This is a genomic window from Nitrosomonas sp. HPC101, from assembly GCF_009833125.1.
Classification (GTDB): domain Bacteria; phylum Pseudomonadota; class Gammaproteobacteria; order Burkholderiales; family Nitrosomonadaceae; genus Nitrosomonas.
In genome coordinates this window covers 115,344-230,686 of record NZ_QRCC01000008.1, presented here as the reverse complement: position 1 = coordinate 230,686, position 115,343 = coordinate 115,344, and the positions used below count along the sequence as shown (strand labels likewise).

The following is a 115,343-nucleotide window of genomic DNA, read 5'->3' as shown; positions in this document are numbered from 1 at the left end:
CCGTATTGAGCAGATTACCGGCAAGAAACTCACTGTGGTTAGGGGTGATGTACGGGATCAGGCAGCGATTGAAGAGGCCTTGAAAAGCCACGAGTGCGAGGCTGTGATCCATTTTGCCGGGCTCAAGGCAGTCGGAGAATCGGTCGAAAAACCGCTCGAATACTACGACAACAACGTCATTGGTACTCACCGGTTGCTGGCAGCAATGCAAAATTGTGATGTACATACATTGGTCTTCAGTTCCTCGGCAACCGTTTACGGTGAACCGCAGCATCTGCCTTTGACGGAAGATCACCCGTTATCTGCTACCAATCCTTATGGCCGCAGCAAACTTATCATCGAGGAAATGTTGCGCGATGTATATCAGGCCGATCCGCGATTGCGCATCGCTATTCTGCGTTATTTCAATCCCGTCGGAGCGCATGATAGCGGTCTGATTGGTGAAGATCCACAGGGGATTCCCAATAACCTGATGCCTTTTGTAGCGCAAACTGCAGTGGGGCGGCGTGAATATCTGAATGTATGGGGTAGCGATTATCCAACACATGATGGAACCGGCGTGCGGGACTACATTCATGTTGTGGATCTTGCGCTGGGGCATCTTAGTGCACTGGATTACCTGACTGTGCCGCAATGTACTGCAATCAATCTGGGTACAGGAATTGGTTACAGCGTTCTGGACGTGGTCAGGGCTTTTGAAGAAGCCAGCAGCCAGCGTGTAGCTTATAAGCTTGCCCCCAGACGGCCTGGTGATGTAGCGGCCTGTTACGCGAATCCTGCACTCGCTGAGAAACTGCTGGGGTGGAAAGCACAACGCGATCTTACTGCGATGTGCCGGGATCACTGGCGCTGGCAGAAGAATAATCCGACAGGGTATGCGTGAATCGATACTCTGGTGAATATCGTTGACAAATGATCATAACCTGCTAAATAAGCAGAACTATTTTATTGCTGGGTGTCCTGAGTTATGTCAGAATCCTCGGCCGCTGTGCATGAAGTATGCAGCTTGGTCGATGTAATTTCTTCAATTAATCCAGCTTATAAATATGAAAGAATTTGAACAACCCTCCATCGTTCCAAACGAAAAGGTTATCCAATCCAGTATTACTGCAGAAACCATGTCTGCTGGTGGTGCGTCAGTTGGTGCAATTCCGGCACTTTCTGGTAGTGAACCCATTGCTGTGATTGATAGTGTCACTCCTGCGCAAATGGGAAGTGATCTTGTCGAAGACGCTACAAAAAAGAAGAAATTCAAAGTAGGGCAGATTTTGATTAGAGGTTTTTTATGCACACCTTTTCTAGCGTATGCTACGGCATTGTGTGCATTGCTGGTTTCACAAGGCTGGCCAACGGCAGCAGCCGGCCTGCTTTTCCCGGTAGGCTACGTAATGTTGTCCATATTGGGCCTGGAAATGGCGACAGGTAGTTTTTCCGTGATGCCTATGGGACTCTACGCCGGTAGATTTGGATTAAGTAGTGTGGTACGCAACTGGTCCTGGACGTTTGTAGCCAATCTGATCGGTGGTGTTTTCTTTGCCTACCTGCTCTGGTTTTCTCTAACCAAAGGAGGGGCAGTCGAGCCTCCGGGAGTTCTCACTACACTGGCGCATCTTGCGGAAAAAAAGGCTTCTTATTCGGAATATGGCATAAATGGATGGGTTGCTGCTATTGGCATGGGCATATTGTGTAACTGGCTGGTGAGTCTTGCCCCGGTCTTTGCCAAGGGATCGCGCAGTGTGCCGGGCAAGGTTATGCTGATGTGGCTGCCACTTGCAACCTTCTTTTCGCTGGGTTTTGAGCATGCAGTGGTGAATATGTTTGTTTTCCCGATTGGAATTTTGTCGGGTGCAGATGTGACGATTTCTCAGTGGTGGTTGTGGAATCAGATTCCCGTCACGATAGGCAACATGCTGGGAGCAGTGATATTCAATTCGACCTTGTGGTATCGCACACACAGGGCATAAAGGACATAAGACAAGCTTGCGATAATCTGCCGATGGCAGATTATCGCAAGTTTCAGGTATTGATAATTCTGATTCCAAACATTACCCGGAGCATCCAGGCAATTGCCCAGGCGCTTCCAATCAACAGCAGTAACTGCCCCATGATACGCTGATCACTCAACAGGTAATTGGCGCAGAGACGATCGGGCAGATCAAGATAAAGCCATCCCAGGCGCATGAAAGTAGCCCAGAATTCCAGCTTCAGGACGCCTTGTGCAATCGGGTTGAGCTGAGGCCAGCTGATTCCCAGTGCAATACCCATCGCCGGGACAGAGATGAACTTTGCCAGCTCTATGTGCCATTCAGATACGGCAGCATCCAACGCACGCGGCAACATCCAGTAGGCCATGATAATAACGACGAAAGTCATGCCTGTTATTCCCCATCGGTTCCACGGAGCTATTTTGTTGCTCCAGTTTTCAGGCAGGGCTCTGCCAAGCATCCATCCAATGACTGTCAACGCCGGAAGCTGAACGAGCATGTGCGTTACCATGCTTTGTTCCAGGAAGTGTTGTATCGGAGGGAGAGCGAGTATGATTAATGCTGCCAGAAGCAGCTTTTCGGGTTTAATTTTCAGACGCATTATCCTGACCCTCCAATGCCTGATTCAGGTAGGCGCGTAATTCATCCATCTGCTCCATTCCAAAAATGGCGACCAGTTTTCCATCCGGACTGATGATGTGATAACCGGCAGAGTGTGTATAACCACCGTATTCATCCGGGATGACAATCACCTTAAAGAAATCAAGGATAGCTTTTTTTTGGGATGAGCTGGTTGGCCGGGCGGCTACCCAGTTTTTGAAATCAGCAGAAAAATGACTTAAATGTTCTTTCAGTCTTTGGGGTGTATCTTTTTCTGGATCGAAGGTGATACTGAGAAAACGCAACTTGTCCGAGTTTTCCTCAGCAGCGAAGTCCTTTTGCAGATTTTTGAGGTTGCCGCTCAGTATCAGACATACATCGGGGCAGCTTGTGTAGATGAAATCTACAACGATGAAGTATCCATGCCAGTCTTGAAAAGTGAAGGTTTCTGCATCCTGATTCTGCAGTTGCCAGTCAGGTACAGGGCGGGGATTTTCACGAATTTCAAGGCGGCGCGCCTCTTCAGCTGTAAAAGCGCGCCCCCCATCGGTACTTAGCCAAAGAATGAGTACTCCTGAAATTGCTACGAAGAACGTTGCCAGGAAAGTCCTCATTCTTTTTCCTCCTGTGTAGTGAGGTTGTACTAATCGCCCTTTAAAGTTACCGGCAACTCTTGGTAGTGTGTGGGAATTGCCGGTAATTCAGATTTAGCGAGGATTACTGGCGCCTGGCAGACTAACCAGTGCGCGGATAAGAAACAACAACATTCCTATGACTACCAGTGATGCAGCAATTGTACCTACTTGTGCAAAACCTACCCATTCAGGGAAGTGTGTTGCCCAGCGACGGGGAACACTGCTTGCACCGCTGGCAAGGAAGACCATGGATGTCATGAATGCACCGATCAGGTATGCATAGAATCCAAGGCTGTCAGTTGCCTTGGTTTTCTCTTTGTTGTCACCTTCACCTGCCAAAAAGTAGGCGAAGCCGATGAGCATCGGCAGTAATCCCAGCAACAGGTAGAAGTGGAAATGGCCAGGTACCCACATGGTATTGTGGAACGTACGGTTAACTGTAACCATTGCATCCAGAATCGCAGGGATTACACCAGCCCACCAGCCAAACATGGATAAGAACAGCAGCTTGGCCGATGTGGTCCATTTGATACCTGAGCGGTATACGATCATCAGAGCACCGTAGCCGGTAACCACCATCACTGGAATACCACTACCAAAAGAAAGCACTTGTCCGACTATGAGTGCCCAGTTCGGCATAGCGAAGTCCATCATGAGGTGATGTGGATAAACACCCATTACCATGAATACAATTGCAAACCATGCTGCATAAAATGGTTTGTTGGTTTTCCATGGACGGCCGGTGTAGCGTGGCAGGAGTTCATAAACAGCGATGACCGATGCATAAATAGTGGCATTGATGACAACATGACCGAAGAAATAGGTCAGATTTTTCATCAACAGTGCATCTGGTTTGAATTCAGGATAGAACAAATTGATCAATCCCATAACCAGAACAACAGCCCCTGCGGCAATACCCATAAAGTTAACGATCAGCACCATTGTGCTGGCAACTACTGCTGCCGGATGTTTGTAATCTACCGGCTCTTTACCGAAAAGCTGGGTAAGTCCCAATGCACGAGCCAGGCTGCCGTAGCGTGCCAGAATGGCGCGACCAAAATCCAGGTAGAGGATAAGAAAACCGACTCCGATGATAAGCACGCCAGTTTGGAACAGTGCTGCTGCACCACTCGACCAGGCTCCCATTGAAATGGCGGGTAACGGGAAGAGGAACGTCCATGCACCACCATATTTACCAACGAAAATGGAGCCAAGTATCAGAACGACACCTGTCAAGAAAATCAAGAAGTTTGTCCAGAAAATACCGTTGCTCAGACGAACATACTGGCGCAGGAAGTACCATTGTACTCCGGTTGATGTGATCATTGCTGCACCCACGACACCTACACCATGTACTGTCATGATCTGATAGAACAGATCAGCACCAATTTCCAGCCAGGTACCCTGCACAGCACGCATGGTAAAACCCGCAATCATCATCAATAAAAATACCAAAAATCCCGCAATTAAATGGGATTTGACGGCGATCAGTGCATTCCGATTTTCTGTATCGGAATACTCAATCTTTCCATTTGCTTCTGTAGCACTCATTGTGTCCTCCAATGCGTTTTTGGCTGTATTAATGTTGCACTAATTATTCAACTGTCAGTTCGCTAATCATGACGTGATGAGCCAGGCCACAATATTCCAGACAAAGGATTTTGTATTTCCCAGGTTTATCAAATGTATGAATAAGCTTATTGGTGTAGCCCGGCATTGCCTGAGTCTGGGCAACCAGTGTCAGTTTTTCATCATAGATACCAAAACCATGGTTGACATCAGCAGAAGACACTTGAAACTCAACCGGTTGACCTGCCTTTACGGTCGAAGGTGTCATTATCCAATACCACTGATGGCTATCCACAACGACATTTTGATAGTCACCACCCGAGTATTCTTTTTTCTGATCAGGTACTGGAAATGGATTTGTCGAAAGCACAGAGACGACAATTCCTAATACAAGCAGGAAAAGAAACCATTTTCTGCGTACGCCGTACCATTTTTTTGTGATTGATGGGTAATCCGGATCGGCTTCCTTGGAATTGGTAATCACAAAATAAAAGACCGCGATGACCAAGCCAATACCCACAAGTGTGATGGCATAAACTGTTGAAATCATTTGTACTTCCCCTTCCTTGTTTTTTAGACAAGCGGCGGAATTTACATTTAATAAAAGTTGTTGTCAACAGTTAATTATCGAGGGACAAGATCTGTTTTTATCCTGCGGTTTATTGAGTTGGCCAACCCGGATATTGTATGAATGGAGGAGGGTATCTGGACAAACAAAACCGGACACTCCCATTAAGAGAAAATAGCCTTAACGGGAGTGTCCGGATCTATTGAACTACATCATATTTTTGTATCACCAGTGCTGCATTATTCAAAATACGCACTTACGTTTTGCGGATTACGCTTTCTCATCTGTTTTTGCCTTGTGCCGGCAACACATTTTCAGAGGATCCCTAGAACCTGGCTTCTTACTCCTCGCTTTTGTCAACGGTCTTTTTGCCAGGAATAATTTTTCTGAACAATGGAATGCTGAACACTCCTGCCAGTGCTCCGAGCAGAAGTATGAGGTAATTCTGCGTATCACTGCTGGTAAGTGATTTGGTGATTTCCCTGACAACCTTGCTTTTATCTTCTTTGTTTTCAGACGCACTTATTTTAGGCAGATCTTCTGCTTCATAAACATCGCTGATGTTGTAAGGTGTCAATCCGGGGATGCTGGGAATGTCCTGCCCCCCCTTACCGATCACGAGCTGGGCTTTCATTCCTTTCTCCATATGCTGCGCAATGTCGCAATGGACGAGGAGTGTGTCATCTGACCCCGGTACGATAATTGTGCCGGAAACAGTTTTCGGGCCTGTGACTTCCAAGTGGAACATGCCGTACTGGTATAGGTATTTAGGAAGGCCGTGCATCATGAACTGATGGCGGATATTATCTTCATTGGTGAAATGAAATGTAACCTTTGAACAAGGTTTGACATGCCATTGTTGCTGATCGAAGGCAAAAACGGTTCCAGGAAATCTTTCGGCATATTTTCTGCCTGCACGAACTGTGATCTCTACTTCTTCGGAAACGCTTTTGCAGCCACTGGGCAGTTTGTCGAGATTCTGCCCCATGATCATCGTACCTTCATGATCCATGATATGGCTGTCATCAACATGATGGTGGTGATGCATGTCGCCATGATCAGTTGGTCCGCCCGCGTGTCCGGCGTGTTCGGATGCATGTTCGTGTGATTCGGCATCAATGCTGTGACCTTCATGGACATGATCCTGAGTTTGCGTTTCCTGATGCGTTGCGGCATCAATGCTGTGCTCTTTGTGTTCATGTGCTGCCGTATCGTTGTTGCCAGCACTCATATCGTGCCCGCTGTGGTGATCATGCTCGCTATGTTCGTGCTGATCATGTTGGGTGTGTTGATCATGCTGAGCGTGCTGGTCGTGTTCATCAAGTGTGGTTTGTTGCTGTGCCACAGCATCGAGACAGAATGGCAAAGTAGCAGCCAGCAGAAAAATGATCTTGAATTTTGCGTTCATTACTCTTTACCTCCTTCTTTTTTGCTTCTGATCCGTGAAATGACTGCTACAGCACATTGTTTGATATGGTTGCGCACGATAAAGATCAAATACAGGAGCAACCCGGCCAGCAAGCCACCCAGGGCATAGTACAAGGAGTTACGAGTTGCAGCATCAAGATTGATTGTTCTGCCTGCAGCTGCGCCAAAAGTAGCGGCTTCATCCAGATTCTGCCAGATAGGCACTTTTCTTTCCCAGTATTCCTTGGTGTAAAAATTGTCGAGATTAACACCGAAATGGCTCGTATTCGGCAGGCCGTTTTCACCAAGGTACGAGGTGTAGACAATGGAACTCATGCTGCCGCCTTCAGCCATGCCATTCGTGGTAATCCCTTTTTCACGATGGTCATGGATCAGCCAGTCACCTGCACCATAACTGTGTCTGCCGTCATCGATGGTTTCCAGTTTCAGATCCAGACGCTGAGCTGGAGCCAGATCGAAGACATCCCGCATGATTTGCGCTATGGGATTGTGCTCAACGCCGTCGTAGTGCGTAATCGTGGCGTGGTGTCCATGCGTGTGAATCGCAATGGATTCACTGCCACTGTTGAGTAAACGCAATTTTATTTTCTCATCCAGGTCAACCACGATAAGTGATTCCCTGAGCGAATAGGGAAATGATAATCCATTGAGTGTGAAATAATCTTCGGTCGCGTTATTGATTTGGTAGCGCCGGTTCATGTCGCGCGCAGTCAGACGCGGATCATTGTATTCCTTGATAATATCACCCAGTTCCTTATCCATTGAGTGGTAGTGCAAATCATATTCCCGATCGAAATTTTCTTTGATTGCAGCGGAACGATGTCGGACGCGACCGGCACCAATGTTCAATGTTTGCAGCCAGTTATTGGGTTTGTTTTCCTCAACAACAATCATCCCGGCCAGGCCCATTGACAGATGCGTATGTGTTTGCACATGACAATGATAGAACATGGTTCCCGTTTCACGCGCCTGGAATTGATAAATGCGACGTTCACCTGGCATCAATTCCATTTCGCTGGTTTGCGGTACGCCATCGTTACCGTTGAGTTCATGATGGAACGGGTGATCCACCCCGTGCAGATGAATGCTGTGCGGGAGGTAATGCGTGTTCTCCAGCACGATTTGTACGATATCTCCCTGTTCAACCCGAATGACCGGCGATGGCAGTCTGATCAGTGGATTGGCCCGTACACTTTCAAAGTTTTCAGTCGACATGCCACTGGTTTTCGGTGCAAATACCCAGGCACCCGGTTGTACTCCAGGCGCGATGTCAAAGGTGGGAACCTGCCCGGGAAAATCAGGCGATTTCCCGTTTAATTCCATAACCTCCAGCTTGATAACGATACGATCAGGATCACCATCTCCATCCAGATCATCCGTCTTAATGATGGCGTCCGGAGAAAAATGTGTCTGCATGAGTGTATCCATGGAAACATTGTTGGTTCCTTTAACAGCGACAGCAATCCAGGCGGGATTATCCGGGCTACAGCTCGGATCTGCTTCGATTTCCACGCCATCGATAACCTGTGCATCGCGCCAGGCAGGTGGAATTTTGGGATCGCAGGCCGGCTCGGATGTGAGCGCAGCAGGGTCAACTCTGATTGTTTCCGGTAATTTTAAGGATGCATAAGTACTGCCAGAGGCACATACCAGATATGCAATCACTACGATCGTGCGAATAAAATTAGACATGTCTCTCTCAATTTATCCTTTATGGAATTTAACAAAAGAGCGCTCTTGCTTGGATCATGCGGCTATTTTCTCGGTTTTACGCAAGCGATGGTAATTTACAATCAAGGCTGCATCCTGAATAGCAGATCTGTCGAGCGTCTCCAACATGATATTTTCAGGTAAATGAAAGTTATGCAGAATACCCTTATCCCGGTAATATTTCTACATAACGCGTTTGCGCAGCATCCAGGATTTTTACAGCTTCCTGCATTTCTTATGACGAAGTAATAACGGGTTCCGTATTGGCCAGTTTGCCAGATTTTATCCCTTTGCCGGATATCAAGTGGATCATTAATCGAGCAGAGGTTTCATACCTGCGATGACATATGCATGGTGATGGAGGCTCCAGCTGATTGCTTATCAGCCTCTGGAAGCCCTGATGGGCAATGAGCTTGCTGCCTTTGCTCATGCTGGTCTGGCGAGTGAAACTAACTCCGTACATTTTACATTTGGATGTGTCCCGCACTCTAAATCAGGGTGATGTTCTGAATCTTCGTCGAATCTGTTCACAGCCAGATGATTGCGATTGCCAGAAGCAGGTAATATAGTATAAATAACAGTATCGGAACATCCGAAAAGGCAAGGGAGTCACTGCAACTGATCGTGACATCTTGCAACTGATCGTGACATCTCAATGGCCTGGTGATATCCGGCTATTGAATAATATAACTTGAAAATGAAGAAATCATGGTTTGGGTAATTGGAATTGCTGTGCTGGCGCTGCTGATCATATCAGTATGGTTTCGAAAAGTGGCAATAGGCGTAATCATTCTTGCTGTGCTGGTCGGCAGTCTTATTTATTTTTTGAGTGAACGTGAGGAGGAGCGCGCGCTTTCTCGTATCCCGTTTGCGGAACTGGATTTTGAGAACGTAACACTCAAACCCAATTACAGCGGATACAGCCTGTCTGGCCGTATCAAAAACAATTCACAGGAATTCACACTCAAACAGGTCAAACTGCTGATCACTCTGCAGGATTGCACCGGCGCACCAGATGCCCGGAAATGCGTGACTGTCGGGGAAAGTCATGAGAGTGTGAACCTCAACATTCCTTCCAACCAGGCCCGTGATTTTGAAAAAGTTCTGTATTTCCCCGGCGGCAACCTCAAATTTCTGGGTGAACTGGAGTGGAGTTACTCTGTTTCCGGAATAAAGGGCGAGTAATTATTCCGAGCGGGAGCACACGCCGACATTTGTGTGGTTTTTCTATACTTAACCAGGCGGCCATACTTCGTTCGTCTGGCCAGGCAACACCGGCTGCTCACGCTTGACAGCGACGCCGTGACGCTTGCACCTTCGCCAAACGTTTCTTGAGCCGACTGTTCTCTGCTTCCAGCGCCCGCTGCCGTTTCACATCCGCCACGCTTATCCTGCCAAACTTGGCCTGCCAGGTATAGAACGATACATCACTGAATCCGTGCTGCCGGCACGACTCCTTGACCGGCACACCTGCCTCTGCCTGCTTCAGAAACCCAATAATCTGCTCTTCTGTAAATCGCTTCTTCAAATCCTTTTTCCTTCATGAAAACGGACTTTACTAGACTTAAGCTGGTACCTGTTTAGTGGAGACAGGTCAGGGCGGCTGTTTCATTTATTTCTGGTTCGCGTAATTGCAAACTAAAGTGCTATCTCTTAAGTGTCGATGTTAATAAGGAATAGATAGAGGTGAAAACTATTGTCAGAGATTCTTAAATTTACCCAGGAAGAAAAATGAAATCAGTTTTACAAAGTACCTACTCCACCTTGCAGATGGTCATTATTGTGCCGGTTCTATTCATTCCTCAGATTGTTCATGCTGAATTAGCAGCCGATGCACGAATTGTTACCAATCCACCTTTACTTAAATTAATCAGAAAAATCCCGTATTCAACTGAGCAAAAGCAATCACGCTTTACAGTGAATGATTTATCGCACGAAGCCTCTCTCACGCTTAATGTGGCTTACACTGACGGTAAGCTGTGGAACCCCCCTGAGCAGCGTTTTGATACAGTCAAGCTACGCAGCTATCAAGGGGCGCATGTGGATTCTAATGTTCCCTATGTTTCTCCCATGCTTGAGGTAAATCCGGGCGATACAATCAGGATTTCCCTCAATAATAAATTACCTGCTGATCCCAGCTGCATTCAAACTGATCAAGACATCAACAATCCGCACTGCTTTAACGGCACTAATCTGCATACACACGGCTTGTGGGTCAACCCGGCGGGTAATGGCGATAACGTGTTGATATCGGTCAACCCTGGTGTACGTTTTCAATATGAGTACAACATCTCTTCTGATCACCCTGCCGGCACTTTTTGGTATCACACCCATCGCCACGGTTCGACAGCCTTGCAAGTATCAAGTGGTATGGCCGGAGCACTGATTGTTCGTGGCAATCGTCTCCCTACCACAACACAAAACGGTGACATCGATACTTTGCTCAAACCGACTCAGAACCAGGCTTTCAAAGAACGAGTGCTGGTAATGCAGCAGATTCAGTATGCTTGCCGTGATGACCACGGAAATATCAAACGTAATCCAGATGAAACCTATCGTTGTGATCCTGGTGATGTCGGCGAGATTGAGGGGTACGATCAATTCGGTCCAGATAGCTGGCACCCATCAGGACGCTATACCAGCATTAACGGTCAGGTGTTACCCACTTTTGACGGTAGCAGAACTGGACAGATTGAACGTTGGCGCGTCATACATGGTGGTGTGCGCGACACTATTAATCTGGAATTCAGAAAGCTAAAGACGGGGAGTCGTAGTCCTCAAAGTTTGCGTGCATCCGAACATGATGCCTTTATCAATGAGAGTTGCACAGGCGATCCACTTCCTCAGCACTTGATTGCAGCAGACGGGTTGACTACTGGCGCTGTGATTAAGACCGTGCAGACAGTTTATCAGCCTGCTTACCGCTGGGATACATTGCTGGTTTTTCCTCAGGCTGGATTCTATTGCGTGATTGATACCGCTGCACCTGCAGCGTCTAATGTCGAACGGGCTGCCACCTCACGTCAATTGTTGGGGCTGGTGAATGTTACAGCGGGACGCAATGTGCCAACCGACGTCACAGCCTATATTGCCTCTGAATTGGCTGCTGCCGCTGCCATAAATATGCCTGCTGACGTACGCGACAAGGTTGTTACAGATTTACGCAGCGGACTCAAGTTATCAAGCTTTGTACCGCATTCGAATATCGAGGATAACGAAGTTACTGGCACACAAGAGCTCATCTTCAACATTGATGTGAACCAAGAGCCAGTAATATTTGAGGTAAACGGCAAATCTTTTGATCCAAATATCGTCAATCGTACACTTACGCTTGGCGGTGTAGATGAATGGACGCTGAAATCTGATTTTGTAGGCCATCCATTTCACATTCATGTAAATCCCTTTCAGATTGTGAAAATTCTGGATCCGAATGGCAAGGATGTCAGCGGACCAGATGCAATAGACGATGCAGAGGGTACTGTGGACCTACAGTATCGAGCACTTAAAGGGGTTTGGAAAGATACGCTATGGGTAAAAAATATTATGCAGCCCAGTCCGGCTGAGGGTAAATATACCGTTGTGGTTCGCACGCGTTACCAGCGCTATATTGGTGATTACGTTTTGCATTGCCATATCCTCGATCATGAAGATCAGGGAATGATGCAAATCGTTCGAGTGGCATTACCCGACGGTGAAGATGGCGTCAGCCAGGGCCACAAACACTGAATCTACATCAAGCAATCCTCATTGAAACACCCAACCGACTTAGGAGAACCTGGATGGTTACAAGAAGATCCGTATTGAAAGCTGTTGTAGCAGGAAGTGTAATTACTGCATATTCGGGCATCTTGCCTGGCGTAAAGGCATTTGCTCAAACCGGGCCAAGAAAGCGACGTAGTGTCAACAATATGAAATTTGATGATCCGGATCTGGAAACTTACCGGGATTTTGTTGGCCTTATGAGAAATAAACCACAAACCGAACTGGTGAGCTGGACCGGATTTGCCAATCAACACGGCGATGCAAACAACTTTAAATATTGTCCACATGGGGATTGGTATTTTCTTCCCTGGCACAGAGGATTTGTGGAAATGTATGAAAAGGCAGCGGCCGTATTGACCAACAATCCAGACTTTGCCATGCCCTATTGGGATTGGACAACATTACGCCAACTGCCCGGAGCATTTACCGAAAAAACCTACAAGGGGAAACCTAATCCGCTCTATGTACCAGGCAGAGGGGATGACGCATCCATGATACGTAATGCTTTGACCGGTCCTTATGCGCTGACGGATGCATTAGTTGGCCCCAAGGTAATTGAGAGCATTTATAAAGAAACCGTGTTTGAGGCGTTTGGTACCAGTCGTAATCCCAGACAGAATAATCTGGATCCTAAATGGGTGCCTATGGGAGGGGGAAATCAAGGGATTCTTGAACGCACGCCACATAATAACATCCACAATAATATCGGCGCCTATATGCCGAACTCGAATTCACCGCGAGATCCAATTTTTATGATGCATCATGGCAATATTGACCGTATCTGGGCTTACTGGAATGCGCTCGGTCGCAAAAACTCCAATGACCCTCTGTGGCTGAATATGCCATTCACCGATAACTACATCTCACCCGATGGCAAGTTCTACACCAAGGTGGTGAAAGATCTGCAAAGCACCTCTGTACTGGGATACACCTACGATAACTTGCCCAGCAAACCCGACAATAAAAAAGTAAACACACTCCGTTCACAGAATCTCACCGCATTATTCAATCCCGCACAAGAATCCACGCTGTTTAAAATTAAACAGTCCAATATATCAGCAGCTACTCTGGCTGCACCGCTGCGTCTGTCTCTTCCACTCGAAAACCAAATTTTGCAGGATGTGATCAAACCTGTTGCCGAAAATACCGAAGGGCGAGAACTCGTTGCACTGATTTCCGATATCAAGATCAGTGATAACGTACAAGCTATTCGCGTATTCATCAACCGAGAAACAGTCAATCTGGATGTACCAGATACCGACCCGCATTACGTAACGACCTTAGGTTTTCTGAAACATGGCAGCGATCATGGCTTACCCTCAGCCATCGTCAATCTGACTGAAGCGCTAAAAAATATCGCAAAGACAAATAGCCTTGCGAATGACGAGATTACTGTGCAACTTCTGCCCGTACCCAAACCAGGCGTGGCAACAACGGCTGTCAGTAATGTGCTGCCGGCTTCGATCGAGTTGGCAGTTATTTGATGAGCAAATCCGATGCGCGAGATACAAAGCAAACTGACAGCTCGAATTTTTCTTATTGGTTTTATCTTTTTGACAACGTTGAGTCATGCTGGCGGAACTCATAACGATCCAACTTCGTGCAGCAAAGCAACATTGAAATTACCGGCAAAACAGTGCTTCAATCTCGACGCGGAAAATCTGCAAGCTTTACAGCAGGATCACAAACGTGTAGTTATCGTCGTGCAGTCATTCAAACCACTCAGATTGCCAGCAGGGCTGGTAGTCTGGCTGGTAGTTGATAACCAACGCCACGAGCTGACACGTTTTGCAATACATCCGTTGCGCGCATTTACTATGCAGGAGCCAGAGCGGCAATCGCGCTTTCTGGTTTCGTTAGTAGAACAGGCTTCGCTCATCAAAGCAGGAAAGCCGTTATGCCTGGAAGTAGGTTTTGACGGCTCACAAGGCAGCGGCGAAGCAGAAATCATGATTGAACTTATTAACACACCAAAGTAAATTATTAAGCAGTTACCGGTCACGGAAATCAATAATTGCATGCCGCATTCCTCTCTGCTTTTGTTTTAAGTGACGCTGTTTAGTGGGGGCGAGTCACAGATACCAATATCAATTCCGGATAAAGCTTGTACTTACAAGTTAGTTGCATAACCTCAACCCACGTTTAATCTACGATTTTCCCATTTTTCTGAGACCATCCTTACATCCAATTGAGTGCTGTCGACTTCAGACATTTTGTGCAGCTAGCTTCTGAAAATGACAGACTGGCTTGCCAACCAGTACAGCAGCCAGAACTGTTGTTCCGTGCAATGCCATCGTACTCGCTTCCCAGCAGGTTGCTGAAAATGGAAACGGTGTGATCGGCGTATCCGTTACCAGCAAAATCAGGCAAAGGCCGAGAAAACCGATCTGATCGACGATCCAGTTCGCTCCTGCTTCCAGTTCCTCCTCGAACAGATAGTTTGGCACCCACATGACGAGAACGAATATTGCCAATGCTATGATGGCTTTAATCAGGTTTTCACCAATCATCGCATGTACTTCCGTACTGAAAATAATAGTGACTCAATATTCGTCACGCTTTTTGTGAGGAAGTTGTATCATGACAAGATAGTAATAAGTTACTCACTTTTGGAATAAACAGGTAATGAATGAACGCTCCAAGCACCTTTCTGCTGATGCACGCCGTGTGGCGACTGTGGAGGCAGTAGTTGATCTGGCTGGTGAACAGAATCCCAGCGACATCACCACCACAGCTATCGCACAGCGTATGGGATTGACCCAGGGTGCACTGTTTCGACATTTTCCGAATAAAGAAGCTATTCTGCAGGCCGTGATGTCCTGGGTTTCGAAGCATTTATTGGCACGTATAGACAAGGCGACAGAAGGAATTTTGTCGCCAGTCAAAGCCCTGGAAGCGGTATTTATGACACATATCGACTTCGTATCCGAACACCCCGGGGTGCCGAGGATGCTTTTTAGTGAATTACAACGCTCGGAGGAGACGCTACCCAAGCGCATGGTGCAGACCTTGATCCACCATTACGATGAACGACTGCGACGCCTGCTTGAAGCGGGCAAGAATCAGGGTGAGCTGGATGCGGAGCTGGATGTCAATGCCGCTGCCGTTCTATTCATCGGCACCATTCAGGGACTGGTGATGCAGTCTTTAATCGCCGGCGATGTGGCACGCATACGACGTAATGCACCGGACGTGTTTGCCATTTATCATCGCGGAATCAGCCGTATGGACAATACTCTATGAAAAACAGTAAATTTCCTGGTGTGATCAAACGCATGCTCGTTGTGTTCCTTCTCGCCGCGATTGCAATTGGTGTCGGTTTTATATGGATGCAGCGCACAGATATGGATGACGACCCATTGCGTCTGTACGGTAATGTTGATATCCGCGAAGTACAGCTGGCTTTCCGCCAGCCTGGACGCATTGCCGAAATGATGTTCGATGAGGGCGATGCGATCACCCGGGGAATGCGTATGGCACTACTGGACGATCAGCCTTACCAGGATGCCCTGGCATCAGCGAAAGCCTCGATGCAGGTGGCGCAGGCTGAGCTGGCCAAATTGCGCAGCGGCTTGCGTCCCCAGGAGATCATCCAGGCACAGGAGGCGCTCAAGCAGGCTCAGGCCATCGCCCGCAATGCCGAACATGACTATCAGCGCCAAAACGGCTTGCTTCCATCTGGTGCCAGCAGCCGGCAGGCAGTCGATGCCGCACGAGCGGCGCGAGATCAGGCAGTTGCCGGCGTAGCATCTGCCAAGGCAGTCTTATCTCTGGCGACTGAAGGCTTTCGCGCCGAAGATATTGCAGCCGCCGAGGCACAGCTGGCTGCCGCCCAGGCCGCCCGTGCCCAGGCTACCACGGCCTTGGCTGATACCGAGTTGCTCGCACCCAGCAACGGTACCGTGATCGCACGGGTGCGTGAACCCGGCAGCATGGTGGCCAGCCAGAGCACGGTCTACAGCCTGAGTCTGGATAAGCCCGTTTATGTACGCGCCTACGTCGGCGAACCGGATCTCGGGCGCATCGCATACGGCACCCGGGTACGGGTGACCAGTGATTCTTCCGATAAGGTTTATCGTGGTCAGATCGGTTTCATCTCACCACGCGCAGAATTCACCCCCAAAACAGTGGAAACCACAGATCTGCGCACTGATCTGGTGTATCGCCTGCGCATCGTCATCAATGCGGCTGACAGCGATCAAGGACTGCGCCAAGGCATGCCGGTCACCATCGAGGTGGATACTGGGACGGATATCAGTACGCACACAGGAAATCACTGAGATGCTAGCCTGTTCTATTACTGAAACCACTTTGCAACGTGAAAATACCGCTGTCGTCATTGAAGCGGTAGATAAGCATTTCGGTAATGTACAGGCCTTGCGTGAGTTGAACGCAGACATTCAGTACGGACGGTTGACTGGGCTGGTCGGCCCGGACGGCGCGGGCAAAACTACCTTGATGCGTATCATGACCGGCCTGCTGGCACCCAACGCCGGCCGCGTCACCGTATCCGGTTACGATGTGGTGGATGACAATGACGCTATTCATGTGCTGACCGGCTATATGCCGCAGCGCTTCGGCCTCTACGAAGACCTGTCGGTGATGGAAAACATGCAGCTGTACGCACAGCTGCGCAGCATGGATGCCCGGTACAACAACGAACTGTTTGCTGAACTGCTCGATTTCACCCGGCTTGGCTCCTTCACCACACGCCTGGCCGGCAAGCTCTCCGGTGGCATGAAGCAGAAGCTCGGCTTGGCCTGTGCCCTCATGGCGCGACCCAGGGTGCTGCTGCTGGATGAGCCTGGGGTGGGCGTTGATCCGGTCAGCCGCCAGGATTTGTGGCGCATGGTGCAGGCACTCACCGACGAGGGCATGGCGGTAGTCTGGTCCACCGCCTATCTCGACGAAGCTGAGCGTTGTGAAAGCGTGCTGTTGCTCAACCGGGGGCAGCTCCTGTTCGAAGGACCACCGCAGAAACTGACTGCTCAGCTGGAAGGTCGCAGTTTTCGCCTGGAAAATGTTGGTGCTGAGCGTCGAACAGTTCTTACTAAAGCGCTTGATCTGCCCTGCGTCAGCGATGGCGTGATTCAGGGGGCAGGTGTGCGCGTGGTTTTGCGCGACGGCGCACAGCCAGATGATATCCAGGCGCTGGCGGATCAGGCACAGGTGCGTCTGACAGCGGTGCCGGCTCGCTTCGAGGATGCCTTTATCGACCTGCTCGGCGGTGGCCCCGGCGGCACATCCGCTCTGGCCGAGCGTCTGTCACCGGTTGAACTTGGCTCGGATATTGCCGTGTCCTGCCGCAATCTGACCAAGCGCTTCGGTGATTTCACCGCCACGGATAACGTCACCTTTGACGTGCACAAAGGCGAGGTGTTCGGCCTGCTCGGGCCCAACGGCGCCGGTAAATCCACCACTTTCAAGATGCTGTGCGGCCTGCTCAAACCCACTTCCGGCGAGGCGCAGGTGGTGGGGCACGATTTGCGCCGGGCCACCGGTGCGGCCAAGAGCCGTCTGGGTTATATGGCACAAAAATTTTCGCTCTACGGCCTGCTCTCGGTGCGACAGAACCTGGAGTTCTCTGCTGGTGTATATCAACTGGAAAGATCTACGCGACGTGAACGCATCGATGAAATGATCGATACTTTTGATCTGGCCGACTGGTTATCCGCCACCCCCGACTCCCTGCCGCTGGGACTCAAGCAGCGTCTGGCGTTGGCTTGCTCGCTGATGCATCGGCCACCGGTATTGTTCCTGGATGAGCCGACCTCGGGCGTTGACCCCATCACCCGCCGTGAATTCTGGACCCACATCAACGGCCTGGCACGCAAGGGTGTAACCATCATGGTCACCACCCACTTCATGGACGAAGCCGAATATTGCGACCGGGTGGCCATGCTCTCGCGTGCGCAACTGATTGCCCTGGACACACCGGATGCGCTCAAACAAGGTGCCGCCGGTGTCGACAATCCCGATCCGACCATGGAAGATGCCTTCATTCATCTGGTGGAGACCGCCGATCGCGAGATGGAGGCGCGCGCATGAACAGCAGCAGCCCGCAACCCGGCTATAACGACAAGGCTGCAATCCAGTCCGGACTGCGCCGCTTTGATCTGCAACGTCTCAGGGCATTGGTGTACAAGGAAAGCTTGCAGGCACTGCGCGATCCCTCAACACTGCTGATCGCCTTTGTGCTGCCGGTGGTTTTGTTGCTGCTGTTCGCCTATGCGGTGTCGCTGGACGCGAAGAATATTCGCGTTGGCGTGGTGCTGGAATCACCCGGTGCCGAAGCACAGGAGCTGGCAGCGGCATTCTCCGGCACCCGCTTTCTGGATACGCACTTTGTCCACGACCGGCGCGAGGTAGTTGATCAGTTGGTTTCCGGCGAAGTACGCGGTTACGTGGTGATTCCGCAGGATTTCGAGCGGCGCCTGACCCTGCGCGGCAGCGAGCCGCTGGTGCAGATTATCACCGATGGTTCTTACCCCAATACCGCCAATTACGTCGAGAACTACGCCCGGGGCGTGGTACAGACCTGGCGCGCCGGGCTGGATGTCGCTGCACCGCCCCAGGCCGTGGCACTGGAACCGCGTTTCTGGTTCAACCCCGAGCTGGAAAGTCGCCGTGCACTGATCCCCGGTGCCATCGCCATCGTCATGACCATCATCGGCACCATGCTCACTGCGCTGGTAGTGGCGCGCGAGTGGGAGCGTGGCACCATGGAAGCGGTGTTGTCTACGCCTGCTTCGGTGGCCGAGATCCTGATCGGCAAGCTGCTGCCGTACTTCGTGCTCGGTATGCTGTCCACGCTGGGTGCAGCAGCACTGGCTGTATTTGTGTTCGATGTACCACTGCAGGGTTCGCTGGCAACATTACTGCTGCTGTCAGCGGTATTCATGGTACCGGCGCTTGGACAAGGTCTACTCATCTCGTCGCTGGCGCGCAATCAGTTTCTAGCGGCGCAGATCGCACTGTTCACCGGTTTCCTGCCAGCCTTCATGTTGTCTGGGTTTTTGTTCGAAATCGACGCCATGCCAGCATCGATCCGGGCTATCACACTGCTGATTCCGGCGCGCTACTTCGTGGACTCGCTGAAGACAGTATTTCTGGCGGGGGATATCTGGGCGGTATTTCTGCCTAACCTGGCGGCCATGGCAGCAATCGGAGCCGTTTTCTTCATAATTGCCAAGCGTGCCACGCGCAAGAATCTGGAGTGATACGATGCCGACTTCCACATTCTCATTCACCCGCCTGCGCGCCCAGTTCATCAAGGAGATACTCAGCGTCCTGCGCGATCCACGCAGTCGTATGGTGGTATTCGTGCCGCCCATCCTGCAGCTGCTGGTGTTCGCTTTCGCCGCAACGCTTGAAGTCCGCAATGTCGATATTGCGGTATATAACCAGGACTCCGGCCGTTGGTCGCATGAACTGATACAGCGGCTGGACAGCGCTGACTTCATTACGCGTCTGCACCGGATCGACAATCGGCGGGAATTACACACCCTGATCGACCGTGGCGAAGTGATCGCGGCATTGGCTATACCGGTGGACTTTTCACGCCGGATTGCCGCTGGCGACAGCGGTATCGCTCAGGTACTGGTGGATGGCCGACGCAGTAACTCGGGGCAAATCACCGTTGCCTACCTGTCTACTATTGCTGCCGATATGGGTGTCGAAATCGTGCCCGACGCACAGGCGCTCACGCCGGTGGTAGTACGGCATCGGTTCAACCCGAATCTGATCTACCGCTGGTTCATCGTACCTGGCCTCACCGGTATCCTGGCGCTGTTCAGCGCACTGCTGATCACCTCGCTGTCAATCGCCCGGGAACGCGAACTGGGCACCTTCGACCAGCTGCTGGTGTCGCCTACTTCGACGCCGGAAATCATCATTTCCAAATCGCTGCCGGCGCTGGCCATCGGCACCTTGTTGGGCCTGTTCATGATCAGCTCGGGGGTGTTCCTGTTCGGCATTCCCTTTACCGGCTCGTTTATCCTGCTGTTGGTCAGCCTGGTGCTGTTCATTCTCTCAGTGGTCGGTATCGGCCTGATGATATCTGCCGTCAGTATGACGCAGCAACAGGCCATCCTCGGCGCATTTGCCATTGGCGTGCCGTCGGTACTGATGTCTGGCTTTGCCACACCGGTAGAAAACATGCCGGTATTCCTGCAATGGCTGACTCAGGCCATTCCGCTGACTCATTTTCTGATCATCGTTGAGGGCAGCTTCCTCAAGGCCATGCCACCCGGCGATATCCTCGCCAGCCTGTGGCCACTGGCGGTGATCGCCTTAGTCACACTGACGATGGCTACCGTATTCGTCCGGGGACGCCTGCAATAATATCCATGATCACCTGCCATTCACATCCAATCACCATGCATCGAGTTCCTGGAACCCACCGCTGATTCTGACTATCAGTCATTCCCGCGTATCAGTTACTGTCGATGCGACAAATTGTCGCATCGACAGTAACTTGGATGAAGTTTAATTTCTTAGTAAGAGAAATAACTGATTATCTTAACTTTATGAGAGGGGTTATGTGTGTTTGAGTAAAAATACAAATACATATCATATTTGCTAATCACTAAGAGCAGAATTCTATTTGCTCAAATCTTGAGTACCCGAGCCGTACAATTACCGATAGGAATTCATGTGTTTCGGATAGAACCAAAAGAGAGAAGCTGCTTTGCATTTGCCAGTTTACGGTTAAATGATTCCTTGCGAAGGCTTCCCACTACGACAGCAATCTGATATTGATTCATTTCTGCTCCTTCTTTTTTATAAAAGATTCAGATCAGGAATGTCGGATGAATAAACTGCAAGCCAATGTTAAGCTGGTATTTGTTTAGATCAGTTATCCTCTAACGCCAGCCAACCATTGATAGCATTACCACAGACCACTTCACTTTTACGAATTATTAACAGAAGATTCTAATCTCCATGGCCTCCCTTCAGCTGTCTCGCATCAAAAACGTATTTTCGTGGTTCATGCTGAATGGTAACCCACTGATCAGTAGTAAAGGCTGTGATCGCCCAGGCACCATTGAAACGGCCGATACCTGAGTTTTTTTCTCCACCGAAAGGATTATAAGGCAGGTCGTTTACTGGCTGATCATTGATATGCGCCATTCCCGATTCCAGCCGCTGAGCAAAATGTAAACCACGCTCAACATCGCGAGTAAAAACAGCAGCAGCAAGCCCGAGTTCTGTATCATTGGCAACCTTGAGTGCTTCCTTTTCACCACGCACTCGGATGAACGGTGCGATCGGACCGAAAGATTCTGTCCGTGCCACATGCATATTATTGGTCACATCTGTGAAAACATGGGGCGGCAACACCAGCCCTTGTGCTTCTTCACCGACCACCTTGCGCGCCCCAGCTGAGATTGCATCTTTGATACGACTGCATAACCCTTTGAATTGTGATTCATTAATAATCGGCCCAATCATAGTGTCCGGCTCATCGGGATTTCCAAACTTTAACTTGCGCACCCGCTCTACAAAGCGATCCACAAAAGCATCGTGCACCTCATCATCGATGATAAAGCGATTGACGCTCATACAGGTTTGTCCCTGGTGCAAAAACTTGCCAAATACTGCTGCCTCCACTGCGTCATCGAGATTGGCATCACTTAGTACCACAAAGGGTCCATTTCCACCCAGCTCCAGCTCGAGGCGCTTCAGTGTCGGGCTCTCTGCCGACAGCTTGGCAATGTTGCGCCCAACAGAAGTTGATCCTGTGAATGAAATCACGCGTGGCACCGGATGCGTGACGAATATATCGCCAATCTCACTGCCTGCGCCCACAACGACGTTAAAAACACCCGGGGGCAGTCCTGCTTCCTCCAGGATTTTTGCCAGCAACAGACCGCCTGTAACAGGCGTATCACTGGCAGGTTTGACAACAACTGCATTACCAACAGCCAGCGCAGGGACGACTGACCGAGCCGATAACTGCATGGGCCAGTTCCATGGACTGATAACCCCTACCACCCCCACCGGCTTGCGATACACTCGACTTTCCTTGCCCGGCACATCTGCAGGTAAAATGCGACCTTCAACCATATAAGGCAAGGCAGAGCCTTCCAGCATGACCGCATGTACCGTGCCCCATTCCATAGTGGCCTTGATGCGAGTACTGCCTGTTTCTCGAATCAACCATTGCACAATCTCTTCGTGACGCATCTCCATCACCTGTGCAGCGCGGCGTATCACAGCGGCACGTTCTCCTGGCAGCAGTGCAGCCCAAGCACGTTGAGCTTCAGCAGCGCCCCGATACGCTTCATCTACGTCATCCTGGTTTGCATTCGGGATCTCTGCAAGAATATTGCCATTGTAAGGATTCAGGTCTTGCAATACCTTCGCACTCTTTCCATGTCGCCATACTCTATTGATGGGTAATTGATCAAAGCCGGTGTAACTCAGAGGTGTTTTCTCGCTGTTCATGTGGCAACTCCTTGTTTGTCAAATGGGATTGTATAAGTGAGGTAGTTAACTTACTACTTTGTCAGTCAGCGTTTATCAGCGAAACGCCAGACTGGTCATGAGAAAGCTCGCATCGGTGCCGCCCGCCTGGATCAGGGCGCTGCCCACCTGGAAATGGGTCGCGGCAGCGCGGACTTCCCATTGCGGGTTGACCTTCCAGCTTGATCTGATTCCCGATATACCTGCCGATTCCGATTGTTTGAGGTATCACTGAGGGAGGGGAAGCGTATATCGCATCTCCTTTCTGGTGTTTCCGCAGAAAATTCCAACTCAGAACAAATATTAGCCTGCGGATGGGCTTGAGCGTCAGGGTCGGTTGCAGATCCATGATATTGGCTGCAATATCCATGCCTCGTCGGGCAGGGTAGCCACGTCTTGCTTGGTAATCTGTGATATGTTTGACGCCATACTCACACCTCGCTTTAGTGCATACGAATACTAAGCATAGTCTAAATTTGTGCAGATGACTTCTGATATTTAGCTGTCAGGAGTTATCTGCACAGCTGACGTTACACCCATTCGATTGGTGCAGTCGTCTTCTGAAAATGACAGTCATCATCGACGCGCCGAGCGAGGACGCCATCGCACAGGTTGAACAGGCAGCAGGCAAGAATTATCTTTAATAAGATAGCTATATAGTTATGTTATAACTATATTATTAACTGGCTTTGAAATTACTTGGAGGTGATAGTACAGTGTTTTAAGGTTAGGCAATGTTTTTGAGGCCAGGTATTTTGCTGGTTAATGGAATGTTTAAAAATTCGATGTTTAATTTTTTAACAAAGAAAGAGGTGAACATGATGCGAGCGATATACGTAGCAATAGCAACCGGAGCACTGGCATTTTCTATGAATTCTCAAGTTCTGGCTAACGACGCAGGGCATACTTCGGAAGCAATGGAGCATGCCGGAAAATCTCAAGCGCATGGTGAAATGGGCCATGCTAAAGAAGCGCTCCAGCATGCGAAAGACAGTTTGAAACATGCCGAAGAGGCAAGAGATGATCATGCCGCTTCCCATAAACATATGGATGAAGCAATCAAACATTTGGAAGAAGCGATTCAACATGCAGAAATGGGGCATGGAGGAGAATCTGCCAAACATTCTGAAGAAGCCATAGAACATATGCGTCATTCGGGTCATTAATTCTGGCTCAATGTCCTATTGAGCATGAAATCGCTTGCGACAGAAGCGCAAGCGATTTCGAGAGGCATTAACGTTTTATTTATGTAGAATATTCCTCTGACGCGGATGCCTTGTAAGAGATTCACTGGTTTACACGCGAAGGAAATGGATGCGGAGCCACTGCAAATCTCTGATCCGTTCGAGCTAACCTGATTCCGGCTTGCTCCTATCTGTTTTTTCATTATTGAACTGATCTTTATCCTCGGGTATCTCTCGCACAAATAGCGAAAAAGAGCTTCAAATCGGCGCTTTATGCTGCTGATCAAAAACAAACTTACAGATTTCGGATAATTTTTCGGTCAGGTTGACGATCAAACTGTTTCCCGGTAGATTTAATTTTACGAAAAAGATGTTTGTTTTTTCTGTACACGAACCAGGGCGGAGTTCGATGTTTTCCGGAAAATCGGAATAAGGTCTAAAGCCTCACCCTGGGGCTAGCGCAAGAGGAGAAAACCATCATGAGCCAGGCTACAGATGTCTTGAGACATGAACATGACGCCATTTTGTTGGCGCTGAAGATTCTCAACAAGATTTCGGACGAGGTCAGCGCGGGCAAGACAACAGCGGATAACGTCGCGATATTTCTGGATTGGTTGCGAGAGTTTTCCGATACCTGTCACCACGGCAAGGAAGAAGGCCTGCTGTTTCCGGCCATGATCGAAGCGGGTCAGCCAGCGGAAGGCGGCTCAATCGCGGAAATGCTGTCGGACCATGAAGAGGGTCGAACACTCATTGCCACGATGGCTGCCGCAACTACACTGGCGATGAAGCCAGTGGAATTCTCAAAAGCGGCAACCGCTTATATCGCCCATATGCGCGAACATATCGACAAGGAAAATAATGTCGTGTTTCCGCTGGCCGATCAGGTGATCGATCCGAAAATATTGGACGGGTTGGTCGCCGCATTTGATCGCCACGAAGAAGAAGTAATGGGCCATGGCCGCCATGAGCAGCTGCACGACATGCTCGATGAGCTGAAGGTGAAATATCTCGATTCATGAATTGAGATATATCAGCGGGGCATTCCAGTCGTTGCCGGGCGCTTTGTATCTTATAGTGTCATCAGCTCAGTCCGGGGTGCCGCCGGCTTTATGGTACACCTTGGCATCAGTATTCGCGCCTATACATACTGCAACGCTCTTCTTTATAAAAAAGAGTGTTAGTTTTTCCTATACACCGAGATGTGCTACTTTCGGCATGCCGGTATGATCAGGTCTTTTGCCGTGGTTTTGGGGAGTACGAGGATGCGTCATGGATGATAATCGTCAGCAATCCCGCGGCACCGTTCTATCGGTACGAGGCAGCGTGGTAGACGCTCGTTTTCCCGGCGGTCTTCCTGAGTTTCACAGTGAGCTGCGCACCGGGGCAGATCGTGAAATCGTGGTTGAAGTGGTCAGTCACATCAACCCGGAAACCATCCGCGGCGTTGCCCTGAACCCGACCGCCGGTCTGGCTCGGGGAACGCCGATCTACGACTTGAACCATACACTGCGGGTGCCAGTGGGCGAACGGATGCTGGGCCGCGTGGTCAACGTGTTTGGCGATTCAATCGATGCAGGTGAGGATCTGCGCGGTGGTGATTGGCGTCCACTCTACGGGCAGCCGGTATCGCTGGTCGAGCATGGCGCTACTTCGGAAATCTTCGTTACCGGCATCAAGGCCATCGATCTGCTTACTCCACTGGAGCGCGGCGGCAAGGCCGGTTTGTTCGGCGGCGCCGGGGTAGGCAAGACGGTGTTGATCACCGAGCTGATCCACAACGTTGCCGGGCGTCACCGCGGAGTTACGGTGTTCTGCGGCATTGGTGAACGCTCACGCGAAGCCGAGGAAATGGTGCGCGACGTGGATAAGGCCGGGGTGCGCGACAATACCGTGCTGATATTCGGGCAGATGAACGAACCTCCGGGTGCCCGCTTCCGGGTCGGGCACGCGGCGCTGACCGTGGCCGAGTACTTCCGTGACGACGCCCGCCAGGACGTGCTGCTGCTGATCGACAACGTGTTCCGTTTTATCCAGGCCGGCTCGGAAGTGTCTGGTCTGCTGGGACGACTGCCTTCGCGCATGGGCTATCAGCCTACTTTGAGCACGGAACTGGCGGAACTCGAAGAACGCATCAGTACCACGAAACACGCAGCGATCACCTCGGTGCAGGCGGTATACGTGCCAGCCGATGATTTTACCGACCCGGCCATCACCCACACCTTTGGCCATTTGTCGGCGCTGATCGTGCTTTCGCGTGATCGCGCCAGCCAAGGCTTCTATCCCGCGGTCGATCCACTGCGCTCAGAATCGAAAATGCTGACCCCACCTATGGTCGGCGAACGCCATTACAGGGTGGCGCGCAAGGTGCGCGAGACCCTGGCCAGCTATGACGAGCTCAAGGACGTGATCGCCATGCTCGGGCTGGAGGAGCTGTCGCGGGCCGACCAGCGCCGGGTCCATCGTGCACGGCGACTGGAGCGGTTCCTGACTCAACCGTTCTTCACCACCGGTCAGTTCACTGGCATAGGTGGCAGCATGGTGGAGCTGGAGGATACATTGGATGGCTGTGAGCGCATCCTCAACGACGAATTCTCCGAATATCCCGAGCAGGCGCTGTACATGATCGGCTCAGTCGATGAGGCGAAGAAGCCATGAGCATGCGGGTCAAGCTCATCGTGCCTTCGGGTGTGCTGGTGGAGCAGCCGGCGGCAAAGCTGGTGGCCGAGGCACGGAACGGATCGTTTTGCCTGCTACCACGTCACGTCGACTTTGCAGCGGCACTGGTGCCCGGCATCCTCACCCTGACTGCCGATGATGGCACCGAAACCTTCTTCGCAATTGATGAGGGCCTGTTGGTCAAGCGCGGCGAAAATGTGCGGGTATCCACCTGGAATGCGTTGCAGGACAAGTTGGGTGAGCTCAAACAGGCGGTGCTTGAACAGTTCCGCGAACAGGACGAGCAGGAGCAGGCGGCTCGCCTCGCTCTGGATCGGCTGGAGGCCAATCTGGTGCAGCAGGTGCTTGACTGGGACGGGCGGCGATATGGCTGAGCGTGAGCGGGTGTCTTCGGAAAATAATCACGGGCTGAGCGAGAAGATCGGCGCCCGGGAATCACGTAAGATCCGGGTGCGCAGCTCCCGCGATCGCACACTCTGGCACGGCTTGGGAGCGGCTGGCATCGTCGGCTGGTCGGTGGCTGTGCCGACCGTCAGTGGGGTGCTTTTGGGGATGTGGATCGATCGCAACTGGCCAGGGGATCTCTCCTGGTCTCTGGCCCTGCTGCTGGGTGGGGTTGCGCTGGGCTGTATCAACGCTTGGTACTGGGTCAACCAGGAATCCAGGAATATCGCTAAAGATGAGACTAATGAGGACACTGATCAATGACTACTGTCATGACGCTGCTGCCGGCACTGGTTGCCGGCCTGGGATTGGGTCTGATCTTCTTCGGCGGTCTGTGGCTGACCGTGCGACAGTTGGCTGATGCCCAACATCCGTGGCTGCTGTTTGCCATGAGTTTCGTCCTGCGCCTGGCGCTGGTGATAGCGGGAATGTACCTGGTCATGGACGGCAGCTGGCAGCGCATGCTGGCCTGTCTGGCTGGCTTCATCATCGTCCGTCAGATCATGCTGTCGCGACTGCAGCCCGACCAGCTGCCAGAAGCGCATCGGGAGGAGGGCGTAGAACCGTGAGTATCACACCCGACACGATCATTTACTGGCAGTTCGGTCCATTCGCGATCAGTGCCACCCTGGTGTTTACCTGGGTGGTGATGGCACTGCTCGTTGGCAGCTCCTGGCTGGTGACGCGCAAACTGTCGAGTGCAACGTCAGTCTCACGCGGACAACTTCTGATGGAGATCGTGCTGCAAGGCATTCGCGGGCAGATCCGCGAGGTGGTCGAGATCGACCCGGACCGCTATCTGCCTTTCATTGGCACGCTGTTTCTGTTCATCGTGGTGTCCAACGTGCTGGTGGTGGTACCAGGCTTTCAGCCGCCCACCGGCTCGCTGTCGACCACCACCGCACTGGCCCTGTGCGTGCTGGTGGCGGTACCGGCCTTTGGCATCGCATCCAACGGATTGCTCAGGTACTTGAAGTCGTATCTGGAGCCAACCGCGATCATGCTGCCGCTCAACATCATGTCGGAAATCACGCGGACGATCTCGCTGTCGATCCGCCTGTTCGGCAACATGATGAGCGGCACAATGATCGCGGCGATGGCGCTGGCAATCGCGCCGCTGTTTTTTCCAGTCATCATGAACGCTCTGGGCCTGCTGATCGGCGTGATTCAGGCCTATATTTTCTCGATCCTGGCGCTGGTCTATATCGCCTCGGCCACCCGCGCCCATGAAGAAAAACTCGCCGGCGCAACTAACAAAAAAGGAGAACCTTCCCATGTCTAGTTTGGAACTGATTGGCATGATCTCGATCATCATGGCAGGAGCCACCGTCGGTATCGGCGCTCCAATCACCGCGATCGGCGAAGGTTGGGCGGTCTCACGCGCGATGGGCGCGCTGGCCCAGCAGCCCGATGCCGCACCAGCGATCTCGCGCACCCTGTTCATCGGACTGGCAATGACCGAATCCTCGGCGATCTACTGCTTTGTCGTATCGATGATCCTGATTTTTGCCAACCCATTTTGGAATTATTTCCTGAGCATCGCGGGAGACTAACCATGGCAGTAGACTGGTTCACGCTCGTCGCCCAGGCTGTCAACTTTCTGGTCCTGGTCTGGCTGCTCAAGCGCTTGTTCTACGACCGGATCATCAGCGCTATGGATGCCCGTGAGGCGGGCATTGCCAGCCGTCTGGAGGAGGCGGCGCGCGAGCGTGCAGATGCCGAAAGAGAAGCCGAGGAATTCCGAGCCAAGAATCGCGAGTTCGCTCAACAGCGCGAGCAGATGCTCGAACGCGCCACTGAAGAGGCCAAAGCTCATCGTCAGGAATTGCTGGAGAACGCTCGCGTGCAGGCCGGCAATGCCCAGACACAGTGGCTTGAGACACTGGAGCGGGAGCGCCAGGGTCTGTTGCAGGACTTTCGAGAACGCGTCAGCCGAGGGGTATTCAGTCTGGCCAGTCAGGGTTTGAGAGAGCTGGCTGACGCTGATCTGGAGATACAGATGATGAAGGTATTTGCAAAGCGCGTCGAGGCGCTGGACCAGGAGCGGCGTGAGACAATTATCACCGCGATTGCTGACTCTGACGGCAAGCTTGAGGTTCGCACCGCTTTCGATCTCGGCAAGCAAGTGCAGGACGAGTTGACCAGAACGTTGCGCGAGCACTTGGGTGAGAACGTTCGGGTGCGCTTCACCACCGTCCCAGAGCTGATTTGCGGGATTGAACTGCGCGCCCGCTCGCACCGCTTGGCCTGGAACCTGGAATCCTGGCTGGAAGGCCTTGAAGCGCAGGTCTTCGAGACCTTGGATGAGAGTGCCTGGAATCATGCCGCGGAACACTAAGCCAGAAGATGCAAACGGCGCTTCTCAGGAACCGCTGCGTGCGTCAACGGGGCAAGCGTTGGACGCGATCGAGCAAGTGTTGGCCAAAGCGCGCGCCGAATTAGTCATTCACGAGGCCGGGCGAGTGGCCTCGGTCGGTCCGGGGGTGGCACGCGTGCGCGGTCTCCCTGGCGTCCAGTCCGAGGAACTGGTGAGCTTGCACGGGAGGTTGCTTGGCCTGGCCTACAACCTTGATCCGGATGAGGTCGGTGTAGTTCTGCTAGGCGCGAGTAACGAGCTGGCCGCGGGCAGCTTTGCCCACCGCACCGGCCGCATTCTGGATGTGCCAGTCGGCGGAGAATTAGTCGGCCGCGTGGTCGATGCATTGGGCAATCCGCTCGACGAACTCGGGCCGCTGCGCACACGCCAGCGACGCCCGGTTGAGCGACCGTCGCCGCCGATCCTGCACCGCGCACCGGTCACTCGGCCGTTGCAGACCGGGCTAAAGGTGATCGATTCTCTGCTGCCGATCGGTCGCGGCCAGCGTGAGCTGATTTTGGGTGATCGCCAGACCGGCAAGACCGCGATCGCTCTGGACACTATACTCAACCAGCATGGCCGGGATGTGGTGTGTGTGTACTGTAGCATCGGCCAACGCAGCTCAGCGGTGGCTGAGTTTCTTGCATACCTGCGCCGTCACGATGCCCTGTCCTACAGTATCGTCGTGGTCGCTTCGGGCAACGAACCTCCGGGGGTCCAGTATATTGCCCCATATGCGGCCACCACCATCGCCGAATACTTTATGGAGCAGGGCCGCGATGTGCTGATCGTCTACGACGATCTCACTCGTCACGCCCGTGCCTATCGTGAACTATCATTGCTAATGCGTCGCCCGCCGGGCCGCGAGGCTTACCCGGGTGACATTTTCTACGTGCATTCACGCCTGCTTGAGCGCGCCACCCAGCTGCGTCCCGAGCGTGGTGGCGGCTCATTGACCGCGCTGCCGATCGCCGAAACTCAGTCGCAGAACATCTCCGCTTATATCCCGACCAACCTGATCTCGATCACCGATGGCCAGATCGTCCTGTCGCCACAGCAGTTCCGTAAGGGTATCTTGCCAGCCGTGGACGTCGGTCGTTCGATATCGCGTGTTGGTGGCAAGGCACAGCTTCCCTGCTACAGAGCGGTGGCCGGGGAGCTGCGGCTGAGCTACGCGCAGTTCGAGGAGCTGGAAGTCTTTGCCCGCTTCGGGACGCGGCTCGACGAGGCTTCCATCGCTACACTGGAGCGCGGTCGCCGCGTACGCGAGGTGTTCAACCAGCTGCAGTACCAGCCGATGCCGGTTGCTGAACAGGTCGCCGTGTTGCTGGCTGCCAGTGAGGGCCAGCTCAATGCGGTGCCGGTTAAACAGGTCAGCAAAGCCGAGCAAATGATCCGCAGCAGAGTTACGTCGGAGTTGCCGGCAATTTGCCAGCGCATGGAATCCGGCGAACCGCTCTCCGACGAGGATCGCGCAGAGCTGCTGCGCGTGATCGAAGAGGTGCTCACAGCCTTTGAAGAAGCCGCGTCATGAGTCAGACCCTGGAGTTGATGCGCCGCCGCATCAGCACCGCCGAAGACCTGTATGGTGTCGTCCGGGTGATGAAGGCGCTGGCTGCCTCCAGCGTGCGCCAATACGAGGCTGCGGTAGAATCGCTGGCCGAGTATAACCGCACTATCGAGGAAGGCCTGCAGGTTGCACTGCGCAATCGGCCCGAATCCATCTTGCCTGAAACTGTGGGTGGCAATCGCCAGGCAGTGATCGTGTTCGGCTCCGATCAGGGCATGTGTGGGGCGTTCAATGAACAGATCGTGACTTTCACGCTGGAGCGGCTTGATGCCCTGGACGACGAGCTCGGAGATATTGAGGTGCTGGCCGTCGGCGCACGAGTGGTGGGCCGGCTGGAAGATGCAGGCTGTCAGGTTGTACAGCGACTGCTGATGCCAAGCTCGATCGCCGGCATCACCCCGGCGGTCCATAAACTGCTGCTGGCAGTCGAGGCGCTACGCTTTGCTGGTGGTATCGACCGGCTCCAGGTTATCCACCATCGACCCGGTGCCCACGCCAGCTCACGGCCGCAGATCCTGCAGCTTTTGCCCGTTGACCGCGCCTGGCTGGACCGTCTGGCTGCCAGAGACTGGGATTCGCGTTCGCTGCCCACCTTCAGTATGAAGTGGCGCACGCTGTTTTCATCGCTGATCCGGCAGCATTTGTTTGTTGCCCTGTATCGCGCGTTTGCTGAGTCCCTCGCCAGCGAAAATGCCAGCCGCCTGTCCTCCATGCAGGCCGCCGAGCGCAATATCCAAGGTCACCTAGAGCAGCTTGCGCTCGATTACCACCAGGGGCGACAGGAATCAATCCAGGCCGAGCTGCTCGACATTGTCGCCGGCTTTGAAACCCTGATGGAAGATTCGGCGCAGACTGATCGAGTTGGTTGAGAAAGATTCAGCATAAAAATCCAGCTTATGGATTCCTAATGCAAGCTTCGATAATTCCTCATAAAACTAGCACCATCATCTTGTAAATTCTTCGATCAGGGTACCTCGTGTCGAGGTGCGACAATATGCCACATTGATTTAACCTCAACAATAATCGACACTTTATTCGGCTGACGAGCTGTTTAAGGAGCCTCTGATCAAGCTTCACATGATCAGAGTTTCCTTAAGTTCAGACAATTTGAGATCAGCTTAATAAAAACAAAGGAATAAAGCATGAAAAGGTTACTTCAATTCATATTGTTCACCGGGTGTCTGGTATCGTTACCGGCAACGGCGCATATTGTTTACACAGGCCATGATTTTGGCGTTTTTAATAACCCATCAACGGTCACTCTGTCAAATCAGGCGGTCAAAGGTAATTCAGGATGGATCAATGGCGTTGGTTATGGCGATTCACACCATCTTTTGCCTTTTCGTTTTACGTTATCGGGTTCTGCTGATGTAACCCTTACTTTCAAGGGGCTGGATCCATTTGAATTCCAACCATCTTATCCCCCAGGAGCTGAGCCGGTGACAACGCTGGCAGAATTTCAACCGGGCTTTTCTCTTTATAGCGGGTTGACACATACGCCACCTCATTTGGCAGATTACGATTCCAGCGTGATATCCATAGCGAATCGTCCAGACGGCAGTGCGGGTTCTTTTAATGCGTTAGGCGACTGGAAAATTGGTAACGATGACGGTGAATTAAGTTTTCTGACGTATATCGGCCATGTGTATGACGGAGTAACGGGCAGCAGTATCGCAGGTGCTGATGGCCTCCTGGATGGCCTTGTATCGCTTTCTTTCGCAGGGCTTGCTGCCGGTGATTATTCGATATTTGTTGGTGGAGCAAATGCACTTGCGGCGGGGTTGGATTATTTTGGACTTAGCGGGACTCTGACAGTTGACTCAATCAGTCAGTCGGTATCAGAGCCAGGAACACACTCAATCATGTTACTTGGACTGGTATTGCTGGGAATCATGGCGTTGCGCCCAGTTTCAGGGAGCCCTGTCTGTAAAAACATCTGAAGTTGTTTGCAAACAGCACTATTTCCTGATTTCATTTATCAGTGTTTCCCCTTTCGTGAATTGCATGATGCTATCCAATGTCGTCAGTGCGATCTGATCCAGCGCTTCCTGAGTGAAAAATCCCTGGTGTGCAGTGATCAGGACATTCGGGAAACTCACGAGTCGGGCAATGGTGTCATCAAGAATGATTTGTTCAGAACGATTCTGAAAAAACAGATCTGCTTCCTGCTCGTAGACATCAATACCCAGATAGCCGATCTTGCCAGTTTTCAGTCCGACAATGATGGCTTTGGTATCCACCAGCCCACCTCGGCTGGTGTTGATCAGCATGATGCCTGTTTTCATTTGTGAAATTGTATTGCTGTTGACAAGATAGCGCGTTGTTTCATGCAGTGGACAGTGCAGCGAGAGAATATCGCATACAGGAAGGAGCTCATTCATAGGTACATATGGAATACCCATTGCTTCCACAGCAGATTTTTTGACCGGATCACAAGCCAGAACATTACACCCCAAGCCATGCAGGATGCGACAGAAAACTTCACCGATGTGACCGGTGCCGATTACGCCAACCGTTTTTTTATAGAGATCAAAACCCAACAGACCATTCAGCGAGAAATTCTGTTCACGGACACGGTTATAAGCCTTGTGTGTTTTCCGGTTGAGCGTCATGATCATCGCCAGCGTGTATTCTGCAACAGCATGAGGGGAGTAGACCGGTACTCGTACCACCTTGATATTGTGTGCCTGAGCCGCTTTAAGATCGACGTTGTTGAAACCGGCACAACGCAGAGCAATCAGCTGGATGCCTAGCTGGGATAACTGACGGATAACATTCTCGTTAAGCATATCGTTGACAAAAACACAAATAATCTCACTTCCTTTGACAAGTGGTGCGGTATGTTCGGTCAGCTTTTCTTCCAGAAACACAAGTTCAAAACGCGGATTGCTCTGATGTTCGAGGAATGATTCACGGTCATACGGCTGAGTACTGAAAAAAGTGATTTTCATGGGTATATTCCCGGCAGAAACAACGAGATAAATGGAAAGCAACGGGTGATTTGCTTTATGGAGATTAACGTATTGGGACCTCCGGCAATGTCAAGCGAAGAGATACAGCAAAATTATAAACAGAATGAAGAGAACAGTGCGCTGGGATATTTTCTGCCGGATAGTTGATAACTATGGCGATGCAGGTATCTGCTGGCGACTGGCGCGCCAGCTGACTGCGGAATTTGGCATTAATGTGCGTTTACTGCTGGATGATTTGCGTCCGTTGCAGCGCATTTGTCCGGAAGTTGACAGTAATCTAGCTGTACAGCATGTCCGGAATGTGCAGATTTTGCACTGGGTTGAGCCGTTTCCAGCGATTATTCCCGCAAACGTGGTAATTGAGGCGTTCGGCTGTGAGTTACCAGCCAGTTATGTGGCAGCAATGGCTGCGGCTTCATCCGGATTGGCAAATACGGATGAAAAGATGAAGAGAGTGTGGATCAATCTTGAGTATCTGTCAGCGGAGCCGTGGGTGGAAGGTTTCCACGAGCTGGCTTCACCGCATCCGCGCTTGCCATTGATCAAATATTTTTTTTTCCCTGGTTTTACTGCAGCAACAGGAGGATTGATACGGGAAGCGGGATTGTTTACACAACGCGATTTCCTGCAATCCGATCCAGCAAAGTTGTGGTCCGAACTGGGGATTCCTTATCCTGCTTCTGATGAAACCATCGTTTCATTGTTTTCCTACAACCACGCCCCAATCAGTAATTTACTGTATGCGTGGACTGCTTCAAAATCGCCTGTCCGATGCCTGTTACCGGAAAGTGTAGCTTCGCTACAAGCAGCTCAATGGGCGGGAAAATCGCACCTGGCAGCAGGGGAGAGCGTGCAACACGGCAATCTGGTTTTGCAGGTAATTCCTTTTATGGCACAAGAGCGCTACGATCATTTGCTGTGGGCGTGTGACTGTAATTTTGTACGTGGCGAAGATTCTTTCGTGCGTGCGCAGTGGGCAGCGCGGCCAGTCATCTGGCAGATTTATCCGCAGCAAGAGAACGCACACCATCCTAAACTTAGAGCCTTTCTGGACCTTTATTGCCGGAAGCTACCCAAGGATGCAGCTGATGCACTACGATCTCTGCATCAGGGCTGGAATGATAGTGAACAGCTGGATTGGGATAATTTTTGGAAATACCGTAAGGTGTTGCAGCAGCATGCCGTGGCCTGGGCCGAACAGCTTGTCCACATCCCGGATTTGGCCTCCAGTCTGGTGAATTTTTGCGGAAGCCGGTAGTTATTTCTTTATAGCGCCCGGGAAGTCAAAGTATAATATCCTTTTTTTTCCTTGACTTATATTGATTAGAATAGATGAAAACAGCTCAAGAACTTCGTGCAGGTAATGTATTTATGCTCGGCAAAGACCCTATGGTTGTGCTGAAAACCGAATTCACCAAATCCGGGCGCAATTCTTCGGTAGTAAAAATGAAATATAAGAATTTGCTGACTGAATCGCCTGGTGAAGCAGTATACAAGGCAGATGATAAGTTCGACGTAGTCGTGCTGGAGAAAAAAGAAGTGAACTACTCGTACTATGCCAGCCCCATGCATGTATTCATGGACGCCGAATTCAACCAGTATGAAGTTGAAGAGGAAACCATGAGCGATGTACTCAATTTTCTGGAAGACGGCATGCCATGCGAAGTTGTGTTTTATAACAACAAACCTATTTCAGTTGAGATGCCGAACTCTGTCGTACGTGAAATTATCTACACCGAACCCGCAGTCAAGGGGGATACATCAGGTAAGGTGATGAAATCAGCTCGAATCATCACTGGTTTTGAACTGCCGGTCCCGCTGTTTTGTGAAATTGGTGATAAGATCGAAATTGATACCCGGACATGCGAGTACCGCAGCCGAGTCAAATAAATCCCGAATAATTCCAGGCTGCTCCAAACGGGATGAGCCACCGTTTGGAGCAGCCTCTGCTGTACCGTAAAAATTCGCAGGCTTGTATGGTTTGCGCTGGTAGCGACGCTTGCGGGACATCATGATTCCCCCAAATCAGTCGAAAATTGGCGGTTTTTAGAAACAAGAATTTCACCATCTTTTCCGCACGTAAGCGCTTGAATTTACCCGGTTTCTTGATCAATTGACTCTAAAAAACCACTTCGACTTTTCGCAGGGGTTACCAAGAGCTTTTCAGCGCTCATGAAAAGCCTTTGCCAAGCAGCGCAAAAATCGAAGGTCACCGACAAGGATTTATTTGATGCCAGAATACCTGTTTTTTCGATTTGACATAGTTGATTCCCTGGTGCATTTTCATGTCGGTGACATGGGTGTTTGATTTCGTATAATGTATATTATGTTAAATTAAGGGGTATTTTCGTGAGTATCCATTCTCTGGATCCTGTACGTTGTTATGCAGCACTTCAGGCGCACGATGCTGATTATGATGGTTTGTTTTTTGTAGGCGTATCCACTACACGAATTTACTGTCGTCCTGTTTGCCGGGTACGTTTGCCGCATATGGCTCGTTGTGCGTTTTACACTACCGCGGCACGTGCGGAACAGGATGGTTATCGTCCTTGCCTGCGTTGCCGACCAGAGCTTGCCCCTGGTAATTCCGGAGCCAATATGGTCGGGGGTGCGCGTTTGGCAGCTGAGCGAATCCGGATGGGATTGTTGATACATCGCGATGTTGAAGCGTTGGCGGATGAACTCGGACTGCAATCACATCAGCTTCATCAGATAGTTGAGCGTGAGTATGAAGTCGGCCTCGATGATCTGGGAGCGACTCAACGCTTGTTGCTGGCCAAACAGCTGCTGACGGATACCAACCTGGAAACAAATGATATCGCGCATGCCTGCGATTTTTCAAGCGCGCTTCATCTTGCTGATGCCTTGACATCCAGATACCGGCTGGATCCATTATCCCTGCGTAAAAAACATCTGGTTAATGGAGGCGCTACCACTATTTTGTTGCGTCTAGCCTACCGGCCGCCATTAGCGTGGCATGCACTGGCCAGCTTTCTTTGTAGCCGCAGTAATCATCACATCAGCCAGTTACAGGATGATTGCTATCTGCAAACAGTCAATCTTGACGGATGCCAAGGCTGGATTGCTGCAAAACAGAACAAGACAAAAAACGAGATACACGTACAAGTTTCGCTCTCACTTCTACCTTGTCTGGCCCGATTGCAAATACGCCTGCGTCGTCTATTTGATCTGGATGCCAGCCCAATGATCATTGAAACACATCTTGCGGCTGATGATACATTGCAGCGGCTCATCACCGGTTGTCCTGGTTTGCGTATTCCTGGCACACTGGATATTTTTGAACTGGGGTTACGTGCAATATTGGGGCAACAGATAACCGTTAAGGCAGCTACCACGTTGTTCGGTCGTTTTGTCGCAGCCTTTGGCAAACCGGTGGATACTCCTTTCCCCGGGCTGGATCGCACCAGTCCGTCCGCCGACAGCATCGCGGATACTCATCTGCAAATCCTTATCGATCTTGGCCTGACCGGGCGGCGCGCGCTGACCGTTCAGCGATTCGCACAAGCCGTGGTGGATGGCTCACTGAAACCTGAATCAATCGACCGGGATAAAATCATCGAGCGACTGCTGGCACTGCCGGGAATTGGCCCCTGGACCGCACAATACATTGCCATACGAGCACTGGGGGATTCCAACGCATTTCCGGCTTCAGATCTCGGATTGTTGCGCGGGCTGCAGATGAAGAAACCGATTGAACTGTTGCGCCGCACTGAGAATTGGCAGCCCTGGCGCGCATATGGTGCGATTCATCTATGGCATCAATGTGCCGGAGGATGAGAGAATAATGATCATCAAATTTTGAAAAAGGGATCCTGCAAGGAGCAAATGATGAACTACTACACCCTATTAGAAAGCCCCCTTGATCCGTTGTTACTCACAAGCGATGGTGAATTTCTGACCGGATTGTATATGGAAAAGGAAACACAAAAATTGCTGCCTGGCATGAAAGATGGCTGGTGCCGGAATGCAAACGCTATTCCCTTCAAGGAAACCATCACTCAGCTGAATGCTTATTTCGCCGGCGAACTGCACGAATTTGATCTGCCATTAAAAGCAACTGGTACTCCTTTTCAGGAAGCTGTCTGGCAGTCATTGGCTGCTATTCCTTACGGTGAGACAGTCAGCTACAAGGATATTGCCGAGCGCATTCATTCACCCAAGGCTGTGCGTGCGGTAGGGATGGCAAACGGCCGCAATCCCATTTCTATTATTATTCCCTGTCATCGTGTCATTGGCGCCAATGGCAAACTGACCGGGTACGGAGGCGGTATTCACCGCAAGGAATGGCTGCTCGCACATGAACACGAAGATGCTCAAACTGCAATGTTCTCATGAACCTGCCCCGATCCAGTGGGGTTGAGCAATAATCCAGCATAGTCATGGCGGTCAAAGAAACCGGTAACCTTTTGTACACGCTGTTTTACTTTTTTCAATCATACAGCGTCTGCGCACTGAATCAGTGCTCACGCGGGCTTTGAAACGATTGAAAGCGGTCAACTGCCGGATTCAGGTGATGTGAGTTTATCCTCGTGAATCTGTCGGGTTATTGCTGCATATTGTTCAAGCGACAAATTTTCAGCGCGTAGTCCGGGATCAATCCCCAGTCGGTTGAAATCAGCCATGGTCAGATAATGCCGCAGCGTATTGCGTAATGTTTTGCGTCGCTGGGAAAACGCAGCCAGAACCAGTTCGCCAAACAACTTTTCCTGCACAAATGGAATAACCGGATCCGCTCTTGGACGCATGCATACAATGGCAGACTGAACTCGTGGAGGGGGATTAAACGCTTCCGCAGGCACAACCAACATCTGTTCCATTTCAAACCGATTCTGCAGCATTATTGACAAACGCCCGTAATCCGGTGTGGAAGGTTGCGCCACCATGCGTTCCACTACTTCGAGCTGTAACATGAAATGCATATCGGCAATCAGTTTGCTGAAGTGGGAGAGATGAAACAGCAGCGGTGTGGAAATATTGTAGGGCAGATTTCCAATGATTCGCAGCCCTTCCCCCAGTACTGAAAAATCAAACTTCAGGGCATCCACATTGTGAATGATTAGTTTTGTCGCAAGTTTTCCCGCATAATTGCGAGACAGATAATCAACGATATCCCGATCAATTTCAACAACCTCTAATTTATCCAGATGAGCCAGCAAGGGCTGGGTTAGCGCGCCCAACCCGGGTCCGATTTCAATCATCCGATCAGCAGGCATTGGATGAATGATATGAATGATCGCCGAGATGACAGAGGTATCGACCAGAAAATGCTGGCCGAAACGTTTGCGGGGAACATGCCGCATGATGATTTTCAGACTTTCGATCTGTTCGTGGCAGATTTTATGGTATTTCCGACAAGCATCAATGCCGTTTCAATGGCGGTATTCATGCTGCCGGGATCAGCCTGCCCGGTTCCAGCCAGTTCAAGTGCCGTACCGTGATCAACCGATGTACGGATAATGGGCATCCCCAGGCTGATATTCACGCCATGGCCAAAACTAGCGTGCTTGAGTACCGGTAATCCCTGATCATGGTACATAGCAAAGATGCAGTCATATTCCTTGAGTCTGGGGGGATTAAACAAAGTATCCGCCGGCAGCGGGCCGAGCAGATTCATTCCTGCATTGCGCAGTTTTTCCAACACCGGAATGATCACATCAATTTCTTCCCGGCCTAGGTGACCGGATTCGCCTGCGTGGGGGTTCAGCCCTGCCACGGCAATACACGGATCATTGATCAGAAATCGCGTGACCAGATCATGATGAATGATGCGCAGCTTCTGCTCCAGGCGCTCCGGTGTAATGGCAGCAGGCACATCTTTAAGCGGTAGATGCGTTGTGGCAAGGGTCACGCGCATCCCGCCACCGGCCAGCATCATGACGGCATGGCTGTTTGTCAGCTCTGACAGGTATTCGGTATGCCCGGAAAATGGAATACCCGATTCACTGATAATGCCCTTGTGTACCGGTGCCGTGACCATGGCATCAGCTTTGCGAGTGCTGCAGGCTTCAGCTGCCAGCCGCAGTGTTGTCAGTACGTAGGCAGCATTATCGACATCCAGCTGCCCTGCCACAACCGGATTTTTGACAGATAGATGCTGTACATATAATTGGCCGGGCCGGTGGTGCTGAACGTTGTCAGGATCATCTTTGTGCAACTGCAAGGGCAATCCCAGTTTTTCAGCACGTTGTTCCAGCACATTGCAATCAGCGATAACGGTCAGTTGACAAGGTAAATCCTGTTGTGCAATCTGTACGCACAGATCCGGACCGATACCGGCAGGTTCGCCAGCCGTTATCATCAGCCTGGGAACAGCAAAGATCGTCATATTGAAAATCCAGCCAACACATTAGACTCGTTCATAAAAAGGATGTCATACATTTGTTCAGCTACCTTCAACTTTATATTCCACATAGGCTTGATCCCGAATTTGTTGCAACCATTCCTGCGCAACAGCATCCGCCTTGCGTGCATGGATGGTTTTGCGTGCTGTTTCACGCTGTTTTTGCTCGCTGACATCCTGTGAGCGTCGTTCAATGACCTTGATCAGATGCCAGCCAAAGGGAGTACGCACAGGCTGGCTGACCTGCCCTGGCAATAGGGTATTCATCGCCTGTTCAAACTCTGGCACGGTATCTCCTGGAGAAATCCAGCCAAGATCTCCTCCGGAAGACGCACTGCTGTCTTCCGAATGTGCTTTCGCCATTTCCATAAAATCTGCACCATTATGGATGCGTTCCATGACCTGATCAATCAACTGGCGCGCATCTTCCTCGGAAATAATTTCACTTACCTTGATCAGAATATGCTGCGCGTGCGTCTGCTCGATAATTGTGACCGAGTTTTCCTGTTGCCTGCGTTCAAACAGCTTGAGAATATGAAATCCAATCGGACTGCGTATCACGGGAGTAATCTCTCCTGGCTGCATCTGCAGCAGTAATTCAGAAAAAGGTGAACCCAGCTGACCCAGTGGACGCCAGCCAAGTTCGCCTCCCTGCAGAGCATCCGCTGCATCGGAATATTCCGCGGATACCTGCGCAAAACTAACGCCCTGTTGCAGCTCTTCATAGGCAGCTTCCGCCTGCTGGTGGCGTGCCTCAATCTGTGCCTCGTCCATCTGTTCCGAGATATGTACCAGAATATGTGCGATACGGTATTCTTCATTAGCTGCTGGTGAATTGGCCTGATTTTCCAGGAAATTGTCAACTTCACTTTCAGTTACGTTGACGCGACTGTTTATTTCCTGTTCTTTCAGCCGGGTCATCAGGATCTCATCACGAATCTCCTCCCGAAACACGTTTAAACTGGTTCCTTCCTGCAGCAGGATCTGCCGGAATTCATTCATGGTAAGCTGATTGTCCTGAACAATCCGGCGTAAAGTCTGATCGAGATCATTGTCGCTGACAGTGAGGCCAACTTCCTTGGCACGCTGCAATTGTATCCGCTTGATAATCAGGCGTTCCAGCAACTGTTTCTCCAGCACGTCCATGTTGGGCAATTGTGTGTTCTGTTTCTGTAATTGCTGGACTGTCTTTTGCAGCAGCTCATTGAGCTCCTGTTGAGTGATGACTTCTTCATCGACCACAGCCACAATACGATCGAGGGGCTTGATTTCGGGATGAAAATCTTGCGCGGAAACACTGATTGCCCACATGGCGCTAAAAAAAATCCCGATCAGTGCGAATTTTCCGGGTTCTGACTGTATAAAACGACTCAATCGAATCATTGCTAATCTATCCTTGTATAGCCTGGAATGCCTTGTTGCAGCACATGTATCGGATTGGTACCGATTCTCATTAAATCGTTCAATTCCAGCTGCACGAAAATATTGGTTGTAGATCTTTGTGTTGCGGTCGTAAAGCGGCTGGCCACCAGGCGTAGCGACCAGCAGCAAGCGTTATACTCAAGACCCAGCAGACCGGCAATCAATTTGTCATTTTGCAGGGAATAGTTGATGGCGGCAAAACCCTGCCATCTTTTCAGGAAAGACCATTGAGTAGACAGATCAACCTGCTCAAAGACATCCCGGGTAAAACGATAACCGGCATTGATAACATGACCGGGCGCCGGATTATAGCTGACGCCGGTACGAATCTTTTCAATCAACAGGTTATTTTGGTTGAGCTGTATGCCTGCATCAGTCTTAAGATGTTGCGTCAAGCTGCCGGAAAGTTCCGCGATGAAATCGGATCCTGCCCTCGTAACCTGTGGAGAAGTTAATATGACCCGACGATCACTGAAGCGGATTCTTTGCCCTGCAGAAAAACGCAGACGCTCGTTACCCGTTGCCGAATGAATCAGACGTGAGCTCACTGCCAGTGTAATTTCGTTGGTATCATTGATCCGATCTTCGCCACTGAACCGTCTTTCCATGAACAGCTGAGCAAAACTGAAGTCCATTTCTGCCGAATCAAAATTGGGTAACAGCTGTTGTTCCCTGTATGGTGTATAAGTATAAAAAACTCGTGGCTCTAACGTCTGAATGAAATTTTCACCCTCTAATGTCGTATCGCGCTCCAGTATCACGCCACTATCCAGACTGAATATCGGCACAGATCGGTCTGGATGTTTATCATGGGCCCCCGGAACAGCCGGAGTATTCAGATTGTATTTTGTATAGTGCAACCCTACCCGAGGCCGGATAAAACCAAAGGAATTTTCCAATGGCAAAGTTACACTGGGAAATGCTGTGAAGCGTAAACCGTGTGGTAATGTAGGGTGAGTAAAATGACTAAAGCTGCTGTCAAGGTTAAAATCCAGTCCGTAGACATTGCTTTTTGTTGCGTTTAGTGTAAATCGCGGCAGAATCTTGTAAGGTGAAATAATACGCGCTCTCGGATCCTGTACCGTCTGAAACTGTTGTAAAAGCGTATTGAACATGAGTGTGCCATTACGCCCCAAATCACCGAAATAACTTGCTGTAGCTTGTTGCAACAAGTTGGTTCGGGAGGTAAACAGAATGTTGTTGCCCAGATCCCGGAGATAATTATGGTCAGAGACTTTATTATAGTTCAACATCCCGAACCAGCCTGACCCCAGAAATTGAGTGTGGTTGAACTGCAGACCATAACGTGTCGAATGCGTTTCCAGATCATTGGGTAGAAAATCAAACTGCAGGAGACCACCCAGTCCCTGTCCCATGTAGCGGAACTCATTATTCAGCATCAGACCGCGCCTGCTCATAAGGCGTGGTGTGATCGTGGCATCATAATTGGGTGCAATATTCCAGTAAAAAGGCATCGAGACTTCGACACCGCTTCTGGTGGTGTTACCCATCACTGGAGATAGAAATCCGGTTTTTCGTTCCTTACTGAAGGAAAAATCCATCCATGGCAGATAAAAAATGGGGACATCCTTGAATCGAATCGAAGCATGGCGCGCGGTTCCTGTTTTTTTTTCGTTATCAATTTCCAGATCATCTGCCAGAATGTACCAATCGTGGTTATCTTCCGGGCAGGTGGTATAACGCGCTTTTTTGATTCTGTACTGATCTTCCCCTTCCAGCAGCAACAGGCTTCCACTGCCTCGTCCGCTTCCATCTTTGAGGACATAGCGGGGATCACTCAATTCGCCCGTATCAGTCCGCAGATTCATTTTCAAAAGGGTTCCCCACAGCGTATCGTCAGGACGCTCAAGTTGTGCATTTCCTTCCACTTCCACCTCTTCGGTACCCGGGTAATATTTGACGCGATCAGCAGATAATGTCTGATCTCCACGACGCATCCGCACACTGCCGGTTGCCTCGATTTCCTGTTGATAGTGCCCATTGATCCGATCAGCCTCGATGTGAATCGGTTGGGATTCTTCTGATTCGGATAACTGCTGCGCATTCGCCAATTGAAGCGGCAACAGCAACAGGCAGACGTGCAGTGTTAAATGTAATTTAGACAGAGGACTCATTCGGAATCAGGATTCAAATGGATTCTCCCAGGATGCTTTTTAATAAGGGCACTATTATCCGGCAATTGTTTCGGATGGATGATCACAACAAAAATCTGGTGGCAGGTGATTCCGGATACGTTCAGGTAAAAACACAGTTACACTTTAGCAGCCTGTTAACGTCGTAAATACATCGAAAAAGAACATTTCTACATACCTTGATCAACTCTTTGCATAACTTGACTGTTTCAATGTCCGATTTGATACCCGAACTGAGCACTATTTTTTCATCTGAAGGCTTACTCGCCCGCAATATACCAGACTATCGCCCACGCACCCAGCAGCTGGAAATGGCACAAGCCATTGCACAAGCCATAGAAAACCGAGAGACTCTGATCGCCGAGGCAGGTACAGGAACAGGGAAAACTTTTGCTTACCTGGTGCCGGCATTGCTGTCGGGCGGAAAAGTTATTTTATCAACCGGTACCAAGACATTACAGGATCAGCTTTTTCAGCGCGACATTCCGGTCATACGTGCCGCCCTGAAAATACCGGTAACCGTTGCCTTACTGAAAGGACGTGCTAATTATATCTGCCATTATCATCTCGAACGCACACTGAATTCTGATCATATTCACTTTACCAACCGCACCGAAGTGAAATACCTCAATCTGATCGAGCGTTACGCCAGTAACAGCGGCCATGGCGATAAGAGCGGGCTGGATAAAGTACCGGAACAGGCAGCCATCTGGCAACATGTGACCTCCACGCGGGAAAACTGCCTGGGATCAGACTGCCCGCATTATCGGCAATGTTTCGTTATGGAAGCGCGTAAGCGCGCATTGTCGGCCGATATGATTGTCGTCAATCATCACCTGTTTTTTGCAGATGTCATGCTGCGTGACGAGGGATTGTCCGAGCTGTTGCCCGCCTGTAATACCGTGATATTCGATGAAGCGCATCAACTGCCTGAGGTAGCCAGCCTGTTTTTTGGTGAATCGGTCAGCACCGGTCAGATAACGACTCTGGTACGTGATATCCATGCGGAAGCGCTGCTTGTTGCACAGGAATTTACACCTCTTTTTGATGCGCTGGCGGCTGTGGGAAAAGCTGCGCTGGATGTTCAGTTGACGGTCACCGAAAAGCATGTACGCCTCTCCTCCACAACAGCCGCACAACGCTCCGGATTCAGCGAAGCACGCCAGGCACTGCAGGAGAAACTGGTGCAATTGGTGGAGCTGCTGGAAACTCAAGCGGTTCGTTCCCAGGAATTACAGAACTGCTGGTCGCGTGCACAAGCCATCCTGAACAAAATCAGGCAATGGCACGAGCAAGCTGAATCCAGCAAGGTAATCAGCTGGATTGAAACCTACAGCCAAAGCCTGCAATTCAACACCACCCCTCTATCTATTGCAGAAACATTCAGCAAACAGCTCAATGCCTCAGCGCGCGCGTGGATTTTTACCTCGGCGACCCTGTCGGTCAAAAAGGATTTTTCCCATTACAGCCGGATGATGGGGCTGGCCGAAGCCAAAACTGCCAGCTGGGACAGTCCATTCGATTTTCCCAATCAGGCATTGCTTTACGTGCCAACTCAATTACCCGATCCGAATACCCAGTACTATACAGAGAGCATCATTCAGGCGGCTTTACCAGTCATCAAAGCCAGTGGCGGGCGAGCGTTCGTTTTATGCACCAGCCTGCGTAACATGCAGCAAATCCATGAACGGTTGCAGGATGCTTTCGCGCAGGAACAGCTTGAATTTCCTTTGTTGCTGCAGGGACAGGAAACCCGCTCCGCCCTCCTGAATCAATTCCGAAAACTGGGCAATGCTGTCCTGGTGGGCAGCCAGTCTTTCTGGGAAGGCGTGGATGTACGCGGCCGTGCGCTTTCACTGGTAATCATTGATCGCCTTCCGTTTGCCTCACCGGATGATCCGGTACTTTCTGCCCGGATCGAGAAATATACGCAGGAAGGCCGCAATGCGTTCATGGAATACCAGCTTCCCTATGCGGTGATCAATCTGAAACAGGGTGCCGGCCGGCTGATACGGGATGAATATGACCGGGGCGTACTCATGATCTGTGATCCACGCCTGATAACCAAAGCCTATGGAAAACGAATCTGGCAAAGTCTGCCACCGATGAAACGCACGCGCGATCTGGAAGAAGTGAAATGTTTTTTAACAACTGTTTAAGGAATCTCTGATGACAACATTCGTACGTCTCTTGATTTTCACGACCACCGTATTCTGGGCAGGAATCACAATGGCGGATGGTAATCATCATCCTGTCAACAATATCGACCAGGCAAAACTCGGGAAAGTGCATTTTCCTGTTTCCTGCACGCCTGCTGCACAAAATCAGTTTGATAAAGCGTTAGCGATGTTGCATTCATTCTGGTATGACGAGGCAGAAAAAGCTTTCCAGCAAGTTATTGCGATTGATCCAGACTGTGCCATGGGGCATTGGGGAATTGCCATGAGTCTTTACCAGCAGCTATGGGCGACTACCCCAACAATCGAAGAAATGCAACGGGCACGTCACGCGCTTGCGCAAGTACAGCCGTCCACCATTAAAACTGATCGGGAAAAATCCTATCTGGATGCGATTGCCATTATCTATCCGGCAACAGATGGTAATGGCCATGATTACAGTACACGCAAACAGGTGTATGAGCAGGCCATGCAGCGTATCGCTGAACAATTTCCGGATGATAATGAAGCCACGTTGTTTTATGCACTGGCACTCATTTCAAACGCCTCACTGGACGACAAAACCCTCACCCGACAGAAACAGGCCTTAAAGTTGTTGCAACGTGTCCTGAGAGATGAACCACATCACCCCGGTGTTGCACACTACATTATTCACAGCAGTGATTATCCTGAATTGGCTGCGCTGGGATTGGATGCTGCCCGTGCTTATACACATATTGCACCCACGGTGCCGCACGCCCTGCATATGTCCTCGCATATTTTTGTGCGCCTGGGTCTGTGGCCGGATGTAGTGCAATCCAATCTGGCTGCATATCAGGCTTCACAGGAACACGCATCGGACAATTACGGGGATGATATTCACTATAAGGATTACCTGCTATACGCTTATTTACAACTGGGTGAAACAGAAAAAGCACGCGCCATTGTGCAGGACATACTGGCTGCTGATCAGGCGCATCCACACAACACCACCATTGCCTACGCCTTTGCAGCCATTCCGGCACGTTTTGCGGTCGAACGCAGCGACTGGCATGCAGCGGCAAAATTGAGTATTCATCCTGCAAATTTTCCCTGGCAGCAATTCGGCTGGTGTAAAGCACTTACCCATTTTGCCAAAGGGCTGGGTGCTGCCAGAAGCGACAACATGATCGAGGCAAAAAACAGCCTGAAACAGCTGGAGACATTACGCGATCTCGATCGTGCCGCACACCAGGATTACACTGCCGGTCAGATTGAAATTCAGCGTCTGGCCGTCGCCGCCTGGATCGCAGCAGCTGAAAACCGGACCGAAGCAGCGCTGCAACTGATGCGTGCTTCCGCTGATCTGGAGGATTCAACCGAAAAGGATAATGTCACCCCTGGTTCCATCATCCCGGCGCGTGAGTTACTCGGTGAATTATTGTTGCTATTGAATCAGCCAGAGGCCGCGCTGAAAGAACTGGAAGCCTCGCTGCACCGCACGCCCAATCGGCGTAACGGAATTTCACTGGCAGCCCGGGCAGCAAAGAAGGCGGGAGATTTATCCAAAGCAGAACAATATGAACGGCAATACCAGGCACTGCAACCGGCGGAAGATCTATCTTCCTGATGCTGGCCCCTCCCCCGATCCTGGCAAACAGCATCTTGTATAAAACACCCGATGTAATTTGAGGATTTTGCAGGTGCAATACAATTCCCGATTATATTCATAAGGCATAGCAACATGCAGACAGGCAATCTGTTTACCGGTTTTTCCGTTCCACAGCAAGGCGAAACCTTTGAGACACTGCTCTCCCATAAAAATCTGGTGATTGAGCGTATCGTCAGTGCTGCCGAACTATCGCCGCAGCAATACCGGCAGGCACAGGATGAGTGGGTCGTATTGCTGAAAGGCACAGCCACACTCGAAGCAGATGGAAAAACCATTGAATTGAATGCCGGAGACTACCTGTTCCTGCCGGCCAATACTCCTCACACCGTCAAACGAGCATCCCACGGCGCGCTCTGGCTGGCCATTCATTTGTACTGAGCATCTGCTTAAGACTTCACTTGACGCTCCCCAGTGACATAATCGATTCATGACACCATTCAGCAGCCTGCTGCACACCTACCGCACCACATCCGTTACTGAATGCGAGAAGTGATCAAACAGTTCAAACGCCTTCAAAAAAACTTAACAAAATTGAGATGATCGAGACATCAACAACACGTAATGTAAGCACCTGCCAGGAAGTTTAGAAATGATCTGCGCTTACTCCGCTCTGCTTACATCTCTGAAACTTCTCTGACAGCCAAGGTTTAAAGATAAACGCGTCTAATCGTGAAGAGGGATAGTCATGAATCATCAAAAAATAGTAACGGCTCTGTCCACTTGTATATTGTTGTTATTGTCATTTGTAAATGCAATATATGCAGAAACGAGTAGCGGGATTGATATGCACGAAAACTTTTCCACATCCTCAATAAAAAAGGGAAAGATGAAAATACAGCTGGGGCCGCGGCCTTTTTTTCTGGTGAATGATATGGACGAAGGCGCGCTCAAGAATAAGTTGCTGGCTTGTGAAAAAAAGCCTTCCAAGAAATCAGATTTTTCAATCGGTCACCGCGGTGCGGCGCTGCAATTCCCTGAACATACCAGGGAATCCTACCTTGCTGCTGCTCGCATGGGAGCCGGCATCATCGAGTGTGATGTGACTTTTACGCAAGATGAGGAGCTGGTATGTCGTCATTCACAATGCGACCTGCACACCACGACCAATATCCTCACTATTCCGGAACTTGCTGAAAAATGTTCGGAATCATTTACGCCCGCCGAGATTGACCCGGTTACCGGAGAAGTCATCAGGCCCGCTACGGCTCGATGCTGCACCAGTGATATCACGCTCACGGAGTTTAAAACACTGACTGGCAAGATGGACGCCAGCAATCCTCGCGCAACCACCATAGAGGAATATCTGGATGGAACTCCCAGCTGGCGCACTGACCTCTATGCCGGCAAGGGAACACTAATGACCCATAAAGAAAGCATCGAACTGTTCAAACAACTGGGCGTCAAGATGACACCCGAACTCAAGAGCGCCAGCGTCACCATGCCCTTTCAAGGACATTTCAGCCAACAGGATTACGCTCAGAAAATGATAAACGAATACAGGGAAGCCGACGTAAACCCTGCCAATGTCTATCCGCAATCATTCAATCGTAACGATATTCTTTACTGGATTCAGAATGAACCTGATTTCGGAAAGCAGGCTGTTTATCTGGATGATCGCTACGAGACACTACCGGGATTCGATCATACCAACCCCGCTACCTGGAAACCGGGCATGGAGCAACTCGCAGCTGAAGGTATACAGATCATTGCACCACCGATCCCTCTGCTGCTGACAACTGAAAGAAACGGACGCATTATTCCATCTGCCTATGCGACAGCTGCCCGGGAAGCTGGACTGGATATCATTACCTGGACGCTGGAACGCTCAGGGCCGCTGGCAAAGGTAGCTGAAAAAAATGATTTTTATTATCAATCCATCAAAAATGCCATCAACAATGATGGTGACGTCTACACCGTGCTGGATGTGCTGGCTAGACAGGTTGGCATTCTCGGTATGTTCTCGGACTGGCCCGCCACCACCACCTATTACGCAAACTGTATGAATATTCAATAAAACAAAGGCAGTTGCTGTACTGCGCTATGACACCACACCGATAGTCAACAACTGTCGGTGTGGTATTACTCCACAAGCTCTATAAAATGTACCAGGCTTTAAATCCATTTACCTGGAACACTGCTTTTATTTACCCATCGAATAAAGAAGTCATGTGCGCTGCCTCCGGCAAGGCAGCACGGTCATTTCCTGCAACGAGGAGTAACGCAGTTCATGAATTCAACCTTGTTAGGCATCGATGCTTTGGTCAAGGGTTATCGCCTGGGTCAGCAGTTCATCGAAGTCCTGTGCGGTCTGTCCTTGCATGTGGCGCAGGGAGAAATGGTTGCGATCATGGGTCCAAGCGGATCGGGCAAGACTACTTTGCTCAATTGCATATGCGGTATCGACGCTCCGCAAGGTGGTATTGTGACAATTGCTGGTCAGGTAATCGATTATAACGACGAGCATGCGCGTACCCTTTTACGAAGAAAGAAAATCGGCCAGGTATTCCAGTTTTTCAATCTTATCCCAACGCTGACTGTAGCGGAGAATGTAGGTCTGCCACTACTAATCGATCGCGATATACGCCATAAGGATGGCAAAAGAGTGAATGAAATGCTCACCCTGGTGGGAATGAGCGAGCGTCGGGATCACCTACCGTTTCAACTCTCCGGGGGTGAGATGCAATTAGTATCGATCGCACGCGCCCTGGTACACGGACCGGATCTGCTGCTCGCCGACGAGCCGACCGGCAACGTCAACCCGCAGGTGGGGCGCTCGATCATGCGTATCCTGCGTGATACCGCCCGTCGTGAAGGCAGCGGTGTATTAATGGTTACGCACAGCCCGGAGCACGCAGCCTGGGCAGATCGCGTCTGTTTTCTGAAAGAGGGGATCATTGCGTCTGAACTGGTGCACAAGGGGCAAGCGGATGCCCCGGCTCCGATTTATGCGCGTTTACTGGCTTTAGGCATATGAGTGCAAACCAACGCTACGATATGGGGATGCGATGAACGGGCGTCTGGCTGCTTATCTGGCCTTGCGCAGCCTGCGTCGTCATCTCACAGTAACCGTCGCAACCGTGCTCGGCATTGCCCTCGCGATGCTGGTCATCGCAACTATTCTGATTGTAGATGCAAACAGCAGTGAGGTTCCTCTACCTGGGATGCAGACCCTGGATCTCGGCCCGCTTGCGGCAGATCCCGTAACAGGTGAAGCACATTCGGCACAGATCTGGTTTGAACGTGCCAACGAGGTTCCAAGAGTGACACGAAGCCTCGTGCCGACTCAACAGGGTGCTGCGCGTGACGGGTTGACAGTGGCATCCCCTCCACCACCACGCGGCGAAGCAGACTATCAGGCCATGCGCCTGGCGGTACGTTTGTCCGCTGTACTGGCCTTTGCAGTGGGTGCCATCATCGTGTTCTACACCATGCGCTTCTCAGTAGCCGCTCGTGCGCGCGAACTGAGCCTGCTGCGCTGTCTCGGAGAAGAACGGCGCAACGTAGCCGGATCACTCATAGCAGAAGTGCTGATACTTGGCGTCATCGGCACTACTCTGGGATTGGTGCTGGCTTTACCGGCAGCATTGGGTTTGTTAGGTGCCGGCATTTCCACGACCGGTCGCACACCTTCATCTGAGCTCGTAATTCCCTGGATGGAGCTGTTTGCGATCGGGAATCTAGGTATATTGATTGGTTTGCTTGGAGTGATTGGACCGGTACGCTGGTTCTGTCGCCTGCCGGTAGTCGATATCTTGCAACCTCGCTTTTTAGCAGCGGAAACAGAATTACATCATCGTCAGTCAGCAGGGTTCGCGTGGTTACTGCCTGTCCTGCTGGGCGCAAGCTGGCTGGCCGTCCGCCCATTCATGCAATCCTGGCTCTCGGTGGTTCAGTTCTTCCTGACTGAGGCCATAGTGGTGGTGGGAGTGGCAATGCTGACACTGTGGTGGGTGCGGCCATTGTTACGCGGCGCAATTCACCTGGTCGGGGCCGGTTTGCGTATCGTATTGCCTCTGGATGCGCAATTGGCAGGAAAACGCATGGCCCTGACCAGTCACAAGCTGATATTTACCGTAGCCGCCGTGACGCTTGTATTTGCCATGCTCACCGCATTGCATGATATTACGCGCGCCCTTAAACATGAGATCCACGCGTGGGCTGAAGAAGCTTTATATCCGAATGTCTTCTTGAAACGAATGCCCGATACCGTGCTGCCGCGCCCGCAAGACTTTGCGCGCACCATGCACCAATACGAGCTGCTGCCTTTACGTTTGTCTCATAAAGCGGAAGGAGAGTTGCCAGTACGGCTGGTTGCAGCGATGGACATAAACTCCCTGCGCCATGCCCGGGGAAAACCACTGCTATTGCCTGGCGGAGTGATTTTATCCCGCACCCTGGCAGCGCGTTTCGATGTAATGACGGGAGATCGACTGGTAGTGAGCACCCGCGCGGAACAACACCGCTTCAAGGTAATCGATGTAACGGATGAGGCAGGTTATTACGCCTATGACGGACAGTATGTAGATATTAAATCCTATGCTCTGTTCACTAATGGCAACCCGCTTTTTGCAGACAATCTGGAACACACCCTGGGAGACTATCTGGTAGTACGCAAACGCGATGGCAGCTGGATTTCTAACGAGGAACTGCAAGCCCTGTACCCGTATGTGCTGGATCGGCGTGGCGCAAATCAGGCTTTTTGGCAGATTCATGAAATTGACCGTGATTTTCTGATTTTTGACTTCGTACTGGCAATGACCGTCCTGCTTGCTATCATCGGTGTCACCAATACCATGCTGATTCAGGTCCATGCCCGTGAACGTGAATTCGCCGTACTCCGCACTCTGGGGATCTCACGTGCACAGATCGTACGTTTATTGCTCATCGAGGGGGCGGTTCTCGGCACGGTCAGCGCCTTGCTTGCCCTGGTTCTGGGACACATGGTAGGTGCGGTCAGTGTGGCCTTTCTGGATCGCTTCACGCTGTTTCGATACGAGCTGGTGCTCTCCCCCACCGCTTCACTGGCAATTGCCGGCCTGGTTCTGCTGGCCTGCACCCTTGCCGCACTGTATCCAGCTCTGGTTGCCAACCGCGTGTCTTCAGCAGAATCTTTACATTACGAATAGCCTGCTTTCAGCAGGTAACAGCTTAGCTCAAGTCCACCTGTCTACATGTGAATACGCCCAGACCCCTTGCGGGTATACAGGGCAACCAGACTGAAGTTTTCTGAAGCAGAAATTTCATTGCTCTTTCATCACGATGACATAAACAGTCATCAATATCCTGGCATCGCAGTTCCACTCAAAGTCAGGGAGATTTATACATGAAAGAAAAAGGGGATTCATCGTTTCTAAACAGAATCAGTTTTTCTGCTATTGCAGCCGCAATGGTGGTTTGTATCATGCTGCCTTTTGCTGCAAATGCAGATCGTTTGTTCAACCGTATCGCGACATTTCCCGTATATCTCAACACGGATATCGACCTGGAAACTGTTGCTGAAATCATCGATGCCAGTAAAGACGGCAAGACACTGGTTTACACCGACAGTCAGACAAAAAAACTGGGGTTTGTCGATATCAGAAAGCCTGATCAGCCGAAAGTACTTGGCGCAATCGATGTCGGTGGTGAGCCAACATCCGTTGTAGTAGCCGGCAATTTTGCACTGGTTGTGGTCAACACCTCACCCAGCTTTACTACACCCAGCGGCCATCTGCAGGTGGTCGACATCGAATCACAGAAAATTGTTGCAACTCATACACTGGCTGGACAACCGGATTCCATCGCAGTCAGCCCTGATGAGCGCTATGCCGCAGTGGTTATTGAAAATGAACGCGATGAAAAGTTGGGTAACGGTGAACCGCCACAGGCGCCGCCCGGCTTATTACAGATCATCGACCTGAAGGATGCACCGACAAACTGGTCAATCCGCGATGTCAGTCTGGATGGAATTGCCGAACTGTTTCCCGATGATGCTGAACCTGAGTATGTGGCGATCAACGAAGACAATATTGCCGTAGTCACCCTGCAGGAAAATAATCATATTGTCTTGGTTGATCTGCCAACAGGTAACATTATTAACCACTTCACAGCAGGTACAGTTGATCTGCATCAGATCGACACCAAAGAAGAAAAGCCCGCGCTCATCAATCTGACCGACAGCAAATTTGATATTCCACGCGAACCAGATGGCGTTGCATGGATTTCCAATGAACTGTTTGCAACGGCAGATGAAGGTGATCTGTTTGGCGGCAGCCGTGGCTTTACCACATTTGACACACAGGGCAATATTGTTTTTTCTTCAGGGAACACGCTGGAACATGAAGTGGTACGTTTAGGCCATTATCCTGATGATCGCTCAGAAAACAAAGGCAACGAACCCGAGAGTGTGGCATTTGCAAAATTCGGTAACGACCGCTTCCTGTTCGTGGCGTCCGAGCGTTCGAGCGTTGTTTTCGTTTATACGGTAAAGAGAAGAGATAACACCCTCGAATTTTTGCAGACACTGCCGGCAGGTATCGGCCCGGAAGGGATCAAAGCGATTCCGAAGAGAAATCTGCTGGTTTCGGCCAGTGAGAACGATTCCCGCGGAGATGCATATCGCAGCGTAATCACCATCTATCAACTGAAAAAAAACAAGGCGGAGTATCCGACGATCATTTCTGCCGATCGTCCCGATGGCACGCCGATTCCATGGGGGGCACTGTCAGGTTTTGCAATAGATCCCAAGGATGACAAAACGCTGTACAGCATTCATGACAGTTTTTATCAGCAAAGCCGTATCTACGTTATGAATATCCGGAAAAAACCTGCCGTCATCTTCGACGAGATCGTGCTGAAAAATAGCGGAAAAACCGTTAATCTGGATCCCGAGGGAATTGCAGTCAGTGCAAGCGGTGATGGCAGTTTCTGGATCGCATCCGAAGGTGCAGGGTCTGTGGATGAGCCTAAAAGACCGGTTACCAGTCTCAATATGCTGGTGCATGCGGCCTCCGATGGGACAATCATCGAAACTATCACGCTACCGGATGCAGTTAATGCAAAACAGCGCCGGTTTGGTTTTGAAGGTGTTGCATCGGTGATGGAAGATGATGGCGAAGTTCTGTATGCCGCATTCCAACGCCCCTGGGTTGATGATCCTGAGCCTGACAATTCAAATGAAGGCGGAAAAGTAAGGATCGGTCGATATGACCACGCGCTTGGTAAATGGACATTTGCCTATTATCCGCTGGAGGTGCGCCAGTCTCCCAATGGTGGCTGGGTCGGCCTGTCTGAAATAACAGCACTTGGCCAAGGCCGTTTTGCCGTCATCGAACGCGACAACCAGGGTAATACTGATGCACGTATCAAACGCGTTTATGAATTCTCCGTTTCAGGCATCACGTTCCGCCCTGAGGGTGAGTCTTTTGAGACGCTCAGCAAAACGCTGGTACGTGACTTGTTGCCCGATCTCAAAGCGACAGGCGGTATGGTGCTGGAGAAAATTGAAAGTCTCGCGGTTACCAAAAAAGGAACGTTACTGTTTGCTAACGACAATGATGGCGTTAGCGGCCCCAATGGAGAGACCCAGTTGATACGTATTAAAGGCGCTGTTAGATCGGGGCACTAACACACAAAAGAAATAAACTTCTACTCGTCTCATGACGCTTCCCGGTGCATCGTCTGATAGCCGGAGGCATCATGATGAGGCTCCCGCCGGGGTATAACCGTTATATTGGCTGAAACGGTAATTCTGCGGCAAAAGGCATGCTAGCTTCCAGATCCAGTTCCGCGTGACAGGCTTCGGGATCCTCTCTGAAAATCCTGAAGCCGCGTTTTTCAAACATGTGGATCATGCGTTTGTTGGTGGCCAGCATGGTTGCATGAATTCGGGCGATACCCTTGTCACGTGCGATTTCGAGGATATAGTCAGTCAGATTGTTACCGAGATCGAGCCCCTGCCATTCATCAGCAACTACGATGGCATATTCTGCATTTTCCCCCCAGGCATCCGCCATGATACGTACTACACCAATCATTTGCTTCTCTCCGTTTTCCAGGACTTCCGCTACGATTGCCATCTCACGGTCATAATCGATATGGGTAAACCGGGCAGTGAAACTATGGCTCACGTAGGGAACCTTACCGAAAAAACGGAAAGAAAGTGTCTCGGTGGAAAGATTCTCGAGCATCCGGGTTTCCATTGGTTCATCTTCCGGACGGATGGGGCGCAACATAACTTCCACCCCGTTTTTCAGTGTAATACGTTTGATATATCTGCCCGGATAAGGTGAAATCACCAGATGATCATGCGGATGTCCTTTGCGTCGCGGTTGAAATGAATCCAGGAGGATGCGGGCATCGAGTGCAATACCTGATTCATGGTCGGCAGCATAGGGATTGATATCGACCTCCCTGATTTCGGGAAAATCAATCAATAAATATGAAAACTTGGTCAGCGTGAAAGCCAGATCTTCCAGATTCACACCCGGCATATTACGATAGCCCTGCAGCAGCGGATAAATACGGGTGCCTTCGATAATCCGGCGGGACAAATGCATATTGAGCGGGGGCAGACCGAGTTGGGTATCACGCAGTATCTCGACTGCCACACCACCGCTGCCGAATGCGATGACCGGTCCGAAAACGGCATCTTTTTTGGCACCGATCAGCAGTTCGAAAGGCTTTTTTGCCATGGCCTCGATCAGCACACCGTGCACGTCAGCCGCGGGTACATGACTGAGTACTGATTCCAGAATAGCCTGATAGGCTGTGCTGGCAGCAGCATGATCACTGATATTGAGTTTTACACCGCCGACATCGGTCTTGTGCAGCACATCGGGAGAAACGATTTTCATCGCTACCGGAAATCCGATTTCGCCGGCAAATCTGGCCGCTTCCTCCGCCGAGGTGGCGAGCCTGCTGATCCCGACAGGAATGGCATAGCAGGCAAGCAGATCCTTCGCCTCGTTCTCCGTAAGATGTTTGCGCCCTGCCGACAAAGCCTTACGAATGATACGCCAGGCCGAATCCTTGCGCGGGGTGAATCGCTGTGGCACCTCTTCAGGGGTTTCATACAGTAATTCGAGATTACGCGAGTACTGACACATTCTCAGAAACACATCCACCGCACTTTCCGGATAGCGATAATGCGGTATTTTGCCGGCTTCGAGCACGTCCCTCCCCTCGGCCACATCGCTTTCCCCCATCCATACAGCCAGCACCGGTTTATGAGAATTTGCCGCGGCTTTCACTACCTCACGGGCCGCGCCAGCCGGATCGGTGACAGCCTGAGCAGTCAGAATAGCAAGCACACCATCCACATTCTCATCAGCCAAACACGCTGCCAGTGCCTGGTGATAGGTGGCAGCATTCGCATCACCGAGCACATCCACCGGATTACCGTGACTCCAGCCCGACGGCAGATCCTCATTCAGCTGATGTATGATTTTTTCCGATAAATGCGCCAGCTGGCCATCCCGGGTGACCAGATAATCCGTTGCCAGCACCCCCGGCCCCCCCGCATTCGTCACGATTGCAAGACGGTTGCCCTGAGGGCGCGGCTGCGTAGCCAGAGCCTGGGCACAATTGAACAACTGGGCGATCGTATCCACCCGGATAATGCCGGCACGCTGGAATGCCGCATCAAATACCGCGTCATTACCGGCAATAGAACCGGTATGCGACAGCGTGGCCTGGCTGCCTTCCTGGCTCTTGCCTGCTTTAAGTATGATGATCGGCTTGGTGCGGGCGAAAGCACGTGCGGCACTCATGAACTTACGGGCATCCTTAAGCGCTTCCATATAGATCAGAATGGAAGATGTCTCATTATCCACCCCGAAATAGTCGATCAACTCCGCAAAGCCGACATCCACCATCGAACCGATAGAAACGAAATGACTGAAACCCACGTTCTGATCCTGCGCCCAGTCGAGAATGGAAGTGCACAAAGCACCGCTCTGGGAAATAAAAGCAATGTTGCCCCTGACAGCCATTTTGGTGGCAAAACTGGCATTGATACCCGCCGCAGTGTTGATGAAACCCAGGCAATTGGGGCCGACGAGCCGCATACCGTACTGCTGACAGGTAGCTGTGATCTGCTCCAGCATCTGCCGCCCTGCCTCACCTGCCTCGCTGAATCCCGCTGAGATGATCAGAAGCCCTCCCACACCTGCTTTCCCGCATTCCTCAACGACCCCGGGGACGGTATGCGCGGGCGTGGCAATCACGGCCAGATCTGCTTTTTCGGGCAAATCCCCGATCTTCTTATAGGCTGTCACTCCCTGAATGGATTCATGCTTCGGATTGACAGGGTAGACCCTGCCTTTGAAATCGCCATCGAGCAAATTATGCAGCAGAGCGAATCCGACTGACCCTTCCCTGCCGGATGCACCGATACAGGCGATGACACCGGGGTTGAAAATACTGTCCAGTTGTCTCTTCATATCTCAGGTCTCCTGATCTCATTCCATTTCTATATCAAAGGATGAACAACAAAATCATTTTACCGGAAGGTCACCCGAGGCTTCCATTCGGTAAAAATACTGAACAAATCATTATCATCCATGCGAACACCGAAGCAATTCAGGCAGGTAGCTGTCGTAAAACATAGCGATGTAATTCAGTATATCCTGATGAGCTTCATGGTGCGTCTGCTAATCTCGCCACTGAGCGTCTGTTCGGTTGGCACGCTGCATTGTTTCCGACTGGCTACTCCGGAATAAATCAAATTCTTGTCGACAATTGACGAGACGACTCTACCGGCCCCATGCAAGTCGTTTTGGGCTCCATTAGGCAGTTTGGACGTGACCGCCTGGTTGAAATGGTTCTTGGCTGAGCTGCTGAAGGCCGTCGAACAGGCACACACCACCCTGGATCAGGTGCTGGCCAAGGCTAAGTTCTGAGGATGGGCAACAGCCATCCCAATGAATGAGCGTCAGATCAAGGTGTTAAACCGGTTGCCGGATAGATTTGAGGGAAAGCTGACGACCAGCAAATGGGCGGCGCTGGCGAAGTGCTCCCAAGACACGGCACTTCGCGACATTACAGAGTTGCTGCTGCATGACGTACTTACTACACAAAATAAGGTGCCACAAGGATGATCGCGGGCGCTACGTCAGTACCGGCGGCTTCACCAAAGATGCATTCTATGAAGCTGACCGAGTTAATGTCCCGTTAACTCTTTAGACGCCAGACGAACTAGCGAGAACCTTGATAGCTAACTCTCAAGAAGCTGACACGGTAACCAGGCAACTATCTTACCGCAGGCTGTGCCCCTGTTCAGCCGCTTTTGGCGTGCTTCGGAAGCTGATCGCCATCCGGTTGTAGGCGTTCATCAGGCTGATCGCTACCGTCAGATCTACCAATTCTTTTTCGTTGAAAACAGATCTGGCTTTAGCATAGTCCTCATCAGGGACACCCGTCTGAGCTACTTTTGTCACTGACTCCGCCCAAGCAAGAGCCGTACGTTCACGTTCGTCAAATAACTGGGCTGCCTCCCTCCAAGCTTGAACCAAGGCCAGCTTCTCGACTTTCACCCCTTTAGCGAGCAAGTCTCGTGTGTGCATGTCCAAGCAAAAAGCACAATTGTTGATTTGCGATACCCGAAGGTACACCAACTCCACCAGTTCGGCTGGCAGCCCACTTTTCAGCACATAGCGATAGACACCACCCCAAGCCGCAGATGCGCCCGGAGCAACATGGTTGTAGTCAATACGAACGGACATTTCAATTCCCTTTAACTAAGCTATTTAACGGGTTGAGTGAGTGTTTTGTCGGAACTATCCACTACAAAAACCGCTAATAGCTTTGCGGGCTCGGTCTGACTTGCATTGCGGCTGATCGAATGCAAAGCACCAGGCGCTTCTGACCAGCTCTGGCCTGCTTGGTAAATACGTGCTTCTTCGTCATTAACCTGCGACTCAATAGCGCCTTTCAGAACATACGCGTAGATGAAAGCCGATTGCGCGTGATGATGAGGTACTGATGCGGCGCCAGGTGCATATTCCACCTCAACAACGATCAAGGATTTTCCAGGAATGTTTGGTATTGCTTGCTGAAAGTTCAGCGTGACCTTTTCGCCAACCTCCTGCGCGCTCGCAGGAGGTACGGCCAGCAGCACATTAACGCCCAACAATGCTGCTAGCAGCTCGCCTTTGAATTTGAGCATCATTACAATTTCTCCTATGCATTCTCCTGAAGGGGAGTAAGTGACTACTCTAACAAAACAATCTTTTTGGATAAAGATGGTAAATTCGTTTTTTAAAACGAAAAGTCATATAAAAAATTTATGGATCGCATCAAAGCAATGCAAGGTATTGAATCGCCTGCTGGATGGATTTGAAGGAAAGCTGACGACCAATAAGTGGGACTAAACAGCTAGCCACTCGCTCCGAATCTCTGAATGGTGCAGGCTACCAGCACCGGCCATCGTTTTCCCTGCCTCGCCCATTTGAGCCTGACTCGCCAAGGACTTGTTGAGCTTAAGACCATTGGCCGCGTTCTCAGCGCCGGTGCCTGCTACTTTTGCTGCTGCCCCGATCAGATTATCGCCGAGCCTGATACCTGTGCCAACAGCTTTACCGATTGGTGTAATCCCCAGTACCCCGATACCGTAGTCAAGCATCGACGCATTTGGATTCTGAGTAGCTGAATAAAAATCATAGCCTGGAAAGAAACCCAGTGCGAACTGACCTGCGCTCGTGGAACCCTGGATACTTCTGAGCCTCTAAACAGGAACAGGAGGTGTTATAAACAGCAAGCGCTATTACCTGTAATACATTTTATTGACATGGATCAATAAAATGCAGATCAATCAGGTGCATGATTTTCTCCGGGTTCATACGAAAAAGGAGTAATGAAAATGAGCGAAATAGTAAAAGGTAGCGATACAGAAACCTTTAGAAAAATGATGGGCGCTGCTGTGTTAATTATAACAGTGCTGGCTTTATTAATCGTAATTTCGGCTTATTTTGCGCCGAGCGTACACTGATCGCATCAGAACACTGCACAGAGGGTTCTCGCTGTGCAGTGTTTTATCCGGATAGCCCCTTCTGGCTTTTCCTGACTGAGGGTCTGCAGTAAAAAATGCCATACAAACCTCTTAGGGAACCTCTGAATAAGACTTCCTGATTTTGGCGAAATACCCGGATTTAACCCGCTGAGTTTTTCGATGAAGCAGATGACCTTCGCCGACGCTGAGTACGCCGGCAAACGCAAGCAGACTCGCGAGGAATTTTGTTTCTGATCGAGATGGATCATGTTATGCCATGGAAGGACTTGATTGCTCTGATCGAACCGCACTATCCCAAGGGTGAAGGCGGTCGCCCGTCTTATCCGTTGATTGCGATGCTGCGTGTGCATCTGATGCAGAACTGGTTCGGCTACAGCGATCCGACGATGGAGGAAGCATTGTACGAGACCACCATCCTGAGCCAGTTTTCCGGGTTGAATCTGGAGCGTATTTCCGACGAAACCACCATCCTCAACTTTCGTCGTTTACTGGAAAAACATGAGCTGGCACCCAGCATTCTGGGCGTCATTAATGGCTATCTGGGTGACCAGGGTTTATCGTTGCGCCAGGGCACCATCGTCGATGCCACGCTGATCAATGCGCCGAGTTCGATCAAGAACAAGGATGGCAAGCGTGACCCGAAAATACACCAGACCAGGAAGGTCAACCAGTATTACTTTGGCATGAAAGCCCACATCGGAGTCGATGACGAATCGGGTTTGGTGCACAGCGTGGTCGGTACAGCAGCCAACGTTGCAGACATTACCCAGGTCGACAAACTGCTGCACGGCGAGGAAAACATGGTCGGTGCCGACGCGGGTTACACCGGCGTAGAAATGGCCACCGCGCGCACCTCGCGGCGGCAAAAAAAACATAGCTACTTCAGACCATCCCTATACAAACACCTTAAAACGCCAACTCAAAATCCCCCAAGTATATCCCTGCTCAAAACCAGACTGACGACAATCATCAAACATTCATAGCGTTAGCTGAATGGAAAGCAATCTGAAATTCGCAAACATGGCGTTTAGTCAGCAGCAAACAGTGTTGATCCTTGATTTTCCGTTATCTGCGTGAAAGACACTCATGTGGAAAAACCCGCTTGATTCTTATGAAGAAGGCTGAAAAATCAGGCTGTGCACCGGTACAATGAACTTGGAAACTGCAGTTGATCGCTTATCAGTTTGGGGAAGCGCGGATGCATAGCAGTCTTACTATTCATCCGATTACAGTTTCCAGAATGAAGTACGCTATTTTCTGTTTTAAGAAAAGGAGGCTCAATATGGCGATCAGTAATAACCCGATGCGTGATGCAATCATCGATACGGCAGTGGAGCTGGCTGCCTGCACGTCCTGGGAAGCAGTGCGGCTATATGATATCGCAGCCAGGCTGGCGGTTCCCCTGGATGAAATCCGGTTGTATTTCCGCGAGAAAGATGAGCTGATCGCTGCCTGGTTCGATCGCGCTGATGGCTGTATGCTGAACGAGGCCGAATCCGCCGGTTTTCTTGAACTGACTGCCTCTGACCGTATCCACCATCTCATCATGACCTGGCTGGATGCGCTGGCGGTACAGCGTAAAGTAACCCGGCAGATGATCATGTCCAAGCTGGAATTCGGGCATATCCATATTCAGATACCTGCTGTCATGCGTGTCAGCCGCACCGTGCAATGGATACGCGAGGCGGCTCAGCGGGATGCCACATTCATGCGGCGGGCATTGGAGGAAAGCACACTGACGACCATTTATCTGATGACTTTCTTTTTCTGGATGCGGGACACATCAGAAAACTCGCGCCATACCCGGCAGTTTTTGAAGCGCCGCCTGACCGTGGCTGCCTGGTTTGGTGAGAAGATTTATGGCAGCGATCCCGCAAAAAGTACAGTGCCACCCAGCCGGCAAATTCCGCTGCAGCTCGATTAACTCCGGTAACCCGGCTGAACGCATCCCGGGGTGCATCTGGTACAGGGAATACAGGGGAGAACAATGGATCCTGTGACCCATGCGCTGAGCGGTGCATTGCTGATGAGGGCGGCTACTTCCTCCCATGATCAGCGGTTGCCGCTGCGGGAGCGCATCATTGCCAGCAGTGTGGCGGCCGCCTTTCCGGACAGTGATGTCATCTTGCGGCTGATTGACACACTGACTTATCTCAACTGGCATCAGGGGCCGACTCATTCGCTCGTGCTGCTGCCTTTCTGGGCATTACTGCTGGCGCATCTGTTTTCCAGATTTACCAGGCAACGCTATTCCTGGCAATCATTTTTCATCCCGGCATGCCTGGGTATCCTGATCCATATTCTGGGCGATCTGGTGACGGCATACGGGCTGATGCTGCTGGCGCCGTTTTCCACTGGGCGGTTTTCTCTGCCACTCGTTTTCGTTATCGACCCGTGGTTCACTGCGATTATTCTTGCCGGGCTTGTCCTGAGTGCCATTTTTCCGGAAAAACGGATCTATGCAGCAACTGCACTGATCGGTATCGTGGCATATGTGTCGTTTTTAGGGATGCTTCATCAGGAAGCCATGCAGGTGGGGAAAGCGTACGCCGCTGAAAAAATGCTCGACCAGCAGGCAGTCAGCGCGTTGCCGCAACCTTTGTCACCTTTCAATCAGATGGTGATTATTCGTGATGGCACCGAGTTGCATGTCGCACGCGTCAATCTGAGACGGAGCACCCCGCTCAAATGTGCGGATTCGGATAGCCCGTTGTGTAAGATGGCTGCGGCCTATCACCCGCTGGCAATGGCAAGCTGGCGATCGTACTACAGCTTGCATAACAACCAATCTCCCGAATATGCAGCCCTGTCGCACGACGCCTGGCAGCAGTTGGCTCTGAAATCGTTTCGTCAATTCGCACAATTCCCGGTTCTGGATGGTATTGATCATACCGCACAGCATGTCTGCGTTTGGTTCATCGATCTGCGCTTCAAATTTCCCGGGCTACCGCCCTCCTTTCGTTACGGCGCATGTCGTGAAACGGGAAACTCAGCCTGGTACTTACAGCGTCAGCGCGGCGCGTTCTGGATCGATTGATCAGGTTGGCCACCGCAGTCAGGGCTCAGCAGATCCCCAGGGATAGAGACAAGCGTTTCGTACAAAGTCCGGACATATGGCTGCATATCTTATGCCAGTCGCCCTGCCCCACCACTGATTGCCAACGTAACGTGCTATACTTCGCCGCTCAGCAGGTGCGCTTCGATCAGTCAGCGCACCGTCAACCCGGCTTCTGCTTCAGGCATTGTCCGCTTGATATTCCTTTCAGACACGAAATATCAGCCTCGACTGATTTCTGCCCCGAATTTCGGAGCAGGATGCAAGGCTCGATACCAGGAATTATTCCATGCCCTTATTTTCAGAACTCGGCCTGTCTGCCGAAATTTTACGTGCAGTTGAAGAAACCGGTTATGTCACCCCTACGCCGATTCAGGCACAAGCAATACCTCTTATACTCGCAGGCCGCGATATGCTGGCAGGCGCACAGACTGGCACCGGCAAAACGGCCGGATTTACTCTGCCGATTCTGCATCGCCTGTCGACTGATATCAGGCTGGGATCACCCGCAGACCATCCGCCAATCCGTGCTTTGATCCTGACACCGACACGCGAACTGGCTGCACAGGTAGAAGAAAGCGTACGCATCTATGGCAAATATTTGAAACTGACCACGATGGCAATGTTTGGCGGCGTGAAGATTAATCCGCAAATCGAGCAGCTGAAGCGCCGTGTCGATATTCTGGTAGCCACCCCCGGCCGTTTACTCGACCATGTGAGCCAGGGTACGATCGATCTGTCGCGGGTTGAAATCCTGGTGCTGGATGAAGCCGATCGCATGCTTGACATGGGTTTCATTCGTGATATCCGTCGGGTGATCAAACTGTTGCCCGGGCAGCGCCAGAATCTTCTGTTCTCGGCCACCTGTCCGGACGAAATCAAAAAACTGGCCAGCAGTCTTCTGGCCGATCCCGCTTACGTCGAAGTCGCCCGCAACAACCCTACTGCAGCAGCAATTTCACAACATGTGCATATCGTTGATCGCAGTAAAAAGCGCGATGTTCTGGTGCATTTGATCGAGACCCATCGCTGGTCTCAGGTGCTGGTGTTTACCCGTACCAAACATGGCGCAAATGCCTTGGTGAAGAAGCTGGCAAAGGCGGATATTCCCGCGCTGGCGATTCATGGCAACAAAAGCCAAAACGCCCGCACCAGTGCGCTGGCTGCGTTCAAGGCCGGTGAATTGCAGGTGCTGGTGGCAACCGACATTGCCGCGCGCGGTCTGGATATCGACCAACTCCCGCATGTGGTGAATTACGATTTGCCCGATGTTGCCGAAGCGTATGTTCATCGCATTGGTCGCACCGGCCGTGCAGGCGCAACGGGCACTGCAATTTCCCTGGTCTGCGCGGATGAATTCAAACTGCTGCAGGGTATCGAACGCCTGATCGGACACGAAATCGAACGATCCACTTTACCCGGTTTCGAACCGGATCACGATGCTGAACCGGCGCCCGTCCAACCGCACAACTCCGGCAGGTGTGACAATCCGCCACAGAAAAGCCGGCACGGGCAGCGTAATGAGCGAAATCGTGCCGGCAACAATAATCGGGATAATCCGTTATCTGCTCCGCACACGCTAACGGATTATGCATCACCCGATACTGGCAACATCCGCCGCAAGCCCACCCAACCGCGTAAAGAAGTCAACGGCAATACCTGGAACCTCCCGGAATCCCGTCCACTCGGAGCTGATACCGGACGAAATGATCGCAGACAGAGACGTCCTGCCGGCAAATCCGTGACTGCGCAACATCAGCAGGTGGCATACCACCGTACCGGTGGCAACCGCAATCATAATGACCGCTGAACCAGGCTTAACATTATTGTCGCCATACAAGGTTTTTCCTCTGTAGAACAAGCTGGCTTTCCTGTCACAGCTATTTTCATCATCGGGAAGTCGCAATGGTTACAGGGATTTCAACCGTTACGCATAATCCGGAATTGTCTTTCGATACGGCAACAAGTTCGATTCGCCCACCGTGCAGTATCAGGATTTCATGGGCAATTGTCAGTCCCAGACCACTTCCAACAAAAGCGCCGGTTTCGATTCCCCGGTAGAAACGTTTCAGGACATGTTGTTTCTCTGATTGTGGAATGCCTGGTCCGTTATCCGTAATGGTCAGGATGACATTTTCTCTCGCCTGTCGTACGTCAACTTTGATTCTTCCTCCTGCGGGCGTATAGCGGATGGCATTATCGATCAGATTGGCCAGCATTTCGGAGAGAAGTTGTCGATCACCGCGTATTACCGGTATGCCTTCCGCAATATCAACGCTGATTTCAATGGCCTTATCCAGCGCCATCGGTACATGCTCGGCAACAACATCTTCAGTCCATTCACCGACTGCCAAACGGGCAAATTCTGGTGCACCCGTCAAACCGGCTTCTGCGCGATTCAGGTTGAGTAACTGATTTGTCAGGCGGGAAAGACGAGCCGAGGTCGCATCCAGTTTTGTAATAAAAGTGCGCAGATCACTCGGATCAGCCCGCAGCGCAAGTTCGATCTGGGTTCGAAGTACGGTGATAGGGGTACGTAACTGATGGGTCGCATCAGCAATGAAGCGTCGCTGGGCTGCAATCGTTCGCCCCAGACGTGCCATCAGATCATTGATCACGTGTACCTGTTCACGGACTTCTGCAGGCAGCCCGGTTTCGATCAATGGACCTAAGTCTTCATGGGTACGTTGGGCGATGGCATCACGAATGCGGCTCAGAGGGGCAATGCCGCGACCGATACCGTACCAGACAAGCAGCCCGATACCGAAGAGAAAGAGGAGTTGGGGTGCCAGCATGTAGTAAGTCAATACTTCCCGTGAAAGGATTTTGCGTTTGTTCAGTGTCTCGGCTACCCGAACATGAATTGCTTCGCCGGTATGCCGGTTAGGAATTGTGTACTCTACCAGGCGCAAATGCTTTCCATCGACCATATTGTTGTAGAACCAGGTTTCTCCTGGTGCCCTATCATCATCCGGATTGGACGGCAGCACATGGTTACCAACCAGCTGATGTCCATGCTCATCCGATACACTGAAATAAACTGTATCTACCTGATCAAACTCCAGCATACGGCGAGCAGCGGGTGGCAGATTGATTTCGACTCGATCTGGTTCAATATGAACCTGGCTGGCCAGGGTCTGTACCGTGTCTTCCAGTGCCCGATCATAAGCCAGATTGGCGAAATGCAGGATGATTGCGTAGGCAACACCTATCCAGATACCGGTCAACAGTATGATGGGAGGCAGCAGCCAGAGTAGCAGTCGTTGTCGCAGAGACAAGTGCTCAAATTTTGGCATAGGGTTCCAGCAGATAGCCAAGTCCATGGATAGTCCGGATGCGTATCCCCCAAGGTTCCAGTTTCTTGCGTAGCCGGTGAATATAGACCTCGATCGTATTGACTCCAATTTCGTCATCCCAATTACTGATTTTCTGGGCAAGGCGCGTTTTGATCACGACCTGCCCGGCCCGCTGCATCAATACTTCAAGCACCATCATTTCTCGCACAGAGAAATGAGCAGGTTCACCATTGATTGAGACAACATGGCCATCCAGATCAAATTCAAGCGGCCCGTGAGTCAACCGTACCTGCCCGCCGGCAGCACGACGAAGCAGTGCTTCAATACGGGCTTCCAGTTCTGGCAAGGCGAAAGGTTTGGTGAGGTAATCATCCGCTCCGGTTTTAAGTCCCTGCACCCGCTCATTGATCCCGTCACGGGCAGTTAGCACTAAAACCGGCGTGCGATTCTTACGATCGCGCAGACGTCGCAGCACTGTCATTCCATCGAGATAAGGCAGACCAAGATCGAGTACTACCAGATCATAGATATTGGCTGCCAGAGCGTTATCGGCTGCCCGTCCGTCCGATACGGGATCGACCCCATAACCAGCCAGTCGCAATGCCTGAGAAAGTGTATCGCGCAAGGCGCTGTCATCCTCAACCAGGAGAATTCTCATCTTGTTGTTTTTGAACCATTGTCAGAACTTTTTAAGGAGTGTTTTGCTATGTTACACACTCCCGCAACAAAGGGAGCGTGAGTTATATTCTGAAAGGGGCCGTAATGGCAATAATGAACTTCGTTCTTCGCCGCCTTGGCATATTGCTGGTGATTGCCTGTCTGGCAGCGTGCTCAGGTGCAATCGTACCCGAGCAGGCGGTAGAACATAAAGTCAGTGATCGTGTCGGCGGTCTGGTAATGGCAGAAGCATCTCGCCAGTTTGTCGCGGTTGAAGCTGTGGGCACAAGGACGGATACATTGGGAGCTGTCTTGCCTGGACGAATAGTCTTCCGGCCGCAAGCAATGACGGCCATCGGCTCCCCTGTGGTAGCGCGCGTCCTTTCCATCGGCGTGCGGCCAGGCGAAACCGTCAAGACCGGAAGACCGCTCATGACGCTGCAGAGCGCTGACGTGGCAGCAGCTCGTGCCATACTCAATCAGGCTGCAGCCAGGAATGCTGCCGCTGAAGATTTGCTGAAACGTCAAAACGAGATGATCAGAAAGGGGGTCGGTCTGGAGGTCGAACGTTTCAGTGCTGAAACCGCCGTTCGCGAAGCGCGTGCTGAGCTTGAGCGGGCAAAGCACATGACCGCCCTGATAGGGGAAGGTAAAGGAGATCGCTTCGTTCTGCGTGCCCCGGTAGATGGCGTCGTTCTGGATATCAAGGTCAGTATCGGCACCGTAGTATCTCCAGGAGGAGATGCTCTGGTCGAAATCGGGGATCCCGATGAGCTGTGGGCAATTGCCGATATCTCGGAAAGTGAAATTAGTCATGTTACTGTTGGTCAATCAGCTAGAATCCGCGTGCCGGCCATTGATACGAGACTGGATGCGATTGTTGATGGTATCGGACAGGCAGTCGATGGCGAACAGCGACGTATACCCGTTTATCTTTCTTTCAAGGAAAAGACTGGATATCTCTCATCCGGCATGCTGGCAGAAGTGCGGCTGAGTACCGTGAGCGATACCAGCTTGAATCTGCCAGCCTCGGCAATCCTGATCAAAGAAGATAGTCAGCAGATTGTCTATGTGCAGCGATCCGATGGCAGTTTCGAGCCTCGTCCGGTACGTACCGGAAATTCATACGACGGCCGGGTGATCATCCTGGAAGGGCTGCAAGCCGGCGAGGAAGTTGTGGTGAAAGGCGCCCTGTTACTCGATGGCACCGCTGAGCAACTACTTTAAGAACACGATGCTGAATCTGATCATCAAACATTGTGTTCATCGGCGTCTGGCGGCCTTATTCATCGCTGCGGTCATCGTTATTTTAGGTATGCGCGCCTATCTTGATACCCCGATCGAGGCTTTTCCAGATGTCACCAACGCGCAGGTACAGGTGATCGCTCAGATGCCGGGTTATGCCGCCGAGGAGATTGAGCGCCAGGTGACTATTCCTCTGGAACGGGTGCTCAATGGCGCTCCAGACATGACCCTGTTGCGCAGTGAAAGTCTCTTCGGGCTATCACTCGTGACAATGATTTTCAATGACGATGCCGATCCTTTCATCAGCCGCATGCTGGTGAGGCAACGATTATTCCAGGCTGATCTGCCGGAAGATGTCATGCCGGTACTGGCGCCGGAGGCAACTCCGCTTGGCAAGATCTATCGCTTCCGGGTCATGAGCGATCGTCATGATCTCTACCAGCTTCGTTCGGAGATGCAGTGGAATATCGCCAGTGTCTTGCGACGAATACAGGGCGTTGCCGATGTCGTGTCTTTCGGTGGATTTCTCAAAGAAATCCATATCGAGGCTGATCCACTGAAGTTATATGCTGCCGGGCTTGCCCTGGAAGCACTTGAAGAAGCAATTCGCAAAGCAAATCTCAATGTAGGTGGTGGATTTCTGCGTCATGGGGACCAGGAGCTCACCATTCGCGGTATCGGCTATATCGATTCAATTGAGGATATCAAAAAGATTCCTCTGAAGACCAGTAACGGTTCAGCACTGACGGTCAGTGATGTGGCAATCGTCAAACTTGCTGCCACACCGCGACGAGGATCGGTAGGAGGAATCGACGGAAAAGAAGTTGTAGAAGGTCTGGTTTTAATGCGGCGCGGAGAAAATCCCTCGCTTGTACTGGATGAAATTCATCATCAGGTCGGAATGCTCAATTCGACTATTCTTCCGGCTGGTATGAAGATTGAAGCAGTGCACGACCGCAGCGTACTGGTGGATCTTACGCTGGCGACCGTGCATGAGAATCTCTTGCATGGTTTTTTGCTCGTAGTTGGTATCGTCTGGCTTTTTCTGCGCAGTATCGCCGGTTCGGTAGTTGTTGCAGTAGTCATTCCTTTGTCGTTACTGGTCGCCTTTCTTGGTCTGCATACGCTGGGATTGCCTGCCAACTTGATTTCCATGGGAGCCATTGACTTCGGTATCCTGGTTGATGGGGCAGTGGTACTGGTTGAGAACGTCATCCATGCCATCCGGCATGAGCGGCCAGCCAATAAAAAGGCGGTACTGCATCTGGTGATCCGTTCGACAAAAGAAGTCGGGCGTCCTATCTTCTTTGCCATGCTGATCATCATTGCTGCCCTGTTGCCAGTGTTTACACTGCAATCGGTGGAGGGCCGTATTTTCCGGCCACTTGCCCTCACTTACGCCTTTGCTCTGGGCGGAGCACTGATTTTCTCATTGACGGTAGTGCCGGCACTTTGTGCCTGCCTGTTCAAACCGGAACATGCCAGATTGACCGAGCCCCGCTGGATTGGAAAACTGCGGGGCGGCTATTACAAGCTGCTGAACCGAACCATGGCATTGCGTGGTACGGTTTTGATCCTGGCGACCGCACTCTTGTTGACAAGTGCTTTTGCATTTTCCCGGTTGGGAACGGAATTCCTACCGGAACTGGATGAAGGAGATCTGGCTGTTTTTGTCGAGATGCCCACCAGTATTGCCCTGGAAAAAAGCCAGGAGATCCTGCAGGAAGTCCACAAGCGCCTGAGTCATTTTCCCGAAACGCTTGATGTACATACCGAGCATGGCCGGCCGGAGGATGGTACTGATAACGAAGGCGTCAACATGCTGAAAACCTTCGTACGACTGAAATCTCAGGAGACATGGCAGAGTGGATGGGACAAACCGCAACTGATCGAGGCCATGCGTAACGCACTCATGGAAATTCCCGGTGTACGTTTCAACTTTTCGCAGCCGATCAGGGACAGTGTCGAAGAAGCGGTGAGTGGCGTAAGAGGCAAGGTTGTGCTCAAGATTTTCGGCAACGACCTGGCACTCATGCGTGACACCTTGAAGCAGGCAAAAGCCGCGCTCAGGGACATACCAGGCATTACTGAACTGGATTTGTATCGCGATGTATCAAGCCCGCAATTGCGCATCCATCTCGATCGCTCCGCACTGGCACGTGCAGGGGTGCCAATCGAAGAAGCTGCCAGAACAATTGAAACGGCTCTTTCCGGTCGAATCGTGACACAGTACTGGGAAGGAGAGCGACCTGTTCCGATACGTCTCTTGCTGCCCAAACCTGTTCGCGATGATTTTGACAAAATTGCTGGTCTGATCATCACGACACCATCCGGAGCACGTCTCCCTTTGCAGCAACTGGCTGACATCAAGATTGCCAATGGGGCGGCTTCGATCGTGCGAGAAGGCAATGTCCGTTTTCTCGCGCTCAAATTCAATATCAAAGATCGTGATATGGGATCTGTCATCCAGGATGCGATCGCAGCTGTCGATGCTGGAATCAAGGCACCGGACGGACATTATTTTGTCTGGGGCGGTGAATTTGAGAATCAGGAACGTGCTGCCAACCGCCTGAAGCTGGTGGTGCCGGTTGCCGTACTGCTGGTACTGGGTCTGCTTTATATGGCCATGAACAGCGGTCGCAGCGTCTTTGCAATCCTGGCAACCGTTCCTTTTGCTCTGACCGGTGGCGTCTTTGCTCTCCTGATTGCCGGCATCCCGCTTTCAGTCAGTGCTGCCATTGGCTTCATCGCATTGCTTGGTCAGGTATCGCTGATAGGGGTACTCGTTCTGTCGGCAACTGAAGCACGCCGACGGGATGGAGAAGCATTGCTGCCTGCTCTTCTGGAGGGTGCGACGGAGCGGTTGCGTTCCGTACTGATGGCCTCTCTACTCGCTCTCTTCGGTTTACTGCCAATGGCGCTGTCTACGGGTGTCGGCAGCGAGACTCAACGCCCGTTTGCTCTGGTCGTGGTTGGTGGCATGCTGACCACGCTGGCTGTTACATTATTCGTGTTGCCCGTGATCTATCGCCTGATTACCTCCGAGCAACTTCGAACACCTGAAGAGGTTGACGCATGATTCCCCGTTTGACAGCTTTTGTGTTCCTGCTGATAGCGTTACCGGTTCTGGCACAAAACCCGCCGGAATCAGTGGATATGGCCGGTGTACTGACTCTGGCCAGAAAGGCCAGCCCCCGTCTGGCACTCGAACGGCAGAATATTGCTGTTGCCCGTGCCGAACGGCGTACTGCCAGTGCCTATCCAAACCCGACGATCAGTTATAACCACTCACATCAACCACGTGCATTTACCGATTTCGAAGGTGCCAGAGCGCAGGAAATTTCGATCGAACAACCTCTTCTCATCGCTGGTCAGCGCGGTGCCCGTGTTGAAGCCGCCGAGCAAGGCATCAGAGCTGCACAGGCTTATTTTGATGCTTCCGGCAATGAGCTTGCAGCCGATGCCGGCGCTGCCTTCATCGCACTGCTTGCTGCCCAGGAAAAACACGCTACTCTGATGGCAAGCATGACGGAGCTGGACCATTTGCGGAATATCGTAGCAGGCCGTCAGATGAGTGGTATGGCAAGCCAGTATGACCTGCTGCGCCTTGATATCGAGCAGGCTACATGGCATACACGATCAGTGGAGTCCAAGGCGGAACTGGCTGATCGCCAGGCCCATCTCGCCACGTTGCTTGGTTTTTCAGACTGGAGACCACATGGTACTGGTGAGTTGCTACCCTTGAAGAACGTCGATATGGGGGTATCCGGCAACCCCGACAAGCATCCGGTACTCATTGCTGCCCGCCGGGAGGAAGCAGCCGCCAGAGCGAATACCGAGGTTGCCCATCGGGAACGCTTCCCGAATGTCTCGCTGACTGCTGGCCGATTCTGGACCAGTGCGCCATACGGAGCAAGCAATACCATTGGTATTTCGATCGAAGTACCGATTTTTGGAACCCGGGGAGGTGCTTTTGACAGGGCAAAAGCAGAGGAACAATCAGCCGGTCTGCGACGTTATCTGGCAGAAGCCAAAGTGCAGGCTGATGTGCAGCGCTATACTGCTCTGGTCACTCAGCGGACAGCAGCGTTTGATCATTTTGAGCAACAGCTGGAGCCACGTTTACCTTCTTTAAAGCAGATGGCAGAAGATGCTTATCGATTGGGCAAGAGTTCGATCGTCGAGCTTCTCGATGCCACTCGCATGCGTTATGAGACGCAGCTTGGTTATCTGGAGTTAGTATCTGGTCTGGCAGAAGCACAATTGCGGCTGCAGGCTGCACGTGGTGATTTTGTAAGCTGGCTTGAATGAATGCAATCAGGAAAGCAGGGCATTGAAAATTCCGATTCCATAATTTATGTCATACCTGGACTTCCTGGCGACTGAAAGATTCTGGAGGCAGGAGGTTGGGAATTGCGCAATATGGTTGATCGTTATGCCAAATTTTTAACTGAAAATCTGACGCTTGTCGCATCTGAAATCGTATCGACAAGGAATAACGCTATCATTCCGTTGTCACGTTTCCGTCACATTAAGAACGCGAGTGAAAAGGATAAACCGATCAAAATCTCGAATCATGCGGGTCAAAAATTGATTACGGAAATGATCTGATTATTGATAATTAACGAAAGAAAAAATCCCTGCCACTTGAGAGTAATGCAGGGATTGAAGGGCCCTTTACTCACGGGGAGGAAGCAAGGGCTGAGAAAACCAATCACGCAACTATACTAACCTTCAAATATTTCTGGAATATGACACAGACAGAAAGTTGACAGTGGTTGCCAGCCCGGCTTTCTGTTTTAAATTGCTGCAGTTCAGCTCCACCATTTCGTTGTGATTAAGGATCTGACGGGCGGCCCCATCTATGTCAGAGCATCATCTTTGAAAATTGTGGATGAATGACCCATTCTCAGGATGGATCGATTATTTGCGGGATTTCAGTCACGCTTACCCTAACAAATAACGAATTTCAAAAAAGGTCAGAAGGCCGCGGAAATTACGGAAGAGAAAAAACAGATGCAACTACTTGATTTTACTGGCTCCCCGACCAGGGCTCGAACCTGGGACCTGCGGATTAACAATCCGTATCATACAGTCGCACTATATACGCTTTATATTAGCAATTAAGGGATTAAGCTGCGTTGGTTGAGCTATAAAGGTGCTTTATTTCGCTATGCTGTCGACAGTTGGTTGACACTTTCGCGCCCATTTTGTTTGTCAACCATGATGTCCGTTTTCTTCACGCTGAGTGTTCTAAATTTTGGGCCTCGTCGACCGACCTTCTTCCGCAACGCGCAGGAAAGTCAGGCGGATCAGATCAGATGCGCTCAATCCCATGCGATCTAGTGTTTCAATCACCTTATCCTTCATATCAGCGGGAATACGTGCTCGCACTACAGCATCAGCTATCATATTTTTTCTCCATAACAAGTTTAGAAGTGTAGCGCTATTGTAGCTACCCCCCTTCCCTGCTCTTTTGGATGGCGCAAGACGAAACCAGTGTCATTTTCAGAAGACAACCGCACTAAATGTCAGAAGTCGGTAACATCCGATATTTACCGAAATATTTTGGTATAGCGCAAGCCTGTTTGCCAGCGGCCCGTGATGAGCAATAAGTCTTGACAGCATTTACTCTGCGGATGCAATCAAGAAAACGTGGCTAGCGAAGATGTGATTGTCTGATGTCTGAGCCACTTCTTGCTATTGTGCATATGAGTATTTGTACAGTCGAGATTGGTACAACAAATTATTGACACGTGACTATTAAGAGTCTTTTGTACAACAACCGTTACACCCAATCAACTGGTGCAATCGTCTTCTGAAAATGACACTCAGTGTTGTGCAGATGATGTTTTCTGCCCACCATTCTTGATTTCTTCATTGAGTCGAGCCACCTCATCTGTTAGGCGGGAGTTCTCCTGCTCAAGATCTTTGATTTTAATATCCCTTTTGTCCGGGTTTTTCTTCAAGTCAAGCAAGGTTTCAAGCTCGTCCTTAAACGGCATAATCGGAGTGTAGAGCTTGTGGTATGACTTGCCGATGGCTCCCCTGAAGAGTATAAGTTTTGGCGAATTATTACCCGTTGCTAACGTGTATTCATTAGCAATTCCAGGGTAAGGGTCGATGTAAACAATTTCCTTTATGCCAAGCTGGTAGGCTTTTTTTGAGCACAATTCACATGGGCTAGCTGTCGTGAACAAGATTCCGCCAGAGATTTTCTGCCCCCATACTTTGTGATCTGCAGAAAAGCATTTTCCTCTGCATGTAAGGAACGTGTGTGAACTTGATTTTTCTCCCCATCAACCTCGTTTTTCAAGTCCTTAAAACAAAAAGATAAATTTCTTCCATTCAGAATATTCGAACACTTGTGTTGTCCATATTTCCCTATAAGCGCATCCCTGAATTTGTCATTATTCTTCTCATAAATACTGTATGCAACCTCATCCGAACCATTCATGAGATCTTTGGCACTCCGAAGCAAGCATGGAACCTGGCCTTGCGGTGAATCATTCCAACCAATCGCCTTCACTGAATAAGAACGATCAGTTACGACTGCGCCAACCTGTCGTGAGATACAACCAGAGTTCAATTTGGCACTACTGGCGAGTTGCATACAACGCTCGGTTGCAGTCGGCGTAACTAGACCAGGATGCAAGATTAAGGAGACGTACCAAGCGAGCTGAGAGCGCAACTCGCTATGCCCATACTGATCTGTTCTCGGGTTATTAATGTGTATATCAGATATTTCAATGCATTTTTGAATATTCTGAGATACAAACTTCTGGTCTCCAAGCAGTCTATCTGGGTATTCCTTTTTGTCCAGATCTATGATTTGCTGCTCACTGAATTTATGGCTAGTTCTTAAGTGCGCGAGCCTATTATCATTGCTGGTATTTATCGAAAAAAGATAGAAATCAGCGTACCTTTCACTTAAATATACAGCTTCAAAAGGATTTCTTATCGCATCTATCACTATGTGGCATGGTTCACCTTTTTCCCTTGCAACATGGTGTGCGGATTTAATGACTTTGTTTATTGTTGAAGCAAGCTCAAAAATTTTTTTGGAGTCAAACTCATTTGAGCTCGGGGTTCCTGACGCGCGAATATTATCTCCTACCGATTGATAGAACTTGGTATACGAAATTTGAGATATGCTTTGAAGTCGATCTCGCAGCTTATTAGAGAAATCAGGCAACCATTCGAAGTAAATTTCATATGCATCTTTTTTTTTTATTTTGATTTCTTCCATCGTGTCGTCTTTGAGGGCAAGGTATTTCTCGATCCGATCATGAGCTTCGTCATACTCTGCCTTGAAAGGATCAAAGCTTTTATTAATTTTTGAAGTTTCAATTTCTAATATCTTGGAAAGATTATTAACCAGCTCATTGAAGTTCATGGTCAAAATGTATCTTGTGATAACAGACCGAACTTGTAGCCACCGAAAAGATATCCAGTTTTTTTCTATGTAAGATTTAACGATGCGGAATTTTCTTCTTTCATTTTCAACATAATGGGAGTGACTAACATCAGGAAGATTTAGTGATGACGATGACAATATCTCGGCAGCCGTCGAACATCCTGATCCAGTACGTCCAGTCAACCCAATGACGACAAAGTTTCCGATCTCTTCGTAGATGCATTCCAGTGCGTGGGAATTCGCTGTTTTGTTTTGTGCTTCCATGCTATGCCTATTGAGGAAATCTAACAGTGAGCTAAGCAGATCGTTTTAGCGAGTCGTCTTGGGTGCGTGATTAGATCTCTTGATATTTTCTTGTTCGTTCTTCTTGCATTCAACGGTATCAGTGCAAATTCTTCCATTGCCATCTGGGTTGTCTTTGAGCTCAGAGACATTAAGAATTTTTTGACATTTCTGACATCTTGTATGACTCACGATGGCTGACATATTTATTCCTATTGGTGTAATAGAATATCTAAGGAACTTTGTCCAATAACTTTGGAATTGATGCTATTTAACTTTAGTTAGATCGAAGTATTTAAGTAAGTTAGTTGTTAAGTAGGCAATTTAATAAATAGATATAACACTGTGATTCTGTTTATTAGATAGCACGCTATTCTCTTAGTATTAACGGCTATTTTTCCGCTTTGTTTAAACTACACAATCACCGATCTATTTCCCGGTCAGCAATTTTCTCCCATCCTCGCGCAGCTCCCCTTTTGGTGAAAGGTGTCGATACAGTGTTTGTCGTGTAATACCGAGTTCCTGGCACAGATCGCTTACCTTTGTTTCTGGCTGACCCATTGCGGCCATCGCCAGACGCAGCTTGGCAGTAGTCATCTTGAAAGGGCGGCCGCCTTTCCTGCCGCGTGCCCGGGCTGAGGCCAAGCCAGCTTTAGTACGTTCTGCTATCAACACCCGCTCGAATTCAGCCAAAGCCGCGAAAATACCGAAAACCAGTTTGCCGGCAGCAGTCGTGGTATCGATGGCCGCACCGTGCCCGCTTAGCACCTTCAAGCCAATACCGCGCACGGTAAGGTCGTATACGGTATTGATCAGGTGTCGCAGATCCCGTCCGAGCCTGTCCAGTTTCCAAACAAGCAGTATGTCACCTTTCCGTAGTGCTTTCAGACAGCTTGCCAGACCAGGACGATCCTCACGTTTGCCAGAAGCATGATCCTCATAGATATGAGCAGGATCGACACCCGCCGCGATCAGTGCATCGTGTTGCAGATCAGTCGCCTGAGACCCATCTGCCTTTGATACCCTCATGTAGCCAATTAGCATTGTTTCATCTGTCACATATACGTTCGATTATGTGACAGTATGAATCAGGAATTACTGATCGTCAAAAATTGTCACTTAACCCGTCATTCTTTCTAAGGTATGCAAAGGATCCATCAGGCTTGTAATGTGACAAAAATTCTGGAGGAATGCCTTCCTTAGCGAAGGTGGCGCGCAACTGTTCCAGTGATGCCGGATCGTGCCGACCGTAGGAAGCCAACTCGAACAGAGAGCGCGCCGTCTCGGGGTTGTGCCGTGCTTCAATGATCGACTCATTGATAGCCTGGACTGCCGCGTCGGCCGCTTCATGCCAGACTGTTTCCGACAGTGCCAGCGACTCAATGATCGCGGCGCGTCGTAGCGCATGCTCCAATGTCTGTTCTGGCAGAGTGGCCACGTCATGCTCGGTATTCGGTGCGAAATCGGTCGCCATGCTTACCGCGCTTTGGTGCATACGAGTATTGAACATATACGAGTTTCGTGCATATGAGTACTGATATTATGCTGTCAAGAGCCATATGCACAACAGGCTTCATACCTCATCAATTGGTGCAGTCGTCTTCTGAAAATGACGGTAATTTTTAGATTGGCAATTCGGTGTTGGAAAACATGTGTTTTCCGGCATTCAAATTGTCCAACTGGCGGCTGGTGACACAACTGTTGGGTTTACCACTAATAAACAAGGCGGCTACTGCGTTTCCACCACCTCACGTCACACAGCATTTCTTGTATTTCTTACCGCTCCCACATGGACAAGGGTCATTGCGCCCCACCTTGGTTCGCGCCTTGGCCGCCTCTCGCAGCAGAGAGGTCAGCTTGCCTGGCTTGCCCATGTTCTTCGTGAGCGCGTCCATGGTGTCGTCCTGCTCCCATCGGAATTCAAGATTGATCCCAAAGCGCAGCGCCTGATCCATCGGGCGCACGCAGACCCCGAACCAAGTCTGGGCGTGCTCGGTGTATTTCCGCGCGTGGCAATGCCTTTGGAGCGCCGGGCCGGCAACCTCAATCGGGTCGTCGTTGCAGTGAATCGTGAGGCCGGTGCCACCACTGCCCAGCCCCACGGTGACATCATGGTTCTTACCATCGGCGATGCCCTGCTTGGCAAGCAGGTCTATACCGGCGCTGACCTCGAGCACGGTGTCTTCGCCGAGCGTCAGCAGCGTGAAGCCAAGGTCGATAGTCGCGGGGTGAGGCCGGGCTTCGATTGCCTTAACCATGCGCCCCAGTGCCGTCGCGCTGAACCGCGTCAGGATGCCTTCTGGAGTGCCCTTGCCAGGGATGCCTTCGCGCCGAACCAGCATCGCCAGATCCAGGTCGGCAGAGATATCGTCATCCAGCATGACCATGTCATGTTCGTCGTTCAGCCAGAGATTCTGCTTCAGGTGGTAGGACAGGATCGTCAGCTCATGTGACGCCATCAGCTTGTCGGTGTACCCAGTCCGGCGATCCACATAGCTTAAGAAGTGCAGCGGCGAGCTGAGCATTTCGGTCATCGCGTCGAGCGCAAAAACGTCCATGACGAAGGGCGGAGAAATCGTGTCAGTCGCCGTGAACTTCAAGAATTGCCGGGCCTGAAAGCTCAACGCCGGATAGTGGTTTGAGATCAGGCAGATCACGTAGATCCGCTTGAGGCTTGCTGGCAACGTCACTGCGTTGCCGGCGGCATCTTTGAAGGAGCACCTGCCTTCCTCGATCAGCTTTGCGCAGCGATAGGCTTGATCGCTGGAATCCTGAATGCTCTTTTTGAAGTCCTCCTTGATCTGCAGGTGATTACCACGCCGGGCCTCAAGCGTCAGGCGCTTAGATTTCGCCTGCAGCACCAGGGCGCGATTGCCGAAAAGCACCAGCACATCGATTTCAGCGAGCTTGGTGCCCTTTGACTCGTAGATGTCGATGTTGGCAAGAACGTTCTCCGCGCCGAAGACCTGCCGCAGGCGCTCAACGGCGAACTGCTCGGTAAAGACGCCGCGGTTCTGCATGGCCGTGCTGACATAGGCCTTGTCAGCGCCCATCCAGTAGAACGGCGCTTCATACAGCGCCTCCACAAGGCTGTAGATGTGGAAGAGCAGGTAGGTGCCATCCGGCATGCCGATGAGCGGACTGGCGTTGGCGATGTTGAAATCGTGCAGGGCCTTGAACTGCTCGTTGCACGCGCTTGGCGGGACTGCAAATGCGGACAGGACCCTATCTACGATTGCCGGGCAAGAAGGTCCACGTTTCTTGGGACGTGCCGCGCATGGAGTGCATGACGCTGATCGACTTTTCATCCTGCAATCGCGAAATGGCAAAGACGACGTTACGCGCATCGTGGATCGAAAAGCCCCTGTTGGCGATGAGCCACGGGTCATCGTTTGCGTACTTCGCAGGGGAAAAGTCGCGGTACTGAAAGCTGTACGCTGACTCACCACCATAGAAGATTGGTTCGCGCAGTGCAGCGCCGCTCGTGAAAGGATTGAAGCCTTCCTCGGCGATCTTGGCGGGATCGATGTCCTGCCAGAACGAGGCCGACATCGCGTGGTGGATCTCTTCTAGCAAGGCTTCCGTGGATTCGATATACTTTTCAAGGACCGGGGGGGCTGGAAGCGTGTAGTCAATCGGGCTTTTGAGCATGAGTCCGATGAGGGTCGATGTCTCGGTGCGGATCAGCCGGCTCTTCGAAAAGAGGTGCTGCATGTCCTCGGCCGTCATCTCCCCCGAATAGCGGATCATGTTGTCACGCGAGCACAAGTAGGCAACGGCATGCGCGTAGCCCGGCGACGCGCAGAGGCTTGCCAACTCGTCAAAAATCTCTTGTTCAGAACGCATTCCGACAACTCTCCTCACCAAAATCCCATCCTTTAGAGATTGGTAAAATTAATTTACATCCAATTGCAAGACGACCTCTACAACAAGAATCGCATCAAATTAAAACTCGGTGGCAAAAGCCCAGTGGAATATCGGTTACAGTAAATTGCTCCGGGAATCACGGAGGATATTTGGTTAAAGTTACGTAGTTATCAAAGCCTTGTGATTTTGATATAGGGTATAACGGTCAGTTAGTAACTCACTTTAAAAGTAGGACTATCTTCCGGCCGCATTTTGCGGTGATCATAAATCCGCGTGGTGTTACACCCAATCAACTGGTGCAATCGTCTTCTGAATATGACATTTTAGATTGGCAATTCGGTATCGGAAAACATGTGTTTTCCGGCATTCAAATTGTCCAACTGGCGGCTGGTGACACAACTGTTGGGTCTACCCCTAATTAATTAGCCTGATCAGCAAATAACACTTGAAACGCGAAGCGCGTCACGTTACATTATCAATTAAACAGAGAGCAAAGGATACCTGTGACCTGGTCAAGTAAAACCGGACAGACCAATTAAGCGACTTTTCTCAATATTTCTGTTTCTGCCTCATATTGATTAGGGCTTTTGTATCCCAAGTATGAATGCAGTCGATGGCTGTTATAAAACATGGAAATATACTGCAGCACATCCTGCTGAGCTTCATGGCGAGTTTGGTAGTGTTGCCAGTGGATTTGTTCCTGTTTGAGACTGCCGAAAAAGCTCTCAGCCACTGAATTATCCCAACAATTTCCCACACGGCTCATACTACCGATAAAGCCATGTATTTTGAGAAAATTCCGGTATTGCTTGCTGGCATATTGCGATCCACGGTCCGAATGTACAATCAATCCAGCTTGTGGCTGGCGTTGCCAGATAGCCATTCTCAATGCATCACAAACCAGTTTTGCTTTCATTCTTGAACTCATGCTCCAACCCACCACCTTCCTGGAAAACAAATCGATGACAACAGCCAGATACAGCCAGCCTTCCTGAGTCCAGATACAGGTGATGTCACCCACGTAGACCTGATCCGGTTTAGCAACATCGAACTGTCGATTCAGCTTGTTCTCGAACATCGGTTGTTTGTGATTGCTGTCAGTGGTCACCCTGTACTTCTTCCGGTGTCTTACTTGCACGCCGGCTTTTTGCATCAGGCTTCGAGCTTTCCAGCGGCTAACCCGATAACCCAGCGCATTCAGTGCTTTTCCGATTCTGCGGCTGCCGTAGCTATGATTGCTGGAGTTCGCTATACTTTGAACCGTTTCCAGTATTTCTTCGTGACACGGATCTACAGAACAATTGTCAGCGCACCGGACATAATCATAATAGGCGCTACGACTTACACCCATGAGCCGGCACATCAAACCAACCGGGTAGGTCTTCTTCTTTTGGGTGATGAACGAATATTTCACTTCGTTTCTTTCGCGAAAAAGACCGTCGCTTCCTTTAAGATTTCCCTCTCCAGCTTAAGCTGCCTGATCTGAGCCTTTAACTGACGAATTTCCTCCTGCTCTGGCGTCAACTTTCCATTGCCACGAAAAACTTGATCCGCATCATCTGCCTGGTATTCTCTGATCCATCTCCTCAGCATATTGGCATTGATTTCCAGATTTCGTGATACTTCTGATGTCGCATGGCCCTGATCCAATACCAGGCTAACCGCATCCAATTTGAATTCCTTCGTGTACTGCTTTCTCGTTACCATTCCTTCCTCCAGTTAAGACTATTTTCTCTTAACTGATCTGTCCGGTTTCATTAAGCCACATCACTATGAAGCTTGAAGAACTGTATGAGAAGATCAAGAAAATCATTCTCTCCTGAATTACTGGAACAATTGCGATCTATGCCGGTGGCGGCTGCCCTCGATGCCCTGGGGTTGTACTGGAAGAAAGACGCTGACTTTGTGCCGGTCAAAGATAAAAGCACAGTCAGGTTAAACGTGGCCGTGGGTGGCAGCGCGGTTGAGCTGCTGGCGACCGGCTGCAAGTGGTATGACACAAGGACAGAGAAGGGTGGTGGTGGTGCCGTCGATCTGGCGATGTATCTGCTGAGGTTGGATTTTGTCGCAGCTGTGAAGCGTTGTATAAAAAAATAAAGTTGGTAACTTTGAAAAGTTGCAAGATTATAGGTTATCATATATGATAACCCTAGAAGGTGGCCAATGTCGTGGGTAATTGATTTTTATAGTGGTGTTGAGGATGCAATTATCGAGATGCCACCGCAGATTCAGGCCAGAATGATTCGTCTTTTAGAATTGATGGAAGAGCACGGTGCTAACCTTGGGGCTCCACATACCACACCTATGGGAGATGGTCTTTTTGAGATACGGGCCAAGGGAAAGGAAGGAATTGGCCGGGCACTTTTCTGCTACATGAAAGGTAAGCATGTACACATACTGCACGCCTTTGTGAAGAAATCTCAGAAGACGCCAAAGAAAGACTTAGATCTGGCAAAAATACGAATGAAAGAGGTGGGTCAATGAGTAAATTGCAACAATTGAAAGAGCGTGCACTTCAGAAACCGGAAGTGCACCAGGAATATGAGGTGCTGGCGGAAGAGTTTGAATTTATCGGTGCACTGCTGAAAATGCGTGCGGCTGCTGGCCTAACTCAAGATGAGTTGGCTCGCCGCATGGGTACCAAAAAGAGCAACATTAGCCGTTTAGAAAAAGGGGGTACCAACCCGAGTTGGGGAACCCTGAAAAGGTATGCTCATGCATGTGGCTTTGAGCTTTCTATGGATTTTCACGCGGCCTAATTTGACATCCTCCCCGGCCTGAAGGCCGGGGAGGATGTCAAGGCTCACCCCACAGCAATCGGAATATCCCTGAGCTTCATTGTGTAGCAAGGTGTTTTGCGTTGCTGATTCATTGACCAGGTTTTCTTGCCGATACCTGCGCTGCCATAAATGATCGTCCCCCTGCCATATCGGTCATTTAACTGGTCGATTGTCTGCATTAACTGATTGGTTTTATCTGACATCGAGGAGCCGAAATCCAGCTCGGTTTGTTGTACTGCCGGACTGGTCAGATCCACCAGGATTACTCCTGCTCTGATTAAATCATAGCCAGGTTTGTAAATTGTTTTAAGGCCGCGTACAGCAGCCGATAACAGGCTATTTGTATCGGAGGCAGGGCGTACCATTGGAACGGTGATTGAGCGCGTGTATTGCGGCCCTGGGCGGTGTTTGCTGGTGTGGATGAATACCAGGATGCTTGAAGATTGGCTTTGTTGTCTGCGCAATTTTTCTGCCGCGCGGGAAGTGAATTCTGTTATCGCTTCAGTCAGCGATTCCAGATCACGCACTGGATAGCCAAATGTGCGGGTATGTGCAATCTCTTTTTTGGGTGCTGGTATTTCTTCAAGGTCAATGCAGCTTTCGCCGTGTAATTCCCGCCAGGTACGTTCCAGGGTAACGCTGAATCGTTTCCGGATTGTTCCAGCATCGAGCTGGATAAAATCTTTGACAGTTTGAATGCCTGCTTCTTTAAGCTGCTGGCTGATACGTCTACCAATTCCCCACACTTCACTAACATCTGTAATTCCAAACAGGTATATACGCTGGTGCTCCGTAAGTTCTGCCAGATTACAGACTTGTGCAAGGCGGGCAGGATAGCTGCCGGGCTTTCGTTCTGCATCCTTGGCAATATGGTTGGCCAGCTTCGCCAGGGTTTTGCTCTCCCCTATTCCGACACAGGTTGGAATACCGATCCATTGCAGGATTTTTGCTCTTGTATCCTTGGCGCGTTGAGTTACGTCAGAGATTCCTTCCAAGCCGATAAAGCACTCGTCAATCGAGTAGATTTCCTGCGAATCACCCAGCTCGGACGCCAGACTCATCATGCGACTGCTCATATCGCCGTACAAGGCGAAATTAGCGGAAAGCGCAACCAGTCCGGCAGATTTTCTAAGTGTTTAATCTGGAACCAAGGCTGCCCCATTTTGACGCCAAGTGCTTTGGCTTCCTCACTACGAGCAATGGCACAGCCATCGTTATTTCTGAATGATCCTAACAATTAAGTAACAGTTATTTTCTATTAAAACAAGGTACCATAACGTTAACAGTTTTTCTCATTTATTCTCATAAAATTAGCCACCAATAACACTCTCATATCTACTTGCCCTTCAAGAAATATGTGTAATAACATGCATTTAAAACTGGATCAACCAGCATTCAACGCGATTTTAAGCCAGTAATAACTGCATCTATCTATTCTATATTTTGAAATGTGCTGATACATCTAACCCGTTTACGTTACCTTGCTCGAATTGCAAATCCAGCATATCGATTACCCGATCAGCCATTTCATCTTTATGATTTTTGTCAGCAGCATTATTCATTTTTCGATTAATTGCACCGGCCACTACATCGGACAACTGTACCAAAGGGCTGTTTCTAGATGACATAGTCTCTATATGAGAGATTTTTACTTTATCTCCATAGTTAGTAGCATATCCAGAATTTATGCGCTGACTAAGTTCGGTTAGCGTAATAACATCAAGGGACTGCTCATGGTCAAGGGTAACCTCAATTTCTTGAGGCGGACTTATCCGATTGTTATCTATTTCATGTCTTGCACCATACAAAAGCATGTGTTCATGAAGTTTTTCTACTACTTGCTCAATACTACGTTTCGTTTTCGACCTCTCGACAGCAATAGATTTGAAACTCAAAAATTCTCTGTTTTTAACTATTACTCCAAGATACTCATTTAGTGTATTCAGGTCTTGCTTTCCGAGCTTAGCGAAATGAATTTCTCTTTTTTTCCAAAGAGACTTTTCTTGCCAGGAACTAATTGCCTGACTCACCGTAAATACAGCTCTGCCGGTCAGAACCCATACAGAAGAAACAGCTATATAATTCTGAGTTTTGCCAGTTTCATCAGCATATACATGAACTAACCTTCTTGGTTTTGCATCTTCCAGAACAGCTTCATTCATTTTCTCTTCGTTTTTCTTTCGGAAACGTTTTACATCCGTGTTTGATGTAAAGAGATTGTACTCATTCTGAATCTTTGCTCTTGCACGAACGATATAGTGCATTCGTTCTAATCTAAATAAGTCTTTGGGCAGAATCCCTTGTGGGTTATAGATATCAGACTGAAAAGTTTCCCAGTATTTAAGAGTTAGGGTTATGTCGCTATTTCTAGATTCAGGATAAAGGTTTAGGATATATGCGACCTTCGTTATCTGCCCTGAAAATTCTCCGCCGGCCAAAGATGCCAATAGTACTTTTTTCTCACGATCTAGCTTTTCAAGTTTCTTCTGGTCTAGTCCCTTTTCTTCATCCACTTCTTCATCGCTCAAAATGTTTTACTCCTCCCGATGATACATATTCGTAATAAATTACTCTGAGAATTGCCGAGGCTCTTCGGTTAATAATAAAGTGGTCGTCATAGTTTTTCTGGTGTGGGTTCGATAGTAGGGTTCTTCAGCCTGCGCTGAATATATACACCCGGGCACTTACCATGGCGTTGATGACTGTACTAACTCTAGAGGGTATAACGTCAAATTAGTAACTTACTTTAAAAGTAGGACTATCTTCCGGCCGCATTTTGCGGTGATCGTAAATAGGGTTTGAAATCCATTGGAACGAAAACGTACGTTAAGACTGATTTGCTTCTAGTTCTGTCGCAGTTATTTGTTTATGGTTGCATCAATTTTAATATCTGACAAATGGTGCCTAACGTTTGAGCATGGGGATCAAATCCTTGGTACCAATAAAAAGTACGGTTCAACCTGAATCTTACCCACAGAATTTGTGTATAAGTGTATTGGATGAATTACGGCCTCAAGAGCCATACTTCAAAAGTTACTCTCTCAAGGTCGTTACACTTTACCTGATTAGGCCGCGACTGCTTTACCTGAAGCCGTGACCACGAAGTACCACAGGCCAATCACTGCCAGAAAGTTGATAGTGAACACTAAACCTCTGAGCCGGACATTGCTAGTAAAAATCTGTACAGCGCTATGCAGAATGCGGCCGCCAACGAAGATCCAAGCAAGAGCGACAACTGTCTGGGTAGCCTGGAGCTGCAAGAAGAGACAGGCGACGTAGAAGAACAGCGGCCACTCAAATTGATTTGACAGGTTGGCGCTGATCTTATGGTTCAATAGCCGACCACGGGTTTCTCCCATCTGTCCGACGCGATCAGAATGACATATGAGGTAAAGTATCTAAAATTTTACCTTCTACCAAGTTGATATCTATTGTCATCGACTTGGATGAATTAGTTGGTTTTGCTTGTATGTATCTCATGAGCTTGAATCGGCAGAATTCAGGCATTGTGACTATCGTCTTTCTAGAGTAAAAGTGTAGACGAGCAGCAGTTCTTATCCGCAAACCGTCACACGATCATTTTGAATGAAGGATCGAAACCACTTTCTCCGTAGCCACACCTTTTAGTAAGGCTACCTCGTTTATTAGTACTTGGTTAATGGATGCAAGCTTAGCTAAATCTGCACGCGACTCTGCAAGTTCCTGCCTCAAGGCATGGTTGATCTGGCGCTCACGAATTAACGTGTCATGCTTGGCATCGCGCTGACTTCTCGTTGCCTTACCCACTAGCCTTCTGATCTTTTCTGCAAGGTCCGGGTAGGTGTTGTGAATCAGGGCTGGGGTGACCCCGGCCTCCTTAGCAACAGCAGAAATGGATACCTTGCCTTGGGCTTGCTGTACCCGAGCAATAGCTTGCTCAATACCTTCGACAGTCTTTTTTCGATTGTGCGCCTTTTGATTATTCATTTGAAGCTCCGCTCAGCTTTAACTTACCTGCTGTTTCGACAGAACGCCAAGTTCTACCATGACCTGGCGAGCCCACTTAACGTCACGCTCAGCACGTTGCTTGACAGCCGGTCCAGCATCGTCGATGGCCAGCAATTCGGTTTGTTGTTCGTAGATACCTTTCCATATTTCCGTGAAGGATTTGTCAATGACTCCGTTCTTGCATCCAACGCATCGAGTAGCTTCATACAAGCCCGCACCTCCACATCCCTTTTCTTGTGCGAGACACCATCCGTGACCCGTAGCACGGATGTGAACCTGACTCGCCGTCTCAGCTAATAATGCCTTTCGATTTTCCAGAGCGATAATGCGTGCCTTTTTGATTTTGCGTCCAGCACCACCGCTTAAAGGTTGCTCACTAAGCCAAGATTCAATCAGATCGACCTTGAACTCAGTCATCTCATCCAGAATGTCATTAAACAGCAACGTATCTTGAATTGGGTTGGATGCATATAACTGCGTCATACTGATGCTGGAATGTTTGAATTGCCACTTGAGAAATACTAGCGACGCGCGCCCCATCCGAGATTCGACGATATTCCGGGCATAGGTTCTGCGGCATTGGTGGGGAGCTAGTAGCCAATCTGTCCCAGCTGCCTTAGCCAATCGCCGGAAGGAGATCTTTGATGCACCATTGGACAGCGCATCAACATGATAACCTGAAGCTTCACTCTGCCCAGACATACTTGTACATAGAAATAGCTTGTTCACATCTCTCTTAGCTTTTGCCAACCGTAGCATTCGTTCCTTAAAACCTCGTAGCTCGGAATTTCTCATCAGTTCCTCAATTTCACGAGAAAGCTCCTCTTGAAGAGGCTTTGCATAGTGGCTCATCATGTCCAGGACCTTCACTGTTAGCTCCGGTATCAGGAACTCGACCTTGCCTTTTCCTGTTTTGTGCTCCGTGGTAGCAACCCAGTGGTATTCTACTCCGTCACACATTTCACTCCGCCATGACCCTGTTTCAATCCCAATGACCTCTTCGTTGCGCATGCCACTGGTAATCGACAGGATATAGAGTGCAGCATCCCGAATCCGGATCAATGCGGGATTTCTATGACCCAACTTACCGGCATCGCGCTTGTTAAGAAGTTTCGGGGCCGACGCGAGAATCTGTTCGCAATGGTTGAAGATCTTAGCCTGTACATCTGGGGGGATGATGGGGGTCTTGCCGGTTTCAGTTCGCCCGAACTGGCCACCGACTTGTTTTGCTAAACCGCAGATTCGCCACAGCGAGCTCTCTCCCCAAGGGCACATGGCAAGAGGGGATGACGTCTCGTTACGAAACACCCATAAAAAATCCAATATACGCAAGCTATCGTAGACGCTTTGTGCGTTACGGGTCAGTCTGGATTGGGTGTAATGAACATAGTTCGCAATATGAATGGGCTTAACTTGGTCGAATTTTCTAATGTTCAATGTTGTTAACCAGCGCATCGTCGGTATTGCCGAGGCTATGGCCGCTTGGCAGACGCCCATGGCGATGGGAGGCTTCGAGTGAGGAAGTCCCCGCTTGAACCATGCATACAAGACAGCCTTACAGTCATCGACCATAGCTTGTGGGCAATCGTCCGGCCAAAGAATGTATTTTTGACCGTCTGCCACGTTTGATTGCTCAAAGTAGGGCCTGAAGTCCCAAACAGGATCACCAAATCTGGATAGAACATGATTGTTACCATCCATATCAACTACAGCGCTGACTATAATATTGGATCTGTCGAAATCAGATAGTCCTTTGACTGATATGGATTGGGCTGCCAATAAGTCATAAGCCTTCGGTATCTGTATTACCATGGCTGTCTCCCTACTCAGCTCTATTCAGTTGCAACTGGCGCATGCGTATTGCCCAGAATGGATGCGGGGTACTAGTGGCCTGTGCCTTGGCTTGTTCCACTATCGCAGGCAAGAAGTTCTCGATTGCAATTCTGTCGATTTGCGCAATGAGGTCGTGATGGTGGCCTTGCCATTCTTGCCACTCTCCCGTGGCATAGTAATTCACTTCCGATATCAGGAAACGCTGGAAACTAAACAGTCGGTGTAAATCCTGGACTGTTCCCACAATGGCATAGCTTGGACAACCTAAGCAATGCGTGAACTCTGCACAGTGTGTTGAACCATCTTTGGGAGCGAGAGCACCTTGCAAACTGTCTTTGCAACTACCTGTTGGTGTTGGTACAAATTGTTGCCCTCTCAGCTTGTGTGGAAATACTTCACCGATGAATCTCGCACCCTCTGCTTTGGTTCGTTCATCAAGGTGTAAATAGTGGTTGTCTGCAATCTGTGGGGAATGTCCCATCATTGAGGACACCGTAAGCAAATCGCCATCACTGAGCTTCCAGAGACGGTTTTCCATAGTTTTGCGCAAGCGCCCAAGAGTTATCCGCAAAACAGAACCATTATCAGCCATCAATCCATGGCGTTTGACGATTGCTCTAGTGAGTTCGGATACACTACCCATATTCAAACAAAGTATCTGCCCCTTGCTTTGTCCACGTTGCGAAGAGCGGTAAAGCCAGACACGATTTCTGATGATTTCTGGCGCACTTGGCAGCAGAGTCTGAGTTATTTCCAAGGCTTTCCTGAGAACAGCAACACCATCCAACGGAATAGATGCTGCGTGATCGTGGATGTGGGTCTGCCTCAATGAAGTAGACTGCGCACCTCTTCCTCGGCGTTTGAAGGTTTTTACCAGCATGAGGTTAGGCATGAAGGGATGTGGCCTCAAACAGTCCCGCTCCATTTCCAAAAGTGGCGTGACATTGATGCCAGAACGCATGCCAATGATGAGCATGAGAACCACAATGGCCTCCGACTCCAATCCAACGAATCGTCCATGATGGATAGCAATAAGATCAGTTTTAAGTGCCATAGCCAATCGCTGCATTTCAGCTTGGCTTAACGGGGTCTCGCCTTTTGTCACCGCTCTATTCCTGGGAAAAGGGTTGCTCGGTAGCAAGACTTCTGGGTGTTGGTTGATAAAGCCATAATCCATCAGGCCAACCAGAATCGCCTTGAAGGCGGAGTAATAGTTCTTGGCTGTGGATCCATTTGGATATTTGAGCTTTAGCCAAGCAATGTAACGCGAGACATCGGCCATTCTTACGTCAGAGGGTCGCGCGGGCATCGTGTCTCCCTGGTTTTCTGTAAGATATGGCAGGAATACCTTAACCCCATTGGATGCGAAACTCACGATAGTTGCGGTGGAGAAATTCCCACTGTGGAGCCGCGCCTTCAATACTGTGGTGACTGCCCAAATCCATTCGTCAAAGCCACGCCCCAGCCATGGCCTCAAGTCAATCAAATTATGGTTGCGGGGGTTTGCTGGTAATGCAATTAATGCGTTGATAGATTCTGAATGAGCCGCATGGTCGGTTGGGATATCAAGTATCTTGGTCTTATAATCTTTGATGCGAACCATCAATCGCCCCCTGTATCGATTGAGCCGTTGCTGCCCCGCGTGAACAACATGTCTATTTCATCCTCGTGTGCTAATACGAGCTGTGCATCCAACTGATTGATCAGATGTAGGTAAATCGCAGTGGTTTGTACGCTTAAATGTCCCATTCGGTCACGGACATACAACAGCGGCTCACCTTCGAAAGATATATTTTTGCGTAGTGCAGATAACGTGTAAGTACCATAGCTATGCCGCAACATGTGAGCTCGCACCGGAAATCCCACCTTTTTCTCAATGGCTTTCATCGCATCCACGACAGCGCCTTTTGAGAACTCGGTTCCAAGCGTTGTCAGAACAAGCGCACAAGGAGCCAATCCTGATCGTTTTCGCCGAATTTCTCGCTGGTGCAACGAATAGATCCACATGTCCTCCATGAGCGACCACGGTACATCCACGCTTCTTGGTTTTCCGTATTTGATGTGCATGTCGGTTGGTTCAAGATTGACGCGGATCATCTGACCAGGCATCAGCCCCTTTCGTGTTCTTGGATTGAAGACGTATGTGAGTGGAAAGGTACGCGCCTCGCACGACCGCATTCCGGTTCGGACCATCAAATTGAGTAAAAGCGCATGACTTGGATCAAGCTTAGCACCAAGGCACAGTCTGACTTGCTCTTTGATCAAAAATTTAAGCGTTGGTTTATGTTCGCGGGCTATGACTGTCGGCTTTGAAACTACACAACCTAAGCGATTCACGTGGGCAAGAAAGCCTTGATGTGGTAACAACCGAACATTACGCATACTGAATGGAAGGTGAGAAATGTGCCCTTGGCGTTTGCACCAATCGTAAAACCGCACGACCAGATTCAAGCGTCTGTTCACGGTGCTGGGATTCAAGCCTAATTCGCCAAGTGACCAGTCCCGATATTTTGCCACTACACTCAACCCAATGGATTTCTGTGCTTCATTCCAGACCAAACCATTGGCAGTTAAGAATGAAAAATAGTCATATAATCTGCGGCCATATGCCTCCCAAGTCAGCTTACTCTCGATACCACCGTTGGTGACCAACGTGTGCCACAAAAAAGATTGTGCTGGTTCAAGGGGCCAGCCGTCATTGTTCAGCAGTAAAGGAAAACCCTCAAACGATCGGCCTTCAACCACAAGATCGGCAGTGGCTAACACAAGCCTCATCTGTTCCTCTCCCCAAACCATTTAGCCGTTGTCTAAAGCTAAGACTGTAAAGATGGAATAAGTGACCCTCTTTGAGGTAATCAGCTGTTCTCAAAGAGGTAATAAATCCCAATATAAAATGCAGATCAGATAGTCTTCATGTTACTAACAAAGTTGGGCATACAGATCATTATTAGAAAGAACTATCAGCGGTACTTTCTGCAAGCTTGGTTGGAATACCCGCTCGCATGAGCAGTAGAAATTGTTGCCATCAATCAGGGCAAATACCTTCATGACGTATGAGAGCTTAGACTATAGAGCTTTGTTAGGAGAGAAATTTCCAGCCACAAGACGCTTGCGGATTATCTCTGAATCTTTCTCTATCCTGCCTGCTAATTTCTTATCTTCTACTGATTCCCAAATGACAACCTCTAACTTGGTTTCATTGCCGTAGCGTTTCTGTAAAAATGGAGTACAAGCTTCTGCATACCGATATGCTAAGGTAGATGATTCAATGTGCGCCATTCCGGAGAATCCGCAAAGACGAACGTGTGGGCCAAGAAACAATTCGTCTTCCTGATCTTGCGCAAACAGTGAAATCGGTGCTGCTTGTGGCAGTTGAGGTTTGATTCCGTAGTAGGTAATCCACCGAGATGCTCTGTTCATGTCGATTCCTGTTGTTATGTAGTAACGAAAATAATGATTTAAATAAACGATTCAGAACTGTTTAATACAGGAAGTCACTACTCCCCATACTTCCAGGGTCTGGCCGTCCTTGAAAAGAATATCTTTAAAATCTGGATTGACTGCTTGCAACTTGGTTATTCCAGCCATCATATACAGCCGTTTGCAGGTAAATTCTCCATCCACACAGGCAATCACGATTTTCCCATGCTCCGGCTTAACCGACTTATCGACAACCACAATATCGCCATCGTCGATACCGGCAGCCGCCATTGAATGCCCTTTGATACGCATGAGGAACGTTGCCTCCGGGTGTTTAATCAGCTCATCGCTCAGATCAATGCGTTTGAGTAGAAAATCTTCTGCTGGACTCGGAAATCCAGCACGAACACCCGAGTACAGGGGAATCAATATTGGCTCGCCGACCTGAACAGGAGTGGGACGGTTATAGTCTAGGATTAACAAGATTCTTCAGTCACTTAAAAAAGATCAATGCGGTGATCAATTATTAATCATCCCTATCTCTTCCTGCAACACCAGTGCCTTAAGCGGGTTATCCACAGAAATATTCATGGTTCTTGTGGATATGTAGCAGATGCATACATATTCATTCATAAGCTACTGATTTTTTTCAATCCTACAGCCCTCTCCTCAGTGTAGCCGTGTCGGGCGCACCCGCAGAGGTGCCCCATACTGGGCCGCGAACTGCGAGATTTGCCTACAAAGTAGTTTCGCGCGCGGATTAAATAAGTATTAAAAGACTATTAGCACGGCACAAAATCTGTGGATAAAAACATAAAGATTCAGTGTGTGTGCGGTTTTTCAGATTGATTAAAAAATAGACACCGCATCTGAAATGCCGTATCAGTGCATCTGAAATGCCGTATCAGTGCACTTGAAATGCCGTGTGAGCGCATCCGCTCCGGCCTCCCAAACTTCCTCTTGTTGCCTTATTGATTGCGATTGCTCTGTTCCTTTTTCCGTTCGTTATACCGTTTTACGCGAATGGACATATCATCTATTATTTTGTTAATACGCCCTAGAGTTAGCTTGTTCTCTTTTCCAAGTGAGGTATCTGTAAGACCCTGCAATAGGGCTTTAAGCACAGGCAGAAACTTTTCAGTCTGCTCATAGTCGAGAGCAGGCATCGCGTCAAGAGCCATAATTTCAACTCTACGCAAATGCTTGGTATGCCGAGTTTCCCGGGTTGCCTGAAGCACTTCTGATTCGCTGCGTGGATCCAATATCTCAATATTCCGGACCATTATGTACGCCTCGGTGCCAAACCACTGCAAGGTAAAATCTTCTCCCAAATCCTCCTGTAGCCACCGATTTGCAAATTTTTCGCGAACTCTTTTTTCTTCTAATAACGCAATGAAATAACGTGTCGCACTAGGCACCTCTTTGTCTGTATGTGGAAGCGGTGAGACATGCCCATACTGTGGATCAGTAATTCCTGTCGAAAGCCAAAACGAATACTGTGGCCATACCCGGCTAACTGCCTCAATCGTTTCAGCAGTAGCACGTTTCTTTCCACGATAGAAATCAACCCAACTGGTAGCGGGTATCCCTGTAGCACGTTCCATGTCCTTCCATTTGCGCTCCGCAGAAGTGACAGTCGTGATCAACAGTCTCAAACGATCTTCCAGGGTTTGAACATCTTTGGCCATATTTCCTCTTGACTCTTGCTATAGTATTGATAAAATCCAATATAATATGGATATATTCCATGATACTGTAGACGTAATTGAACAGGGTAATTATGAGTGTTCCAGGCGGGATTGAAAAGGAAACTATTAATGGACATCTGGCCAATACGGCCATGCCTATCATGACTATGGAAGCATTTGCACATACAATCGGCTTACCGTTCTCGGTGTTCCATGCCCAGTATAAGCGTGGCTATTGGCCTACCACCAAGATAGGCAAGCGTGTCTTTGTGAACGTAGAAGCTGTTCGCATGCAAATGGGTAAGCAGTACTTAGACGCTTATTCGAATTAAGCGTCATGCATCGTTCAGCAGCTCTTATGAACAGTGCGCAGCCGATGGCTAAGTTGGCTGTTGATGAGCTGCAAAAAACTTCAAGCGACATCCTGTCGCGTATACTTGCTGTACAAAAAAAGGCCATGCAGCGCCAACAAGGGAACGGCAGCTCTGTGCAGCAGGCCATGGCGCAATTGCCACCTTGGCCCGAAGTGGTTAGAGGTGTACCGAACGCTTTACTACGTACCGCGTTATTCACCATCAGCAAAAACCGTCAGGTATTTAAAGGTCGTGAGCTGCTGGCCAGCACAGCCGATATTGAACTGCGCTTCAAGGGGGAACGGTTTAACCAGACTGACCTTGGTGTATGGGAAATGCTTTTACACTTGGGCAGATTACAGCCGCTTGGCGGCAAAGTGGAATTTAGCGCGTACTCCCTACTAAAGGCTCTGGGAAGGGACACCGGAAAAACGCAACACGAGCAATTGAAGGATGAGATTGCCCGTTTGCAAGGCGGAGTCGTTGAAATTAGCTGGAAGAGGGAAAGAAAGACATTTAGCGGGCAACTGGTAGGCGCAGCATACCGTAATGAAGTCACTCAGCAGTATGTTGTCATACTTAATGAAAAACTTCTTCATCTCTATGATGACGGGTTCACACACATCGATTGGGTGCAACGCCAAGCCTTAAAGAGCAACCTAGCTAAGTGGCTGCATGGTTTTTACGCCAGTCACGCCTTGGCTTACCCGTACAAAGTGGAAACTCTGCGGAAACTATGCGGTAGCGACACAAAACAGTTACGAAACTTCCGGAAAATGCTTAAGGTCGCGTTAGATGATCTGTTTGCAGTTAATTGCATCAAGGGTTGGCAAATCACACCTTCCGACCTAGTTTATATTGTTGGGACCCGCTCTGATAGCCAAGTTAAGCATGTCAATAAAATGCGTGTCGCCGCAAACCATCAACACAATGCCGATTCTTTCAACACTCATAAAAGAGGAACTATAAGATGAAAAATCTAATTCACACTGCCGTTTTTATGTGTATCTTTGGGGCAACCTTCATGCTAGCCGGTTGTGATGATGCCACTTCTGGCCACGAGGAAGGCATGAAGGCATTGCGAGAAAACACGGCCAATCCTATTTTGCAAGCCGATGGTCTACAGCCCAAACCGACCAAAAAGGCAACAACAGAATAAGAGGGAAACAATCATGGGAATCATCGAGAGGCAAGCCACCCAGATACTAGACTTGACGAAATCTTGGAGCGATGTACCGAACATGATCATCACATGGGTGACGCCAGCCTTGGTGTTGGGTCTTACCATTTCTATCATGTGGCAGGGATATAAGATCGTACGGGGGATAGGCGGACAGAATCATTTACTTGACGTGTTTTTTAATTCCCTGCGAGCCTTCTTGATCTTCTCTCTTTGCTTGGCTGCCGGAACCTATGCAAGCAATATCATGGCAATGGCGTATGAGTTGCGCGACGGGTTAACCGTTCTTTTCAGCGGAACGGAAGCGAACATTTACGCTCAACTGGATAAGGTTCTTTTTAATGCAAGCAAAGCCTATAAAAATATACTTGATTATGGCTTGGATCATCTTGTGATTCGCTTAGGTGGCTCGGACTTCACGGGCCTTCCCGCCATCATCGGCGGGGCATTCACGGTAGGGTTCATTGTCCTTTACACCATAGTTGCGGCTATCAACATGATCATCATCGACTTCTCGCTGGCGATTATGTTTGCACTTGGCCCGCTATTTATCGCCTGCTTGTCATTCCAGGGTACGGCTCAATTTTTTAATACCTGGTTAAGTAGCATTCTCAAGTACATTTTCACGGCGGTTGCCATCACCGCTATCGTGGGATTGGGAATGCAGGTTGTCAGTAACTATGCTGATGCACTGCTTACGACACCAGCTGAAACCATTGACTACATTGGCACCACCTTAGCTGCTGTCGTGTCTTCAACGATTCTTATAATCCTGACCATGAAAGGTGCGGCGATCGGGGCCGATCTGTCGGGCGGGATTGCGCTGCAAATCGCTTCCCTGGCACAGGCTGCCCGCTGGTCAATCAACCCTGCCGGGGCTGCGTTATCAACGGTTGGAAAAGTAGCCGGTGCCGGCGCAGGTAACTTGGCCGGTAGAGCAGGCGCCGCAGCAGCCCGGACAGGGGTAGGTCAAGCGATGGATTCTTCTCCAGCCATGAAGTACGCTATGGCAGGGATAAATACCATGTTGCAAATTGGCGGCGGTGCCCGTGCTGCCATGAGCCATCGTTCTGTTGTCAGTGCTACTCGTGCGGGCTTTCAATCTGGTAGCTCTGTCGGCCGTGGAACCGGTTCGATCACGAAGTAAGAAAAATGTTTAATCCACTCGCGACTATTATCTTTTGGGCGCTAGGTGTGTGGGCTTGGTACTCAATATGTCGAGAATTCAAAGCTAATCCCAAGTTTCGCAAATTCCTCTATTGGTACTCTGTCGTCCTTGTACCCATTGTTACCTATTGGTTTTCCCTAGTATGGGCAACAAGATGGCAATAACAAAAAGCAAGGCGGGCTGGCTCGCCGACGTGCAACCAGGCGGCAGGGGCTCCAAACGCTACCGAAAAACATTCCGAATACAGGCCGAGGCAAAGGTTTGGGAAACATGGATAAGGGCCCAGGTAAACAGTAATTCGGCTTGGTCACCCGAGAAACGCGACATGCGCAAGCTGTCGTCCTTAGCAGAACTTTGGTACGAGAGCCACGGCAAAGAGCTACAGGCCGGGGAAGATACCTACAAACGCATCAAGGCTCTTATCGTGGAAATGCGTGACCCGATGGCCAGTGATTTTGACGTGATCATGTTCACGAAGTATCGGGCTGGCCGCATTGATGCAGGTATCACCTTGAGCACGGTCAACCGGGAACATGCGTATCTTCGGGCCATGTTCAACGAATTGATACGGCTTGGCTCTTGGAAAAAAGATAATCCACTAAAAGACTTAAGACAATTCAAAGTTCAAGAAAACGAACTTTCGTACCTGAATAGTGAGCAGATACTGCCACTGCTGGAACAGTTGCAGGCGTCATCAAACGTACACGTGTATCTGGTAGCGAAAATTTGCTTATCAACCGGCGCTCGATGGAGTGAGGCCGAGGGGCTTACCCTTACGCAAGTGCGGAACGGGATAATTCAATTTGCACGAACCAAATCGGGCAAGACTCGGGCAGTTCCTATTGCGGAGAATCTAGAACAAGAAATCCATGCGCACCACAAAACCCACAAACGGAGCAATGTGCTGTTCGATTACTGCACCGGCGCGTTCAAGGAGGCCATTGAACGGACAAAGATCGACCTCCCGCCAGGCCAACTAACTCACGTGCTACGCCACACCTTCGCCAGCCACTTCATGATCAACGGCGGCAACATCCTGACCTTGCAGCGGGTGTTAGGTCACCGAGATCTAAAAACGACAATGCGATATGCTCACCTTGCCTCTAGTCACCTAGAGGCAGCAAGAGCACTAAACCCAATTGCTGCGTTGACAGTTGGTTGACACCAGCCCCAAAAACAAAAATGCCAATCTCGTTAAAATTAGCATAAATAATTGATATCGCTATATATTCTATGGCTCCCCGACCAGGGCTCGAACCTGGGACCTGCGGATTAACAGTCCGTCGCTCTACCGACTGAGCTATCGGGGAATAAGGGGCAATCACTACAAGCGCGGTATGGTAGACTTTTATGTTGTGCCGGTCAACTTTTCTCGCAGTCAATTACAAAACAAACGATATCATCAGCCAGATCAGATCGTTTTATTAAAAAACACAAATAAAACACCCTTTTTATCACCAAGAAAGAATCCTGTCTGCATGAGAAAAAAATCATTGTCGAACACAGAAGAAACAGCATTACATCCGCCGCCAGAAAATTTTGAAATAGCCACTGCTGAACTGGAACAGATTGTGGCAAATATGGAAGCCGGGCAAATGTCTCTGGAAGATGCGCTTTCTGCATACAAACGCGGAGTGGAATTGTTACAATACTGTCAGAATACGCTGAAAGATTCGCAACAACAGATAAAAATACTTGAGGCAGATATATTGAGAAATTTTTCCACCATTGAGCACGATGCATCCTGATTTCCAGCCGTGGGCAACCGAATGCCTTGCTTTAATTGAATCTTTCCTGGAGAGTCGCCTCCCTGCTACAAATTGTGCTCCTGTACGTTTGCATGAAGCAATGCGCTACGCGGTGCTGAATGGAGGCAAGCGAGTACGGCCATTACTATCCTTTGCAGCCGGAGAACTCAGTGGAGCAGACAAGACACGAATCGTTGCCGCCGGCGCGGCGGTAGAATTGATTCATGCTTATTCTCTGGTACATGATGATCTTCCCTGTATGGATAATGACGTACTTCGGCGCGGCAAGCCAACTTGTCACATCCGGTATGATGAACCTACTGCCTTGCTGGTGGGTGACAGTCTGCAGAGCCTGGCCTTTCAGTTATTGGCTGAATCCACCTTGACAGAAGACCCATATACACAGCTGGAAATGATTCGACATCTTGCGTTTGCTACCGGATCCCGGGGCATGGCTGGAGGACAAGCAATTGATCTGGATAGCATTGACAAAACGCTCAGTTTACCGGAGCTCGAATTCATGCATATCCATAAAACCGGTGCACTGATCCGAGCTGCAGTAATACTCGGAGCGCGTTGCGGTAACAGGCTGGATCAAGATCAGCTCAGGCAGCTGGATCATTTTGCAAAATGTATAGGTCTGGCATTTCAAGTGATAGATGATATCCTAGACACTGAAGCTTCCACCACCGCGTTAGGTAAAACTGCGGGGAAGGATGCAGAAAACAACAAACCCACCTATGTTAGTATACTGGGCATCAAACAGGCTCGGGAACTTGCGCACGAACTACAGCGGGAAGCCAGTGGTATATTAGACAAATTTGGCCGCGAAGCTCTGCGCTTGCAGCAAATCACTGATTTCATCGTGCAGCGTGAATTTTGATTTTACGCTGCCATCCAATCCTTACCAATCTTTACAGTTACCCACTCTCAGCTACAAATTCGCATGTATCCATTACTCGATCGCATTGAGATACCCGCACAACTACGTACCTTAAAACGCAGCCAATTACTACAATTGGCGGATGAATTACGTAATTTTCTGGTTGAATCCGTGGCGGGTACGGGTGGACATTTGTCTTCCAATCTCGGAACAGTTGAACTGACCATTGCGTTGCACTATGTGTTCAACACACCTTTTGATCGCCTGATCTGGGATGTCGGACATCAAACCTATGCGCATAAAATTCTCACTGGCCGGCGAGCGGGCATGGCTCATCTGCGTATGCAGGGAGGAATTGCCGGTTTTCCCAGACGAGATGAAAGCGAATATGATGCTTTTGGTACCGCGCATTCTAGTACTTCCATCAGTGCTGCATTGGGTATGGCTGTTGCCGCACGGATCAGCGGTGTAAAACAGCACGCAATTGCCGTGATCGGTGATGGTGCAATGAGCGCAGGAATGGCTTTCGAGGCGCTAAATAATGCCGGTGTTATGGACGCAGATTTACTGGTTATCCTGAATGACAACGATATGTCCATCTCACCCCCCGTGGGGGCACTCAATCACCATCTGGCTAAATTGATGTCAGGCCGTTTTTATGCCACTGCAAGGCGTGCAGGTGAGAAAATGCTAGGTGTGGTTCCCCCGATGCTGGAGCTGGCGAAACGCGCCGAGGAACATGTCAAAGGCATGGTAACTCCGGGTACACTGTTCGAAGAATTAGGTTTCAATTATATCGGCCCGATTGACGGTCACGATCTGGATATCCTGCTCACTACACTCAATAACATCAAGCAGCTCGACGGGCCGCAATTCCTGCACATTGTGACGCGCAAAGGTAAAGGTTACAAACCGGCAGAAGAAGATCCTGTCCTGTATCACGGCGTCGGGAAATTCAAGCCAGACCAGGGAATTGTGTCAAAACCATCCACCAGGCCGTCCTATACTCAGATATTTGGGGATTGGCTATGTGATATGGCTGCTGAAGATCCACGATTAATTGGCATAACGCCCGCCATGCGGGAAGGCTCCGGACTTATCCGTTTCTCAAAGGAATACCCGGATCGCTATTTCGATGTGGGAATTGCTGAACAACATGCTATAACATTTGCTGCCGGCGCAGCCTGTGAAGGACTGAAACCGGTTGTGGCAATTTACTCGACTTTCCTGCAGCGCGCGTACGACCAGCTGATTCATGATGTTGCCATTCAAAATCTGCCGGTTGTTTTTGCAATTGACCGGGCTGGACTGGTTGGGGCAGATGGCCCGACACACGCCGGCAGCTTCGATCTGAGTTACCTGCGCTGTATTCCCAATATCACCGTGATGACACCTGCTGATGAGGATGAATGCCGTCAGATGCTCTATACTGCTTTCCAGCTCAATACGCCCACTGCCGTCCGGTACCCTCGCGGTACGGGCCCTGGCGTACAAATAAAGCAGGAAATGCACACTATCCCGCTGGGCAAAGGTGAGATTCGCCGACAAGGCAAAAAGATTGCACTGCTGGCATTTGGCAGCATGTTGACACCCTGTCTTGAAGCAGGAAACGAGCTGGATGCCACAGTAGTAAACATGCGTTTTGTCAAACCACTCGATCAGACGCTGATTACAACACTTGCGGATGAACACGAGTTACTGGTTACAGTTGAAGAAAATACCGTCATGGGAGGGGCAGGCAGTGCTGTGATGGAATGTCTTGCCAGGTTGGACAGGCATGTCAGGCTGCTGCAACTCGGTTTACCGGACAGCTTTCTTGATCAGGGTGATCCCGCACAGATGTTATCCGACTGCGGACTGGACAAAACCGGGATTATCCGGTCAGTAAAAGAAAGACTTTCTCGCCAGTATTCACACACGTAATAAACCAGCCGCAAAACAGGTGGATACTATTTCTCACCGATTGATCCACCCATATTTTATGCAGCTTCACAGCCGGATAATCCGGGTAAGAAGGAGTCTCTCATGAAAAAATATACTGATCAGCCTATTGCTGATGTGCAGGGATCACTGGATACCAGACATATCGCAATTGATAGGGTTGGAATCAAGGCAATTCGTCACCCGGTGACGGTTGCCGATAAAGACGGCGGTTCCCAGCATACCGTGGCGCAATTTAACATGTACGTCAATCTGCCGCATAACTTCAAGGGAACGCATATGTCCCGTTTTGTGGAAATATTGAACAGTCATGAACGCGAAATTTCAGTTGAATCATTTGAAGAGATTCTGCGCTCCATGGTCAGCAGACTGGGATCAGATTCCGGTCATATCGAAATGACTTTTCCCTATTTCGTCAATAAATCGGCACCCATCTCAGGGGTAACAAGTTTACTGGATTACGAGGTAACCTTTGTCGGTGAAATCAAACACGGCGATCAGTACGGATTTACCATGAAGGTAGTCGTTCCCGTTACCAGTCTGTGCCCCTGTTCCAAGAAAATATCCGACTACGGTGCGCACAATCAACGTTCACATGTAACCATTTCTGTGCGCACCAACAGCTTCGTCTGGATTGAAGACGTCATAAAAATCGCAGAGGAGCAGGCTTCATGCGAGCTATTTGGCTTGCTGAAACGACCCGATGAAAAATATGTCACAGAAAAAGCCTACGATAACCCGAAATTTGTCGAGGATATCGTTCGTGACGTGGCTGAGATACTCGATCACGATGACCGGATAGATGCCTATATTGTTGAATCAGAGAACTTTGAATCCATACACAATCATTCTGCCTACGCACTCATTGAACGTGACAAACGGAAACAATAAGTAATTACGGATTCCTTGTTGCTATGCTAATCTTCTGCACTTTTTGAGAATATTGATATAGCCATGCAACAGGATCACAATTCGACGCCTTCAAAACGCATCTCTTCAATCGCTTATTTTCTATTTTTATCCCGCTGGTTGCAGCTACCCTTGTATCTGGGGCTGGTACTGGCACAAGGCATATATGTGTACCATTTCTGGGTAGAGCTGATCGATCTGGTCGGATCGGTTGTTGGCAATCCAGACGCATTACAACACACACTTGAAATGGTGGCGGTTAAAGGTGCAGAAAATAGCGGGAAGCTGACTGAGACCACCATCATGCTGGTGGTACTGGGTTTAATCGATGTGGTCATGATTTCAAACCTGCTCATCATGGTCATCATCGGTGGATATGAAACCTTTGTTTCACGCATGAATCTCGAAGGGCACCCCGATCAGCCGGAATGGCTGTCACATGTCAACGCTTCGGTATTGAAAATCAAGCTGGCAACTGCCATTATCGGCATTTCATCGATTCATCTGTTAAAAACTTTTATTAATGCCGCTGCTTATGATGAAAAGACGCTGATTGCACAAACTGTCATTCATGTGGTGTTTCTACTTTCCGCACTTGCCATTGCCTATTGTGACCGGATCATCGCACAAACTACTGCTCTTTCCGGCGAGCATGAATAAACAAAACCAGAAGTACAGTTTCCCATACTAAAGATTGATACTGCGCCCGCCGTCAACAGCGATAATCTGTCCGGTAATGAATGGCGCATCCTCAATCAAAAAACTGACCGTGCGTGCAATATCATCCGGTTCTCCCATACGCTTGAGCAGTGTTCTGTCAATAATATATGCACGCGTTGCCTCATTCTGCCACTCACTTGTTTCCGGCCATAAAATGGGTCCTGGCGAAACGCCGTTGACACGGATTTCTGGCGCAAGCTCCATCGCCAGAGAACGTGTCAGAGCTACCAACCCGCCTTTGGCCGCGTTATAAATAATGTAGCGTTTAAGTGGTTGCTCGGCGTGTATATCAATGATATTGACGATGCACCCGTGGTTTTTTTTCAAATAGGGTGCGACTGCCTGCGACAGAAACAAGGGTGCCTTCAGATTGCTGCCCACCAGATCATGCCAGGCTTGTTCGGAACAATCACCGATAGGTGTCGGAAAAAAGCTGGAAGCATTATTGACCAGCGCATCTAGCCGCCCAAACTGCCGGGCTGCCTGATTAACCAGTGCCGGGATTTGACTGATATCCAGCAAATCAGCCCGCAGCAGCGCCACTGAATCCGGGCGTTCCTGTTCAAGTGCTTGTTTCAGCCGTTGTGCATCAGCAGATGAATCACGATAATGAACTACCAGCCTGGCACCCTTACGATGCAGCCACCGGCAGATAGCTGCTCCTACCCGCCGTGCACCGCCCGTCACCAGAATTACTTTATCTTTCACAAAGATCCTTTCTGTTTACGCTACACTTCAAGGCTACAATCTACCATAAACCTTTTTGAAGCTGACAAGCCTCGTGGCCCTACCCTTACCCGACCCATCCGAACAAAAATACAGTGATGCTTTAAAAACAATACTCCATGAACGAATCACGCGTTCCGGCGGATGGATCTCGTTTGCGGATTATATGGAAACGGTTCTATACACCCCCCGATTGGGCTATTACAGCGGTGGAGCAGCCAAATTCGGAGCAGCAGGGGATTTTGTCACTGCACCGGAAATTTCCCCTTTATTTGGCGAAACGCTGGCGCAGTACGCGGCACACATTTTGAAACCGATCAAACAAGGTTCAATTCTGGAACTGGGTGCCGGATCCGGTAAGCTGGCTGTTGATCTGCTACACACACTGGCGCAGCTGGACTGCCTGCCACAGCATTACTACATCCTCGATCTCAGCGCCGATCTGCAGCAACGGCAGCGGACAACCATCGAGCAGCGCATCCCGCATCTGGCATCACGAGTAAGCTGGCTATCCGCCCTGCCAGAACAGTTCGAAGGGTTGATACTTGCCAATGAAGTGCTCGATGCCATGCCTGTCCACCTCGCTGTCTGGCAGAACGGCAGCATTGCAGAACGGGGAGTGCTCTGGGAGGATCAGGGGCTCGCCTGGCAAGATCGAATCCTGGCAGAAGGTGAGCTATTTGATACTGCCTGGCAACTTCCTCCAACCGATCGACCCTCCCCTCTTCCCTATCTCAGCGAGATCAGCCTCGCTAACCGGCATTTCATCCGCTCGCTTGCCACACTGCTTCAGCGAGGTACTATTCTGCTGATTGATTACGGCTTTGGGCAGAGCGAGTACTATCATCCACAACGCCATCAAGGGACACTCATGTGCCACTATCGGCATCATGCCCACGATGATCCGTTTTTTCTGCCTGGATTGCAGGACATCACCAGCCACGTCGATTTCAGCGCCATTGCCCAGACTGCATTAGATTCCGGGCTACAACTAACTGGTTACACCACACAAACCCATTTTCTGATCAACTGCGGCATCACCGATTTACTGGCACGCACACCTGCCGATCAGCCTGACGATTACCTGCCACAAGTCAGCCAGGTACAGCGCCTGATCAGCCCAGCTGAAATGGGAGAGTTGTTCAAAATCATAGTCTTGAGCAAAAATATCGACGGTGACACTGCTGCTTATGGCTTTATGAGGGGAGATTTGCGGCGTCTGCTCTAAGGAATCGCTGATTAAACTCTCCGTGACCGTATTGCAGGCGAGAAGGTGCCGGATTCTTCTTGTCAGCTCAGCTCATGTCGAGTTGCCTGAATAACCTGTTTCAGTGTTTTAAGCGCGATCTGTGCATCCGACCCAAATCTTAACAACTCGCCCAATTTGAGTGAGCCATTCAACAGACAGGCCAGCAACGCAATTGGCTTGACACGCCCATCCGGGTGTAATACATCCATGAGTGCTGCTGGGGGAGAAAATTGTACCGGGTCTGAAATCACTCGAATCACAACAAACGGAATCCCTGTTTCAGCAGCAACAGCGGCAATCGCACCACTTTCCATATCAACAGCACAGGCACCACTCCGAGCCGCCAGTGCATATTTTTGATCTGCGGTAGACACCAGCTCATCACTGGCAGCCACTGGACGGCGAATCACATTGAGATGAGCAGGGAGACTGCGCTCTATCCGTGTCCGCCATGCACTGTCTGTTGGATAGCTTTGTTTTGTCTGCACAGCTTCCGGCAACACCAGATCACCCGGCTGCAATGCATCATCCAGCGCACCGGCAATGCCAAAGCTGATCAATCCCGCTACGTTTTCCTGATCGTATAAGCCGATTGCTGCACGACGCGCAGCAATCGGACCCATGCCGCACACCCTGACTACCAGATGATCATCAAGCGGTATCGCCTCGTCGAAAGGCAGGTTACGCTGTGAAGTAATACAGGCAGCTTCCGATCGCATCGCGATTACAATCCCGGTACGACTCATGCAGTGGCAGATCCACTATTCATTGCACGATACCGGTTCAGCGCCCACAATGGGAAATAGCTGGAATAACCATGATATTTCAGGTAGAAAACCTTTGGAAAACCGGGGGCGGTAAACCACGGTTCTTCCCATAACCCGGTAGCGCTCCGGGAGCGGATCAGATAGTCGATCCCGTTCTTCACCGCCACGCTCCTCGCCTCACCTGCCGCCATCAGTCCAAGTACCGCCCATGCGGTCTGGAAAGAAGTACTGGTTTCCAGTTGTCCAGCCAGCCCGGGATCAAGATATGAATCATTGGTTTCTCCCCACCCTCCATCGGCACGCTGCACCGACTTCAGCCATTGCACCGCACGTTTTACCGCCGGATGGTCATGGCCCACCCGCGCTAACCTCAATGCCTCCAGCACGGACCAGGTACCATAAACGTAATTGGTACCCCAGCGCCCGAACCAGGCACCGGATGACTCCTGTTCCCTGAACAAAAACGCCAGTCCACGCTGCACGGCTTCCTGGTGTCTCGCCTCGCCATTCAGCGCAAGCAGGCCGATACAGCGCGCTGTTACATCGCTTGAAGGCGGATCGAGCAATGCGCCATGATCCGCAAATGGAATTTCATTCAGGTAATAGTGCACATTGTCTATGTCAAATGCGGCAAAACCACCATTACTTGATTGCATACCCGCCAGCCAGTCTGCCGCCCGGGTAATACTGGTGCGGTAATCTCCTTTATCCGCCTGATATAACGCCCATGCTGCAACAGCCGTATCATCCAGGTCCGGATAATGCGGATTGGCGTACTGGAATGCCCACCCTCCTCCCGGCAGATCAGGCCGGTTATTACGCCAGTCACCCGGTTGATCAAGTGCCTGCAGAGGCACGATCCAGTCAAGGGCACGGCGGATCGGAGTGCTGTCAGCCTGTTTATCCTCCTGCAGTGCCAGTGCAGCCAGCACGGTATCCCACACGGGAGATACACAGGGCTGGCACCAGGTGACATCTTCTCCTTCATTTATCAGCAGTTCGTGCAAAGCCAGGCGGCATTGCTGAAGCAATGGATGATCATGGTTGTAGCCCAGCAACGTCAGTGCCTCATAGGCATTGACCATCGCCGGGAAAATTGCCCCCAGACCATCTTTCCCGTTGAGCCGTTCGATGGTCCACTGCTCGGCCTTTTTCAAGGCTCTGCGACGGATGAATGACGGAATTAGAGGCTCCAGCTTTGAGCCCAGCCGTTCCAGATACAACAACAGACGGTTAAATGATGTGCGTACCGGAAAATAATTTTTTTCCTTTTCCGGATCAACAGTGAACAGTTCGCGCACATGAACATCACGTGGATTGACTGCCTTGGCTTTCAGCGTGCACAGAATGGACAGCGGCACCATCACCGTGCGTGACCAGTACGCCACTTTACGTAGATGAAAAGGAAACCAGCGCGGTAATAACATGATTTCAGCCGGAACAAACGGCACGCCACGCCACGGAAGCTGACGATACATAGCCAGTAACAGTCGAGTAAACACATTCGAACGTGCTGCCCCTCCCCGTTCCAGTATGGCATTACGGGCCCGAATCATGTGCGCTATTTCTGGTGAATCCCCGGCCAGTTTTAATGCATAGTAAGCCTTGACACTGCAGCTCATGTCAAAATCACCACCATAGTACAGCGACCAGCCACCATGTCCGTCGGTTACCTGCCGGCTGCGCAAGAAATTTGCAATTCTGTGTTCCAATGCAGGATCCACTTCATCCATGAAGTGCATCATCAGGATATATTCAGCTGGAATTGTGCAATCCGCTTCCAGCGGAAAACACCAGTGACCATCCTCCCTCTGTTGTGCCAATAAGGCTGTACGAGCACGGGTAATGGCATCATCCAGTACAACAGCAGAAATCTCGCTCTCTTTGTTAATTTCACCAACAGCCGGGTGATCTGGCAATGAAGATTTTTGCAAGAAAGATCCAGGAGGTGTCTGTAAAATGGACATAAAACGTAAAATCCCTATTTTATAAGAGTGTGTAACATAGCAAAACACTCCTTAAAAAGTTCTGACAATGATTCAATTCTCCTAGTTGAGGATGACAGTGCCTTGCGCGATACAATCAACCTGAAACAATTTTGTACAGCTATTAATCACAAACGATAGCCTCATAATCCAAGAAATTGTACGATAAAACTACAACATTCATAGTGTTGAATCTGCCTTTTCAGGATCCGGCATCAGACCAGGATCATCGATCAGCAGATCATCATAATGGCTGGCAGGCAGATTACCATCGTGAATCAGGTACTCGCGTTGCTGCATATATCCCTCACGCACGAACAGATAAGGATCCAGTGCAGATTCGTCTCGTATTTTCATCGGTCCTGAGAGACCGGCTCTTTTGTCAACGATACTCAAGATAGCCAGCGGGATAATCACCGGGCCGCTCAGTACATAAGCCAGATAATACAATCCATTCGTAAATAAACTGACCGGCAGATCCGCTATATCGCGGGAGGTACTCGGGCCATAGACAGGAATAAACAGATAGGATCCGCTGTCCACCCCCCATACTGCCAGTGTCTGTCCGAAATCCTCGTTGTGCTCCTGGAACCCCATGTGTCCGGCCATATCGGCAAGTCCCCCGACACCAATCGTGGTATTAATCACAAAACGCATCGTATCCGAAAGCCCCTGACGCACCTTTCCCTGCAGAAAACTGTTCAACACTACGCTAGGATAGGCAAGGTTGCGATAAAAATTACTGACGGGAAGCTGTATTGCTTCCGGAACATATTTTATGTACACATCAGCGATCGGTTCGAGCAACTTGCGGTCGATTACATCGGTAAAACGGTAGGATTTGCGATTAAACGTTTCATGCGGATCATAGACTCCCCCCTGATAGTTTTCTTTGGGAATCGAGCTGCATCCCGTACAGATAAACACCAGACACAGAAGAAGACTACGCAAGCAACAGAAGCATGCAGATGCATGCCGATCACTGTTACTGATCAGATCAATGCTATTTTTTGTCTGTAGATTCAAAATGTTTCCTGAATAAATGAGCAGGCAGATTCACCTGTCCCGTCTTGATCAGCCAGATCACTTCATCAATCAGCGCCTGCCGGATCGGAGTCTGCTTGAAACCAAGTTCATGCACGGCCTTATCACTGTTAAAGTTATTTTTTCGCCCGGCCAGGCGCACCCCCGTCAGTGGCGCCATAGGAGCCTTGTGTGTTACATGATCAGCCACGAACTCCTGCAATGCCCCCACCACCAGAGCCAGCCAGTACGGAATTTTATATTTCGGCATTACCACACCAGTAATTTCCTCTAGCATGAGCAATAACCGGCTCAGCATCATATTTTCATGACCAAGCAGATAACGTTCTCCGGAGCGTCCACGCTGAGCAGCCAGAATATGGCCCTCCGCCACATCCCGGACATCCACCAGATTCAAACGACAATCGAGATAAGCAGGAATTTTTCGGTTCAGAAGATCCACGATCATGCGTGTAGGTGGCGTAATATGCCGATCTCCCGGACCCACCGGTGACGTCGGTGAAACAACAACCACTGATAAACCTTCCCGGGAAGCTTCCAGTGCAGCCTGCTCTGCCATCAACTTGGTTTGACAGTATGGCCCGAAAATTTTCTTTTTTCGGGATAGAAGCGATGTGCGGTCTGATTCGTCCGGATCACCCTCCCCGGTCAATATAGCTTCTGTCGAGGTATGCACTACCACCTCAACCTCCGCACGCATCGCCTCATGCAACACAGCACATGTGCTTTCGTAATTAACCTGCCGGAATATCCGTTTGTCGGGCGCCCATAAATTAGTATAGGCGGCCAGATGATAAACCCTGCGGACACCTTTCACTGCCCGGCGTACCATTGCTCCATCTGCAACCGAACCACGAATGATCTCAGCATCATCAGATACCGGCACATCATCCAGCTCAAGCACTCTTACCCGCTCTCCTCGCTCCAGCAGCAACCGTACAAGATGGGTACCAATAAACCCACCACCACCGGTCACCAGGGAGCAGCCCCGGTCAGCTGATACAGATTCAGCCAAAAAAATTCCTGAAATGACCTCTCCCCGTCATTATCCGGATAACAAACACAGTATTTCCTGCCACAAGTAGCGGGACATTAAACCCGCAGGAATTCAAATATGATCAGATACGCCGCTCACCGTGTACCACTTCAACCAGTTTAAGCGCCTGCAGCTCCATTTCCAGCACCAGCTCATCCACCTTGGCGCGGAAATACCGGTAAAAAACGATGCTGGGAATAGCCACCAGAATACCGAACGCGGCATTATACAGAGCAACTGAAATTCCATGAGCAAGTTGTACCGGATTACCACCGGTCGGAGTGCCTGATCCAAAAATCTCGATCATACCAATCAAAGTGCCGAACAGCCCCATCAACGGACTGAGTGAGGCAATCGTCCCTAATGTGGTGAGATAACGTTCCAGTTCATGGGCAGCCACGCGCCCGGCTTCCTCGATTGATTCCTTCATGGTCTCACGCGGGCTGTCGATATTTTTCAACCCTGCCGCTAAAACCTGTCCGAGTGGCGAATGTTCCTGCAGACGAGTCAGCGTATCGGCATGCACGCCGGAACGCCGATATTCCTGCAGCACTCTTGGCAACAGATCCCGCGGAGAGACTTTTGAGCGGCGCAGACTCCACAAACGTTCACCGATAATACCCACTGCCAGGACGGAAGCCAGTATGATCGGCCATATTGGCCATCCCGCTGCCTGAATGATTGAAAACACGAACTGATCCCCTTGATTTTAATGAAGTTACAATATTATATTTTGCAACACCCACCCGCTTTGCTCAACCAGCGTCAGAAAAGGTTATACACAATTCCTGTGGATAACTGTGTGAATAAATCATGGACAAGTTGGATAAGTATCATTGTGGGCATGGAATTTTTTGAACTGCCTAATTGTTAGGCCGAATAAATTTTTTAAAAACAAAAGTTTATTTTAAATCATTGTTATCATCCCGACTTCTTTATTCATCGTGTAATACCAGATGTCATTGTGGATGATTATAAACCGGCATGACTGATAACGATTTTTTTCCCGAGCTCAAGAAAATACTATGGCGTGTCAGCGAATTAAACCGTAATACCCGCATAATACTTGAACAGACTTTTCCTCTGTTATGGGTAAGTGGAGAAATCTCCAATTTGAAACGCTATCCATCCGGGCACTGGTATTTTTCACTCAAGGATGACAGTGCACAGGTACGCTGTGTCATGTTCCGCCATAAAAATCTGTATCTGAACTGGATACCACAGGACGGGATGCAGGTTGAAGCCCAGGCACTGGTTACACTGTACGAAGCGCGTGGAGAATTTCAACTGACCGTCGAACAGTTACGCCAGGCCGGGCTGGGGGTACTGTTCGAGGCATTCGAACGACTCAAAGCCAGACTCCAGCAGGAAGGGTTGTTCAGCCCCGAGCACAAACAGCTGCTGCCGCGCTTTCCGCGACAAATCGGGATCATCACCTCTCTCAACACCGCAGCATTACGGGATGTGCTCGCAACCTTGCGGCTGCGTTTACCTTCCATTCCCGTCGTGATCTATCCTGCACCGGTACAAGGTAAAGAAGCTGCCGCAGCAATTACGGCCGCACTACAAACCGCCACGCAGCGAAATGAATGCGATGTTCTGATCTTGTGTCGGGGGGGCGGATCGATCGAGGATTTATGGGCATTCAATGAAGAAATCGTGGCACGAGCCATTACATCCAGCCCAATCCCGATTGTAACCGGAATTGGCCATGAAACCGACTTTACCATTGCTGATTTTGCAGCCGATGTTCGCGCACCCACCCCTACAGGTGCTGCCCAACTGGCTGCACCCGACAGGCAGGAAATTCTACATCGCCTGCAATACTGGCAGCAGCGCCTGCAGCAGAGGGTAGAACGCCATATCGAACGCCGCATGCAAACCATTGATCTGCTTGCTCATCGGCTGATTCATCCCGGTGAACGCATCCGCCATCAGCAAATGCATTTATTGCAACTACGCGACCGCCTGCAAAATACCTGGAACCGGCAGTTTGAAATCCGCACATGGCGGATCGAAGAAACCGGGCGGCGCATGCACTCTGCAAAACCCGATATCCAGGCCGGTATCAGGTACCAGCAAGAACTGGCCGCACGATTGCGGCGCGCGATGGCACACCGGCTGGAAAATCTGCAATTCAGACTGTTTCAGCAACAACAGCACCTGGCTCACCTTAGCCCGAAAGCAGTGCTGGCACGTGGTTACAGTATCACCTATACTGCCCGGGGTAACATTTTGCAAGACAGTCAGCAGATCCATGCGGGCGATAATGTGCAAATAATCTTTGCCAAAGGATCAGCCCAAGCAAACATCATCAAAACAAACAAATAATTCGAGCGGCTTTTTCATCTTCATTCTTATCATGCTTCACTTTACCGGGAGTTCAACCAACGATGTCCAGAATCTTTCTTGCGCTGGGCGCAGTAAACGCGTTTCTATGTGTCGTATTGGGTGCCTTGGGGTCACATGGTCTGAAATCCATGTTGGCACCCGATATACTCGCTAGCTTCCAGGTCGGTGTGCAATATCACTTCTACCACGCCATCGGGCTGATACTGGTTGGATTGGCAATGGATCGACTTCCACAAGCACGTGCGTTGAAATTCTCCGGGATACTGATGATGATCGGTATCGTGCTGTTCTCCGGCACGCTCTATGTCGTCAGTCTGACCGGATGGCGAGGATTGGGAATGGTAGCTCCACTGGGGGGAACCTCCTATATGGCCGGATGGCTGCTGTTTGCCTGGGCTGTCTGGAAAAACAAATCCGCATGAAATGACAGAACATTTCTTTGCTCCCTGTCCGCGCGGGCTGGAAACCGTCCTGGCGGCAGAACTTGAACGTCTGGATGCAACATCTATTCAGATTTCACCTGGCGGCGTGGCTTTCCATGGGGACTGGCAGACTTGTTACCGTGTCAACCTTGAAAGTCGCATTGCCAGCCGTATTCTGTGGCAGATCGCCAAAGCTCAATACCGCAGTGAAGCCGATATCTATGACCTTACTCATTCCCTACCCTGGCAAAACTGGTTCGAACCGCATCTATCGATAAAAGTAAATCTGGCTGCAATCAAATGTCCGCTGCGCAGTCTCGATTTTGTGACACTCCGTATCAAGGATGCCATATGCGACAAATTCCGGGAAATTCACGGCAGGCGGCCTAATATTGACACCGCTACACCGGATATGCGCATCCACGGTTTTCTTGACGCACATAAGTTTACGCTCTACCTCGATACTTCCGGCGAAGCGCTCTTCAAACGTGGTCTGCGCCAAACTCAGGGCGAAGCGCCTTTGCGCGAAAACCTGGCCGCCGGCATCCTGGCATTGACCGGCTGGCAGCCCGGCACCCCCCTGCTTGATCCAATGTGCGGTAGTGGCACACTATTGCTGGAAGCTGCTCAAATCGCCTGTCGGATTGCCCCTGGCTGCGGGCGGAAATTCGCGTTCGAGCAGCTGAAACTGTTCGATGCTGGTTCCTGGAAAAAACTCAAACAGACAGCAACCGAACGCCAGCATGAGCGCACATTCCAATCTATTTTCGGCAGTGATCTGTATGGCAGCGCACTGGCGCATACCCGCAACAATCTTATTGCAGCGGGACTGGCTGAATGTATCACGCTGAAACAGGCAAATATCCTGGAAATTTCTGCCCCGGCTGAAACCGGTATACTGGTCAGCAATCCTCCGTATGGCGTACGCATTGGAGATCAGCAGGCACTCGCCGAATTTTATCCCCGCCTGGGAAATGTTCTGAAACAGCGCTTCAGTGGCTGGCGCGCTTTTCTGCTGACTGCCGATCCGCTATTGGCAAAATCCATCCGACTTACGCCTTCGCGCCGAATTCCGCTGTTCAACGGCGCGCTGGAATGCCGCCTGCTCGAATACAAACTGATTGCCGGCAGTATGCGCAGAGAAAAGCCGTCAAACGAATCAAACACAAACCAGCCTGAAATACTTAAACAATAAAACCATGAGAATAACTTTTCTGCTGATTGTCTTTGCCTGTGCCGGACTGGTGAGCTATGCGTTTTATCTGCAACTGGTCGATGGATTGCTGCCCTGTCCGTTGTGCATCTTCCAGCGTATGGCCTACTGGCTGGTGGGTATGAGTGCGTTATTCGCGTTTATTCATAATCCACAACAGTTAGGAAGACGCATCTACTGCGTGCTGATCATCCTGTTTTCACTAGCGGGTGCTATTGTTGCCGGACGACAGGCCTGGTTAATACGTTTTCCTGAAGCATTTGAATGCGGCATCAGTCCGGAAGAAGCTTTTCTGAACGAACTACCTCTCGCCCGATGGTGGCCGGATATGTTTGAAGCCAATGGCGACTGTACCGATAGTACCTGGCAATTTCTATCGATGACAATGCCTGACTGGTCACTCCTGATATTTCTGGCATTCAGTCTTATCGCTGGATTACTTTGGCGGGATCGATCATGATGTGATTCAATAGATCCGGATACTCCAATTGTTAAGACCATTTTCTCTTAACTGGAGTATCCGGTTTTCATGTAGTTCAGGCAGGCAAAGCTGCGGAGATTTTGCGTCTTTGTATTGTGCCCATTCCTAAAATTCCCAGACCAATCAGCGCGATTGTTGCTGGCTCTGGTACCGCACTGAGTGCTACGTTAAGTGAGAAATTGACAGGATTGGCTGGAAGCGACCGGCCCAGTGATGCAAGTGAAAATCCATTCAGATCATCTGTAGACCAGGCCATGAATTCGCCTGTAGCACTGGCCGGTGTAGATCCGGGGCCAGGCGTAAGATCGGTCAGTGTGTAACTCCAAAATACTTCAGCCGGTGTTCCTGCTGGTGGTGGCAATACTGCTGAAAAAGAACCGTTTTGCTGGGCCATTACAGCGGTAACAAATTCAAACGCTGTATTCCATAACGGGTCAGATTGCAGATCGCCCAGCGAGGCAAACGATTTTGATCGTGTGTCATCAAATGAAATGGCTGGGCCACCAGGAACCTCTGCATGCAGAGAAACTGAGGCCAGATAGGTATAGGCTAACGGATTACTGATTCCGGAGAGGGTATTACCAAATTGAAATGATCCGGTGGCGTATTCTTTTACTCCGTCAGCTTTTAAGGCATCGCTTATTCCGCAGCCTGTCGCGCCAGTAGCGCCATAGGAAAAACAACCACCGGTTATGTCCAGTACCATCGAACCAGCTACACCCGCATAAGCAGAGCTCGTTGACAAACCCAGGACGATTCCGGCCACGACAGTGCCATACCTGATTCCAGACTTCAAGTTCATATTTGCAACCTCCTTTTTTGACAGTGAATTGTTGATGATACTGATAAAACTCTGAAAGTAGTCTTTTACCATGCTGATGGAATTCTTCTAGTTATGACATTTAGTTATTGTTTATATCACAAAGTGAATCTGATTGATACACCTCTTGAAGATATCGGACTGACTTATCCAAAGGCA

Annotated in this window: 104 protein-coding genes, 1 tRNA gene and 3 pseudogenes (1 of these 108 only partly in view); 61 read left to right on the top strand and 47 right to left on the bottom strand. The window is 50.1% G+C overall.

All coding sequences use genetic code 11. The features are described from left to right. Nucleotides 1-883: the 3' portion of a UDP-glucose 4-epimerase GalE gene (gene galE / locus ABO04_RS06160; RefSeq protein ID WP_160809795.1), read on the top strand. It extends 125 nt beyond the left edge of the window; only the last 883 of its 1,008 coding nucleotides appear in the window; the start codon falls outside the window, past its left edge; it ends in the stop codon at nucleotides 881-883. A gap of 163 nt (nucleotides 884-1,046) precedes the next feature. Continuing rightward, nucleotides 1,047-1,964: a formate/nitrite transporter family protein gene (locus ABO04_RS06155; RefSeq protein ID WP_193565781.1), complete on the top strand. Its 918-nt coding sequence runs from the start codon at nucleotides 1,047-1,049 to the stop codon at nucleotides 1,962-1,964. A gap of 52 nt (nucleotides 1,965-2,016) precedes the next feature. Here ABO04_RS06155 and ABO04_RS06150 read toward each other — a convergent pair whose 3' ends face one another. The 6 genes from ABO04_RS06150 to ABO04_RS06125 all read right to left on the bottom strand — a co-directional run bounded on the left by ABO04_RS06150 (nucleotide 2,017) and on the right by ABO04_RS06125 (nucleotide 8,477). Then, nucleotides 2,017-2,586 (bottom strand): hypothetical protein, encoded by a 570-nt coding sequence (locus ABO04_RS06150; protein ID WP_160809794.1) that lies wholly within the window; start codon nucleotides 2,584-2,586, stop codon nucleotides 2,017-2,019. Further along, entirely contained in the window at nucleotides 2,570-3,199 is a 630-nt protein-coding gene (locus ABO04_RS06145) for an SCO family protein (protein ID WP_160809793.1), read from the bottom strand. Before ABO04_RS06145 ends, ABO04_RS06150 begins: the two co-directional genes overlap by 17 nt. Nucleotides 3,200-3,292: 93 nt before the next feature. Continuing rightward, nucleotides 3,293-4,771, bottom strand: a complete 1,479-nt coding sequence (locus ABO04_RS06140; protein ID WP_160809792.1) for a cbb3-type cytochrome c oxidase subunit I — start codon at nucleotides 4,769-4,771, stop codon at nucleotides 3,293-3,295. Between the two features lie 43 nt (nucleotides 4,772-4,814). Further along, nucleotides 4,815-5,339 (bottom strand): cytochrome C oxidase subunit II, encoded by a 525-nt coding sequence (locus tag ABO04_RS06135; RefSeq protein WP_160809791.1) that lies wholly within the window; start codon nucleotides 5,337-5,339, stop codon nucleotides 4,815-4,817. A 358-nt stretch (nucleotides 5,340-5,697) separates the two neighbouring features. Further along, nucleotides 5,698-6,765, bottom strand: a complete 1,068-nt coding sequence (locus ABO04_RS06130) for a copper oxidase (RefSeq protein ID WP_160809790.1) — start codon at nucleotides 6,763-6,765, stop codon at nucleotides 5,698-5,700. Continuing rightward, nucleotides 6,765-8,477, bottom strand: coding sequence for a multicopper oxidase domain-containing protein (locus ABO04_RS06125; RefSeq protein WP_160809789.1), 1,713 nt, complete (start codon nucleotides 8,475-8,477; stop codon nucleotides 6,765-6,767). Before ABO04_RS06125 ends, ABO04_RS06130 begins: the two co-directional genes overlap by 1 nt. Before the next feature lie 726 nt (nucleotides 8,478-9,203). On the opposite strand from ABO04_RS06125, the gene ABO04_RS06120 reads away from it, so the two are divergent. After that, a complete protein-coding gene (locus ABO04_RS06120; RefSeq protein ID WP_160809788.1) occupies nucleotides 9,204-9,680 on the top strand; it encodes a hypothetical protein in 477 nt (158 codons plus the stop codon). A 130-nt stretch (nucleotides 9,681-9,810) separates the two neighbouring features. Here the strand turns inward: ABO04_RS06120 and ABO04_RS06115 are convergent. Next, a pseudogene (locus ABO04_RS06115) lies at nucleotides 9,811-10,023 on the bottom strand (transposase); the annotation flags it as partial. A 203-nt stretch (nucleotides 10,024-10,226) separates the two neighbouring features. On the opposite strand from ABO04_RS06115, the gene ABO04_RS06110 reads away from it, so the two are divergent. The 3 genes from ABO04_RS06110 (at nucleotide 10,227) to ABO04_RS06100 (ending at nucleotide 14,236) form a co-directional block, all read left to right on the top strand. Beyond that, nucleotides 10,227-12,221 (top strand): multicopper oxidase family protein, encoded by a 1,995-nt coding sequence (locus tag ABO04_RS06110; protein WP_160809787.1) that lies wholly within the window; start codon nucleotides 10,227-10,229, stop codon nucleotides 12,219-12,221. A gap of 53 nt (nucleotides 12,222-12,274) precedes the next feature. Then, nucleotides 12,275-13,741: a tyrosinase family protein gene (locus ABO04_RS06105; RefSeq protein ID WP_160809786.1), complete on the top strand. Its 1,467-nt coding sequence runs from the start codon at nucleotides 12,275-12,277 to the stop codon at nucleotides 13,739-13,741. 132 nt (nucleotides 13,742-13,873) lie between these two features. Beyond that, nucleotides 13,874-14,236, top strand: coding sequence for a hypothetical protein (locus ABO04_RS06100; RefSeq protein ID WP_160809785.1), 363 nt, complete (start codon nucleotides 13,874-13,876; stop codon nucleotides 14,234-14,236). Between the two features lie 225 nt (nucleotides 14,237-14,461). On the opposite strand, the gene ABO04_RS06095 is transcribed toward ABO04_RS06100, so the two are convergent. After that, complete coding sequence (locus ABO04_RS06095; RefSeq protein WP_160809784.1) at nucleotides 14,462-14,767, bottom strand: hypothetical protein; 306 nt, start codon at nucleotides 14,765-14,767, stop codon at nucleotides 14,462-14,464. Nucleotides 14,768-14,882: 115 nt separating this feature from the next. On the opposite strand from ABO04_RS06095, the gene ABO04_RS06090 reads away from it, so the two are divergent. Genes ABO04_RS06090 through ABO04_RS06070 form a run of 5 tightly spaced genes read left to right on the top strand, consistent with a single transcriptional unit; the run spans nucleotide 14,883 to nucleotide 20,600 of the window. Continuing rightward, the gene (locus ABO04_RS06090; protein WP_160809783.1) at nucleotides 14,883-15,500 is read left to right on the top strand and encodes a TetR/AcrR family transcriptional regulator; all 618 of its coding nucleotides are present in this window, start codon (nucleotides 14,883-14,885) and stop codon (nucleotides 15,498-15,500) included. Continuing rightward, complete coding sequence (gene hlyD / locus ABO04_RS06085; RefSeq protein WP_160809782.1) at nucleotides 15,497-16,537, top strand: secretion protein HlyD; 1,041 nt, start codon at nucleotides 15,497-15,499, stop codon at nucleotides 16,535-16,537. The genes ABO04_RS06090 and hlyD overlap by 4 nt, the downstream gene beginning before the upstream one ends. A 1-nt stretch (nucleotide 16,538) precedes the next feature. Next, nucleotides 16,539-18,305, top strand: a complete 1,767-nt coding sequence (locus ABO04_RS06080; RefSeq protein ID WP_160809781.1) for an ATP-binding cassette domain-containing protein — start codon at nucleotides 16,539-16,541, stop codon at nucleotides 18,303-18,305. Continuing rightward, on the top strand, nucleotides 18,302-19,477 hold the full coding sequence (locus tag ABO04_RS06075) for an ABC transporter permease (protein ID WP_160809780.1): 1,176 nt from the start codon (nucleotides 18,302-18,304) through the stop codon (nucleotides 19,475-19,477). The genes ABO04_RS06080 and ABO04_RS06075 overlap by 4 nt, the downstream gene beginning before the upstream one ends. Nucleotides 19,478-19,481: 4 nt before the next feature. Continuing rightward, the gene (locus tag ABO04_RS06070; protein WP_160809851.1) at nucleotides 19,482-20,600 is read left to right on the top strand and encodes an ABC transporter permease; all 1,119 of its coding nucleotides are present in this window, start codon (nucleotides 19,482-19,484) and stop codon (nucleotides 20,598-20,600) included. A 591-nt stretch (nucleotides 20,601-21,191) separates the two neighbouring features. Here ABO04_RS06070 and ABO04_RS06060 read toward each other — a convergent pair. Beyond that, nucleotides 21,192-22,706 carry an aldehyde dehydrogenase family protein gene (locus ABO04_RS06060; RefSeq protein WP_160809779.1) on the bottom strand — a complete coding sequence of 505 codons (1,515 nt, stop codon included), beginning with the start codon at nucleotides 22,704-22,706 and terminating at the stop codon, nucleotides 21,192-21,194. A 788-nt stretch (nucleotides 22,707-23,494) separates the two neighbouring features. Between ABO04_RS06060 and smbP the strand changes: the two genes are divergently transcribed. The 12 genes from smbP to ABO04_RS06000 all read left to right on the top strand — a co-directional run bounded on the left by smbP (nucleotide 23,495) and on the right by ABO04_RS06000 (nucleotide 32,897). Continuing rightward, on the top strand, nucleotides 23,495-23,890 hold the full coding sequence (gene smbP, locus ABO04_RS06055) for a small metal-binding protein SmbP (protein ID WP_240141442.1): 396 nt from the start codon (nucleotides 23,495-23,497) through the stop codon (nucleotides 23,888-23,890). Nucleotides 23,891-24,387: 497 nt separating this feature from the next. Then, nucleotides 24,388-24,930 carry a hemerythrin domain-containing protein gene (locus tag ABO04_RS06050; RefSeq protein WP_160809778.1) on the top strand — a complete coding sequence of 181 codons (543 nt, stop codon included), beginning with the start codon at nucleotides 24,388-24,390 and terminating at the stop codon, nucleotides 24,928-24,930. A gap of 250 nt (nucleotides 24,931-25,180) precedes the next feature. After that, nucleotides 25,181-26,566 (top strand): F0F1 ATP synthase subunit beta, encoded by a 1,386-nt coding sequence (gene atpD / locus ABO04_RS06045; RefSeq protein WP_160809777.1) that lies wholly within the window; start codon nucleotides 25,181-25,183, stop codon nucleotides 26,564-26,566. A gap of 2 nt (nucleotides 26,567-26,568) precedes the next feature. Further along, complete coding sequence (locus ABO04_RS06040) at nucleotides 26,569-26,961, top strand: F0F1 ATP synthase subunit epsilon (protein WP_160809776.1); 393 nt, start codon at nucleotides 26,569-26,571, stop codon at nucleotides 26,959-26,961. Then, entirely contained in the window at nucleotides 26,933-27,295 is a 363-nt protein-coding gene (locus ABO04_RS06035; RefSeq protein WP_205012751.1) for an AtpZ/AtpI family protein, read from the top strand. The genes ABO04_RS06040 and ABO04_RS06035 overlap by 29 nt, the downstream gene beginning before the upstream one ends. After that, the gene (locus tag ABO04_RS06030) at nucleotides 27,292-27,600 is read left to right on the top strand and encodes an ATP synthase subunit I (protein WP_160809775.1); all 309 of its coding nucleotides are present in this window, start codon (nucleotides 27,292-27,294) and stop codon (nucleotides 27,598-27,600) included. The genes ABO04_RS06035 and ABO04_RS06030 overlap by 4 nt, the downstream gene beginning before the upstream one ends. Then, nucleotides 27,597-28,313 carry a F0F1 ATP synthase subunit A gene (locus ABO04_RS06025; RefSeq protein WP_160809774.1) on the top strand — a complete coding sequence of 239 codons (717 nt, stop codon included), beginning with the start codon at nucleotides 27,597-27,599 and terminating at the stop codon, nucleotides 28,311-28,313. Before ABO04_RS06030 ends, ABO04_RS06025 begins: the two co-directional genes overlap by 4 nt. Continuing rightward, the gene (locus tag ABO04_RS06020) at nucleotides 28,306-28,584 is read left to right on the top strand and encodes a F0F1 ATP synthase subunit C (protein ID WP_160809773.1); all 279 of its coding nucleotides are present in this window, start codon (nucleotides 28,306-28,308) and stop codon (nucleotides 28,582-28,584) included. The genes ABO04_RS06025 and ABO04_RS06020 overlap by 8 nt, the downstream gene beginning before the upstream one ends. A gap of 2 nt (nucleotides 28,585-28,586) precedes the next feature. Beyond that, nucleotides 28,587-29,369 carry a F0F1 ATP synthase subunit B gene (locus tag ABO04_RS06015; protein ID WP_160809772.1) on the top strand — a complete coding sequence of 261 codons (783 nt, stop codon included), beginning with the start codon at nucleotides 28,587-28,589 and terminating at the stop codon, nucleotides 29,367-29,369. 58 nt (nucleotides 29,370-29,427) lie between these two features. Beyond that, entirely contained in the window at nucleotides 29,428-30,921 is a 1,494-nt protein-coding gene (locus ABO04_RS06010; protein WP_275689215.1) for an alternate F1F0 ATPase, F1 subunit alpha, read from the top strand. Further along, nucleotides 30,918-31,826, top strand: coding sequence for a F0F1 ATP synthase subunit gamma (locus ABO04_RS06005; protein ID WP_160809770.1), 909 nt, complete (start codon nucleotides 30,918-30,920; stop codon nucleotides 31,824-31,826). Before ABO04_RS06010 ends, ABO04_RS06005 begins: the two co-directional genes overlap by 4 nt. A 273-nt stretch (nucleotides 31,827-32,099) precedes the next feature. Beyond that, the gene (locus tag ABO04_RS06000) at nucleotides 32,100-32,897 is read left to right on the top strand and encodes a PEP-CTERM sorting domain-containing protein (protein WP_160809769.1); all 798 of its coding nucleotides are present in this window, start codon (nucleotides 32,100-32,102) and stop codon (nucleotides 32,895-32,897) included. Between the two features lie 18 nt (nucleotides 32,898-32,915). Here ABO04_RS06000 and ABO04_RS05995 read toward each other — a convergent pair whose 3' ends face one another. Further along, the gene (locus ABO04_RS05995; protein WP_160809768.1) at nucleotides 32,916-33,908 is read right to left on the bottom strand and encodes a 2-hydroxyacid dehydrogenase; all 993 of its coding nucleotides are present in this window, start codon (nucleotides 33,906-33,908) and stop codon (nucleotides 32,916-32,918) included. Nucleotides 33,909-34,032: 124 nt separating this feature from the next. Here ABO04_RS05995 and earP point away from each other — a divergent pair, with 124 nt between their 5' ends. The 4 genes from earP (at nucleotide 34,033) to ABO04_RS05975 (ending at nucleotide 38,285) form a co-directional block, all read left to right on the top strand. Further along, nucleotides 34,033-35,187: an elongation factor P maturation arginine rhamnosyltransferase EarP gene (gene earP / locus ABO04_RS05990; protein ID WP_160809767.1), complete on the top strand. Its 1,155-nt coding sequence runs from the start codon at nucleotides 34,033-34,035 to the stop codon at nucleotides 35,185-35,187. A gap of 74 nt (nucleotides 35,188-35,261) precedes the next feature. Continuing rightward, nucleotides 35,262-35,819: an elongation factor P gene (gene efp, locus ABO04_RS05985; RefSeq protein ID WP_160809766.1), complete on the top strand. Its 558-nt coding sequence runs from the start codon at nucleotides 35,262-35,264 to the stop codon at nucleotides 35,817-35,819. Nucleotides 35,820-36,278: 459 nt separating this feature from the next. Beyond that, nucleotides 36,279-37,727: an AlkA N-terminal domain-containing protein gene (locus tag ABO04_RS05980; protein ID WP_160809765.1), complete on the top strand. Its 1,449-nt coding sequence runs from the start codon at nucleotides 36,279-36,281 to the stop codon at nucleotides 37,725-37,727. A 51-nt stretch (nucleotides 37,728-37,778) separates the two neighbouring features. Then, complete coding sequence (locus tag ABO04_RS05975) at nucleotides 37,779-38,285, top strand: methylated-DNA--[protein]-cysteine S-methyltransferase (protein ID WP_160809848.1); 507 nt, start codon at nucleotides 37,779-37,781, stop codon at nucleotides 38,283-38,285. A gap of 158 nt (nucleotides 38,286-38,443) precedes the next feature. Here the strand turns inward: ABO04_RS05975 and rsmA are convergent, their stop codons facing one another. From rsmA to ABO04_RS05955, 4 genes are read right to left on the bottom strand one after another with little or no spacing between them, the layout of a single operon-like run. Next, nucleotides 38,444-39,250 (bottom strand): 16S rRNA (adenine(1518)-N(6)/adenine(1519)-N(6))-dimethyltransferase RsmA, encoded by an 807-nt coding sequence (gene rsmA, locus ABO04_RS05970; RefSeq protein WP_160809764.1) that lies wholly within the window; start codon nucleotides 39,248-39,250, stop codon nucleotides 38,444-38,446. Nucleotides 39,251-39,258: 8 nt separating this feature from the next. After that, nucleotides 39,259-40,275, bottom strand: coding sequence for a 4-hydroxythreonine-4-phosphate dehydrogenase PdxA (pdxA, locus tag ABO04_RS05965; protein WP_160809763.1), 1,017 nt, complete (start codon nucleotides 40,273-40,275; stop codon nucleotides 39,259-39,261). Nucleotides 40,276-40,332: 57 nt separating this feature from the next. After that, nucleotides 40,333-41,673: a peptidylprolyl isomerase gene (locus tag ABO04_RS05960; protein WP_160809762.1), complete on the bottom strand. Its 1,341-nt coding sequence runs from the start codon at nucleotides 41,671-41,673 to the stop codon at nucleotides 40,333-40,335. 2 nt (nucleotides 41,674-41,675) lie between these two features. After that, a complete protein-coding gene (locus tag ABO04_RS05955) occupies nucleotides 41,676-43,847 on the bottom strand; it encodes an LPS-assembly protein LptD (RefSeq protein WP_160809761.1) in 2,172 nt (723 codons plus the stop codon). Nucleotides 43,848-44,077: 230 nt separating this feature from the next. On the opposite strand from ABO04_RS05955, the gene ABO04_RS05950 reads away from it, so the two are divergent. From ABO04_RS05950 to ABO04_RS05920, 7 genes are all read left to right on the top strand, one after another. Next, complete coding sequence (locus ABO04_RS05950) at nucleotides 44,078-46,024, top strand: ATP-dependent DNA helicase (protein ID WP_160809760.1); 1,947 nt, start codon at nucleotides 44,078-44,080, stop codon at nucleotides 46,022-46,024. A gap of 10 nt (nucleotides 46,025-46,034) precedes the next feature. Then, the gene (locus ABO04_RS05945; RefSeq protein WP_160809759.1) at nucleotides 46,035-47,630 is read left to right on the top strand and encodes a hypothetical protein; all 1,596 of its coding nucleotides are present in this window, start codon (nucleotides 46,035-46,037) and stop codon (nucleotides 47,628-47,630) included. 114 nt (nucleotides 47,631-47,744) lie between these two features. Next, nucleotides 47,745-48,050: a cupin domain-containing protein gene (locus ABO04_RS05940; RefSeq protein ID WP_160809758.1), complete on the top strand. Its 306-nt coding sequence runs from the start codon at nucleotides 47,745-47,747 to the stop codon at nucleotides 48,048-48,050. Between the two features lie 448 nt (nucleotides 48,051-48,498). Continuing rightward, nucleotides 48,499-49,686, top strand: coding sequence for a glycerophosphodiester phosphodiesterase family protein (locus ABO04_RS05935; RefSeq protein ID WP_240141441.1), 1,188 nt, complete (start codon nucleotides 48,499-48,501; stop codon nucleotides 49,684-49,686). A 213-nt stretch (nucleotides 49,687-49,899) separates the two neighbouring features. Continuing rightward, nucleotides 49,900-50,646, top strand: coding sequence for an ABC transporter ATP-binding protein (locus ABO04_RS05930; RefSeq protein ID WP_160809756.1), 747 nt, complete (start codon nucleotides 49,900-49,902; stop codon nucleotides 50,644-50,646). Between the two features lie 31 nt (nucleotides 50,647-50,677). Further along, complete coding sequence (locus ABO04_RS05925) at nucleotides 50,678-52,798, top strand: FtsX-like permease family protein (protein WP_160809755.1); 2,121 nt, start codon at nucleotides 50,678-50,680, stop codon at nucleotides 52,796-52,798. A 197-nt stretch (nucleotides 52,799-52,995) separates the two neighbouring features. Beyond that, nucleotides 52,996-55,278: an esterase-like activity of phytase family protein gene (locus tag ABO04_RS05920; RefSeq protein ID WP_160809754.1), complete on the top strand. Its 2,283-nt coding sequence runs from the start codon at nucleotides 52,996-52,998 to the stop codon at nucleotides 55,276-55,278. 100 nt (nucleotides 55,279-55,378) lie between these two features. Here ABO04_RS05920 and acs read toward each other — a convergent pair whose 3' ends face one another. After that, nucleotides 55,379-58,093 (bottom strand): acetate--CoA ligase alpha subunit, encoded by a 2,715-nt coding sequence (acs, locus tag ABO04_RS05915; RefSeq protein WP_160809753.1) that lies wholly within the window; start codon nucleotides 58,091-58,093, stop codon nucleotides 55,379-55,381. A gap of 480 nt (nucleotides 58,094-58,573) precedes the next feature. Here acs and ABO04_RS11900 point away from each other — a divergent pair, with 480 nt between their 5' ends. Further along, nucleotides 58,574-58,750, top strand: coding sequence for a hypothetical protein (locus ABO04_RS11900; protein ID WP_205012750.1), 177 nt, complete (start codon nucleotides 58,574-58,576; stop codon nucleotides 58,748-58,750). A 156-nt stretch (nucleotides 58,751-58,906) separates the two neighbouring features. On the opposite strand, the gene ABO04_RS05905 is transcribed toward ABO04_RS11900, so the two are convergent. From ABO04_RS05905 to ABO04_RS05895, 3 genes are all read right to left on the bottom strand, one after another. Further along, a complete protein-coding gene (locus tag ABO04_RS05905; RefSeq protein WP_160809752.1) occupies nucleotides 58,907-59,374 on the bottom strand; it encodes a carboxymuconolactone decarboxylase family protein in 468 nt (155 codons plus the stop codon). Between the two features lie 20 nt (nucleotides 59,375-59,394). Further along, nucleotides 59,395-59,820: a cupin domain-containing protein gene (locus tag ABO04_RS05900; RefSeq protein WP_160809751.1), complete on the bottom strand. Its 426-nt coding sequence runs from the start codon at nucleotides 59,818-59,820 to the stop codon at nucleotides 59,395-59,397. A 198-nt stretch (nucleotides 59,821-60,018) separates the two neighbouring features. Beyond that, complete coding sequence (locus tag ABO04_RS05895; protein ID WP_160809750.1) at nucleotides 60,019-60,273, bottom strand: hypothetical protein; 255 nt, start codon at nucleotides 60,271-60,273, stop codon at nucleotides 60,019-60,021. A 237-nt stretch (nucleotides 60,274-60,510) separates the two neighbouring features. Between ABO04_RS05895 and ABO04_RS12245 the strand changes: the two genes are divergently transcribed. The 5 genes and pseudogenes from ABO04_RS12245 to ABO04_RS05875 all read left to right on the top strand — a co-directional run bounded on the left by ABO04_RS12245 (nucleotide 60,511) and on the right by ABO04_RS05875 (nucleotide 65,525). Then, nucleotides 60,511-60,639, top strand: a complete 129-nt coding sequence (locus ABO04_RS12245; RefSeq protein ID WP_275689213.1) for a hypothetical protein — start codon at nucleotides 60,511-60,513, stop codon at nucleotides 60,637-60,639. A gap of 180 nt (nucleotides 60,640-60,819) precedes the next feature. Beyond that, a pseudogene (locus tag ABO04_RS05890) lies at nucleotides 60,820-61,571 on the top strand (IS5 family transposase); the annotation flags it as partial. 371 nt (nucleotides 61,572-61,942) lie between these two features. Further along, on the top strand, nucleotides 61,943-62,584 hold the full coding sequence (locus tag ABO04_RS05885) for a TetR family transcriptional regulator (RefSeq protein ID WP_160809749.1): 642 nt from the start codon (nucleotides 61,943-61,945) through the stop codon (nucleotides 62,582-62,584). Nucleotides 62,585-62,647: 63 nt separating this feature from the next. Next, the gene (locus ABO04_RS05880) at nucleotides 62,648-63,697 is read left to right on the top strand and encodes a metal-dependent hydrolase (RefSeq protein ID WP_160809748.1); all 1,050 of its coding nucleotides are present in this window, start codon (nucleotides 62,648-62,650) and stop codon (nucleotides 63,695-63,697) included. Between the two features lie 307 nt (nucleotides 63,698-64,004). Then, on the top strand, nucleotides 64,005-65,525 hold the full coding sequence (locus ABO04_RS05875; RefSeq protein ID WP_160809747.1) for a DEAD/DEAH box helicase: 1,521 nt from the start codon (nucleotides 64,005-64,007) through the stop codon (nucleotides 65,523-65,525). Nucleotides 65,526-65,604: 79 nt separating this feature from the next. Here ABO04_RS05875 and ABO04_RS05870 read toward each other — a convergent pair whose 3' ends face one another. After that, nucleotides 65,605-67,011, bottom strand: a complete 1,407-nt coding sequence (locus ABO04_RS05870; RefSeq protein WP_160809746.1) for a sensor histidine kinase — start codon at nucleotides 67,009-67,011, stop codon at nucleotides 65,605-65,607. After that, nucleotides 66,998-67,669 (bottom strand): response regulator transcription factor, encoded by a 672-nt coding sequence (locus ABO04_RS05865; RefSeq protein WP_160809745.1) that lies wholly within the window; start codon nucleotides 67,667-67,669, stop codon nucleotides 66,998-67,000. Before ABO04_RS05865 ends, ABO04_RS05870 begins: the two co-directional genes overlap by 14 nt. A 113-nt stretch (nucleotides 67,670-67,782) precedes the next feature. On the opposite strand from ABO04_RS05865, the gene ABO04_RS05860 reads away from it, so the two are divergent. Genes ABO04_RS05860 through ABO04_RS05850 form a run of 3 tightly spaced genes read left to right on the top strand, consistent with a single transcriptional unit; the run spans nucleotide 67,783 to nucleotide 73,224 of the window. Continuing rightward, a complete protein-coding gene (locus ABO04_RS05860; RefSeq protein ID WP_160809744.1) occupies nucleotides 67,783-68,895 on the top strand; it encodes an efflux RND transporter periplasmic adaptor subunit in 1,113 nt (370 codons plus the stop codon). After that, entirely contained in the window at nucleotides 68,870-71,992 is a 3,123-nt protein-coding gene (locus ABO04_RS05855) for a CusA/CzcA family heavy metal efflux RND transporter (protein ID WP_205012749.1), read from the top strand. Before ABO04_RS05860 ends, ABO04_RS05855 begins: the two co-directional genes overlap by 26 nt. Further along, on the top strand, nucleotides 71,989-73,224 hold the full coding sequence (locus ABO04_RS05850) for a TolC family protein (RefSeq protein ID WP_160809743.1): 1,236 nt from the start codon (nucleotides 71,989-71,991) through the stop codon (nucleotides 73,222-73,224). Before ABO04_RS05855 ends, ABO04_RS05850 begins: the two co-directional genes overlap by 4 nt. 942 nt (nucleotides 73,225-74,166) lie before the next feature. Here ABO04_RS05850 and ABO04_RS05845 read toward each other — a convergent pair. From ABO04_RS05845 to ABO04_RS05820, 8 genes and pseudogenes are all read right to left on the bottom strand, one after another. Next, complete coding sequence (locus ABO04_RS05845) at nucleotides 74,167-74,325, bottom strand: type II toxin-antitoxin system RelB/DinJ family antitoxin (RefSeq protein ID WP_160809742.1); 159 nt, start codon at nucleotides 74,323-74,325, stop codon at nucleotides 74,167-74,169. Nucleotides 74,326-74,744: 419 nt separating this feature from the next. Next, nucleotides 74,745-75,086, bottom strand: a complete 342-nt coding sequence (locus tag ABO04_RS11895) for a hypothetical protein (RefSeq protein WP_205012748.1) — start codon at nucleotides 75,084-75,086, stop codon at nucleotides 74,745-74,747. Continuing rightward, nucleotides 75,053-76,594 carry a hypothetical protein gene (locus tag ABO04_RS05840; RefSeq protein ID WP_205012747.1) on the bottom strand — a complete coding sequence of 514 codons (1,542 nt, stop codon included), beginning with the start codon at nucleotides 76,592-76,594 and terminating at the stop codon, nucleotides 75,053-75,055. The genes ABO04_RS11895 and ABO04_RS05840 overlap by 34 nt, the downstream gene beginning before the upstream one ends. A gap of 447 nt (nucleotides 76,595-77,041) precedes the next feature. Beyond that, entirely contained in the window at nucleotides 77,042-77,656 is a 615-nt protein-coding gene (locus ABO04_RS05835; RefSeq protein WP_160809846.1) for a recombinase family protein, read from the bottom strand. Nucleotides 77,657-77,717: 61 nt separating this feature from the next. Next, a pseudogene (locus ABO04_RS11835) lies at nucleotides 77,718-77,945 on the bottom strand (TniQ family protein); the annotation flags it as partial. A 415-nt stretch (nucleotides 77,946-78,360) separates the two neighbouring features. Beyond that, on the bottom strand, nucleotides 78,361-79,740 hold the full coding sequence (locus tag ABO04_RS12060) for an SEC-C metal-binding domain-containing protein (protein ID WP_240141440.1): 1,380 nt from the start codon (nucleotides 79,738-79,740) through the stop codon (nucleotides 78,361-78,363). Nucleotides 79,741-79,837: 97 nt separating this feature from the next. Beyond that, nucleotides 79,838-80,458 carry a hypothetical protein gene (locus ABO04_RS11885; RefSeq protein ID WP_205012746.1) on the bottom strand — a complete coding sequence of 207 codons (621 nt, stop codon included), beginning with the start codon at nucleotides 80,456-80,458 and terminating at the stop codon, nucleotides 79,838-79,840. 556 nt (nucleotides 80,459-81,014) lie between these two features. Then, a protein-coding gene (locus ABO04_RS05820) for an IS3 family transposase (RefSeq protein ID WP_240141439.1) occupies nucleotides 81,015-82,186 on the bottom strand; the annotation gives its coding sequence in 2 pieces (ribosomal slippage) (nucleotides 81,015-81,937 and nucleotides 81,937-82,186; 1,173 coding nt in all). A gap of 84 nt (nucleotides 82,187-82,270) precedes the next feature. On the opposite strand from ABO04_RS05820, the gene ABO04_RS05815 reads away from it, so the two are divergent. From ABO04_RS05815 to ABO04_RS05805, 3 genes are all read left to right on the top strand, one after another. Beyond that, a complete protein-coding gene (locus tag ABO04_RS05815; protein WP_160809741.1) occupies nucleotides 82,271-82,576 on the top strand; it encodes a hypothetical protein in 306 nt (101 codons plus the stop codon). A 66-nt stretch (nucleotides 82,577-82,642) separates the two neighbouring features. Next, nucleotides 82,643-82,963 (top strand): type II toxin-antitoxin system RelE/ParE family toxin, encoded by a 321-nt coding sequence (locus tag ABO04_RS05810; protein WP_160809740.1) that lies wholly within the window; start codon nucleotides 82,643-82,645, stop codon nucleotides 82,961-82,963. Beyond that, nucleotides 82,960-83,238 carry a helix-turn-helix transcriptional regulator gene (locus ABO04_RS05805; protein ID WP_160809739.1) on the top strand — a complete coding sequence of 93 codons (279 nt, stop codon included), beginning with the start codon at nucleotides 82,960-82,962 and terminating at the stop codon, nucleotides 83,236-83,238. The genes ABO04_RS05810 and ABO04_RS05805 overlap by 4 nt, the downstream gene beginning before the upstream one ends. Before the next feature lie 44 nt (nucleotides 83,239-83,282). Here the strand turns inward: ABO04_RS05805 and ABO04_RS05800 are convergent, their stop codons facing one another. The 11 genes from ABO04_RS05800 to ABO04_RS05750 all read right to left on the bottom strand — a co-directional run bounded on the left by ABO04_RS05800 (nucleotide 83,283) and on the right by ABO04_RS05750 (nucleotide 94,187). Continuing rightward, the gene (locus ABO04_RS05800; RefSeq protein ID WP_240141438.1) at nucleotides 83,283-84,323 is read right to left on the bottom strand and encodes a DUF4113 domain-containing protein; all 1,041 of its coding nucleotides are present in this window, start codon (nucleotides 84,321-84,323) and stop codon (nucleotides 83,283-83,285) included. A gap of 372 nt (nucleotides 84,324-84,695) precedes the next feature. Next, nucleotides 84,696-85,787, bottom strand: coding sequence for a DUF3800 domain-containing protein (locus ABO04_RS05795; RefSeq protein ID WP_160809738.1), 1,092 nt, complete (start codon nucleotides 85,785-85,787; stop codon nucleotides 84,696-84,698). A gap of 537 nt (nucleotides 85,788-86,324) precedes the next feature. Beyond that, nucleotides 86,325-86,618, bottom strand: coding sequence for an MAPEG family protein (locus ABO04_RS05790; RefSeq protein ID WP_205012745.1), 294 nt, complete (start codon nucleotides 86,616-86,618; stop codon nucleotides 86,325-86,327). 217 nt (nucleotides 86,619-86,835) lie between these two features. Next, the gene (locus ABO04_RS05785) at nucleotides 86,836-87,225 is read right to left on the bottom strand and encodes a TetR family transcriptional regulator (protein WP_164504280.1); all 390 of its coding nucleotides are present in this window, start codon (nucleotides 87,223-87,225) and stop codon (nucleotides 86,836-86,838) included. An 18-nt stretch (nucleotides 87,226-87,243) separates the two neighbouring features. Continuing rightward, a complete protein-coding gene (locus ABO04_RS05780) occupies nucleotides 87,244-89,058 on the bottom strand; it encodes a site-specific integrase (RefSeq protein WP_160809737.1) in 1,815 nt (604 codons plus the stop codon). A gap of 10 nt (nucleotides 89,059-89,068) precedes the next feature. Beyond that, nucleotides 89,069-90,682: a hypothetical protein gene (locus ABO04_RS05775; protein WP_164504279.1), complete on the bottom strand. Its 1,614-nt coding sequence runs from the start codon at nucleotides 90,680-90,682 to the stop codon at nucleotides 89,069-89,071. Beyond that, a complete protein-coding gene (locus ABO04_RS05770; RefSeq protein ID WP_160809736.1) occupies nucleotides 90,682-91,854 on the bottom strand; it encodes a site-specific integrase in 1,173 nt (390 codons plus the stop codon). Before ABO04_RS05770 ends, ABO04_RS05775 begins: the two co-directional genes overlap by 1 nt. Nucleotides 91,855-91,998: 144 nt before the next feature. Then, the gene (locus ABO04_RS12310; protein WP_160809735.1) at nucleotides 91,999-92,127 is read right to left on the bottom strand and encodes a hypothetical protein; all 129 of its coding nucleotides are present in this window, start codon (nucleotides 92,125-92,127) and stop codon (nucleotides 91,999-92,001) included. Nucleotides 92,128-92,145: 18 nt separating this feature from the next. Continuing rightward, complete coding sequence (locus ABO04_RS05760) at nucleotides 92,146-92,499, bottom strand: hypothetical protein (protein WP_160809734.1); 354 nt, start codon at nucleotides 92,497-92,499, stop codon at nucleotides 92,146-92,148. Nucleotides 92,500-92,550: 51 nt separating this feature from the next. Beyond that, nucleotides 92,551-92,982 (bottom strand): translesion error-prone DNA polymerase V autoproteolytic subunit, encoded by a 432-nt coding sequence (umuD, locus tag ABO04_RS05755; protein ID WP_160809733.1) that lies wholly within the window; start codon nucleotides 92,980-92,982, stop codon nucleotides 92,551-92,553. Between the two features lie 485 nt (nucleotides 92,983-93,467). Beyond that, entirely contained in the window at nucleotides 93,468-94,187 is a 720-nt protein-coding gene (locus ABO04_RS05750; RefSeq protein ID WP_160809732.1) for a hypothetical protein, read from the bottom strand. A 92-nt stretch (nucleotides 94,188-94,279) separates the two neighbouring features. Between ABO04_RS05750 and ABO04_RS05745 the strand changes: the two genes are divergently transcribed. From ABO04_RS05745 to ABO04_RS12055, 5 genes are all read left to right on the top strand, one after another. Next, nucleotides 94,280-94,519, top strand: a complete 240-nt coding sequence (locus tag ABO04_RS05745) for a hypothetical protein (protein ID WP_205012744.1) — start codon at nucleotides 94,280-94,282, stop codon at nucleotides 94,517-94,519. Between the two features lie 26 nt (nucleotides 94,520-94,545). Then, nucleotides 94,546-95,514: a plasmid replication initiator TrfA gene (gene trfA / locus ABO04_RS05740; protein WP_160809731.1), complete on the top strand. Its 969-nt coding sequence runs from the start codon at nucleotides 94,546-94,548 to the stop codon at nucleotides 95,512-95,514. Continuing rightward, nucleotides 95,511-95,699, top strand: coding sequence for a hypothetical protein (locus ABO04_RS05735; protein ID WP_160809730.1), 189 nt, complete (start codon nucleotides 95,511-95,513; stop codon nucleotides 95,697-95,699). The genes trfA and ABO04_RS05735 overlap by 4 nt, the downstream gene beginning before the upstream one ends. A gap of 13 nt (nucleotides 95,700-95,712) precedes the next feature. Then, nucleotides 95,713-96,867 (top strand): type IV secretion system protein, encoded by a 1,155-nt coding sequence (locus ABO04_RS05730; RefSeq protein ID WP_240141437.1) that lies wholly within the window; start codon nucleotides 95,713-95,715, stop codon nucleotides 96,865-96,867. 163 nt (nucleotides 96,868-97,030) lie between these two features. Next, nucleotides 97,031-98,050, top strand: coding sequence for a tyrosine-type recombinase/integrase (locus ABO04_RS12055; protein ID WP_240141436.1), 1,020 nt, complete (start codon nucleotides 97,031-97,033; stop codon nucleotides 98,048-98,050). A gap of 72 nt (nucleotides 98,051-98,122) precedes the next feature. Here ABO04_RS12055 and ABO04_RS05720 read toward each other — a convergent pair. Further along, nucleotides 98,123-98,198: transfer RNA gene (locus ABO04_RS05720), tRNA-Asn, on the bottom strand. Between the two features lie 168 nt (nucleotides 98,199-98,366). On the opposite strand from ABO04_RS05720, the gene ABO04_RS05715 reads away from it, so the two are divergent. The 5 genes from ABO04_RS05715 (at nucleotide 98,367) to ABO04_RS05695 (ending at nucleotide 103,029) form a co-directional block, all read left to right on the top strand. Then, nucleotides 98,367-98,636, top strand: coding sequence for an exodeoxyribonuclease VII small subunit (locus ABO04_RS05715; RefSeq protein ID WP_160809729.1), 270 nt, complete (start codon nucleotides 98,367-98,369; stop codon nucleotides 98,634-98,636). Beyond that, nucleotides 98,626-99,519 carry a polyprenyl synthetase family protein gene (locus ABO04_RS05710; RefSeq protein ID WP_160809728.1) on the top strand — a complete coding sequence of 298 codons (894 nt, stop codon included), beginning with the start codon at nucleotides 98,626-98,628 and terminating at the stop codon, nucleotides 99,517-99,519. Before ABO04_RS05715 ends, ABO04_RS05710 begins: the two co-directional genes overlap by 11 nt. Nucleotides 99,520-99,582: 63 nt before the next feature. Further along, the gene (gene dxs, locus ABO04_RS05705; protein WP_160809727.1) at nucleotides 99,583-101,442 is read left to right on the top strand and encodes a 1-deoxy-D-xylulose-5-phosphate synthase; all 1,860 of its coding nucleotides are present in this window, start codon (nucleotides 99,583-99,585) and stop codon (nucleotides 101,440-101,442) included. 102 nt (nucleotides 101,443-101,544) lie between these two features. Next, nucleotides 101,545-102,351, top strand: a complete 807-nt coding sequence (gene folE2 / locus ABO04_RS05700; protein ID WP_160809726.1) for a GTP cyclohydrolase FolE2 — start codon at nucleotides 101,545-101,547, stop codon at nucleotides 102,349-102,351. Nucleotides 102,352-102,414: 63 nt separating this feature from the next. Further along, nucleotides 102,415-103,029: a YqhA family protein gene (locus ABO04_RS05695; RefSeq protein ID WP_160809725.1), complete on the top strand. Its 615-nt coding sequence runs from the start codon at nucleotides 102,415-102,417 to the stop codon at nucleotides 103,027-103,029. A gap of 27 nt (nucleotides 103,030-103,056) precedes the next feature. On the opposite strand, the gene ABO04_RS05690 is transcribed toward ABO04_RS05695, so the two are convergent. Beyond that, complete coding sequence (locus ABO04_RS05690) at nucleotides 103,057-103,797, bottom strand: pteridine reductase (RefSeq protein WP_160809724.1); 741 nt, start codon at nucleotides 103,795-103,797, stop codon at nucleotides 103,057-103,059. Between the two features lie 184 nt (nucleotides 103,798-103,981). Between ABO04_RS05690 and ABO04_RS05685 the strand changes: the two genes are divergently transcribed. Further along, the gene (locus tag ABO04_RS05685) at nucleotides 103,982-105,043 is read left to right on the top strand and encodes an SAM-dependent methyltransferase (protein ID WP_345852999.1); all 1,062 of its coding nucleotides are present in this window, start codon (nucleotides 103,982-103,984) and stop codon (nucleotides 105,041-105,043) included. A gap of 62 nt (nucleotides 105,044-105,105) precedes the next feature. Here the strand turns inward: ABO04_RS05685 and ABO04_RS05680 are convergent, their stop codons facing one another. From ABO04_RS05680 to ABO04_RS05660, 5 genes are all read right to left on the bottom strand, one after another. Next, nucleotides 105,106-105,810 (bottom strand): purine phosphorylase, encoded by a 705-nt coding sequence (locus ABO04_RS05680; protein ID WP_160809722.1) that lies wholly within the window; start codon nucleotides 105,808-105,810, stop codon nucleotides 105,106-105,108. Continuing rightward, nucleotides 105,807-107,798, bottom strand: coding sequence for a squalene--hopene cyclase (gene shc, locus ABO04_RS05675; protein WP_160809721.1), 1,992 nt, complete (start codon nucleotides 107,796-107,798; stop codon nucleotides 105,807-105,809). Before shc ends, ABO04_RS05680 begins: the two co-directional genes overlap by 4 nt. A 198-nt stretch (nucleotides 107,799-107,996) precedes the next feature. Beyond that, on the bottom strand, nucleotides 107,997-108,767 hold the full coding sequence (locus ABO04_RS05670) for a VacJ family lipoprotein (protein ID WP_160809720.1): 771 nt from the start codon (nucleotides 108,765-108,767) through the stop codon (nucleotides 107,997-107,999). Between the two features lie 52 nt (nucleotides 108,768-108,819). Continuing rightward, nucleotides 108,820-109,875 (bottom strand): hopanoid-associated sugar epimerase, encoded by a 1,056-nt coding sequence (gene hpnA, locus ABO04_RS05665; protein ID WP_160809719.1) that lies wholly within the window; start codon nucleotides 109,873-109,875, stop codon nucleotides 108,820-108,822. Between the two features lie 103 nt (nucleotides 109,876-109,978). Further along, on the bottom strand, nucleotides 109,979-110,587 hold the full coding sequence (locus ABO04_RS05660; protein ID WP_160809718.1) for a MotA/TolQ/ExbB proton channel family protein: 609 nt from the start codon (nucleotides 110,585-110,587) through the stop codon (nucleotides 109,979-109,981). Between the two features lie 293 nt (nucleotides 110,588-110,880). Here ABO04_RS05660 and xseA point away from each other — a divergent pair, with 293 nt between their 5' ends. The 4 genes from xseA (at nucleotide 110,881) to ABO04_RS05640 (ending at nucleotide 114,343) form a co-directional block, all read left to right on the top strand. After that, nucleotides 110,881-112,227 carry an exodeoxyribonuclease VII large subunit gene (gene xseA / locus ABO04_RS05655; protein WP_160809717.1) on the top strand — a complete coding sequence of 449 codons (1,347 nt, stop codon included), beginning with the start codon at nucleotides 110,881-110,883 and terminating at the stop codon, nucleotides 112,225-112,227. Between the two features lie 62 nt (nucleotides 112,228-112,289). Next, nucleotides 112,290-112,670, top strand: a complete 381-nt coding sequence (locus tag ABO04_RS05650; RefSeq protein WP_160809716.1) for a DUF423 domain-containing protein — start codon at nucleotides 112,290-112,292, stop codon at nucleotides 112,668-112,670. A gap of 1 nt (nucleotide 112,671) precedes the next feature. Next, on the top strand, nucleotides 112,672-113,865 hold the full coding sequence (locus ABO04_RS05645; protein WP_160809715.1) for a THUMP domain-containing protein: 1,194 nt from the start codon (nucleotides 112,672-112,674) through the stop codon (nucleotides 113,863-113,865). A gap of 4 nt (nucleotides 113,866-113,869) precedes the next feature. Further along, complete coding sequence (locus ABO04_RS05640) at nucleotides 113,870-114,343, top strand: disulfide bond formation protein B (RefSeq protein WP_160809714.1); 474 nt, start codon at nucleotides 113,870-113,872, stop codon at nucleotides 114,341-114,343. 76 nt (nucleotides 114,344-114,419) lie between these two features. Here the strand turns inward: ABO04_RS05640 and ABO04_RS05635 are convergent, their stop codons facing one another. Further along, complete coding sequence (locus tag ABO04_RS05635) at nucleotides 114,420-115,166, bottom strand: PEP-CTERM sorting domain-containing protein (protein WP_160809713.1); 747 nt, start codon at nucleotides 115,164-115,166, stop codon at nucleotides 114,420-114,422. Between the last annotated feature and the right edge of the window lie 177 nt (nucleotides 115,167-115,343).

Bases quoted from the DNA above. Each gene is read 5' to 3' on its own strand.
- ABO04_RS05880 (WP_160809748.1), top strand. From the start codon at position 62,648: ATGGATCCTGTGACCCATGCGCTGAGCGGTGCATTGCTGATGAGGGCG.
- ABO04_RS05815 (WP_160809741.1), top strand. From the start codon at position 82,271: ATGAGAAGATCAAGAAAATCATTCTCTCCTGAATTACTGGAACAATTG.
- folE2 (WP_160809726.1), top strand. From the start codon at position 101,545: ATGAAAAAATATACTGATCAGCCTATTGCTGATGTGCAGGGATCACTG.
- ABO04_RS05685 (WP_345852999.1), top strand. From the start codon at position 103,982: ATGGAAACGGTTCTATACACCCCCCGATTGGGCTATTACAGCGGTGGA.
- acs (WP_160809753.1), bottom strand. From the start codon at position 58,093: ATGAAGAGACAACTGGACAGTATTTTCAACCCCGGTGTCATCGCCTGT.
- atpD (WP_160809777.1), top strand. From the start codon at position 25,181: ATGGATGATAATCGTCAGCAATCCCGCGGCACCGTTCTATCGGTACGA.
- ABO04_RS05805 (WP_160809739.1), top strand. From the start codon at position 82,960: ATGAGTAAATTGCAACAATTGAAAGAGCGTGCACTTCAGAAACCGGAA.
- ABO04_RS06005 (WP_160809770.1), top strand. From the start codon at position 30,918: ATGAGTCAGACCCTGGAGTTGATGCGCCGCCGCATCAGCACCGCCGAA.
- ABO04_RS05650 (WP_160809716.1), top strand. From the start codon at position 112,290: ATGTCCAGAATCTTTCTTGCGCTGGGCGCAGTAAACGCGTTTCTATGT.
- ABO04_RS12245 (WP_275689213.1), top strand. From the start codon at position 60,511: ATGAGCGAAATAGTAAAAGGTAGCGATACAGAAACCTTTAGAAAAATG.
- ABO04_RS05810 (WP_160809740.1), top strand. From the start codon at position 82,643: ATGTCGTGGGTAATTGATTTTTATAGTGGTGTTGAGGATGCAATTATC.
- ABO04_RS06060 (WP_160809779.1), bottom strand. From the start codon at position 22,706: ATGAACAGCGAGAAAACACCTCTGAGTTACACCGGCTTTGATCAATTA.
- ABO04_RS05775 (WP_164504279.1), bottom strand. From the start codon at position 90,682: ATGGTTCGCATCAAAGATTATAAGACCAAGATACTTGATATCCCAACC.
- ABO04_RS05710 (WP_160809728.1), top strand. From the start codon at position 98,626: ATGCATCCTGATTTCCAGCCGTGGGCAACCGAATGCCTTGCTTTAATT.
- hlyD (WP_160809782.1), top strand. From the start codon at position 15,497: ATGAAAAACAGTAAATTTCCTGGTGTGATCAAACGCATGCTCGTTGTG.
- ABO04_RS06130 (WP_160809790.1), bottom strand. From the start codon at position 6,765: ATGAACGCAAAATTCAAGATCATTTTTCTGCTGGCTGCTACTTTGCCA.
- ABO04_RS06095 (WP_160809784.1), bottom strand. From the start codon at position 14,767: ATGATTGGTGAAAACCTGATTAAAGCCATCATAGCATTGGCAATATTC.
- trfA (WP_160809731.1), top strand. From the start codon at position 94,546: ATGAACAGTGCGCAGCCGATGGCTAAGTTGGCTGTTGATGAGCTGCAA.
- ABO04_RS06105 (WP_160809786.1), top strand. From the start codon at position 12,275: ATGGTTACAAGAAGATCCGTATTGAAAGCTGTTGTAGCAGGAAGTGTA.
- ABO04_RS05955 (WP_160809761.1), bottom strand. From the start codon at position 43,847: ATGAGTCCTCTGTCTAAATTACATTTAACACTGCACGTCTGCCTGTTG.
- ABO04_RS05900 (WP_160809751.1), bottom strand. From the start codon at position 59,820: ATGATGCTCAAATTCAAAGGCGAGCTGCTAGCAGCATTGTTGGGCGTT.
- rsmA (WP_160809764.1), bottom strand. From the start codon at position 39,250: ATGCGGCATGTTCCCCGCAAACGTTTCGGCCAGCATTTTCTGGTCGAT.
- ABO04_RS06120 (WP_160809788.1), top strand. From the start codon at position 9,204: ATGGTTTGGGTAATTGGAATTGCTGTGCTGGCGCTGCTGATCATATCA.
- ABO04_RS06070 (WP_160809851.1), top strand. From the start codon at position 19,482: ATGCCGACTTCCACATTCTCATTCACCCGCCTGCGCGCCCAGTTCATC.
- ABO04_RS05645 (WP_160809715.1), top strand. From the start codon at position 112,672: ATGACAGAACATTTCTTTGCTCCCTGTCCGCGCGGGCTGGAAACCGTC.
- ABO04_RS11900 (WP_205012750.1), top strand. From the start codon at position 58,574: ATGAATGAGCGTCAGATCAAGGTGTTAAACCGGTTGCCGGATAGATTT.
- ABO04_RS06135 (WP_160809791.1), bottom strand. From the start codon at position 5,339: ATGATTTCAACAGTTTATGCCATCACACTTGTGGGTATTGGCTTGGTC.
- ABO04_RS05930 (WP_160809756.1), top strand. From the start codon at position 49,900: ATGAATTCAACCTTGTTAGGCATCGATGCTTTGGTCAAGGGTTATCGC.
- ABO04_RS05860 (WP_160809744.1), top strand. From the start codon at position 67,783: ATGAACTTCGTTCTTCGCCGCCTTGGCATATTGCTGGTGATTGCCTGT.
- ABO04_RS06030 (WP_160809775.1), top strand. From the start codon at position 27,292: ATGACTACTGTCATGACGCTGCTGCCGGCACTGGTTGCCGGCCTGGGA.
- ABO04_RS06015 (WP_160809772.1), top strand. From the start codon at position 28,587: ATGGCAGTAGACTGGTTCACGCTCGTCGCCCAGGCTGTCAACTTTCTG.
- ABO04_RS05750 (WP_160809732.1), bottom strand. From the start codon at position 94,187: ATGGCCAAAGATGTTCAAACCCTGGAAGATCGTTTGAGACTGTTGATC.
- ABO04_RS05715 (WP_160809729.1), top strand. From the start codon at position 98,367: ATGAGAAAAAAATCATTGTCGAACACAGAAGAAACAGCATTACATCCG.
- pdxA (WP_160809763.1), bottom strand. From the start codon at position 40,275: ATGACGATCTTTGCTGTTCCCAGGCTGATGATAACGGCTGGCGAACCT.
- ABO04_RS05785 (WP_164504280.1), bottom strand. From the start codon at position 87,225: ATGAATAATCAAAAGGCGCACAATCGAAAAAAGACTGTCGAAGGTATT.
- ABO04_RS06140 (WP_160809792.1), bottom strand. From the start codon at position 4,771: ATGAGTGCTACAGAAGCAAATGGAAAGATTGAGTATTCCGATACAGAA.
- ABO04_RS12060 (WP_240141440.1), bottom strand. From the start codon at position 79,740: ATGCCGGATGGCACCTACCTGCTCTTCCACATCTACAGCCTTGTGGAG.
- ABO04_RS05865 (WP_160809745.1), bottom strand. From the start codon at position 67,669: ATGAGAATTCTCCTGGTTGAGGATGACAGCGCCTTGCGCGATACACTT.
- ABO04_RS05995 (WP_160809768.1), bottom strand. From the start codon at position 33,908: ATGAAAATCACTTTTTTCAGTACTCAGCCGTATGACCGTGAATCATTC.
- ABO04_RS12310 (WP_160809735.1), bottom strand. From the start codon at position 92,127: ATGAAGGTATTTGCCCTGATTGATGGCAACAATTTCTACTGCTCATGC.
- ABO04_RS06040 (WP_160809776.1), top strand. From the start codon at position 26,569: ATGCGGGTCAAGCTCATCGTGCCTTCGGGTGTGCTGGTGGAGCAGCCG.
- ABO04_RS05940 (WP_160809758.1), top strand. From the start codon at position 47,745: ATGCAGACAGGCAATCTGTTTACCGGTTTTTCCGTTCCACAGCAAGGC.
- ABO04_RS11885 (WP_205012746.1), bottom strand. From the start codon at position 80,458: ATGCGTTCTGAACAAGAGATTTTTGACGAGTTGGCAAGCCTCTGCGCG.
- ABO04_RS05730 (WP_240141437.1), top strand. From the start codon at position 95,713: ATGGGAATCATCGAGAGGCAAGCCACCCAGATACTAGACTTGACGAAA.
- ABO04_RS05790 (WP_205012745.1), bottom strand. From the start codon at position 86,618: ATGGGAGAAACCCGTGGTCGGCTATTGAACCATAAGATCAGCGCCAAC.
- ABO04_RS05835 (WP_160809846.1), bottom strand. From the start codon at position 77,656: ATGCTAATTGGCTACATGAGGGTATCAAAGGCAGATGGGTCTCAGGCG.
- ABO04_RS05780 (WP_160809737.1), bottom strand. From the start codon at position 89,058: ATGGTAATACAGATACCGAAGGCTTATGACTTATTGGCAGCCCAATCC.
- ABO04_RS06020 (WP_160809773.1), top strand. From the start codon at position 28,306: ATGTCTAGTTTGGAACTGATTGGCATGATCTCGATCATCATGGCAGGA.
- ABO04_RS06050 (WP_160809778.1), top strand. From the start codon at position 24,388: ATGAGCCAGGCTACAGATGTCTTGAGACATGAACATGACGCCATTTTG.
- ABO04_RS06075 (WP_160809780.1), top strand. From the start codon at position 18,302: ATGAACAGCAGCAGCCCGCAACCCGGCTATAACGACAAGGCTGCAATC.
- xseA (WP_160809717.1), top strand. From the start codon at position 110,881: ATGACTGATAACGATTTTTTTCCCGAGCTCAAGAAAATACTATGGCGT.
- ABO04_RS05680 (WP_160809722.1), bottom strand. From the start codon at position 105,810: ATGAGTCGTACCGGGATTGTAATCGCGATGCGATCGGAAGCTGCCTGT.
- smbP (WP_240141442.1), top strand. From the start codon at position 23,495: ATGTTTAAAAATTCGATGTTTAATTTTTTAACAAAGAAAGAGGTGAAC.
- ABO04_RS06145 (WP_160809793.1), bottom strand. From the start codon at position 3,199: ATGAGGACTTTCCTGGCAACGTTCTTCGTAGCAATTTCAGGAGTACTC.
- ABO04_RS05920 (WP_160809754.1), top strand. From the start codon at position 52,996: ATGAAAGAAAAAGGGGATTCATCGTTTCTAAACAGAATCAGTTTTTCT.
- efp (WP_160809766.1), top strand. From the start codon at position 35,262: ATGAAAACAGCTCAAGAACTTCGTGCAGGTAATGTATTTATGCTCGGC.
- ABO04_RS06080 (WP_160809781.1), top strand. From the start codon at position 16,539: ATGCTAGCCTGTTCTATTACTGAAACCACTTTGCAACGTGAAAATACC.
- ABO04_RS05735 (WP_160809730.1), top strand. From the start codon at position 95,511: ATGAAAAATCTAATTCACACTGCCGTTTTTATGTGTATCTTTGGGGCA.
- earP (WP_160809767.1), top strand. From the start codon at position 34,033: ATGAAGAGAACAGTGCGCTGGGATATTTTCTGCCGGATAGTTGATAAC.
- ABO04_RS06110 (WP_160809787.1), top strand. From the start codon at position 10,227: ATGAAATCAGTTTTACAAAGTACCTACTCCACCTTGCAGATGGTCATT.
- ABO04_RS06155 (WP_193565781.1), top strand. From the start codon at position 1,047: ATGAAAGAATTTGAACAACCCTCCATCGTTCCAAACGAAAAGGTTATC.
- ABO04_RS05760 (WP_160809734.1), bottom strand. From the start codon at position 92,499: ATGAACAGAGCATCTCGGTGGATTACCTACTACGGAATCAAACCTCAA.
- ABO04_RS05635 (WP_160809713.1), bottom strand. From the start codon at position 115,166: ATGAACTTGAAGTCTGGAATCAGGTATGGCACTGTCGTGGCCGGAATC.
- ABO04_RS05885 (WP_160809749.1), top strand. From the start codon at position 61,943: ATGGCGATCAGTAATAACCCGATGCGTGATGCAATCATCGATACGGCA.
- ABO04_RS05640 (WP_160809714.1), top strand. From the start codon at position 113,870: ATGAGAATAACTTTTCTGCTGATTGTCTTTGCCTGTGCCGGACTGGTG.
- ABO04_RS05800 (WP_240141438.1), bottom strand. From the start codon at position 84,323: ATGATGAGTCTGGCGTCCGAGCTGGGTGATTCGCAGGAAATCTACTCG.
- ABO04_RS05870 (WP_160809746.1), bottom strand. From the start codon at position 67,011: ATGCCAAAATTTGAGCACTTGTCTCTGCGACAACGACTGCTACTCTGG.
- ABO04_RS05905 (WP_160809752.1), bottom strand. From the start codon at position 59,374: ATGTCCGTTCGTATTGACTACAACCATGTTGCTCCGGGCGCATCTGCG.
- ABO04_RS05850 (WP_160809743.1), top strand. From the start codon at position 71,989: ATGATTCCCCGTTTGACAGCTTTTGTGTTCCTGCTGATAGCGTTACCG.
- ABO04_RS05745 (WP_205012744.1), top strand. From the start codon at position 94,280: ATGAGTGTTCCAGGCGGGATTGAAAAGGAAACTATTAATGGACATCTG.
- ABO04_RS05695 (WP_160809725.1), top strand. From the start codon at position 102,415: ATGCAACAGGATCACAATTCGACGCCTTCAAAACGCATCTCTTCAATC.
- ABO04_RS05895 (WP_160809750.1), bottom strand. From the start codon at position 60,273: ATGCTTGACTACGGTATCGGGGTACTGGGGATTACACCAATCGGTAAA.
- ABO04_RS06090 (WP_160809783.1), top strand. From the start codon at position 14,883: ATGAATGAACGCTCCAAGCACCTTTCTGCTGATGCACGCCGTGTGGCG.
- ABO04_RS05845 (WP_160809742.1), bottom strand. From the start codon at position 74,325: ATGATAGCTGATGCTGTAGTGCGAGCACGTATTCCCGCTGATATGAAG.
- ABO04_RS05925 (WP_160809755.1), top strand. From the start codon at position 50,678: ATGAACGGGCGTCTGGCTGCTTATCTGGCCTTGCGCAGCCTGCGTCGT.
- ABO04_RS06000 (WP_160809769.1), top strand. From the start codon at position 32,100: ATGAAAAGGTTACTTCAATTCATATTGTTCACCGGGTGTCTGGTATCG.
- ABO04_RS06125 (WP_160809789.1), bottom strand. From the start codon at position 8,477: ATGTCTAATTTTATTCGCACGATCGTAGTGATTGCATATCTGGTATGT.
- ABO04_RS05935 (WP_240141441.1), top strand. From the start codon at position 48,499: ATGAAAATACAGCTGGGGCCGCGGCCTTTTTTTCTGGTGAATGATATG.
- dxs (WP_160809727.1), top strand. From the start codon at position 99,583: ATGTATCCATTACTCGATCGCATTGAGATACCCGCACAACTACGTACC.
- ABO04_RS05855 (WP_205012749.1), top strand. From the start codon at position 68,870: ATGGCACCGCTGAGCAACTACTTTAAGAACACGATGCTGAATCTGATC.
- ABO04_RS06150 (WP_160809794.1), bottom strand. From the start codon at position 2,586: ATGCGTCTGAAAATTAAACCCGAAAAGCTGCTTCTGGCAGCATTAATC.
- ABO04_RS12055 (WP_240141436.1), top strand. From the start codon at position 97,031: ATGGGCAACAAGATGGCAATAACAAAAAGCAAGGCGGGCTGGCTCGCC.
- ABO04_RS05875 (WP_160809747.1), top strand. From the start codon at position 64,005: ATGCCCTTATTTTCAGAACTCGGCCTGTCTGCCGAAATTTTACGTGCA.
- ABO04_RS05770 (WP_160809736.1), bottom strand. From the start codon at position 91,854: ATGAGGCTTGTGTTAGCCACTGCCGATCTTGTGGTTGAAGGCCGATCG.
- ABO04_RS05975 (WP_160809848.1), top strand. From the start codon at position 37,779: ATGAACTACTACACCCTATTAGAAAGCCCCCTTGATCCGTTGTTACTC.
- ABO04_RS05950 (WP_160809760.1), top strand. From the start codon at position 44,078: ATGTCCGATTTGATACCCGAACTGAGCACTATTTTTTCATCTGAAGGC.
- shc (WP_160809721.1), bottom strand. From the start codon at position 107,798: ATGTCCATTTTACAGACACCTCCTGGATCTTTCTTGCAAAAATCTTCA.
- ABO04_RS05960 (WP_160809762.1), bottom strand. From the start codon at position 41,673: ATGATTCGATTGAGTCGTTTTATACAGTCAGAACCCGGAAAATTCGCA.
- ABO04_RS05840 (WP_205012747.1), bottom strand. From the start codon at position 76,594: ATGGAAGCACAAAACAAAACAGCGAATTCCCACGCACTGGAATGCATC.
- ABO04_RS05945 (WP_160809759.1), top strand. From the start codon at position 46,035: ATGACAACATTCGTACGTCTCTTGATTTTCACGACCACCGTATTCTGG.